Genomic DNA, 112,034 nt, shown 5'->3' with positions numbered 1-112,034 from the left:
ACGCGACCGAACCGTACGTCTTCGAGGTCCTGCTCGACGGAGTCCCGTACCGGCAGGCCGGGCGGCTGATGGCGGCGCTGGGGGTGCCGCACGGGGATGCCTTCGCCACCGAGCTGGACGACAGCACGGCCTCGCTCGCCCTGTCCCGGGCCGGGCAGCCGGCCGCGGCGGACGACGCCGCTCCGCTCACCGCCCGGGAGTGGGAGCAGCGCGTGGTCGACGGCCATCCCTACCACCCGAACTGCCGCTCCCGGCCCGGTTTCTCGGTGGCCGAGCAACTCGCGTACGCGCCGGAGCACCGGCCGGTGGTCGAGCTCGGGCTGGTCGCCGTACCGGCCGGGGAATGCCTGGTCACGGGCGCCTGGCCGGCCGGAATGCGGGACGGTGGGCGGCTGCTGCTGCCGGTGCACCCGTGGCAGGCCGAACACGTCCTGAAGCAGACGGGCCGGGGCGGCGGGGCACTGCGCCCCGGCTTCGCGGCGCATCCGCTGATGGCGTTGCGCACGCTCGCGCCCGTGGCGGGCGGTGCCCATGTGAAGACGGCGCTGAGCACCCGGCTGACCTCGTCCGTCCGGGACATCTCCGTCTACTCCGTCGAGACGGCGGCAGCGGTGTCCGCGTTCGCGCAGGCCGTGTCCGAGCGGCTCGACGGCCGGCTGCACGTCACCCGCACGCTGGGCGCCGCGACCGCGCACAGCCCGGATCTCACGGCGGTGCTGCGCGAGCCCCCCGAGGTGTACGCGGACGCCGCGGCGGGCGAGCGGGTCGTTCCGGTGGCGGCCCTGGGCCGGGCGCCGTTCGCACGCTCGGCGGCCTGGCGGGAAGCGTTCGCCCGGCTGGCGCTCTCGGTGTGCCTGGAGGTGCTGGACCTCGGGGTGGCCCTGGAGGCCCATGGCCAGAACCTCCTCGTCGTCCTGTCCCCGGAGGGGGAACCGTTGCGGCTGGTCTACCGCGATCTCGCCGACATCCGGATCAGCCCGGAGCGGCTCGCCCGGCACGGCCTGCCGGTACCGCCCCTGGCGGGCCGGCTGGTCACCGACGACGTGACGGCACTGCGGCGCAAACTGTTCGGTTCCCTGGTGACCGGGGCCCTGGGGGCCACGGCGGGTTCGGCGGCGGCCCTCGGCCAGGCGCTGGCACAGGCGGACGGCCTCCCGGCGACGGCCGACACCGAGGCGCTGCTGACCTCGCCGCTGCCGGCCAAGGCCCTGACGCTGATGCGGCTGAGCCCCGGGATCCCGGGAGACCAGTGGGCGGAACTGGACAATCCGCTGGCCGGGAGCGGGCGCCGGGGACGGGCGGGCTAGTGTCACAGGGCATGAAGGAGACCTCGGACCTCAGTTCCGTACGGGCGTCCTACGACGCCGTCGCCGTCGACTACGCCCGGCTCCTCGGCACGGAGCTGGACGGAAAGCCGCTGGACCGGGCCATGCTGGCCGCCTTCGCCGAGTGCGTGCGCGCCGACGGGGGCGGCGCGGCCCGCGCGGTCGCGGACCTGGGCTGTGGCCCGGGGCGCGTGACGGCCCATCTGGACGGGCTCGGCGTACGGACCTTCGGCGTCGACCTGTCCCCCGCGATGGTCGCGGTGGCCCGGCGCAGCTATCCGGGCCTGCGGTTCGAGGTGGGGTCGATGGCGGCGCTGGACATCGCCGACGGGGTGCTCGGCGGCGTCCTGGCCTGGTACTCCACGGTGCACACCCCGCCGGGGGAACTTCCCGCGCTGTTCACGGAGTTCGCCCGGGTGCTGGCGCCGGGCGGGCATCTGCTGATCGCGTTCAAGGCGGGCGACGAGAAGCTGCGGCTGGAGCACGCGTACGGCCACCCGGTCGGGCTGGACGTGTACCGGACCCCGCCGGAACTGATGGCCGATCTGCTCGGCGGAGCCGGCCTGGAGGAGGTCGCCCGCCTGATCCGGCAGCCCGCGGACCAGGAGAAGTCCCCCCAGGGCTTCGTCCTGGCCCGCAAGCGGGGCTGACGGCCGCGAGCCGCCGGACAGCGGCTCGCGGCCAGCGGCCAGCGGCCAGCGGCTAGCGGCTCCCTTCCAGCACCTCCAGCCGCTGCTGCGTCAGCCGCAGGAGTCTCGGTTCGAGGCTCGGCAGGGCGCTGAGCAGCCGGACGAGTTCGGGGCCGGAGTCGCGGGCCGCGGCCTGGTCCTTGAGCTGGGTCCAGCAGTAGAGGGCGCCCGCCGCGGCCGCGAGGACCTCGGGGGCGTCCGGCGGCTGGTGCTCCAGGCGGGTGCGCCCGGCGTTGATCCACAGCTGCGTCGCCGACCGGTAGTTCCCGGCCATCCGGGCGAGGTCGGCGCGGATCTCCGCCCAGTGGGTGGCCTCGGGCGAGGTGTACCCGTGGGTCTGGAGGACGTGCTGCTCCCAGGCCTGGGCGAGGGTGGCCGCCTCCTGGTGCCGGCCGCCGGAGGCGAGGGCGTGGATGTGCGGCCGCGGGTCCGCGACCGGGACCGGCTCCTGCTGTTCCTGCTGCTCCTGCTGTTCCTGCGGGGCGGGTGCGCTGAGTTCGCGGGTCGCCGGCAGGACGAGGGTGCCGGGCGGCAGGGCGGCGGCTCCCACGGCGAAGGCGTGCAGCTGGAGGTTGGTGGGCCGGGTGGGGCTGCGGCGCAGCTGGTCGATCCAGTGACGGGTGTACGAACTCACCCGGTCCGCCCCGCCGGCGAAGGCGGGCGGTACGACCACCCCGTACACCTCGGCGGAGGGTGGCGCGGCCAGCGTGCCGTACTCCTGCAGCACCGGCCAGGCCGCTTTGTCGGCGACGAGGTCGAGCACCACCGTGGTCGGCCCGCCGGGACGCGCCCCGAGCTCGGTCCCCAGCCAGTCCCACGGGAGCGCCGTGTAGCGGACGGTGGAGGCGGTGGTCCCGGCGAGTGCGAGGTGCAGGCGGTGCCCGCGGCGGTCGAGCGTGAGCCGGCCGGAGAGGTAGACGAGCAGCGGCCCGGGGGTCGCCGCGGCGGCGCGCAGCCGCATCAGCACGGTGTTGGGATCCCGGGCGCCGTCGAGGTACGTGGTGTCACTGGGGGCGTGGCTGTTCAGCAGCGCGGCCACGGGCAGTACCCCGAGCGCGGCCAGATTCGCGCTGGGCGCGACCTGAACGGCCCGCCGCCGCAGGGCGGCGTCGCCCGCTATCAGAAGAACATGCCCCCGCTGCTGCCTGCCGGCTCCGTCGATCTGCATGTCCAGACGGTACTCACCTCCCGCCCCGGTCGCAGCCACCGGATCGGAATCCGCGCCCCGGCCACGACGTTTGCGCTGCCCGGACCTGATGTGCGGGCAGCACGACTGTGCCGGCCCGGACCCGGTTCCGGCGCGTGCGGCGGCGCGAGGCGGCACGTGCGGCGGCGCGCGAGGCGGGGGTTCGCCCTGCGGGACCGGGGCGGGTCTGGGCCGTTCGGGGGGCAGCGGGGGCGCCGTGGGCCCGCCTTCGCCGTGATCGGGCCGGGCGATGGCAGGAAGGAGGGATGAGCCTCCACCGCCGCCGCCTGCTGGGCAGCGCCCCCGCGGCCGTCCTCGCCGCCTTCGGGGTGGCCGGGGCCCGCGGTCCCGACTGGGCGGCGCTCGCCCGCGGGATCGACGGGCGGGTGGTGCTGCCGGGCGACCGCGACTACCCCGAGGCCCGGCAGTCGTTCCAGCCCCGGTACGACGCGGTCGCGCCCGGCGCGGTGGCCTATCCCGCGCACGCCGCCGACGTGGCCGTCTGCCTGGACTTCGCCCGCCGCTCCGCGGTCCCGGTGGTCCCGCGCGCCGGGGGCCACAGCTACGCCGGCTGGTCCACCTGCGCCGGCGGGCTCGTCGTCGACGTCGGCGCGATGGCCGGGCTGGCCGTCGAGGGGAGCGGCGTGCGGATCGGTGCCGGGGCCCGGCTCGGCGACGTCAACCGGGCCCTCGCCGGGCGGGGCCTGGGCCTGCCGACCGGGCTGTGCCCCACCGTCGGGATCGCGGGGCTCACCCTGGGCGGCGGGCTGGGTCTGGCCTCGCGGGCGTACGGGACCACCTCCGACGCGCTCACCGGCGTCACCGTGGTCACCCCGGACGGGATCGTGCGCGAGGCCGACGCCACCCGGAACGCGGAGCTGTTCTGGGCCCTGCGCGGCGGCGGGGGCGGCAACTTCGGCGTGGTGACCGAGTTCCGCTTCCGCACCCACCCGGCCGGCGACTGCGCATACGCCGAACTCCACTGGGCCGAGGCCGACTCCGCGGCCCTGCTGCGCGGCTGGCAGCGCTGGCTGACGGCCCTGCCCGAACCGTTCTGGAGCCAGGTCGAGTTCCTCGTGGAAGCCGGTCCGGCGGCCGCCCCCGCCGTGCGCGTGCTGTGCCTCGACGGCCGCGCCGAGCTGGACCGACAGCTGACCCGGCTGTCCGATCTGGTCGGCAGACCGCTGCGGGACAGCTGGGTCGTCGTGCGCGGCCACGAGGAGACCCTGCGCGCCATGTCGGGCTGCGCGGAGCAGAGCGCCGCGCAGTGCCATCTGCCGGGGACCCTGCCCGGCCGGACCCCCGAGGGGCTGGTCGGCCGGGATTCGTACGGCGGGCGCTCGGACTTCTGGGGCGGCGCCGGGCTGCCGGACGCCGGCATCGCGGCCGTGCTGGCCGCGGTGCGGCGCTACGGGCGGAGCGTGCCGGGCGGCGGCCTCGGGGTGGTGCAGTTCTCCGGGGAGCTGGGCGGGGCCGTGAACCGGCCGGCGCCGTCCGACACGGCGTTCGTGCACCGCGACAGCGCGTTCCTCACCCAGTACCTGGCCTACTGGCCGGTGTCAGCGACGCCCGCGGAGGTGGCGCGGCACCAGGGCTGGCTCGACGGGCTGTGGCAGGACCTGCGCCCGTGGGCGAGCGGCCGCGCCTACCAGAACTACGTCGATCCGAAACTGCCCGCCTGGCGGGAGGCGTACTACGGGCCCAACCTCGCCCGCCTCGAAGCCGTCCGGAGCGCCTACGACCCGGAGCGGCTGTTCCGCTTCCCGCAGGCCGTCTAGTGCCGCGACCGGAGGGGTTCACCGCGTCACGGCGCCCGGCACGGCCCCCCGCCGCGTTGCCGGACCACGCGAGTGCGTCCGGTGCCAGCGGTGACCCTCCGCCCTGCGGTGCACCACACCGAACACCGCGACCCGGCTCACCCTTCCGGCCACAGCACCAGAGGAGCTCGACATGCGACGTACGTTGACCGTGGCGGCGGCGACGGCCGCCCTGCTGCTGCCCGCGGGGCCGCTGCCGGTGGCCGAGGCCGGCAGCGCCCAGCCACCGGCCGCCCGGTGGTCCGCGACGGGGTCCGCCGCGAGGTCCGCCAAGTCGCCCGCCACGTGGTCCGCCCGCGAGGCGGAGAACTTCTGGACGGCCGACCGGATGGCGTCCGCCGCCCCCATGACCCCGGCGTCCGCTCCGGCCACCGACCCCGGCACCGGGCAGGACTTCGACGGGATCCCGGTCGTCGGCCGGATGTTCGTGATGAAGGGCGGGGGCGCGTACTTCTGCACCGCGAGCGTGGTCGCCTCCCCCGGCCGCAACCTGGTGCTCAGCGCGGCGCACTGCCTGCTGGGCACCGACGCCCGCCAGGTGGCCTTCGTACCGCTGTACACGGCGGACAACCCTCAGCCGTACGGGATGTTCCCGGTGCTGCGCGCCGCCGACGGGCGGTCGAAGGTGTGGATCGACTCGCGGTACAAGACCCTGGGCGCCGACAAGGGGGCCACCCTCGACGTGGCGTTCGCGCAGGTCGGGCCGGACGCCGACGGGTTCCCGGTCGAGGACGTGGTGGGCGGGAACCGCCTGGTCACGGGCGCCGGTTACGAGCACGCGAAGGTGTCGCTGATCGGCCATCCGGCGTCGGCGGCGCGTCCGCGGCTGTGCGTGAACCGCACGACGAAGTTCACCAGCAAGGATCCGGGGATCCCGGGATCGTTCCTGCGGATCGACTGCACCGGGTACCCCGGCGGGACCAGCGGCGGCCCCTTCCTGAGGAACTACGACAAGGTGACCGAGACCGGGGAGGTGGTGGGCGTGATCGGCGGCTGGAAGACGGGCGGGGACACCGCCGACACCTCGTACAGCTCGTACTTCGGCGCGGACGTCAAGAAGTTGTACGAGCAGGCGGTTGCCGGGGCAAAGGCGGGGTGAGGACCCGCACCCACCGGGTGCGCCGCGGGTTACCCACCGTGCGCGGGGCCGCCGGCGGCCCCGCGCCGCCCAGCTGATCGGCGGGCGGGAGACCGAGCTGGCGGCGCAGGTCTGCGAGGGCAGCGTGCACCGGCGCCAGGATGACCTCCGCGCGCGGGTGGGCGTACGCCAGCGCGTGCGCGGTGGTCTCGATGGTCTCGGCGGCGTCCTCGGCGGCCGTGCGGCTCCACCCGCCGGGCCCGGCGGCGCTCCAGGGCGCGACGGCGTCGTAGAGGTGGCAGGCGGCATCGGCCACGGCGTCGGCCCGTTCACCGACACCCGGCGCCGCGATGGTCGGCAGCAGCTCCATGCCGGGTCAACGACCGAGACCGCTGCGGGGAACGACCACCGTGCCGTCGGTTCACCGGGCGAGGCTCATCCGAGGCGCCGGGCCACCGCCTGCGAGCCCGCGGCGGCCACGGCGGCGAGGGCCAGCCCCTGCACGGCGTCCCGCACCCCCACCGGCCGCAGCACGCCGGCGCGACGCAGCTGGCCGCGGGCCCAGAGGGTGAAGGGGACGACGAGGAGCGGTGAGGTGACCACGCCCGGGGTGTAACCGCGGGTGGCGGCCGCCTGCCCGAGGTGGACGAGGCCGTGCAGGCCGAAGCCGTTCAGGCTGGCCTGGTAGAAGGCGGACCGGCCGCCGGTGCGATGCCCGTCGGCGGCCGCCGCGGCCACGATGACGGCCATCACTCCGACGGCGCGGGCGAACTGCCGTCCGTCTGTGCTGCCCAGCAGGTCCCAGACGCGGTCGGGGACGCGGGGGTGGCGTTCGCGCAGTACGGGGACCCGGGTGCGGGCCCAGCGTCCCACGGTCGCCACCTCCTCCAGGTCGTGCAAGGCCCAGGCGGCCAGCAGCCCCCATCCGGTGGCGGCAACGGCGGCTTCGGTGGCGGCAGTTCGTATCGGTGTGCTCATGAGGCCACAGTCTGCAGCCAGACGGGGAGCAACAGCAGCGACACGACCGAACTCTTGATCACCAGGGAGGCGGACAGGTCCACGCCGACCTCGTAGCGCTGGGCGAAGACGAACAGGTTCTGCGGGGTGGGCATCGCGGCGATCAGGACGAGGTACGTCAGCCACTGCCCCCGTACGCCGAACAGCACCCCGCACACCACCCAGGCCAGCAGGGGGAAGGCCAGGCACTTGAAGGCGATGAGGGCCAGCTCCTCGCGGGAGGTGCCGCGGACGTCAAGCCCCGTACCGCCCAGGTGCAGGCCGAGGGCGAACAGGGCGATCGGCGAGGCGCTGTCGCCGACGAAGGCGGCCCCGTCCAGGACCACGTCCGGCAGGTGCACGGAGAGGAGGTTGAGCAGGATTCCGGCGTTGCAGGACAGCACCACGGGCGTGGCGAGCGAGGCGGCGACGGCCCGCGAGAGCCGCTGTCCGGGGCCTCCCGTGCCCGCTGCGGCACGGCCCAGTTCCATGATGGAGATGACGACGAGGGAGAGCACGCAGACCTGGAAGAGCAGGACGGGGAAGATCGGTGCGGCCGTGCCGAAGACGGTGATGAACACGGGGACGGCGAAATAGGCCGTGTTCACCTGCACCCCGGCCATCACGCGCAGCGCCACGTCGCGCGGCTCCCGAAGGCCGCGGGCGGCCGACGCGGAGGCGATGGCGAGCACCGCGAGGGCGGCGGCCGCGGCGTAGGCGCCGATCGCCCGCCAGTTGAAGAGTGCTCCGAGGTCGCTCTTGTAGATGTTGCCGAAGAGGTAGCAGGGGACGGCGAAGAGGAAGGCGTAGTCGGCGAACACCTTGGAGGCCTCGGCCGGGACGGTCTTGCGGCGGGCGAGCAGCACGCCGCCGCCGAAGGCCAGCAGTACCGGGACGAGTTTTTCGAGCGCTGCGGCCGTGCCCATGTGGACGTGATCCCCCTTGATCGACGGCGTGCAGCCTACTCCCGCCCGCTCCGGGGGCCTGCGGGCGCATAGGCTGGTCCGACCATGAGCAATCAGGACGAAGCCCGTGCCGGTACGCCGGCCGCCGCGCAGGGGCCGCGGGCGCCGGTGCGGTTCACGGCGGTGCTGCGCACTCCCGCCCGGACGGCGGAGCCGCTGTTCGCACAGGCGCCCAAGGCCTGGCAGCGGATGCTGCCCTACGTCGTCGTCGGCGTCTTCGTGGTGTCGCTGCTGCCGGCGACCATCGCCGTGCTGACCAACGACTACAAGGCCGGCGGCGGCTGGGCGGGCGCGCTGGGCGTGGCCCAGACCGTGCCGCTGCTGCTGGCGGTGACGCGGCCGGTGCCCGCCTGGGCCCTGGTCCTGGTCGCGGACACGGTCGGCGCGGTGGTGCTGGCCCACGCCGACGAGGTGGCCGGGCACGCCTGGCCGTGGACCCCGATGAGCATCGTCGGGTACCTGGTCCTGATGATCTGCCTGGGACTGCGCGCGTCCGTCCGGACCCTGGTCGGGGTGTGGCTGGTGACGGGCGCCGTCGGTGTGGTGCTGGGCTTCTACGAGCCCGACGGGGTGACCACCACGGCCGCGCTGCTCTTCGTACTGAGCGGCAGCTTCCTCGCCGTGACGGGGGCGCTGCGCCGGATCGGCGACGCGCAGGCGCGGGTCGCGGAGCAGGAGAGCGTCAACGAGGCCGAGCGGGCCCGGCGGACCCTGCTGGAGGAGCGGGCGCGGATCGCCCGGGAGTTGCACGACGTGGTCGCCCACCACATGTCGGTGATCACCGTGCAGGCCGATTCCGCGCCGTACCGACTGCCCGGCATGCCCGGGCCCGTACAGGAGGAGTTCACGGCGATCGCGGCCAGTGCGCGCGAGTCGCTGAGCGAGATGCGGCGGCTGCTGACGGTGCTGCGCGGCGACGGGACGAACGGCGAGGCCGGCGGCGCCGGCGAGCTGGCCCCACAGCCGGGCATCGGCCGGATCCAGCAGCTGGTGGAGGCGACCGTACGGGCCGGGCAGCCGGTGGAGTTGTCGCTCGCCGCCGGGGCGGAGCGGGCGGCGCCGCCGGCCGTGGACCTGTCGGCGTACCGGATCGTGCAGGAGGCGCTGGCCAACGTGGTGCGGCACGCGCCGGGCGCCGAGACCCGGGTGTCGGTGACGCACGACACCTCGGAGGTGCTCGTGCTGGTGGTCAACGGCCCGGCGGCGCGGGACGCCGCACGCGCCCTGGAGAGTTCGGGCACCGGGCACGGGCTGGTCGGCATGCAGGAGCGCGTACGGTTGACCGGCGGAACGCTGGACACCGGTCCGCTGCCCGACGGCGGCTTCCGGGTCGCGGCCCGCCTGCCCCTGAACGACGCCAGCGAGGAAGCCAGTTGACCATCCGTGTGATCATCGTCGACGACCAGGCCATGGTGCGCGCGGGGTTCGCCGCCCTGCTGTCGGCGCAGGCCGACATCGACGTGGTGGGCGAGGCCCCCGACGGGCGGCAGGGGGTGCAGGTCTCGCGCACCGTGCACCCCGACGTGGTGCTGATGGACGTGCGCATGCCGGAGATGGACGGCCTGGCTGCGGCCCGGGAACTGCTCAGCCCGCCGCCGGGGGTCGTCCACCGGCCGAAGGTGCTGATGCTGACCACCTTCGACATCGACGACTACGTGTACGAGGCGCTGCGGGCGGGCGCCTCCGGGTTCCTGCTGAAGGACGCGCCGCCCGCCGACCTGATCGCGGCGGTCCGGGTGGTCGCGTCGGGCGAGGCCCTGCTCGCGCCCTCGGTGACCCGGCGGCTGATCGCGGACTTCGTCCAGCAGCGGCCGGCCCCGCGCAAGGACCCGGCGCTGCGGCTGAACGGGCTGACCCCGCGGGAGACCGAGGTGCTGGAACTGATCGCGCGCGGCCTGTCGAACCAGGAGATCGCCGGCCACCTGGTGCTGGCGGAGCAGACGGTGAAGACGCACATCGGACGGGTGCTGGCCAAGCTGGACCTGCGCGACCGGGCCCAGGCGGTGATCTTCGCCTACGAGGCCGGCCTGGTCCGCCCCGGCGACGGCGTCTGACGCGCCGGCTCTCTCCACCCCGGACGCACCGGCTCTCCTCCACCCCCGGACGCGCCGGCTCTCCTCCACCACCCCCTACCGGGGTATGACATCCGACTTGGCTCCGCGGTCCGACGTCCGGTGCGGGACCTCCTTCCTACCTTCTCCCCCTGTCTGCGACGGGGTGGGGGTGGCACCCCCACCCCGTCCCGAGGAGAGGAGAAGGGGCATGCGCCGCTTCGGAAGGACCCTGGCCGCGGCCGCCCTGGCCCTGGCCGTGGTCGGGGGGACCGCGGGATGGGCTGTCGGCGACAGTGCTCAGGCGGTCACCGGGCCGCCGCCGGGCGCCGCCGCCTGGCGGGCCGACACCGCGGCCGGACGGCCGCTGCCCGACCCGGCCGGCACCCCGCCGCACGAGGTGGCCCGGTTCTTCGCCGGGCTGGACGACGCGGAGCGCCGGGAGCTCGTACGGCGCCATCCGCTGACGGTGGGCAACCTCGACGGCGCCCCCGTCACCCTCCGGTACGAGGCCAACCGGCTGGCCATCCTGGCGACCGGCGAGGCGCGCTACGCCTCGCTCGCCTCGCCGGGGCGCCGGATCCTCGCCTTCGATCCGCGCGGGCGGGGCCAGGTCGTCGAGGTGTTCGGGGATCTGGGGCGGGCCGCCCACGTATCGGTGGTCGTACCGGGTTCGGACAGCGACGCCACCACGTACGACGCGAAGCGCGCGCCGGCCACCGGCCCGGCCGGAATGGCCCGGTCGCTGCGCGCCGCGGCCGGCGAGGACACCGCGGTGATCGCTTGGACCGGCTACACCACCCCCGTCGGGGTCGGCCTGGACGCGGCCTCGGGGCGGCTCGCCGAGGCGGGCGCGGACCGGCTGGTCCGGTTCACGGAGGGACTCGACGCGGTCGGCGCACCCGACCCGGTGCTGTTCTGCCACAGCTACGGCTCGGTGGTCGGGGGCCTGGCGGCCCGGCGTACGGACGCGACCGACCTCGTCGTGTTCGGATCCCCCGGCATGCACGCCGACACCGTCGCCGGCCTGCACACCCGGGCCCGGGTCTGGGCTGCCCGGGGGCCCTCCGACTGGATCGCCGACGTGCCGAACGTGCGGCTCGCCGGGCTCGGCCACGGCGCCGATCCGGCCTCCCCCGCCTTCGGCGCCCGCGCGGTGCCCGCCGGTGACGTGCACGGCCACACCGGCTACCTCGTACCCGGCACCCGGTCCCTGGCGGCCTTCGCCGCGATCGCGAAGGGCGAGGTCCGATGCCTTCCCGTCCGATGAGTTCCCCGACCCTGCTCCGGCGGACGGCCGACCGGATCGAGCGGCAGACCCCCGCCCACCGCGACCGGGCCGTCGACGGGCTGCGCGCCCTGGCCCTGCTGGCCGTGCCCACCGGGCACTGGCTGCTCGGCGGGTTCACCCTCGACGCGGACGGCGGCCTGCACAACGCCAGCCCGCTGTCCGCGTTCGGCGCACTCGCCCCGGCGAGCTGGGTGCTCCAGATGCTCGGCGTCTTCTTCCTGGTCGGCGGGTACGCCTCCGTGCTCTCCTACCACCGCCGCACGGGCTCCGCCGGGACCTGGCTGACGGGCAGGGTCGCCCGGCTGGGGCGGCCGGTGCTCGGCGTCACGGCCGTGTGGGCGCTGGCCGCGCCGGTGCTGTACGCGGCGGGGGTGCCGGAGACCACGCTGCGGACGGGGGCCACGCTGGTGGTCCAACCGCTGTGGTTCGTCGGGGTGTACGTGGTGGTGACCGCCCTGACCCCGTACTGCGTGTGGGCGGCGCACCGCCTCGGCGGCTGGGCGGCTGCCCCGCTGCTCGCCTCGGTCGCGGTCGTGGACTTCCTGCGGTACGGGCCGTTCGCCGGCTCGGTGCCGTCCTGGCTGGCGGTGGTGAACATCCTGCCGGGCTGGCTGTTCGCGTACCAGCTGGGCGTGGACTGGGGCGAGCGGCGGATCGGGCGCCGCGGCGCCTGGCTGCTCCTGGTGGGCGGGACGGTGCTGTTCGCGGCGCTGCTGACGGTGTTCCACTACCCGGCGTCGATGGTGGGGGTGCCGGGCGAGGCGCGCACCAACTCGCACCCGCCGTCGCTGCTGGTGCTCGCCCTGGCCGCGGCGCAGTCGGGGGCGGCGATGCTGCTGCGCGACCGGCTGGCGAGGCTGCTGGCCCGCCCGGCGCTGTGGGCCCCGGTCGTCGTGATCAACCTGTGCGCGATGACGATCCTGTGCTGGCACCAGACGGCCATGCTGGCGGCGGCCGTGCCGGGTTCGTTCGCGGGCGCGCTGGCGGGTCTGACGACGGCGCCGGACAGCCCCGCCTGGATCGCGGCGCGGCTGGCGTGGATGCCGGTGTTCGCGGTGCTGCTGGTGGGCATCGCCCGGTACGCGCGCCGGTTCGAGGAGCCGTGGACCAGGGCGACGGCGGTCCGGCGCACCCTCGCGGGGGTGCTGGCGGCCGGGTTCGCCGTGTTCGCCCTGGGGCTGGCCTAGGCCCTGTCGTCGAACTGCCGTCTGCCCCGCGGGCGACGACGGGAGTTTGACGACAGGGCCTCGGTCACGTCTTGCGGATGGGGCCCTGGCAGCTGTGAGGGGGCGGGTGGGTCAGGCGATCGAGGCGGCGACGATGGCGGCCACCGCCAGGTTGCAGGAGGCCGTGACCCACACCGCCGGGTGCGGCTGGGGATCGACGACGATCGCGCCGAGCTTGCCGGGGGTCACCCAGTCCAGCACCAGGAAGGCCACGCCCATGAGGAGCAGGCCGAGCACGCCGAACGCGGCGGTGGACAGCAGCCCCTTGCCGAAGTCGTCGTACGTGGTCCAGATCGAGGTGAAGACGATCCCGCCGACGCCGAGGAGTGCGGAGCTCAGCATGACGGCCGCGTTCCGGTTGCGCTCCTCCCAGATCTGCTTGGGCAGCTTCCCTGGCGTCAGCACGTCCACCAGGACGATGCCGAGGATCAGCAGGACCAGGCCGAGGGCGCCGAAGGCGCTGGTGCGGCCAAGTCCGTTGACGATGTCGCTCATTGAGAAGCCGTTCTCCGCGGGGGTAGGAAGGACCTGCCGTACCTGACGCGCTCCTGCCGACAGGGTGGCCGAATCTATCGCACGGTCTCGCGGCAGACCATGGGGAGGTCAGGAAATGGTAAAGCTCAGAGCGGCCGAGGCCGGCGAGGCGGAGGCGCTCACCGCCCTCGTGCTCCGCTCCAAGGCGCACTGGGGGTACGACGAGCCCTTTCTGGCCTCCTGCGCGCCGGAACTGCGCATCCGGGCGGGGGAGGTGGCGGGCCGCCGGATCGCGGTGGCCGAAGACCCGTCCGGCGGCCGGGTGCTGGGGCTCGCCTCCCTGGAGGGCGCGCCCCCGGTGGCCCGGCTGGGACTGCTGTTCGTGGAGCCGGACGCCATCGGGCGAGGCGTGGGACGGCGGCTGTACCGTGACGCGCTGCGCCGGGCCGCCGAACTCGGTTTCCGCAGGCTGCTGATCGACTCCGACCCGCATGCGGCCGGGTTCTACCGGGCGATGGGCGCACGGCATGCGACGGCGGCGAACCGGCCCGGCGAAGGCGACGTACCCGCCGGGCTGGTGCGGTTCGAGGTCGCCCCCGCACCGCTCGCCGCCTGGGCGCGGGCCTGGACGGGCGGCGGACCGGCCGTGCACGTGGGCAACGTCGCCGAGTACAACTCCCAGTTCGCCGACGCCACCCTTGACCGTGAGCAGCGGGCCGCACACCACTACGCCTGCCTGGCCGCCTTCTACAGCCCGTGGCCGGGGGCGGTGGTGCTGCCCGCGGCGGTACCGCCGGGCTGGATCGAGCGGGTCGGCCGCCTGCTGGAGTGGGAGGGGGTGGAGGTGTACGACGGCCTGGCGGAGGGGGGCTGCGGGCCGGCTGCGGGTTCCGGACCGTCGGCGGGTGCCGGTCTGTCGGATGTCGTACGGGCCCGGCCGGCGCTGGCCGGGCGGCTGGGCGGGACCGGGCTGCCCCTCGTACCGTGGGGGCTGACGGCGGGCTTCGCGCGGCTGGCCGGCCGGCCGTGGCGGCCCCGCGAGCTGCGGTACGAGTCGAAGTCGGCGGCGCACGGCCTGTTCGGGCGGATCCTGGCGGCCGGCGGCCATCCCCGGATCCTGCTCCCCGGGCAGTGGCCGGCCCCCACCCGGCGGGCGGCTGCCAGGCTGCTGGCCGCCCGGGCCCGGGAGGGCGCGAGCACGGTGCTCAAGTCGGAGCACGGCGTCGGCGGTTCGGGCACGACCGTGGTGAGCGCCGAACGGGTCCGGGCCGCGGGCGGCGCCCGCGCGGTGCTGCGGGGTCTGCCGCGCGGGCCCCTGCTGGTGGAGGAGTACGTGGCCGGGCCGGCCGGTCCGCGGGAGCCGCGCGACCTGACGTACGACGGGTTCGTGGACGGCGCGGGCCTGGTGCACGAGGCGGGCGGCGCGGTGATGGACGTCGCGGGCGCCGGGTACCGCGGGGCGACGGTGGGCCCTGGGGTGGTGCCCGCGTGGGCGCAGGAACCGCTGCTCGCCTTCGGCGGGGCGGTGGGCCGGGAGCTGTCGGCCGCCGGCTACCGGGGCTGGTTCGACGTGGACTTCGTCGCCGACAGGGCGGGGCGGCTGGCGCCGACGGAGGCGAACCTGCGGCTCACCGGGCCGTCGATCGCCTTCATGGTGGCGGCCCGGCTCGACGAGCTGCGGGGCGCGGGGCACCTCGTACGGATCGCGGACCGGGTGGAACTGGGGGCGAGGCTGCCCGAGGCCGCGCTCGACGAGCTGTGCGAGGTCCTGGAGCGGGGCTGCGCGGAGCTCGGGGCGGTGTTCCTGCCCTCGATCCCGACGGGCGCCTTCGACCCGGCGCCCTGGCTGGGCGTGCTGGTGGCCGCGTACAGCAGGGAGGCGCTGGACGCGGCCGAGGCGCTGGTGCGGACGGAGGCGGTCGCCGTGGGGGCGGCGTTCGCCGGAGGTCAGGGGGCCCGGGAGCCGTCGCGGTCGTCGGCCTCTTCGAAGTCGAACGGCGAAGGCGGTTTCCGGGTGAGGTAGAAGGCGAGGACGACGGCCGCGAGCATGAGCGGGATGTTGAAGGCGTAGACGAGGGCGGCCTGGAGGGGCCAGTCGTGCTTGGCCGCGAGCCGGTAGAAGTTGTCCTGCGGCCACCAGGCGATCAGCAGGTAGACCACCGCCAGGTGCGCGGCCCTGGTGGAACGGGGGCTCTGGCCGGGGTCGCGGCGCAGCATCAGCGTGCGGCCGCCGAAGAGGAAGACCAGCCCGGCGGCGAACGAGGCCCCTTCGAACAGGTAGAGCACGAAGAAGAGGAACGCCCAGGGGTTGGGCACGCCGTTCAGGTCGGTCGATCCGGGCCACAGGATCTTCGAGAGGATGAAGAAGATCAGGCCGGTGCCGATCAGGAACGGAATGCCGCAGCCGACGAGCGGGAACGGCGTCGGGGTGCCGTTGCCCGTGGGGGTGTACTTTCCGGAGCCTCCCGCGCCGCCCCGGCCCGGCTTCCGCGCCGCCACCGGCCGGGGCAGGGCCTCCCGGTTCTCCTGGCCCCCGCGGTTGCGGGGCAGGGTGCGCAGCCGGACCACGACGTGCGGCAGCTGCGCCGCGGCCGCCTTCCCGGCGAGGTGTTCGCGCAGCTGCCCGGCGTCCGGCAGGTCGGCGGCCGGGGGCCAGGCCCGGGCTCCGGCGGGCGGTGCCACGTGGGCGGCCAGCCGGCGCGCGCCGCTCTCGTCCTCCGGGAGCTCGGCCACCAGCGCGGCGCCTATGTCCGGGTGGCTCCGGAGGACGGCTTCGAGCGCGTGCGGGTCCAACGCGCCGTCGGCCATGGCGATCCGGTCCCGTCTGCGGCCCCGGAACTCCAGCAGCCCGTCCGGGCGGAGCTCCGCGAGGTCGCCGGTGGGGATGGCGTCGCCGCCGTCGGGCGGGGTGAAGTGGAGCTGCCCGGTACGGGTGTCGGCGGCGCAGCCGGGGAAGGGGGCGCCGATCAGGCAGAGTTGCTCCGCATGGTCCAGCGGGCGCGGCAGCTGCGGGAGTTCGAACCAGGTGCCGGTGCCGGCCGCCTCGGTGAGCCCGTACACGTTGAGCAGCCGGGCTCCGGTGCGCAGGCCGGACTGCAAGGCCTCCTGCTCGTCGAGGAAGAGCCGGTCGCCGGTGACCGTGACCAGGCGCAGCCACCGCAGGGCCGGGTCGAGGTCGCGCCGGCCGCGCGCGCCGCCGCCCGGGGAGCCCGCGTCGGGCCCGGCGGCGGCCCCGGCGTCCCGGAGGAGCAGCCGGGTCGCACCCGCCGGGTCGGTGTGCACGACGGTGACCTGCTCGGTCTCGACAGCCCGGCGGATTGCCTCGGGCGTCCAGGGCGTGCGCTCGGGTACGACGAGGGCGCCGCCCGAGCACAGGGCCCTGGTCCAGCCGGCGGCGAAGGCGGTGAGGTCCGGGTTCTGGGTGATCAGGTGGCGGTCCTCGGGGGCCGGCCGGATGACCTTCGTCCAGGCCTCGTGGGCGGCGAGCAGCCGGGCGTGCCCGATGGGGACGGCGCGCGGAAGGGCCGCTCCGGTGAACAGGACGGCGGCCGTCGCACCGGGCTCCGGCCGCTCCGGTGCTTCGGTGGGCCGGGTGGATATCTCGGTCGCCTCCGCGCCGAGGCGGACCACCCGCCGCCCGCTGCCGTCGTCCAGCCGGGCGTGGTGGGCGGCGTGGGTGAGAAGGACGTACGGGTTGAGGGCGGCGAGCTGCCGCTGCCCGGTCAACGGGACCTCGACGTCGATGACGGCGTAGGTCCCGCCGGCCTTGAGGGCGGCCAGGAGGGCGACGACGATCTCGGTCCGGCGGCCGGTCCCGATCGCCACGACGGCGCCGGGCGGCAGTCCGCCGGCTATCAGGTGGTGCGCCAACTGGTTGGCGCGGAGGTCCAGTTGCGCGTACGTGAGGCTGTCGACGCCGGCGATGACGGCATAGCTTCCCGGGGTGTCCCGCGCCTGCTGCTCGAACAGGTGCAGGACGGTGTCGGCGGTCGTACGACCGGAGCGGTCGGGCCCCGGTCCCTGCGTCGATCCCTGCGTCGTTCCCTGGGTCATTCCCCGATGATGGCACCCGCCACCGACAGTGCGCAGGAGGCTGAACACCCCTCGTACGAGCGGCGGTTCGGTACCGGTCCGGTCGTTCCGTTGACCTCAAGCTTGGTTGAGGTCATAGCGTTCCCCGTATGGACATGGAAGTCACCGCCTGGACATCGCTGCACAGCGCGATGAACGCCCGGCACGACCGGCGCCCGCTCTCCCGGGCGAGCCTGCGCCGGGTCGCCGCATTCGCCCGCCCGCACCGCCGCGGGCTCACCCTCTTCCTGCTGCTCAGCATCGTGACCGCGCTGCTCGCGGTGGCCACCCCGGTCCTCGCCAGCCGGGTGGTGTCCGCCATCGTGGACGGCGGGGACAGCGGTACGGTCACCCGGCTCGCCCTGCTCATCGCTGTCATCGCGGTGGCGGAGGCGGGGCTCGGGCTGCTCACCCGGAAGCTGTCGGCCACGCTCGGGGAAGGGCTGATCCTGGACCTGCGGACGGCCGTCTTCGACCACGTGCAGCGGATGCCGGTGGCCTTCTTCACCCGGACCCGCACCGGCGCCCTCGTCAGCCGGCTCAACAACGACGTGCTCGGCGCCCAGCGGGCGTTCAGCAACACCCTGTCCGGGGTGGTCGCCAACACGGTCACGCTGCTGCTGACGCTGGCCGTGATGCTGGGGATCTCCTGGCAGATCACGCTGCTGGCCCTCGTCCTGCTGCCGGTGTTCGTGCTGCCGGCCCGCCGGATGGGCGCGCGGATGGCCGCCATGCAGCGGGAGGCGTCGGCGCTGAACGCGGCGATGGGCACACAGATGACGGAGCGTTTCTCCGCGCCCGGCGCCACCCTCGTCAAGCTGTTCGGGCGGCCCGCGGACGAATCCGCGGAGTTCGCCGCCCGGGCGGCGCGCGTCCGCGACATCGGGATCCGTACGGCGATGGCCCAGTCGGCGTTCATCACCGCGCTCACCCTGGTATCGGCCCTCGCGCTCGCCCTCGTCTACGGGCTCGGCGGGCACTACGCCCTGCGCGGGACCCTGGACGCCGGCGACGTCGTCGCCCTCGCCCTGCTGCTGACCCGGCTGTACGCCCCGCTGACGGCGCTCGCCGGCGCCCGCGTCGAGGTGATGAGCGCCCTGGTGAGCTTCGAGCGGGTCTTCGAGATCCTCGACCTGAAACCGCTGATCGCCGAGAAGCCGGACGCCGGACGGGTGCCGGACGGGCCGGTGGCCGTGGAGTTCGACCGGGTCTCCTTCGGCTACCCCTCCCCCGACAAGGTCTCGCTCGCCTCCCTGGAGGAGGTGGCGGTCCTCGACGCGCGGGGCGGTACGCAGGTGCTCCACGAGGTGTCCTTCCGCGCCGAACCCGGGCAGATGATCGCCCTCGTCGGCTCGTCCGGGGCCGGGAAGTCGACCATCGCCCAGCTGCTGCCCCGCCTGTACGACGCCGACGCGGGCGCCGTGCGCCTCGGCGGGGTCGACGTACGGGACCTCAGCGCCGACTCCATCCGCGAGACGCTCGGCATGGTCACCCAGGACGGGCACCTGTTCCACGAATCGGTCCGCTCCAACCTGCTGCTGGCCCGGCCGGAGGCGGGCGAGGAGGAGATCTGGGAGGCGCTGCGGCGCGCGCGGCTGGACGGACTGGTCGCCTCGCTGCCGGACGGACTGGACACGGTGGTCGGCGAACGCGGCTACCGCCTTTCGGGCGGCGAGCGGCAGCGGCTGACCATCGCACGGCTGCTGCTGGCCCGGCAGCGGGTGGTGATCCTGGACGAGGCGACGGCGCACCTGGACTCCACCTCGGAGGCGGCGGTGCAGGAGGCACTGGGCGAGGCCCTGGCCGGCCGGACCGCCGTGGTGATCGCGCACCGGCTGTCGACCGTACAGGCGGCCGACCTGATCCTCGTCGTCGAGGACGGCCGGATCGTGGAACGCGGGACGCACCCGGAGCTGCTGGCCGCGGGCGGGCGGTACGAGGAGCTGTACCGGACCCAGTTCGCCGCGGCGGACGCCGCTCCGGGCAGCGCGGTACCGGCTGCCGGAGCATGATGCCGGAAGGCCCCCGCGCCGCGCGGGGGCCTGCGCCGACCGTGGAGAGCGTGGAGCACTTGATGGACATCAAGCTGGAGCTGGTCGCCGTCCCCGTCACCGACGTCGACCGGGCCAAGGCCTTCTACGAGCGGATCGGCTTCCACGCCGATCACGACGTCACCGTGAGCGAGGACATCCGGTTCGTGCAGCTGACCCCGCCGGGGTCGGCCTGCTCGATCGCCCTGGGCAGGGGACTCACCCGGATGGCCCCGGGGTCGCTGGACAACATGCAGGTCGTCGTCACCGACATCGAGGAGGCATACGAGGACCTGCGCGGCCGGGGCATCGAGGTGACGGAGATCCAGGACATGCCGTGGGGCTCGTTCGTGTACTTCTCCGACCCCGACGGCAACGGCTGGGCCGTCCAGCAGACGACGCCGCGCACAACGGCCGCCGAGGACTGAGACCTGCGGACGGGGCGGTCCTCAGCAGGTCCTCAGCGGGTCCTCAGCGGCTCCCCGGCAGGTCCCCGGCAGGGACACTGGGGGGAACTGCACGTTCCTGAAGGGAAGTGACGCCGTGACCACTGTCGCACTGCTGGGCACCGGGATCATGGGGGCGGGGATGGCCCGGAACCTGCTGCGGGCCGGGCTCGGCCTGCGGGTGTGGAACCGGACCCGGGAGAAGGCCGAACCGCTGGCCGCGCAGGGCGCCGTCGTCGCGGACGGCCCGGCCGAGGCGGTGGCCGGCGCCGATGTGGTGCTGACGATGCTCACGGACGGCGAGGCCGTGGCGCAGGCGATGGCCGCCGCGGTGCCCGGGCTGCGCGCGGGCCAGGTGTGGGCGCAGATGAGCACGGTCGGCGTGGCCGCGCTGGAGGAGCTGGCCGGCTTCGCCCGGGAGCACGGGCTGGTGTTCGTGGACGCCCCGGTGCAGGGCACCCGGGGGCCCGCGGAGGCCGGGACGCTGGTGGTGCTCGCCTCCGGACCGGCGGATCCCCGGCTGGATCCGGTGTTCGCCGCGGTGGGCGGCAAGACCCTGCGGGCCGGGGAGGAGGCGGGGGCCGCCACCCGACTCAAGCTGGCCACGGTCGGGTACGCGATCACCTTGACCGCGGCGGTCGGCGAGGCCCTCGCGCTGGCGGAGGGCCTGGGGGTGGACCCGGAGCTGTTCGCGCAGGCCGTGACCGGCGGCCCGATGGACAACCCGTACCTCCAGGCGAAGATGAAGGCCGTCCTCGAACGGGACTTCGCACCCAGCTTCACGGTGCACGGCGCCGAGAAGGACACCGGCCTGATCGCGGAGGCGGCGGACCGGGCGGGCGTGGCAGTCGACCTGGCCCGGGCCACCCACGCCCGCCTCCACCGCGCCGCATCCCTCGGCCACGGCGCCGAGGACATGGCAGCCGCCTACTTCGCGGGCTTCGCGGACGCTGGCCAGGACCTCCCGATCAGGCGCTGAGGAGTGTCGTCAAAGTAGCGTCGGCCGCCCGAAGGGCGGGGTCGCCGGCCAGACGGGACTTTGACGACACGAACCTGGACGTCCGGGGGATGCGGCCGGGCCCTACGGACAGTGGGTCGAGGGGGCCAGGACGTCGAGTTCCTTGAGGGCGTCCAGTGCGATCCGGCGGGTGAGGGCCTCGGCCCGGGCCGCGTCGCCCTCCCGTACGGCCTCGGCGACCCGGACGTGCAGGGTGACGGCGGCCGGGTCGGGGTCGTGGAACATCACGGCGTGCTGCGTACGGCCCGTCAGGACCTCGGCGACGACATCGCCGAGCCGGGCGAACATCTCGTTGCCGGAGGCGCTGAGCACGATCCGGTGGAACGCGACGTCGTGCTCCAGGTATTCGCCGAGCCGGTGGCCGCGCGAGGTGCGGACCATGCCGAGGGCGGCCTCGGTGAGCGCGGCGCACTGCTCGGGGGTGGCCCGCGCGGCGGCGAGGCCGGCCGCGACCGGCTCGATCGCGGAGCGCAGCACGGTCAGGGAGCGCAGCTGGCGCGGCCGGTCGGTGCCGGCGAGGCGCCAGCGGATGACGCGCGGGTCGTAGACGTTCCACTCCTCGGCGGGGCGCACGGTGACGCCGACCCGCCGGCGGGACTCGACCAGCTGCATGGACTCCAGGACGCGGACGACCTCGCGCACCACGGTGCGCGAGGCCTCGAAGCGCTCGGCGATCTCGTCGGTCCGCAGGACGCTGCCCGGCGGGTGCTCGCCCGCGGTGATCGCCAGGCCGAGCGTGTCCAGCACGTGGGAGTGGAGGCCCTGGCCTTCAGTGGTCATGGCGTAAGCGTACGGTGACCCCCTGGCGCGGAAAAGATGTGATGTTTGGCGCCAGCATCTTGAATAAGTACTACTTAATCGGCTTGAGTGAGAGGGTGCACGAACGATGTCGGCGAGGACAGCGGGGTACGACGTGAGCGGCACCGGGCGCGTGCTGGTGGTGATGGGCGTGGCCGGCACGGGCAAGACGACCGTGGGCAGGATGCTCGCGGACGCGCTCGGCCTTCCCTACGTGGAGGGGGACGCCTTCCACCCTGCGGCCAACGTCGCCAAGATGTCCGCCGGCATCCCGCTGGACGACGCCGACCGCCGGCCCTGGCTGGACGCCCTCGACGCGTGGATCCGGGACCGGCCCGCGGGCCGGGGTGCGGTGCTGGCCTCGTCGGCGCTCAAGCGCGCCTACCGCGACCGGCTGCGCAGCGCAGCGCCCGACGCGGTGTTCGTGCACCTGACCGGCGAACGGGCGCTGATCGAGCGGCGGATGGCGGCCCGTACGGGCCATTTCATGCCGGCCGCCCTGCTGGATTCGCAGTTCGCCACGCTGGAGCCGCTCCAGCAGGACGAACTCGGCGTCGCCGTCGACGTGTCCGGATCACCCGAGGAGATCACCGAACGGGCCCTGGCCGCGCTGTCCGCGCTGCCGGGCGCCGGCCGGCCCGCCTCCGCCCCCCGACAAGAGTGAGGAACCCCCACCCGTGACAGGTCTCAGCGTCGAGATACTGGCCGCGGCCGCGCCCGCCCCGATCACGTCGGCCGGGGACACCCGGCTGGGCGTGGCCGTCCTCGCGGCCATCGCGGTCATCGTCCTGCTCATCACCCGCCTCAAGCTGCACGCCTTCCTGGCGCTGACGGTCGGCTCGCTCGCCCTCGGGGTGTTCGCGGGCGCCCCGTTGGGCAAGACCGTCGCCAGTTTCACCGCCGGGCTCGGCGCCACGGTCGCTGGGGTTGGCGTACTGATCGCCCTCGGCGCGATCCTCGGCAGGCTGCTCGCGGACTCGGGCGGCGCGGACGAGATCGTCGACACCATCCTCGCCCGGGCCAAGGGCCGGGCGATGCCCTGGGCCATGGTGCTGATCGCCTCGGTGATCGGACTACCGCTGTTCTTCGAGGTGGGCATCGTGCTGCTGATCCCGGTGGTGCTGATGGTGGCCAAGCGCGGCAACTACTCGCTGATGCGGATCGGTATCCCGGCACTGGCCGGGCTGTCCGTGATGCACGGCCTGATCCCGCCGCACCCCGGCCCGCTCGTCGCCATCGACGCGCTGCACGCGAACCTCGGCGTCACCCTCGCCCTCGGCGTGGTGGTCGCGATCCCGACGGTGATCGTCGCGGGGCCGCTCTTCTCCCGGTACGCGGCCCGCTGGGTGGACGTCCCGGCGCCCGAGCGCATGGTCCCGCAGCGGCCCTCGGCGGAGCTCGCGCACCGCCCCCGGTTCGGGGCGACGGTGTTCACGGTGCTGCTCCCCGTCGCGCTGATGCTGGTCAAGGCACTCGTCGACATCGTTGTCGACGACCCGGCCAGCGGCGTGCAGCGGGTCACGGACGTCGCCGGCTCCCCGCTGATCGCCCTGCTCACGGCGGTACTGGTAGGCATGTTCACCCTCGGCCGGGCGGCCGGGTTCACCAGGGAGCGGCTCTCCACGACCGTCGAGAAGTCGCTGGCCCCCATCGCCGGCATCCTGCTGATCGTGGGCGCCGGCGGCGGCTTCAAGCAGACCCTGATCGACGCAGGCGTCGGCGGGGCGATCCTGGACCTGTCGAAGCAGTGGTCGGTGCCCGCCCTGCTGCTGGCCTGGCTGATAGCGGTCGCCATCCGCCTGGCCACGGGCTCGGCGACGGTCGCCACGATCTCGGCGGCCGGATTGGCGGGTCCGCTCGCCGCCGGGATGTCGACCACGGAGACCGCCCTGCTGGTGCTGGCGATCGGGTCCGGCTCGCTGTTCTTCAGCCACGTCAACGACGCCGGGTTCTGGCTGGTCAAGGAGTACTTCGGGATGACCGTCGGACAGACGGTCAAGACCTGGTCGGTGATGGAGACCATCATCTCGGTGGCCGGCCTGGGCTGTGTCCTGCTGCTGTCACTCGTCCTCTAGCTGGGCGGCGGCCACGGCAAGACCGTTCGCGGCGGTGGCGCAGCGGTCGGCCAGGGCGGCGACCTCGGCGCGGAACGCGTCGGCCTGCGGGCCCCGCCAGTCCAGCGCCTCGGCCGCCGCGTGCAGCCGCTGCGCGTGGGCGTGCAGGGCGGCGGAGTGACCGCGCAGGCCGTCGGCCGGGTCCGGCGGGCCGTGCCGCAGCCGGGTGGCCGGGCTCACCGGCTGCGCCAGGGCTGGACGAGGAGGATGCCGCCGGTGCCGATGAGGCCGATCGTGTGGACGCAGCCCCTGTGCGGGGCGGCCGGGGCGGGGGCCCCGTCCCGGCCCGGAGCGCGCGCGCCGTCCCGGTCGCGGTCCGGACAGCGGTCCCGGTCGCGGTCGCGGTCGAAGAAGGCCCGGACGGCGGCGCCGAGTCCGAGCAGCGGCCGGGCGGGAACCGCCCGGCCGGTGGCCACCTGCCAGCCGGCGTGGTCGTTGAACGGGTTCGCGTCGGTCAGGGCGTGCCAGGCGATCAGGTCCGCGAACGACGGGGACAGCAGCGCGAACGCCCGCTCGGCGCCCCGGTCCCGCACCAGTCGGCGGAACACACGTACGGCCGCCGCCTGCCGGTCCTCGTCCACGGCCCGGAGGATCGCCGCGCAGTCGGGGTCGTCCAGCAGATCGGGGCGTTCGGCGCTCGCCACCCGGATCCGGGCCTTGAGGCCGCACACGGCGAGGCTGACCGCGAGGCTCTCCCGGCCGGTGAGGATCCCGGCGAACCAGCCGGCCCGCGCGACACCCCGGCCGCGCGGGGCCCAGCCCAGACCCGCCGGGTCGGTGAGGGTGCGCAGCAGGGTGCGCCAGCCGTGCCGGGAGCGGCCATGGCGGCGGCCCAGGACGGCGGCCGGCAGCCGGGCCCCGAGGGCCAGTTCGGAAGCGTGCCGGGCGGCCTCACCGACGGCGTCGGCGGCCTCGGCGAGCTCGCGGCACAGGGCATCGAGCAGTTCGCCGTCCGGGTCGGTGGGCGCGGAGGTCGCGGCGTCGGACATGGAATCCTCACGGGATGTCGGTGGGGACGGGTGACGTCAGCGGCGGTCGAGGGTGAGCCGGATGCCGCGCGGATCCAGTGCCGACGGCAGCGGTCCGGGCGGGTCGAGGACCGGGCGGGCGGCGGTGATGCGGCGGTGGCGCAGCACCTCGGCGCAGAGCGCGGTGGTGATCAGCAGGCCCAGCCGGTCGCCCGGGCAGCGGCTCCGGCCGTGGCCGAAGGGGGCCATCCGGATGTCCTCGTCCGCGCCGGGGGTCTTCCAGCGGCCCGGTACGAAGACGTGCGCGGCGGGCACGTGCTCCGGATCGCGCTGGTGGAAGTGGGCGGGCAGCAGGACGGTGGTGCCGGCCGGGTGGCGCACGCCCCGCCACTCGGTCTCGGTACGGGTGACGCGGATCAGGTCGGGCACCACCGGATACAGGCGCAGGGACTCCCGTACGCAGGCGCGCAGCCGGGCCAGTTCCCCCGGGGCGGCGGATCCCGCGGCCGCCTCGGCTGCGGCCTCGGCGGCCGCGGCGTCCTGTTCGGCGGGGTGGGCGGCGAGCAGGAGCAGGGTGCGCAGCAGGGTTGCCGGGATGCCGTCCATGGCCCGCAGCGCCTGGTCCTCGCCGACGATGTGGGCGGGCGCCGTCCAGCCGGGCAGGGTGTGCCCGTCGGCGGCTGCGGCCCGCTCCCTGCCGCGGCGGCGCAACCGGCGGAACAGGCCGGTGAATTGCTCCTCCGCCCGGGCGGGCGCGCCGTCGCCGAGCACGATCCGCCGGGCGGCGCGGGCCACGGCGTGCCGGGCGCGGGCCAGGTCGAGGATGGCGGCGCCGGTCAGGTGCCGGCCCTCCTCGGCGATGACGGCGCGGACCGCGCAGGAAGGCACTCCATCGGTGCCCGCGCCCGCGGCGGGAGCGGTGGCGGTGGCCGGTGTGAGGACCTCATGGGGGTCGCAGTCGTAGAACTGCCGGAGTTCCTGCCGGTCGAGCAGGACGAGTACGGGTCCGGACAGCCCGCGTACGAGGACGGGCGCCCCCTCGTCGCGGTCCCGCAGGGCACGCAGGGTGTCGGCGGAGAACGCCGGGCGGGCGCCTGCGGAGCCGCGGCCGCGGACGAAGAGCGGGAGGGCACGGCCGGCCGCGGACCGCACGGACCCGGCGCGCCCGGCCCGCGCCCGCTGCCCGCGCGAGACGGCCGACTGGGTCGTACTGGGACCGGTCATGTCGGCACCACCTCCCTGGGATCGGGCCGCCGGACCGCGGGCCCGGGCGACGGGGTCCTCCGGCGGGGCGGCCTCGTGGAGCGTGCGCATCCGTGTACCTCCGCGCGCTGCCGGAAACCAACGGTCGGTGACATCGAGCTCACCGTACGTCGGCCTCGCGGGGACCGCGCCCCGAGTGCGGCCCGGGTGGCCGGACGCGTCAGCGGGGAACCGGGGCGAAGACCGCCTCGCGGAAGGCCCGGCGCAGCGGGCCCGGGGGGCGGGTGGGCAGGAGCGCCGCCCATCGGTCGAGCCGCGGGCAGACCCAGACCGTCTGGGCCTCGCCGGACGACCAGGTGCCGTGCGGCCCCGGGTGCCAGAGCAGGCCGCGGGCGGGGGTCAGTTCGCCCGTGCGGATGCGCAGGGAGTCCGCGATCCAGGCGCGGGTGAGGGGGTGGTCCGCCGGGGAGAGGATGTGGCTCAGGAAGCGGGCGAGATCGGCGGTCGGCGCGTACAGGGTGCCGTCGGCGAAGCGGGTGCCGGTCATGCCGAGGGGGTGCCAGATGCGGGTGGCGGCGAGCTCGGCGAGGGGGCTGCCGGTGAGGTGCTCGGCAAGGCGGGTGAGCGCCGTGTGGGCCGCGGGGCCGGTGGAGTGGCTGAGCAGGTGGTGCGCGGTGGTGCCGGGCGGGCTGTCGGCGGCGGCCTCAGCTCCGTACGCCGCGAGCGGGGTGTGCAGCCGCAGCGCGTCTTCGGCGACGAGGCTCCCGATCACGGGCCACAGGGCGAGTACGGGAATCAGCGCGCCGACGTCGGGGTCCGGTCCGGCGGACGGGGACCCGCCGTGCAGCCCGTCCGGACCTCCGAGTGCCCACCCGGCTCCGGGATCCGCCTCCTGCACGGCCGCCCGCACCCGGTCGACCGCATCGACGCCGCCGCCGGGTCCGGGCGCGGCGGCCCCTGCGGACCCTTCGACGCCCTCGGGTGCGACGGGCGGAGGGCCCCCGGCGGTTGCTTCGGCCGGCTCGGGCGGTTCGGCCGGCCCGGGCGTGGTGGCCCGGGCGCTCTGGAGCGTCATGGTTCCTCACGCTAACCACCGCCGGGCCGGGCTCCCGGCGCGGCGCCCCGAGTCGGTGCGGATTCGGTCCGGGCCACCCGAATGCCGGTCGGCCCGTCGCCCGGAAAACCGCGTGCCGTCCACCGGGACGCCTGGCAGGGTCTCCGGGGTGAACCTGATCCTCCCGCCCCGCATCACCGACTCCGCCGCCCGGCTCCGGGACGCCGCCCGAGCGCGCGGGCTGGGCACCGTACAACTGGATTCCTTCTCCGTGCCCGGCGGGCTGCGCGCCGCGCACCTGCACGCCGGCCCGGGGTTCGCGGACGCCGTGGCGCCCCGGCTGGGGATCGGGCTGCTGGAGGCTCCGGCGGACTGGCTGGCGCGGCTGCCGCGGGAGTTCACCGGCCGGGAGGTGCGGCTGGTCCCGCTCCGCGAGGCCTACGGGCTGCGCCGGCCGGTCTTCGTGAAGTCGCCGAACGACAAGTCGATCCCGGCCCTCGTGTACGCGGACGGCTCCCGCCTCCCCGGCCCGGACGCGGTGGATCCCGGGACCGAGGTGCTGGTCAGCGATGTCACGCGGTTCACGGCCGAGTACCGGACGTACCTCCTCGACGGCGCCGTGCACACCGCGAGCCGGTACGCCGAGGACGGCCGCCTGAGCCTCGGTCCGGTGCCGCGCGAGGCGGTGGCCTTCGCCGAGCGGCTGCCGCTCGCCTCCCTCCCGTCCGCGATCGTCGTCGACGTCGGCGTGTCGGACGGCCGCTGGTCGGTGATCGAGGCCAACGCCGCGTGGGCCAGCGGCACGTACCTGTGCGATCCGCAGCGCGCCCTCGACGTCGTCCTGCGCGCCGCCGCGCCCCTGGGCTCGTTCGCGGAGCGCGACCGGGCGTTCCTGCGCTGAAGTCCGTCCGCCGGATCCGGCGGGGCCCGCAGGCGCGAGGGGCGGAGCGCCCTGCGGCGCTCCGCCCCCCCCTGCCCGCCGGTCCCCGTCAGCTCTTGTCGGGCCGGTCCGTCACCCGCAGGGAGTTCAGCAGCGGCTTGCCGTAGCCCCCGTGCGCGACCAAGCGGACGTTGAGCACTCCGTCCGTGACCGTGACCGTATACGTCCTGGTCAGGGCGGTGTACGTGCCCGCCTCCAACGCGATGTCCAGCGAGGGCAGCACCTGCGTGCCCTCGGCCATCACGTCGAAGACCCGCTTGTTCGGCTTCGTCGAGGACAGCTCCGCGAAGCCGAGCTCCACGGTGTACGTGCCGTTCGGGACGTTGTCGAAGCGGTACTCGTACATGCCCTCACGGGCGTTGCGGAACAGCTTCTGGTCGGCCGTACCGGCGATCGTGCGCCCGGTGGAGTGCGTCGAGGAGCTGCCCTGGTATCCGTACGAGCCGGCCGTGTACTTGCGGTCCGGGGACCAGCTGTCCCCGAGCGTGTCCGTGGCCGCGGAGTCGGAGCCCGCGTCCAGGGCGACCTGGTAGCGCGGGACCACGACCTTGACCGGGACGGTGAGGACCGGGCTGCGGCCGCTCACCGAGCTGATCCGCAGGTTCGCCGTGAGGACCGACCCGGCGGCCAGGCCCGTGGTGTCGACGGCCAGGCTCACGGTGGCCTTGCCCCCGATCACCAGGTTCCCGGAGTCGGGGGCGGCCGTCAGCCAGGCCGCGTCCTCGGCCACGGTGAACCGCGAGTCGAGGGTGCCCGTGTTGGTGAGTTCGAGGGTGCGGGTGCGCTTCTGGCCCGCCGGGAGGACGAGCTCCAGGGAGGGCTGGGACGCGGTGACCCGCGCCGTCAACAGGGACTGGCTGACGGTGGTGACGCCGCCCTGTTCCACGGTGAAGGCGTTGGTCACCCCCGTGTACCAGTCGGCCAGGATCGTGTAGGAGTTCCTGCCGGCACCCGCCTGCAGGAGGTAGCCGCCGTCCGCCGCGGTGGTGGCCGTGACGGCTTCGGCGCCGAAGCCGACGGTCACCGTGGCTCCCGCGACACCCTTGCCGTCGTTCGCGTCGAGGATCCGGCCCGTGACCACGCCGCTCTTGGTGGTCCTGAAGGCGATGGCCAGCCCGTCGGTGATGCCGGCCTGGTTGAAGGAGTACTTGAAGGCGTCGGTGCCCGTCGCGTTCTCCACGCCGACCGTGGCCGTGGAGCCGCCCTTGATGCCGGTGCCGCCCGTCCCCTTGTACGTGTAGACGACGGTGCCGTCCTCACTGATCGCCGCCGAGAAGGAGAACTTGTCACTCTGCGCCGACCAGTGCGCCACGTCGCGCCACTCGATGACGTACGTCCGGTGCGGGGCGGTGCCGGTGACGGCGGTGAAGACGCCCGAGCCGCTGCCGGCCGCGCCGACGACCAGGTCGTCCCAGAACGGGTACAGGGCCGCGTTGGGCGTGGCCGTGCTCGGCAGGTCCCCGTTGATGTCACCGGTGTTGTTCCCGCCGAAGCTGACCGTGCCGTTCGTCCCGATCCAGGCCTGGCCGTACGTCTTTCCGTACAGCGGCACCGGGAAGGGGAGGTCGACGCGCTCGGTGGTGTTGTCGCCGGTCAGCGCGAGCTGCCGGTCACCGGCCGCGTACGGGCGGCCGCCCGGGGTGGAGCAGGCGTAGCCGTAGGTGTCGGTGCGCTCGGGCAGCGTGAGCGCGACCGTCGTGTCGCCGGCGACGGTGGTCCGGGCGCTGCCGTCGGTGACGCAGCGGAAGGAGTGCGCGGCCCGCACCTCGTACGTGCCGTGCGGCAGGGTGACCTCGAAGCGGCCCTGCCCGTCGGCGGTCGCGGTCACGGGGGTGTCCGTGACGGTGACGGTGGCGCCCGCGGCGGGTCCGGCGGCGGAGGTGACGGTGCCGGTGAGTTTGGCGGAGGGGGCCTGGACGAGGGTGAAGTCGCCGGTGGCGGTGGCGTTCTCGGTCACCGTGGCGGTGGAGGTCTGCTGGTCGTAGCCGAACTTGGAGGCCGTCAGCGTGTAGTCGCCGACCGGCAGGGAGCGGAAGGTGTAGGTGCCGTCGGCCGCGGTGGTCGTCGTACGGCCGATGGGGCCGGCGGCGGTGACCTTGGCTCCCTCGACCGGCGCGCCGGCGGAGCGGACGGTGCCGGAGACGGCGCCGATGGCCCCGCGCGGGGCGCCCGAGACGGCGGCGAACGCGTCGAGCTTGCCCTCGCCGAACACGTTGTTGTCGGCGGCGTTGCCGCCGCACTGGCCGTTGTCGGTGTCCTGGGCGGTGCCGTTCAGCAGCTGCTCGGTCTGCGCGACGTCGCCTTCGAGGGCGGGGGCCGCGGACCAGAGCAGGGCCACGGTGGCGGCGGTGTGCGGTGAGGCCATGGAGGTGCCGGAGAAGGCCTCGTACGCGCCGCCGGGGACGGAGGAGCGCACGTTCACGCCGGGGGCCGCGATGTTCGGCTTGACGATGCCGCCGGGACCGGCGCCGCGCGAGGAGAACGACGCGATCGCGCCGTTGATGTCGAAGGCGCCGGAGCTGTAGGAGCTCGCGTAGTCGCCGGGCGAGCCGCTGGTGGCGCAGCCGGGGCCGGAGTTCCCGTTGGAGAAGGCGGGGAAGATGCCGGCGGCGCGCCAGGTGTCGACGATCTGCCGGTACCAGTCGTCGTGCGTCGCGCTGCCCCAGGAGTTGTTGACCACGTGCGGGGCGAGGTCGGGGCGCGGGTTGTGGCCGCCGAGGTCGGTGGGGGCGACGATCCACTGGCCGGCGGCGAGGAGGGAGGCCTCGGAGCAGGAGTTGCTCTCGCAGCCCTTGGCGGCGATCCACTTCGCGCCGGGGGCCACACCGATCTTGTTGGCGCCGCCGTCGTCGCCGACCATGGTGCCCATGGTGTGGGTGCCGTGGTCGTTGTTGTCGCAGGGGGCCGCGGTGGGGCAGACGCCGGCCGGATCGAACCAGTTGTAGTTGTGGTCGTAGGACCCGTCCGCGTTCTTGCCGCGGTACTGGCCGTTCACGGCCGGGTGCGTGTAGTCGACGCCGCTGTCGATGTTGGCGACGACGATGCCCTCGCCGCGCACGCCGAGCTGGTCCCAGACCTGCGGGGCCTTGATGCGGTCGACGTTCCACTCGACGGCGTCGGCGGCGGCCTTCTCCCGCCTGCCCTCGGCGGGCTTGGGGAGGGTGACCTTGTCGTCGGCGTCGATCCGGGCGACTTCGGGGCGCTGCGCGAGCGTACCGGCGAGTTTGCGGCTGCCGACGACGCGGACGGCGTTCACGATCCAGTACGAGGTGTACTCGGCCTCGGCGCCGTCCAGGGCCTTGATCACCTCGGCCTGGCTGCGCGCGGCGTGTTCCCGCTTGGTCCGAAGAACCGTTTCTGCTTTGGCCGTGCGGGTCTTCTCGCGACCCGCCGCCGTGAGGTCGGCTGCGCTGTCCAGGTAGACCCAGAAGACGGCCTTGGCGGAGTCGTCGAGCTGGGCACGGAGCTTTGGCTCGACCTTGCGCTCGGCCGCTCCGGGCGTGGGGCCGGGGTCCGGCGCCGCCGCGGCGACCCCTGCGCCGAGGGGCAGGAGCAGGGCTGCGGTGAGAGCGGCGAGCGCCGCGCGTAAGGATCGTCGCCTGTTGCATTGGGCCACGTGTGGTCCTCCTCGGACGCCGTGTGCAGGTTGTGCGGGAAGGGCGTGCGTGACGTGCGCGGTCATGGTGAAGGAGGGGTCATGCACATTACAAGAGGGCCTAATGCGCCGTATTCTGCCGCGCCCGGGTGGCCCTTACCGGCCCGGCGGGCCAGCCTGAAGGCATGACCGATCCGGCGCAGGGAACCACGGCGGGCGTTCCGGCCGGTCCCGGTGTCGCGCTCGCGTCCGCCCGGGGCCGGTGGATCGTGCTGGCCACCGTGCTCGGCTCGACGATGGCCATGCTCGACTCGACCGTCGTCAACGTCGCCCTGCCCTCCATCGGGGTGGACCTCGACGCCGACCTGGCCGTGCTCCAGTGGACGGTCAACGCCTACATGCTCACCCTGGCCGGACTGATCCTCGTCGGCGGCGCGCTCGGGGACCGCTTCGGGCGGCGCCGGATCTTCGTCCTCGGGGTGGTGTGGTTCGCGGGCGCCTCGCTGCTGTGCGGGATCGCACCGAACGCGGGAGTCCTGATCGCCGCGCGGGCCCTTCAGGGTGTCGGCGGCGCCCTGCTGACCCCCGGTTCGCTCGCGCTGATCCAGGGATCGATCGCCGCCGGGGACCGGGCCCGGGCCGTCGGGCTGTGGTCGGGGTTCGGCGGGGTGGGTGCGGCCGTGGGGCCGTTCCTCGGCGGCTGGCTGGTGGACGGGCCCGGCTGGCGCTGGGTGTTCCTGCTGAACGTGCCGGTGGCTGCCGTGTGCGCGCCCGTCGCCCTGCGGCACGTACCGGAATCGCGTGACCCGCAGGCGCACGGGCGGTTCGACGTGCTCGGTGCAGGCCTGGGGGCCGCCGCCCTCGCCCTGGTGACGTACGCGCTGATCGAGGCCCGGTCCGGGTCCGCACTGGTGATCGCGGCGGCGGTCGGGGGCGTGCTGCTGTCCGCCGCGTTCGTGTACGTGGAGCGGCACCGGGCCGATCCGATGATGCCGCCCGACATCTTCGCCTCCCGTCAGTTCACCGCCGTCAACCTGGTGACCCTGTTCGTGTACGCGGCCTTCAGCGGGTTCTTCTTCCTCGTCGTGCTCCAGCTCCAGGTGGTCTCCGGCTACTCGGCGATGGCCGCCGGCGCCGCCCTGCTGCCGACGACCGCGCTGATGCTGATGCTGTCGGCCCGGTCGGGGGCGCTCGGGGAGCGGATCGGGCCGCGGATCCCGCTCACCGTGGGGCCGCTGCTGTGCGCGGCCGGGATGCTGCTGATGTTGCGGGTGGGGCCGGACGCCTCGTACGTACGGGACGTGCTGCCGGCGCTGGTCGTGATGGGCATGGGCATGGTGGCCCTGGTGGCGCCGCTCACGGCGACCGTGCTGTCCTCGGTGGACCCCGGCCGGGCGGGCCTGGCCAGCGGCATCAACAACGCGGCCGCGCGGGCGGCCGGCCTGCTGGCGGTGGCGGCGCTGCCCCTGCTGGCCGGCATGGGGCCGGACGCCTACCGCTCGGCGTCCGAGTTCGACGCCGCCTTCGGGCGGGCCATGCTGTGGTGCACGGGGCTGTTGCTGGCGGGGGCCGCCGTGGCGTGGGCGACCGTACGCAAACCCGTGCCCGGCGCAGGATGCCACCCGCAGTGCCGCACGTACTGCGCGACGACCTCCCCGCCGCTCGAACCCGAGCGGACCGCGGAGCCGTGAGCACCGGGCCATGTGCTGGAACGCCACGGCCGATGTGACGGCCGGGGCGGTCGTCACCGCCGTCGGGATCCTGTGCGTGGCGCGCGTACGGCGGGCTCGCGACCTGCCCGTCGCCGCCCTGCCGTTGCTGCTGGGCGTCCACCAGCTGGTGGAGGCCGCCGTGTGGCGCGCGGGCGGCGGCTGCGGCCCGGCCACCACCGCATGGGTGGTGATCGCGCTGCCGGCGCTGCCGGTGTGGGTGCCGTCCGGAGTCCTGCTCGCGGCCGCCGCGGCGGACCGGCCCAGGCTGTGGGCACCGGCGGCCGTGGGCCTCGCCACCGCCGCGGTGCTCTCGTACTGCCTCGCGACGCGGCCGGCCGTCGCCGAGGTCAGGGGCCACACCCTGGGCTACGGCGTGAAGGTTCCGTGGACGCCGCTCGTCCTGGCGGGCTACCTCTTCGCCACCCTGGGCGCCCTCCTGCTGCCCGGCGACCGGCGGCTGCGCGTGCTCGGCGCGGTGCTCGGCGCCGGGGCATTGGCCTGCTCAGCGCTGTGGAGGCTGGAATTCGCCTCCACCTGGTGCGCCTTCGCGGCGGTCGCGTCCCTGCTGGTGCTGGGGTGGGTCCGGCGCCCGGGCCCCGCCGCCCCAGTGGCGTGACAGGCCGAAAGTTACCTAGACGTATGTAGTGACTTCCCATGCACCCGGCAGTAGAACTCGTTCCCATTCCGCCAGAGAGTGAGGAACGTCACATGAGTGACAACCCCCTGCACGGAAAAGGCTCCCAGGGAATTTCACGTCGTGGATTCATAGCGAGAACAAGTTCCATTCTCGGGGCTGCGGCCCTTGCCGGGCAGATCACCCCGGCCCACGCTGGGGCCGTGGCCTCCGCGGCGGCCGGCACCGGCCCCGTCGACAACGGCGCGCACGTGCCGGCGCTGGTGATCGGCACCGGCTACGGAGGGTCGGTGGCCGCCCTGCGGCTGGCCCAGGCCGGCGTCGACGTCCACATGATCGAGATGGGCATGGCCTGGGACACGCCGGGCTCCGACGGCAAGATCTTCTGCAATACGACCAGCCCCGACCAGCGCTCGTACTGGCTGCGCACCAAGACCAAGCAGCCCCTGAGCAACTTCCTCGGCTTCCCCATCGACAGGGACATCCCCCGCTACACCGGGATCCTCGACGCCGAGGAGATGGGCGGCATCATCGTCTACCAGGGCCGCGGCGTGGGCGGCGGTTCGCTGGTCAACGGCGGCATGGCGGTCACACCGAAGCGCTCCAACTTCGGCGCCGTCCTCCCGTCGGTGGACGCCGAGGAGATGTACGCCACTTACTACCCGCGGGCCAACGCCGGGCTCGGGGTCGGGCTGGTCGACCCGGCCTGGTTCGACACCGTCGACTGCTACCAGTTCGCCCGCGTCGGCCGCAAGCACGCCCAGCGCTCCGGCTTCCCCTTCGTCTTCGTCCCCGACGTGTACGACTGGGACTACATGAAGCAGGAGGTGGCCGGGACCGTCCCCAAGTCCGCGGTCGCCGGAGAGATCCTCTACGGCAACAACCACGGCAAGAAGTCGCTGCAGAAGACGTACCTCGCCCAGGCCGCGGCGACCGGCAGGGTCACCATCTCCCCGCTGCACAAGGTCACTTCGGTCTCCCCCGCGGCCGGCGGCGGCTACACCGTCGTCATCGACCAGATCAACACCACGGGCGACACGACCGCCACCAAGACCGTGACCGCCGACAAGGTGTTCTTCGCGGCCGGCAGCGTCGGCACCAGCAAGCTGCTCGTGAAGCTCAAGGCCACCGGGAAACTCCCCGCACTGAACGGCGAGATCGGCAAGGGCTGGGGCGACAACGGCAACGTCATGTGCGGCCGGGCCAACCATCTGTGGGACCCGACCGGCAAGGTCCAGGCGTCCATCCCCTGCGGCGGAATCGACAACTGGGACGCGGGCGGAGCCTTCGCCGAGGTGGCGCCGCTGCCCACCGGGATCGAGACGTACGCCTCCTTCTACCTGTCGATCACCAAGAACCCGAACCGCGCCGAGTTCACGTACAACGCGGCGTCGGGGGCGGTCGAGCTGAACTGGCGGACGGCGTGGAAGCAGCCGTCCATCGACATGGCCAAGAGCATCTTCGACAAGATCAACGCCAAGGAGGGGACGATCTACCGGACGGACCTGTTCGGCACGGACAAGATCTGGGGCGACCACCTCACCTACCACCCGCTGGGCGGCGCGGTCCTGAACAGGGCCACCGACAACTACGGCCGCCTGCACGGCTACACCGGCCTGTACGTGATCGACGGCGCGCTGATCCCCGGCAACACCAGCGTCAACCCGTTCGTCACCATCACCGCGCTCGCCGAGCGCAACATCGAGAAGATCATCGCCACGGACCTGTAGGCGATCCGTACGCACCCGGGGCCGTCGGACACACCGGCCGGCCCCGGACCCGTTGCCGCTCCCGGCCTGCTCAGTGGCCCGGCAGCACGCACACGCTGTCGAGGCCGAGCACGTGGTTGAGCCGGCCGAACGCCAGCCAGGACCCGATGCTCATCGTGAGCTCCACGATCTCCAGCTGGCTGTAGTGCGCGGCCATCCGCTCCCAGAACCCCTCGTCGAGGTTGTGGTGGTCGAGCGTGTAGCGCTCCGCGTACTCCGCGGCCAGCCGGGTCCGTTCGTCGAAGCGGTCCGTCGTGCGCCACTCGGTGACGGCGTCGGAGAACTCCTCCTCGACCTTCTCCCCGTCGCGCTCGGTCCGCCAGTCGAGGCAGAACACGCACCCGTTGATCTGCGCGACGCGCAGCCGGGCGGCCTCGAACTCGCGCAGCCCCAGGGTGGTGTGGGCGTACACCGACAGGGAGAAGTTCGCGGCGGCCATCCCGATCCCGGGGACCATGTCGCCCCACACGTACTCGATCGGGTGCTGGCCCTCGGGTATGTCGATCCTCATGACTTCTTCCTTCCGAGCTTGCCGGTGGCGGGACGCAGGGGGACGTCGAGGGCGTCGTAGAGGCCCGGCTCGGCCTCCACCAGCCAGTCGATGGCGCCGACCAGGCGCCCGACGGCGGTGGCGTTCCCGCCCGCCGAGCGGTTGTCGCCCTCGTCGGTGGCCTCGACCGTGACCTCGATGTGCGGGCGGCCCTCGATGATCACCCGGTGGGCGCCGTCGCCGCCGTCGGGGGGCGACGGCCAGTCGGGGGCGCAGGAGGCGTGGATGCGCGTGACGTGCTCGATGACGATGCGGGGTTCGCCCCCGACGATGCCCTGCACCTCGAAGCGGATGGCTCCCTGGGTGCCGGCCTCGAACTCGCCCATCGTGCGGGTCGTCACGGTGGTGTCGAGGGCGCGGCGGTCCACGCTCTCGCGGATCTCGTCGAGTTCGGCGCGCAGCGCCCGGGCCATCATGCGGATCTGCCCGCCCCACACCATGGTGGGCACGGAGGGCATCAGCATCATCGGTTCGTAGTCCATCGGCTGGCCCATGCCGACGAGGAAGCGGACGGAGTGGGGCTGGTCGTAGGTGGAGTAGTCGAATATCTCCTGGCAGCGGATGGCGTCGACGGTGGTGCCGAGTCCGCTGAGCAGCAGCGGGAGTACGTCGTTGCCCCAGCCGGGGTCGACGCCGGAGGCGAACAGCGAGCCGCCGCCCTCCGCGATGGCGGCCGCCACCGGATCGCGGAACTCGGGCGGGGCGCTGCGGTGGTCGTAGAGCGGGTAGAGGGCGGGGCTGACGACGACCGCGCCGGCCCGGATGGCCCGGGTTATGTCGGCGAGGGCGTCGTCGGGGCGGGTGTCGCCGGAGGCCGCGTAGACGACGGCCTGCGGCCCGGCGGCGAGGACCGCCTCGATGTCGTCGGTGGCCACGACTCCGGTGGTGTGGCCGAGTTCACCGAGCAGGCCCGCGTCGCGGCCTATCTTGTCGGGATGGTGGACGATGACGGCGGCCAGTTCCAGCGCCGGATGGGCCTCTACGGCACGGATGGCCAAACGGCCGACGTTGCCGGTGCCCCAGACAACCGTGGAAATCATGCGCGGAGGGTAGCGACAGCACCTGCACGTTTCCAGAGCCGCGGGACCGGCGTTCGTTACTGGTTCTGGCCGCCCAGGACGAACAGGAGGTAGACGAAGAAGGCGAAGAGGTGGCCGACGAACAAGTAGGCGATCAGCCGAATCATCAGGCCGCGCGGGAACTTGGACTGAAGCTTCATGGTGGGGCTCCTGGGCTAGGGGTGTGCGGGCGCGCCGGCGGCGCCGCCGCCGAGGCACAGTCCGGCGAGGCTGCTCTGCAGCAGGGTGTGGACGAACAGCAGGTCGGCTCCGCCGGTGGCGGCCGCGCCGATCCGGTGCGGGGTGAGCGAGTCGAAGTGCGCGCTGTCCCCGGGTTCCAGCAGGTACTCGGCCTCGGCCAGGTGCAGCCGCAGCCGGCCCTTGAGGACGTACAGCCATTCCTCACCGGGGTGGACGCGGACCAGCTCGCCCTGGCTCCGGCCGTGGGGCACGTGCACGCGCAGTGCCTGCATCCCGCGGCCGGAGCCCCCGGCCTGCCAGTACGTCCACCCGTCGGCCTCGCGGGCACCCGGACCGCCGGCCCGTACGATGGGATCGGCGACGGCAGGGGTCTCGCCGAGCAGTTCCGAGACCGTCGTACCGTAGGTGCGGGCGAGTCCGAGCAGCAGGGGCAGCGAGGGCTGGCGCCGCCCGGTCTCCAGCCGGGACAGGTGCGCGGGCGAGAGCCGGGCCCGCGCGGCGGCGGCCTCCAGGGTGAGCCCGGCGCGTCGCCGCAGCTCACGCAGCTGCGGAGCCACGGAGGGCAGCTCGGCGCCGGCGTCTGGGCCGAGCGCTTCGTCGGGGCCTTCGGGACCGGGGGCGGGACCGGATGTCATACCCCCGATTGAGCCAGAATCCTGCCTCCTTGGCAATTTCCCTTACCTCTGAGGCAAAAGACTCTCTGAGGCGGACTGTGCAGGTGCCGGCTCCGCCCCTAATCGGGCCGGTGGGCGGCGAGCACCGTCTCCACCGTGTCCGCCTGGTCCGCGTTCTTGTCCGGGCGGTACCGCAGGACGCGGGCGAAGCGCAGGGCGACTCCGGCCGGGTAGCGGGGGGAGCGCTGGAGGCCGTCGTACGCGATCTCCACGACCAGTTCGGGCCGTACCCGTACGGTGAACCCGTCGTCCTCCACCGCCAGCTCCCGCAGCCGTTCGCTCTGCCAGCGCAGCATTTCGTCGGTGAGCCCCTTGAAGGTCTTGCCGAGCATGGCGTACGAGCCGTCGGCGGCCCGCGCCCCCAGGTGCAGGTTGGACAGCAGTCCGGTGCGCCGGCCGTGGCCCCGTTCCACGGCGAGCACCACCAGGTCGAGGGTGTGCACCGGTTTCACCTTGAGCCAGTGTCTGCCGCGCCGCCCGGCCGCGTAGGTGGAGTCCAGGGATTTGACCATCACGCCCTCGTGGCCGCGGCGCAGGGTCTCGGCCAAGAACTCCTCGGCCGCGGCCGCCTGACCCGACGGGTCCTCGACGACGAGCCGGCGGACCCGGGACTCCTGCGGCACCAGGGCGGCGAGCGCCTCGTACCGCTCGCGCACCGGCAGGTCGAGGAGCACCTCGTCCCCCGCCGCCAGGACGTCGAAGAAGTACGGGACGACGGGCAGGGTCCTGCGGGCGGTCTCGACGTCGATCCGCGACCCGACCCGGCTCGCGACCTCCTGGAACGGCACCGGCCGGCCGTCCGGAGTCTGTCCGATCACCTCGCCGTCGAGGATGAACCGCTCCCCCGGCAGCGCCCGCACCCGCTGTGCCACCTCCGGCAGCCGGTCGGTGATCTCGTCCAGGGAGCGCGTGTACACCCGTACATCGTCCCCGTCGCGGTGCACCTGCACCCGGATCCCGTCGAGCTTCTCCTCCACGGCGCAGGGCCCGAGCGCGGCCAGGGCCTCGGCCACCGACTTCGCGGTGTTCGCCAGCATCGGCTGTACGGGCCGCCCGACGCGGAGGGTGACCTCGCGCAGGGCCGCTGCCCCGTCGGCCAGTACCGCAGCGGCCACCAGGGGCAGCGAGCCGGAGAGCATCGCGGCGCGGCGCAGCTCGGCGGCCGGCACCCCCGCGGCCGCGGCGACCCCCTCCAGGGCGATCGCGTCGAGGGCGCCCTGGCGGACCTCGCCGGAGAGCAGGCTGCGCAGGAACCGCTGCTCGGGCTCGGTGGCCGCGCCGAGGAGGGCGTCGAGGACGCGGCGCCGTTCGGCCTGCGAGCCCGGGCCCGCCACTGCGGCGAGTTCCGTCACGGCCGCGTCGACGGCGGTGACGGTCAGGGTGGGCTCGGCGGCGGCCTCGACGTCCCGGCCGAGCGCGCGCCAGCCGACGCCGGGCCGGCCCTGCGGGAGGCGTCCGGCGAGGTACGAGATGACCAGGCCGGCCTCCTCGGGCGGTGCGGCGGCGAACAGCTCCGCGAGCAGGGCGGTCTTCCGCGAGCGGGCGGCGGTCCCGGCGACCTCCCGGGACACGCGCGCGACGTCGGCGAGCAGCATGCCGTCATCCTCCCGCCACACGGCGCGGGGCGCAGGTCGGGCCCGCGTACCGCAGGTGCGGTATGCCGGGCCGACCGGCTACTCCTTGCGGAGGTGGGCGGCTCCGCCCGGAGGCGCTCAGGGCGCGGGCACCCGGCGTCTAGGGTTTCGGTATGAAGCTCCGACTGCCCAGGCCCCGGCTGCCCCGGCGGCGCCGCACCCGCCTGCTCGCGGGCGCCGCCGCGCTCGCCGTCGTCGCGGGGGCCGGGACGTGGACCGCCGCCGCGTCCGGCGCAGCCCCCGCCGTGCACCGGCTGGACCGTGTCGTGGAGATGCCCGGCGCCGGCATCGACACCTCCTACTTCACGGCCGGCGGCGCGGGGAGGCGGCCCGCCGTACTCCTCGGGCACGGTTTCGGCGGCAGCAAGGACGACGTCCGCGCCCAGGCCGAGCGGCTGGCCCGTGACGGGTACGCCGTCCTGACCTGGTCGGCGCGAGGCTTCGGGCGTTCGGGCGGGCAGATCGGGCTGAACGACCCCGAGTACGAGGTCAAGGACGTCTCGCGGCTCGTCGACTGGCTCGCGCGGCGGCCCGAGGTGCGGCTCGACAAGGACGGCGACCCGCGCGTCGGCGTCGCGGGCGCCTCGTACGGCGGGGCGGTCTCGCTGCTCGCCGCCGGGTACGACCCGCGGATCGACGCGATCGCCCCGCAGATCACGTACTGGAACCTCGCGGACTCGCTGTTCCCGCAGGGGGTGTTCAAGAAGCTGTGGGCGGGGCTGTTCTTCACCACCGGGTCGGCCGCAGGGATGCAGCCGGGGCTCGTCCCGGGCGCGGCGGCCGCTCCCGCCCCGGGTGCGTCCGGCCCCTCGGGTGCCGCCGGGGCCTGCGGGCGGTTCCAGCCGGAGCTGTGCGCCATGTACGAGCGGGTCGCGGTGGCCGGGAAGCCCGACGCCGAGGCCCGGGCCCTTCTGGAGCGGCGCAGTCCGTCGGCGGTCGGCGACCGGATCAAGGTGCCGACGCTCATCGTGCAGGGCCAGGACGACTCCCTGTTCCCGCTGGACCAGGCCGACGCCATGGCGAAGGCGATCGCGGCGAACGGCGCGCCCGTCTCCGTGGACTGGGCGGCCGGCGGGCACGACGGCGGCATGCCCGAGTCCGGCCGGGTCGAGGCCCGGGTGGCCTCCTGGTTCGACCGCTATCTCAAGGGCGACGAGGACGCCGGCACCGGACCCGCCTTCCGGGTCTCCCGCTCCGGCGGCATCGACTCCACCGACGGGGCGGTACGGCTGCGCGGCGCGAGCGGCGGCCACTACCCGGGCCTGGGCGCCGGCCCGCGGCAGTTCGCCCTGAGCGGCGGCGAGCAGGGCTTCGCCAATCCGGCCGGCGGCGCACCGCCCGCACTGTCCTCCCTGCCGGGGATCGGCGGGCAGCTCGCCGCCCTCGGGGCCGGGCTGTCGCTGGACTTCCCCGGGCAGAACGCCCGGTTCGAGTCGCAGCCGCTGGCCGAGGGCGTACGGATCACCGGGACGCCGACCGTCACCCTGAACGTGAGGTCGTCGGCCGAGGACGGTGCGGCCGTCCTGTTCGGCAAGCTGTACGACGTCGGGCCCGACGGCCGCCAGGCGGTGCTGCCGAGCCGGCTGGTCGCCCCGGTGCGAGTGGAGAACGCGCAGCAGGGGACGAGGGTGGAACTGCGGCTGCCCGCCGTCGACCACGCCGTGGAGGCGGGGCACCGGCTGCGGCTCGTCGTCGCCGCCACCGACCTCGGCTACGCGTCCCCGGCCGCGCCGGCCACGTACACGGTCGGGGTGCAGGGCGCCCTGACCGTTCCCGTGGCCGACGACGTGCGTACGGCTTCGGCGGGACTGCCCGCGTGGACCTGGGGACTGCCGCTGGGTGCGGCGCTGCTGGCCGCGGCGCTGCTGGGGATCCGGAGGACCGGCCGGGAGGGTGCGGGAGCGCGGTCCGCCGCACCGCGGCCCGACCCCGCGCTGGCCGGCGTACCACTGGAAATCACCGGCCTGACGAAGAGATATGCGAAGGCGCAGGACCGGTACGCGGTGCGGGACCTGTCGTTCCGGGTCGAGAAGGGGCAGGTCCTGGGCCTGCTCGGACCCAACGGCGCCGGCAAGACCACCACGCTGCGGATGCTGATGGGGCTGATCTCGCCGGACGCCGGGGAGATCCGCGTGTTCGGACACGCGGTCCGGGCCGGGGCGCCGGTGCTGTCGCGGGTCGGGGCGTTCGTCGAGGGGGCCGGCTTCCTGCCGCACCTGACGGGACGGGCGAACCTGGAGCTGTACTGGCAGGCCACCGGGCGTCCGGCCGAGGACGCGCACCTGGCGGAGGCGCTGGAGATCGCCGGGCTCGGCGACGCGCTGGAGCGCGCGGTGCGCACGTACTCGCAGGGCATGCGGCAGCGTCTCGCGATCGCCCAGGCCATGCTCGGGATGCCGGACCTGCTGATCCTCGACGAGCCGACGAACGGTCTGGACCCGCCGCAGATCCGGGAGATGCGCGATGTGATGATCCGCTACGCGGCCGGCGGGCGGACGGTCATCGTCTCCAGCCACCTGCTGTCGGAGGTCGAGCAGTCGTGCACCCACCTGGTGGTCATGGACCGCGGGCGGCTCGTGCAGGCGGGCGAGGTCGCGCAGATCACGGGCGGCGGGGACACGCTGCTGGTGACGCCGGCCGGCCCGGTGGACGAAGGGACCGTGGCGAAGGTGGCCGCGCTGGAGGGAGTGGGTTCCGTGGCGGTGGCCGACGACGGACTGCTGGTGCGGCTGGAGGGCGCGACGGCCGCCGGGCTGATCGCCGAACTGGTACGGCTGGAGGTGCCGGTGTCCGCAGTGGGGCCGCACCGCCGGCTGGAGGACGCGTTCCTCACCCTGATCGGAGGTGCGGCATGAGCGCCGTGACGGAGGTGGCCGCCGGCTACCGGGCGAGCCGTACGCTGCCGCTGCGCGTGGAGGCGCTGCGCCAGTGGCGCCGGCGGCGGACGCTGGTGATGGGCGGGGTGCTGGCCGCGCTCCCCTTCGTCATGATCATCGCGTTCGCGGTGGGCGGCGGGCAGGACGGCGGCCGGGGCGGGGCGAACGGCCGGGTCACGCTGATCGACACGGCGACGGCCTCGGGCGCGAACTTCGCGGCCACCTGCCTGTTCGTGTCGGCCGGCTTCCTGCTGGTGGTGCCGGTGGCGCTGTTCTGCGGGGACACCGTGGCCTCGGAGGCGAGCTGGTCCTCGTTGCGCTACCTGCTGGCCTCACCGGTGCCCCGGGCCCGGCTGCTGTGGAGCAAGCTGGTGGTGGCGCTGGCCTTCAGCCTGGCGGCGATGGTGCTGCTGCCGGTGGTGGCGCTGGCGGCGGGAACGGCCGCGTACGGCTGGGGTCCGCTGAAGCTGCCCACGGGCGGCTCGCTGGAGGCCGCGCAGAGCGTGCCGCGGCTGGCCCTGGTGGTGGCGTTCGTCTTCGTGTCGCAACTGGTCACGGCCGGGCTGGCGTTCTGGCTGTCGACGCGGACGGACGCGCCGCTGGGCGCGGTGGGCGGGGCCGTCGGCCTGACGATCGTCGGCAACGTGCTGGACGCGGTGACGGCGCTCGGGTCGTGGCGGGAGTTCCTGCCCGCGCACTGGCAGTTCGCCTGGGCCGACGCGTTGCAGCCGCAGCTGGAATGGGGCGGAATGATCAAGGGCGCGGCGGTGTCGGTGTCGTACGCGCTGGTGCTGTTCGCCCTCGCCTTCCGCGGGTTCTCCCGCAAGGACATCGTGTCCTGACCGCGCACGGGCCATCGTGGTCCTGACCGTGCACGGGCCATCGTGTCCTGACCGCGCACGGGCCACGGGCCCGCTGTGCGCCGTCCGAGGCAACGGGGTCAGCGCCCGTGTGCGCCTGCCGTCCGCGCTCCCGGGCACCCCGGACAATCGCGGTCGTCACGACGTACGGACGGACGCGACGCGCCCGCGCGGCGCCGAGGGGTACCCACGATGGACACAGCAGGACTTCCGGCTCGCCGAGCCGTGCTGGCCGGCGGCCTCGCAGCGGCCGCCGTCGCGCTCACGGGGTGCTCGTCCGCGCGCACCCCTAGGGCGACGACCGCGGCTCCGCCGCCCCGGCCGGCCACTCCCCGGGCCGCGTTCGCGCGCCTGATGGACGGCAACGAGCGCTGGGTGAGCGGGAACCTCGACCACCCCGACCGGGACCCCGAACGGCGCGAGCTGGTAGCCGAGGCGCAGGACCCGTTCGGGGTGGTCCTGTCGTGCATCGACTCCCGGGTGGCGCCCGAGCTGATCTTCGACACCGGGCTCGGGGACCTGTACGTCCTGCGCACGGGCGGGCAGGCGGTCGGCCCGGTGGTGACCGGCTCCGTCGAGTACGGGCCCATGACGGGAGGCACTCCGCTGATCGTCGTGCTGGGCCACCAGCGCTGCGGCGCGGTCGAGGCCGCGTACAAGTCGCTGAAGGCGGGCAAGCCGCTGCCCGGCAATCTGCAGGCGCTCGCCAAGGCCATGGTGCCGGCGTACGAGCTGACGGCGGGGAACCCCGGCGCCGACCCCGTCGACACCATGACCCACCACCAGATCAAGGTGACCGCGGACGGCCTGCGGGCCAACGACGACCTGGGCCCCCTCGTGAAGAAGGGGGCCCTGGGCGTCGTCGGCGCCTACTACTCGCTGGACACCGGCAAGGTGGAGGTCCTGACCGGCGCACCCGCCTGAGCGGGGCTCACTCCCCCACGACCGCGTCGATCTCCGCCAGCAGTTCGGGCTCCAGGGGGCGGTCGGCGACGGCCGCGTTGGCCCGTACCTGCTCGGCGGAGGTCGCACCGGCGATCACGGAGGAACAGCCGGGCTGGGCCGACAGCCAGCCGATGGCCAGTTCGAGGAGGCTGCGGCCGTACTTGTCGGCGACGGCGGCCAGCGCTTCGACGGTGTCGAGGCGCTCCTCGGTGACGTAGCCGCCGCGGTTCTCCAGCCGGGAGCCGGCCGGGACGGGGGCGCCCCGGCGGATCTTGCCGGTCAGCAGGCCGTTGGCGAGCGGGAAGTACGGGAGCACGCCGAGGCCGTAGTGCACGGCGGCCGGGACCAGTTCCCGCTCCGCGTCCCGCTGGAGCAGCGACCACTCGTTCTGTGCGGACACGAAGGGGACCGCTCCGGTTTCGCGCGCGACGTGCGCGGCTTCGGCCAGCTGCCAGCCGCTGAAGTTGGAGTGGCCGATGTAGCGGATCTTGCCCTCGTTGACGAGCTCGGTGAGCGCGGCCAGGGTCTCGGCGACAGGGGTCGCCGGGTCGGGGCTGTGCAGCTGGTAGAGGTCGATGTGGTCGGTGTCGAGGCGGCGCAGGGACTCCTCGACGGCCCGCCGGACGTAGGCGCGGCCGCCGCGGGAGCCGGCCGCGGGACCGTACTCCATGTCCATGCCCGCGTAGCCGAACTTGGTGGCGAGGACGACCTGGTCGCGGCGGCCCTTGAGGGCCTGCCCGAGGTGGCGCTCGGAGCCGCCGCGGCCGCCGTAGATGTCGGCGGTGTCGAGGAGGGTGATCCCCGCGTCCAGCGCGGCGTCGACGACGGCGCGGGTGCCGTGGGCGTCGAGTCGGCCGCCGAAGTTGTTGCAGCCGAGGCCGACGGCGGAAACCTGGAGCCCAGAACTGCCCAGCGGGATGTAGCGCATGCGTTTCGTTCCTCCGCAGTCGTCCGGCACGTGATCGACCAGGCGATCGACCGAGTGATCATTGTAGGAGGCCCGGTCCAGCCTGGGCCCGCCGCTGGTCGGCCGGGCCCCCTGCTTCTCGGCCCGGCCCGACTGCTTCTCGGCGGGGCCCGACTGCTTCCCGGCGGGCCCCCGGCCTCTCAGAGGATGCGTTGCGCCCCGGCTGCCGGTGCCGCCGCCGTCACGCGCGGCGCCGTGAACCCCGCCGCGTCGAAGGCCTTGGTGATCGCCGCGGTGACCGTGTCCTCGGCGTCCGTGTCGATCAGGGCCAGGGCCGAGCCGCCGAAGCCGCCCCCGGTCATCCGGGCCCCGTGGGCGCCCGCCGCGTTGGCGGTGGCGACCGCCAGGTCGAGCTCCGGGCAGGACACCTCGTAGTCGTCGCGCAGCGAGGCGTGGCCCTCGGTCAGCAGCGGGCCCGTCTCGCGCAGCCGTCCGGCACGCAGCAGCTCCTCCACCCGTACGACCCGTTCGTTCTCGGTGACGACGTGCCGGACCCGCCTGACCCGCACCGGGTCGTCCAGGCGGGCCAGGGCCCCGTCCAGCTCCGCGTACGGGAGGTCGCGCAGGGCGGTCAGCCCGAGCTCGGCGGCCGCGCCGTGGCAGGAGGCGAGTCGCTCGGCGTAGGCCCCGTCGGCCAGGTCGTGTTTGACGCGGGTGTCGACGACCAGGAGGCGCAGGCCCGCCGCCGCGCAGTCGAACGGGATGTGCCGCAGTTCGAGGGTGCGGGTGTCGAGGTGCAGGGCGTTGCCGTCGGTGGCGCAGGCCGAGGCCGTCTGGTCCATCACCCCGCACGGCACGCCGACGTACGCGTTCTCGGCGCGCCGGGCGAGCGCGGCCAGTTCGGGCCGGGTGAGCGCGATCCCGTACAGCTCGGTGAGCGCCAGGACGGTGGCCACCTCCAGGGCGGCGGAGGAGGACAGTCCGGCCCCGGTGGGCACGTCGGACCGCACGTGCAGATCGGCGCCCCCGACCGGAAGACCCGCCTCCAGCAGGGCCCACAGCACCCCGGCCGGATACGCGGCCCAGCCTGCGGCGCCTGCGGGCGGCCGCGCGGGGTCCAGGTCGGCGCTGTGGAGGGTGACCACGCCCGAGGGGACGTCGGCGGAGTGCAGCCGGACGATCCCGTCGGCGCGCCGGGCGGCGGCCACCTCCGTGCGCTGCGGCAGCGCGAAGGGCAGGGCGAAGCCGTCGTTGTAGTCGGTGTGTTCGCCGATCAGGTTGACCCGGCCCGGCGCCGCCCAGACTCCTTCGGGCGGGGACCCGTACAGCCGTCGGAACCCGTCGGCGGTCCGGCGTGCCGGCTCGCCGCCCTCCGTACGCGGTGTTTCGTCCACCGGCTCGGCGCCCGTCATCGGCTCGCCACTTCCCGCAGCCGCGCGGCCGCGTCCTCGGGCCGGACGTCGTTCATGTAGGCCTCCATCCCGGATTCGGTGCCCGCCAGGTACTTGAGCTTGTCAGCGGTGCGGCGCACCGTGAAGAGCTCCAGGTGGAGCGCGAAGTCGGCCCGGCCGTCCCCGGAGACCGGCGCCTGGTGCCAGGCCGAGATGTACGGGGTGGGCCCGGGCACCTCGAACAGCCGGTCGAAGCGCCGCAGCAGCTCCAGGTAGAGGCGGGGGAACTCGGCGCGAGTCGCGTCGTCCAGCGTGGTCAGGTCGGCGGTGCGGCGGTGCGGGTAGAGGTGGACCTCGTACGGCCAGCGCGCGGCGTAGGGGACGAAGGCGGTCCAGTGCTCGCCTTCGAGGACGACGCGGGTGCCCTCGGCCCGCTCGGCGGCGAGCACTTCGTCGAAGAGGTTGCCGCCGGTGCGGGCGCGGTGGGCGGCGACGGTGGCGAGCATGCGGGTGGTGCGCGGGGTGATGAAGGGGAAGGCGTAGATCTGACCGTGCGGGTGCGCGAGGGTCACGCCGATCTCGGCGCCCCTGTTCTCGAAGCAGTAGACCTGGCGGACTCCGGCCTGGGCGGAGAGCTCGGCGGTGCGGTCCGTCCACGCGGACAGGACGAGCGCGGCGCGTTCCTCGTCGAGTTCGGCGAAGGAGGTCCGGTGATCGGGGGTGAAGCAGATGACCTCGCAGCGGCCGGTGTCGCCGGCGAGGGAGGGGAACCGGTTCTCGAAGACGACCACGTCATAGTCGGGGGCCGGGATCTCGCTCGCCCGCTCCTCGGTGGAGGGGCACAGCGGGCAGGCGTCGGCGGGCGGATGGTAGGTGCGTCCCTGGCGGTGGGAGGCGATGACGACGGCGTCGCCGAGCAGCGGGTCGCGGCGCACCTCGGAGGAGGTGGCGGAGGTGTCGAGGGGGCGGGTGTCGGGGACGGCGCGGGCCGCGCCGTCGTCGGCGTCGTAGTACAGGATCTCGCGGCCGTCGGCCAGGCGGGTGCTCGTTCGCTTCACAGGAAGAGCTTCTCTCACGGGGAGGGGCGGCGGGGAGCGCGGGGGTTCACTGGAGGGTCACGACGGTCGGGCGGCCGAGGTCGGGGCGGTCGCGCAGCGGCAGGTCGGCGCCCGGGTGCTCCAGTTCGAGCAGGACGATCTCGTTCCGGCCGGTCCGCCACAGGGGCGCCGGGGCGTAGAGGGTGCGCTGCGGACCGCGCGGGGTGTCGTAGTGGCCGAGGAGGAAGCCGTTCAGCCAGCACAGACCGGTGCTCCAGCCGGAGACGTCGACGAACCCGTCGGCGGGGGCGCCCGGGAGGGCGTGGGTGAAGCGGTGGAAGACCGGACGGGCCGCGCCGGGAGCGTCGAGGGTGGGCGGGGTGGCCTGAGTGGGCGGAGCGTCCTGGGTAGGCGGGGCGGCCGGGGCGGCCGGGGCGGCCGGGATGTCGCAGGACCAGGCGAGGGCGGTCAGGTCGGTGAGCGGGAGCAGCCGGATCTCCCACTCGAACAGATGCTGGTGGCCGTGCCGTACGCCGCGCCAGATCCCCTTGCGGTCGTCGAGGAGCGGGCCGTAGTTGACCCGCCCCTGGGCCCGGACGAGGACGTCGAGCACGACACCGGCCTCACCGACGGCCAGGTCGGGCCCCTCGTCGGGCCGGTTGCGGTCGATGATGCCGAGGGGCTCGCCGTCGGCGAAGACGTACGCGCGGTCGCCGAGGCCGTCGATCCGGACGGGCATGGCGGGGCGGGGCCCGGTGACGGTGGTGCGGTAGTGGATCATGCCGTGGGCCTGGCCCAGCCTCTCCATGGACTCGGGCGCGGGACGCAGTACGGGCTCCCCGCCGAGCGGGCCCAGCTGGTCCAGGAGCGGGGCGGTGCCGGCGGGGACCGCGAGGGCCGGGGTGATGCGGGGCGGCGGCTGCGGCAGCGGCCCGTCGGGCAACTGCACGTACTTGCCGATGACTTCCCGGAACGCGTGGAACTTCGGGGTGAGCTCGCCGGCCTCGCCGATGGGGGCGTCGTAGTCGTAACTGGTGACGGTGGGCTCGTAGCCGGGGTCGCCGGGACGGGACCCGGTGTGGTTGGCGCCCGCCCAGAAGCCGAAGTTGGTGCCGCCGTGGGCCATGTAGAGGTTGACGGAGGCACCGGTGGCGAGGAGTTCGTCGAGGGAGGCGGCCGCGTCCTCGACGGCACGGACGTGGTGGTCCTCGCCCCAGTGGTCGAACCAGCCGATCCAGAACTCCATGGCGGCGAGCGGTCCGGTCCGCTGGTAGCGGCGCAGATGGGCCAGGCGTTCGGCGGGGCGGGCGCCGAAGGTGGCGGTGGCGAGCCGGCCGGGGAGCGTACCGCCCTGGAGCATGGCGTCCTCGGGCCCGTCGGCGGTGAACAGGAGGCAGTCCACCCCGCGTTCGACCAGGGCCCGTTCCACGTGGGCGCGGTAGCGGGTGTCGTCGCCGTACGAGCCGTACTCGTTCTCGATCTGCACGGCGACGACCGGTCCGCCGCGGCTCGCGAGCAGGGGCAGCAGTTCGGGGGCGACGAGGTCGAACCAGCCGTCCACCTCCGCCTCGAAGCGGGGGTCGGAGCAGCGCAGATGGAGACCGTCGACGGCGAGGAGCCGGGCGGGCAGGCCGCCGAAGTCCCATTCGGCGCAGATGTACGGGCCGGGGCGGACGATGGCGTCGAGCCCGAGGTCCTGCGCGGTGCGCAGGAAGCGGCCGAGGTCGCGACCGCCGGTGAAGTCGCCCTTCCCCGGGGCGGTCTCGTGGAAGTTCCAGGGGACGTACGTGTCGACCGTGTTGGCACCGAGGGCGCGCAGCCGCCGCAGCCGGTCCTCCCACAGGTCCGGATGGACCCGGAAGTAGTGCAGGGCCCCCGAGACGATGCGGTGGGGGCGCCCCGCGCGCCGGAATCCGTCCTGGTCGTACGTGAGCATGCGCTGACTCCCGAGAGAGGTCGAGATGCCGTGAGGTGCCGGACGCCACCGAATATATGACCGCCACGCTCTGTCCACGCCGTCGATGACCGGTTGTTCGGAAACGATCGAATCGATCACTTCGGTTCTCTACGATGGCGGAACGCCCTGGAGCGGACCGGGCGCGATCACGGATGACCACGGACCGCGGATTCCGTCGGGGGAGATCTTGAGACCACATGTGGACCGGCGTCAGGCGCAGGTGCTCGCACTCGTCCGGGCGCGGGGCAGTGTGCGCGTGGCGGACCTGGCGCAGGAGCTGGGTGTTTCGCCGGTCACCCTGCGCCGCGACATCGAGGCGATGGCGGCCCGGGGCGAGATCCACCGGATGCACGGGGTGATCAGCCGGGTGGAAACGGGCGGTACGGGCGGTACGTCGGGCGGCGCATCGGGCGGCACGTCGGACGTTGCGTCGGGCGGCGCGTCGGGCGGCGCGTCTCCTTCGATGGCCGTGGCGACGTCGGCGCGTTCGGGGGCCGGGGGCCGGGCGGCGGCCCCCTCGGATGCACCGGGCCTCGTGATCGGGATGGTGGTGCCGACCACTGAGTACTACTACGCGGACATCGTGCGCGGGGCCCGCGAGGTGGCCGAGGCGCGGGGCGCGCGGCTGACCGTGGGCCTGACCCGCTACCTGCCCGGTGAGGACCGGACACAGGCGGACCGGCTGCTGTCCACGGGGGCGGACGGGCTGCTGCTCACCCCGAACTGGGATGCCGGCTCCCCCGGCGCGGGCGAGGGGGCGTGGACCGCGGAGCTGCAGGTTCCGACGGTGCTGGTGGAGCGGTGGGCGCCGCCCGGGCATCCGGCGGCGGCGCTGGACCGGGTGGCCTCCGACCATGCGCACGGCGCGGCGACGGCGGTGCAGCACCTGGTGGAGCGGGGCCACCGGCGGATCGCGCTGGTCAGCCGGACGACGCCGACGACGGCGCGGCTGCGGGCCGGGTACGAGGCCGCGGTGGCCGCCCTCGGCCTGGAGCCGGCGCCGCCGTGGCCGCCCGCCGGGCCGGTTCCGCTCTCCGACGCGGACCTGTTCGCGCGGACGCTGGACTACCTGTGCGGGGCGGTGACGGCGGGTGGGGTGACCGCCGCCCTGATCCACAGCGACACCGACGCGATCATGCTGATCCCCCGGCTCCAGGCGTGCGGGGTACGGGTGCCGGAGGACCTCGCCGTGATCACGTACGACGACGAGGTGGCGGGACTGGCCGACGTACCGCTGTCGGCGGTGGCGCCGGCCAAGCGCGAGGTCGGGGCGCGGGCGGCGGGGCTGCTGCTCGACCGGCTGACGGCGGCGGGTGAGGGCCGGGAGGAGGGGTCGCGGCAGCATCTGGAACTGCTGCCCCGCCTGACGATCCGTTCATGACGAACGCCTCCAGCTCCCTGGACTGATTGTCTCGATCGAGTTGTGCGTTCGCTCTTGACGGTGTGCGCGTTCGCGCAAAGGATGGGCCGCGTTCTCCCGTCCGGCGCCGTTCGCAAGTCGTTCGCAGGAGTCACTCCATGTCGTGCAGCTTCCGTTCCTCCCGTGTGCCCCGCCCCGCCCCGATCGCCTCGGTCGCCTCCCTGGCCCTGTCCGCCACCGCGTGCGGCGCAGAGGCGGGGCCGGGGCGGCCGGGCGGGGCCGGGGCGGCCGGGCGGGGCCGGGGCGGCCGGGCGGGGCCGGGGCGGCCGGCGGCTCGCCGCAGCAGCCGGCGCGGGTGAACTGCGGCTGTTCACGCACGTGTCGTTCCCGTTGCCGTGGCCGGGGTTTGTGACCATCTTCCTGTTCACCTTCACGGCCGTCCGGGGCCTGTTCACGGGGAACCGCAGTGGCTACCGGCAGCCTGAGCCCTATCCCCTGGTGATCACCGGTTCACTCGTCGCCGTCATGCCGCTCGTGCTGGCCTTCCTCAGCCTCCAGCGGTTCTGGCGTTCGGGTCTCACCGCAGGAGCCGTCAAGTGACCCATCGTCTCCTCCCCCGGCGCCGCCCCGTCACCGTGCTCGCCATGAGTCCCGGCACGCGGGCCGCCGTCCTCAGCGGCCGGATGCTGCCCGAGCTCCTCCGGGTCGCCGATGTGGACCCCGACCTGCTGCTGACCGGCTTCCGCCATGACGAGCCCGACGAACCCGGGCTCCGGCCCCGTCTCGCGCAGGCGGAGGTGCTGTTCACCGGCTGGGGCTGCCCGCCCCTGGATGCCGAGGCGCTGGAGCGGATGCCGCGGCTGCGCGCCGTGGTACATGCCGCCGGGAGCGTCAAACACCACGTCACGGAGGCCTGCTGGGAGCGCGGGCTGCTGGTCTCCAGCGCCGCGGCCGCCAATGCGGTGCCGGTGGCCGAGTACACGCTCGCCGCGATCCTGTTCACCAACAAGCGCGTCCTGGAATCCGCGCACGCCTACCGGGCGGCGCGCGCGCCGATCGACCCGCTGCGCCGCTACCCGGCCGTCGGCAACTACCACCGCACCGTCGGCATCGTCGGCGCCTCGCTCATCGGCCGACGCGTCATGGAACTGCTGCGCCCCTTCGACCTGCGGGTACTGGTCCACGACCCGTACGCCGACCCGGGGGAGCTCGCCGCCCTGGGTGCCGAGGCCTGCGCGCTCGACGAACTGCTGCGCCGCAGCGACGTGGTGAGCCTGCACGCCCCCGCACTCCCGCAGACCCGTCATCTGCTGGACGCGGCCCGGCTGGCGCTGATGCCGGACGGTGCCACTCTGGTCAACACCGCGCGGGGCTCGCTCGTCGACACCGTGGCGCTGACCGAGGAGCTGGTGGCGGGGCGGCTGCACGCCGTGCTCGACCACACCGAGCCCGAGGTGCTGCCCGCCGGTTCGCCGCTGTACAACCTTCCGAACGTGCTGCTCACCCCGCACGTGGCCGGTTCGCTGGGCGGGGAGCTGGACCGACTGGCGGCGACGGCGGTCGAAGAGCTGGAGCGGTACGCCCTGGGGCTGGGTTTCCGCCATGGCGTCGACCGCGGCCGGCTTTCCTACTCGGCCTGAGCGGCCGGGGCCGCGACGGTCGCCGCCCCGGCCGCCAGGTGGGCCAGGTGGGCCAGGTGCTCCCGGCCCCGTGCGAGCTGCCCGGACAGTTCGGCGGCGCCGGGATACCAGCGCTTCTCGTACTCCCAGCACAGCCAGCCTTCGGGCGCTACGGCGGCCACGGCCTCGGCGAGCGGCAGCACGCCGGCGCCGAGCCCGAGCGGGGTCAGGTCCTGCGCGGAGGCGACGTCCTTCACCTGTACGTACCCCAGATGCCGGTGCAGCGCCCGCCGTGATTCGGCCGGGGACTCGCCGCCGAGCCAGGTGTGCAGTACGTCCCACAATGCGCCTGCGCTGCACTGCGCGACGCGGTCCAGCACCCGCCTGGCGGCGGATCCGGTCCGGTGCGAGTCGTGCGTCTCCAGCAGGACCCGCACTCCGTGCCGTTCGGCGAAGGGTGCCGCGGCGGCCAGTCTGCGTACGGCGTGGGCGTCGGCGACCGCCGGCGGCTGCCCGGCTCCGCCGGGGAACACCCGGACGTACGGGGCTTCGAGGTCGGCGGCGAGCCGGACCAGGGCGTGCAGGTCCGCGAGGACGGGTTCGTCCGCGCCGGGCGCTGCCACCCGGGCATAGCCCGCGACTCCGAGGACGGCGACCCCGGCGGCCTTGAGCGTGCGCAGGCCCGCCGCGCGGTCCGCAGGAGGAGTGCCGGGGTGGAGCGGTTCCTCGGGGTGGGCGCGCAGTTCGAGGCCGTCGTAGCCGTGGGCGGCGGCGAGGGCGGCGCTCCGGTGGAGCGGTGCCCCGGGCAGGCCGAGCGTGGAGAAGGCGTATCTCACGGACGGCTCCCCTCGGGCGGAGGAGGTGCGGTGGATCCGCGCACCATCAGCTCGGTGGGCAGGGTGGTGATCCCGCCCGGGGGCAGCGGCCTGCGGCCGGTGACCAGCTGGGCCGCGAGTATGCCGGCCTCGCGCAGTGGTACGCGGACGGTGGTGAGCGCGGGGGCGGTGTCCACGCAGAACGGCAGGTCGTCGAAGCCTGCGACCGAGACATCCCCGGGGATGCGCAGGCCGGCCTCGCGCAGGGCGGCGGCGACTCCGGTGGCGACGGTGTCGTTGGCCGCGGCGACGGCGGTGAAGGCCGCCCCGCGGCGCAGCAGTTCGCGGGTGGCGTCATAACCGGCGGAGCGCTCGAACCCGGCGTGGACGGTGAGCTGCTCGCAGGCTCCGGGCAGGGCGGGGTCGTGCCGGTGCAGGGCCTCGCGGTGTCCGGCGAGCCGCTCCCGGGTGGTGCTGAGACCCGGCGGGCCGGCGACGTAGGCGATGCGCCGGTGGCCGAGCGACAGCAGGTGCTCGGCGAGGCGGAAGGCGCCGCCGCGGTCATCGAAGGTGACGGTGGCGACGGGCAGTGCGGCGGGTACGGGCAGGGGTGGCCGTCCGCACAGCACGACGGGGGCTCCGGCAGCCGCCATCCGGGTGATGCGGGCGGTGAGCGCGGCGGTGTGACCTGGCTCCTCGACGGCGCCGCCGGTCAGGACCACCCCGCCCGCGCGCTGGCCCTCCAGCAGGGTGAGGTAAGCGAGTTCGGCGGCGGGCGCGCCTTCGGTGTTGCAGACGACGGCGAGGCGGCGGGCGTCGCCCTGGCCGGTCGGCGCGAGGGCGCTCTGCAGGGATCCGGCGAGGATGCCGAAGAAGCTGTCCGCGACGTCGTGGACGAGGACGCCGACCAGGTCGGAGGTGGCGGCCGCGAGGGCGCGGGCGGGGCCGTTGGCCACGTATCCGAGCTCTTCGACGGCCTGTTCCACGCGGGTCCGGGTGCCGCCGGCCACCGGGTATCCGCCGTTCAGTACGCGCGAGACCGTGGCGGGCGATACGCCCGCGTGCGCCGCGACCTCGGCGAGAGTCACCGCCATGCTGCACCCCTCCTGCGTTGTCCCGGCTCATCGTCTCATCCGGTGTGTGCCTCCCATTCTCCCCGGTTGAGAAAGCGCTTTCTATCACTCGAACGAGTGTTGCGCGGGCCAGCTTCCCGACCCTAGCCTGAAGAAAGTGAAAGCGCTTTCTGTCGACCCTCTCGCGCTTTCCATACCGAAGCACGCACGAACGGGCACCAAGGAGGGGACACCGTGGAGCGCAGGACGATCAAGATCGCGATGAACGGCGTGACCGGGCGGATGGGGTACCGCCAGCACCTGGTCCGCTCGCTGCTCGCCCTGCGCGAGCAGGGCGGGCTGGACCTGGGCGACGGCAGGGTGCTGTGGCCCGAGCCGGTGCTGGTCGGGCGGCGCGAGCCGGCCCTGCGCGCCATCGCCGAACAGCACGGCCTGGAGCACGTGAGCACGGACCTGTCGGCCGTGCTGGCCGACCCCGAGGTGGAGATCTACTTCGACGCCCAGGTCACCGGCGCACGGGAGGCGGCGGTCCGGCAGGCCGTGGCGGCGGGCAAGCACGTGTACTGCGAGAAGCCGACGGCCCTCACCTTCGCGTCCTCCCTGGAGCTGGCCCGCCTGGCCGCGGAGGCCGGGGTCAAGCACGGCGTGGTCCAGGACAAGCTGTTCCTTCCGGGCCTGCTGAAACTGAAACGGCTGATCGACGGCGGGTTCTTCGGCGAGGTCCTCTCCGTGCGCGGCGAGTTCGGGTACTGGGTGTTCGAGGGGGACTGGCAGCCGGCCCAGCGGCCGTCCTGGAACTACCGGGCGCAGGACGGCGGGGGCATCGTCGCCGACATGTTCCCGCACTGGGAGTACCTGCTGCACGGTCTCTTCGGCCGGGTGCGCACGGTGCAGGCCCTGGCCCGTACGCACATCGGCCGCCGCTGGGACGAGGAGGGCAAACCCTACGAGGCGACGGCGGACGATTCCGCGTACGGGGTCTTTGAACTGGAGGGCGGTGCCGTCGCGCAGATCAACTCCTCCTGGGCGGTGCGGGTCCACCGTGACGAGCTGGTGGAGTTCCAGGTGGACGGGACACAGGGGTCGGCGGTGGCCGGGCTGCGCGGCTGCCGGATCCAGCACCGCGGGGCGACGCCCATGGCGGTGTGGAACCCGGATCTGCCGCAGACCGAGGCCTTCCGCGCCCAGTGGCAGGAGGTTCCGGACAACGGTCCGTTCGAGAACGGGTTCAAGGCGCAGTGGGAGCTCTTCCTGCGCCATGTCGTGCTCGACGAGCCGTGGCAGTGGGACCTGCTGGCCGGGGCGCGCGGGGTGCAGCTCGCGGAGCTGGGGCTGCGCTCTTCCGCGGAGGGCCGGCGCATGCCGGTGCCGGCGGTGGTCCTGTGAGCATCCGACTCCCCGCGGCGGACGGCGGATTCCGCCTGCACCTGCCCTGTACCGATCCGCTCGCACCGCTGGTCCGCGCTCCGGCGCGCAGCCGCAGGCTCTTCGCTGCGGCACATGTGGTCGCAGACCCGCTCGCGGCCTCGGCCCAAGCCGGCCCGGCGGTGGACTGGGAGGCGACGCTGGCGTTCCGGCACCGGTTGTGGGCGCAGGGCCTCGGAGTCGCGGAGGCCATGGACACGGCTCAGCGCGGGATGGGGCTGGACTGGCCGGCCGCGGCGGAGCTGATCCGCCGGTCGGCCGCCGAGGCCCGGGCGGTGGGCGGCCGGATCGTGTGCGGCGCGGGCACCGAGCAGCTGGCCCCGGGCGTGGTGCACTCCACGGCCGCGATCACCGCCGCGTACGAGGAACAGCTCGCACACATCGAGGCGTGCGGGGCGGGAGCCGTGCTCATGGCCTCGCGCGCCCTGGCGGCCGCGGCCCGCGGCCCGGACGACTACCGGGAGGTCTGCGGAAGGCTGCTGCGGCAGAGCTCCCGACCCGTCGTACTGCACTGGCTGGGCCCGGTGTTCGACCCGGAGCTGGCGGGTTACTGGGGCCACCGCGACCTCGACGCGGCGACCGAGGTGTTCCTGAAGATCGTCGAGGACCACCCCGGGAAGGTGGACGGGATCAAGATCTCGCTGCTGGACGCGGAGCGGGAGCGGGACATCCGGCGCAGGCTCCCGCCGGGGGTGCGCTGTTACACGGGCGACGACCACCACTACCCGGAGCTGATCGCCGGGGAGGGGGACGCCGGGCCGGCGAGCGACGCGCTGCTGGGGATCTTCGACCCGATCGCCCCGCTGGCCGCGCGGGCGGCGCTCGCCCTCGACCGGGACGACCCCGCCGGTTTCCGTGAGCTGCTGGATCCGACGGTGGCGCTGTCCCGGCACCTGTTCGCCCCGCCGACCCGCTTCTACAAGACGGGGGTGGTGCTGCTGGCCTGGCTGGCGGGGTACCAGGAGCATTTCACGATGCTGGGCGGGCTTCAGTCGGCCCGGCCGCTGCCCCATCTGGCCACCGCCTACGAACAGGCCGACCGGCTCGGGCTGTTCCCCGATCCGGAGCTGGCCGAGGCGCGGATGCGGCAGCTGCTCGCCGTGTACGGGGTGGTGTCGTGAGCGGGGGTCCGGCTCCGGCCCGGTTCAGCCTCAACCACGAGACGGTCCGGCAGTGGTCGCTGCCCGAGCTGGTCGCCGGGTGTGCGGAGGCCGGGGTGGCTGCGGTCGGGCTCTGGCGGGATCCGGTGCGGGAGTTCGGGCTGCGCGAGACGGCGAAGCTGGTCGCCGGGGCCGGGCTGCGGGTCAGCTCGCTGTGCCGCGGCGGGTTCTTCACCGCAGCCGATCCGGTGGGACGTGCAGGGGCTCTCCAAGACAACCGCAGGGCCGTGGAGGAGGCTGCCGAGCTGGGTGCCGACGCGCTGGTCCTGGTCTCGGGGGGCCTGCCCGACGGCGACCGGGACCTGGTGGGGGCACGCCGGCGGATCGTCGACGTCCTGGCCGCTCTCGCCCCGTGGGCGGCCGCGCACGGCGTACGGCTGGGGATCGAGCCGCTCCATCCGATGTTCGCCTCGGACCGCTGTGTCGTCTCCACCCTCGGCCAAGCCCTGGACATCGCCGAGCGGTTCCCGGCGCAGCAGGTGGGGGTGGTGGCCGACGCCTACCACCTGTGGTGGGACGAGCGGCTGCCGGCCGACCTGCACCGCGCGGGGACCGGCGGGCGGATCGTGTCGGTGCAGCTGGCCGACTGGGTGACCCCGCTGCCCGCCGGTGTGCTGACGGGCCGGGGGCAGTTGGGAGACGGCTGCATCGATCTCCGGGCGTTCCGGGAGCTGGCCGACGCGGCCGGCTACCGGGGCCCGGTGGAGGTGGAGATCTTCCATCCGGGGCTGCGGGCTCGGGACGGTGCCGAGGTGCTGCGGGAGGTGATCGACCGCTACCGCGCACACGTGGCGTGAGGCGGTCCGAGCGGGGGAATCCGAGCAGGGCGATCCGGGTGGGGCACGTGACGGGCCGGCGGGGGCCGGTACGGGATCGGACAAGGAGCATGCGATGACGGACGTGTGGAGTCGGCGCGCCTTCCTCTCCGCCGCGGGCGGGGGTGCGCTCCTGAGGGGAGGGAGCGCCCCGACGGCGGTGGCCGCCCCGGCCGGGAAGGCCGACGACGCGTTGAGGGCGGTGTGGCGCGCTCTCCTGCTGGGCGGTGAGATCCCTGCCGCGCAGGAGCCGTTCCGGTCCAGACTGGCCGATCTCGGCGCCCTGGCCGGCGGATGGCGCTCCACCATGGCCCCGGCGCCCGGTTCGCTGTGGCCCGGCCTCGGGTACGCCGGCGACCCGGAGCTGATGATGCAGAGCTACCACCGGCTGCGGACGATGGCCGAGGCCTACGTCCGGCCGGGGACGGGAGTCACCGGGGACGGCGTGCTGCGGTCGGCGCTGCTGGGCGGGCTGGACCATCTGCACGCGGACGTCTACCACGCCGGCCGGGAGCGGTACGGCAACTGGTACTGCTGGCAGATCGGTGCGCCACAGGCCCTGCTGGACCTGTGCGTGCTGTTGTACGAGGAGGTGCCGGCCGCCGGGCTCGTCGATTTCTGCGCGGCCGTCGACCACTTCGTCCCGGACTCGGCGGTCGGCTCGTACACCGGGACCAGCACGGGGGCGAACCGGGTGGACCTGTGCCGGGTGCTGGCGCTGCGCGGGGTGGTCGGCGGGGACCCGGCGAAGCTCGCCCTGGCCCGGGACGCGCTCGCGCCGGTGTTCCCGTACGTCACCGCGGGCGACGGGCTCTACCGGGACGGGTCGTTCGTCCAGCACACCTGGGTGCCGTACACCGGGACGTACGGGGCGGTGCTGCTCGGCGGGCTGGGCATGCTGTTCGCCCTGCTGAAGGGCACTCCGTGGCAGGTCACGGACCCGGGGACGCAGATCGCCTTCGACGCGGTGGAACGGGCGTGGGCGCCGTTCCTGTTCAACGGGCTGGTCATGGACTGCGTGTCGGGGCGGGCGGTCAGCCGGGGTCTGATGATCGCCGACCCGCACCAGGTCCAGCAGGACGACCATGCCCGGGGACACGCGGTGCTCGCCTCGGTGCTGCTACTCGCGGAAGGCGCGGACACGGCCGAACGGGCCCGCTGGCGGGGGCTGGTGAAGGGCTGGATGGCCCGGGACCACTACAGCCGCCCCCTCGCGGACACGGCGCTCCCACTGGCCTCGCTCGCCCGGCTGGCGGCAGTGGAGTCCGACGCGTCGGTGACGGCACTGCCCGAACCGGTCGGTCACCGGCTGTTCCCGTCCATGGACCGGGCCACGCACCGGCGGCCCCGCTGGGCGGCCTCGCTGTCCATGGCATCGAAGCGCATCGCGCACTACGAGACGGGCAACGGGGAGAACCTGCGGGGCTGGCACACCGGGAGCGGGATGCTCTGCTGGTGGGGGGCCGACTACGGCAACGGCCAGTACTCGGACGCCTTCTGGCCGACGGTGGACCCGTACCGGCTGCCCGGGACCACCGTGTCGCGGAAGGTGCTCGCCGACGGGGCGGGTGGTGACTGGGGGGCGTCCCGGCCCGATACGGCCTGGGTGGGCGGTACCACGGACGGGGAGTTCGCCTCGCTGGGCCAGCACCTGCGGGGTCTGGGCAGCACGCTCACGGCGCGCAGGTCGTGGTTCTTCCTCGCCGACACCGTCGTCTGCCTGGGAGCGGGGATCCGCTGCTCGGACGGGACCCCGGTCGAGACGGTGATCGACAACCGCAACCTGGGCGCCACCGGCACCCATGCCCTGACCGTGGGCGGGGTGGTCCAGCCGGCCACGCCGGGCTGGTCGGCGGCCTTCCCCTCCCCCGGCTGGGCGCATCTGGCGGGCTTCGGCGGGTACGTGATGTCGGGTTCGGGCACGTTCAGAGCGCTGCGCGAGGCGCGCACCGGCCGGTGGAGCGAGGTCAACCGGGGCGGGTCCACGAAGCCGCTGACCCGGCGCTACCTCACCCTCTGGCACGACCACGGCACGGACCCGGCCGGCGCCGGATACGTCCACCAGCTGATGCCGGGGGCGACGCCGGCCCAGACCGCAGCCCGGGCCGCCGCCGCGGGGTGGCTCGCGGTCCTCGCCAACTCGGAGACAACCCAGGGCGTCTCGGTTCCCTCGCTCGGCTTCACCGGGGCCAACTTCTGGCAGGCCGGATCGGCCGGTCCGCTGGAGGCGACGGCACCGTGCTCGGTGACGGTCCGGGAGAGACCGGACGGGACGGCCACGGTCTGCGTCTCGGACCCGGCCCGCGAGGCGGCCTCGCTCACCGTGGTGTGGAACCGGCCCGTCACCGCCGTGCTGTCCCAGCCGCCGGACGTCGTCTCCGTGACCGCCGGCACGCGACTGCGTCTCTCGTTCGGCAGTCTCACCGCGGCGGAGGGGGCCGGCCGGCAGGTGGTGGTGCGGCTGGGGTGAGGCGGCGGCGTAGCCGTGGGGAGCGGGGCGGCCGGGCCGGTCGCGACGGGCGTCAAGCGTGACATAACGTGCCCTCCATGGATCAGGAGCACATAGCCGGGCCCGGGGACGGGGACGGCGCGGGCAGGCGTCGGTTCCTCGCGCTCGCGACGGGTGCCGCGGCCACCGCCGCCGGGCTCGGGGCCGTGGCGGGCTGCGGCAACGGCACGGCGGGCAACGGCGACCCCGGGGACGAGCGCAAGGGCAAGGGGCAGGCCGCCGAGGGCTCGGCAGGGAAGGGCGGACCGGCGGGGTTCGACGTCAGGGCCGAGAACGCCAGGCCCGGTAACGCCGACTGGCATGTGACGAAGGCCGGTCCGGCGCGGGCCGTCGAGGGCTTCGCCGACAAGGTCAGCGTCCTGCCCGGCGAGTCCTTCGGCCTGCACGTGTCCACCACCGCACCCCGGTTCACCGTCTCCGCGTACCGGATGGGCTGGTACGGCGGCGCGCGGGCCCGGCTGGTCTGGCGCTCGGAAGCGCTGCCCGGTGTGCGCCAGCCCGAGCACACGGTGGATTCCGCGACCCGGATGGTCCGCACCCGGTGGCCCCGTACCACCACGGTCGACACCAAGGACTGGCCGGAGGGCTGCTACCTGCTGCGGCTCGACGCACAGGGCGGCGAGGGCCAGCGCTTCGTCCCCGTCACGGTCCGGTCCGCGGCGGGCGCCGGCCGTACGGTCGTGGTGAACGCGGTGGCGACCTGGCAGGCGTACAACCGGTGGGGCGGCTACGGCAGCTACGACGGTCCCAGCGGCGGCTACGCCTCGCGCTCGCTGTCCGTCACCTTCGACCGGCCGTACGAGTACGACGACGGCGCGGGCCTGTTCCTGGTGTACGAGGCACCGCTGCTGGCCCTCGCCGAACGGCTCGGGATACCCCTGGCCTACGCGACGACCAGCGACGTGGCACGGGAGAAGCGGCTTCTGGAAGGGGCTGCGGCGGTCCTCTCGCTCGGCCACGACGAGTACTGGTCGCCCGAGCAGCGGGCCCACTTCACCGCTGCCCGGGACGCCGGCACCAACATCGCGGTCCTCGGCGCGAACTGCTGCTTCCGCCGGATCCGGCTGGAGCCCTCGGACCTCGGGCCGGACCGTACCGTGGTCTGTTACAAGTCCTCCTACGACCAGGACCCCGGCTTCAAGCGGGGCCATCCGGCCACCGTGGACTTCCGCTCGGCGCCCGGCGCCGACCCGGAGAGCTCGCTGCTCGGCGTGATCTACGACGGCTACCCGGTGGACGCCCCGTACGTCGTGACCAACCCGGGCCACTGGCTGTTCGAGGGGACCGGAGTGCGGGCGGGCGACCGGTTCGCGCATCTGGTGGGGGTGGAGTACGACAAGGTCAACACCGGGTTCCCGACACCCCGGCCGATCGAGATACTGGCCCACTCCCCGGTGGTGTGCGAGGGCCGGCCCAGCCACCAGGACACCGCGTACTACACGGTGCCGAGCGGCGCGGGCGTGTTCGCCACGGGGACCATGCGCTGGGTGGAGGCGCTGGACGCGACGGGCGACGGCCGCAGCGGGGCCAACCACGGCCTGGACGCGAGGGCGGGAGCCCTCACCACGAAGGTCACGGAGAACCTGCTCCGGGTGTTCGCGGCGGGCCCGGCGGGGCGCTCGCACCCCGCCCAGGACAACGTCAAGGCGGTGTACGGGGGTTCGTCCTGACCGGAATGCGGTGGACTGCGCCCCGAAGGGGTGTTTAGGATCGTGATCACGGCATCGCGTGTCGGTCACCGACCGGGTGAGGCATGGAGGTGCCGTGACGTGCCTTGCGGAGGCATTCACTCATGTCAGCGCAGCTGAACCACACGATCGTCCACTCCCGGAACAACCGGGAGGCCGCCCGGTTCCTGGCGGACGTCCTCGGCCTCGAGGTCGGGACCGAATGGGGCCCGTTCGTCCCCGTCGACACCGCCAACGGTGTCACGCTGGACTTCGCGACCGCCCCGGCCGACTCCATCACCCCCCAGCACTACGCGTTCCTCGTTTCCGAGGAGGAGTTCGACGCGGCGTTCGGGAGGATCCGGGCCGGCGGGGTCCCGTACTTCGCCGATCCGTACATGAAGCGGCCCGGCGAGATCAACCACAACGACGGCGGCCGCGGCGTCTACTTCCTGGACCCGTCGGGCCACGGGATGGAGATCATCACCCGCCCCTACGGCTACGAGGAACCCGCGGCCGGATAGCGGTTTCCCGCCCGGGTGGTCATGGACTCCGCGCCGGACGACACCACGGCGAACGCCGTCGGGCCCGCCCCCTCAACAGGGGGCGGGCCCGACGGCGTTCAGCGTGCTTTTTGCAGGGGCGGCAGGATTCGAACCTGCGGCATCTGGTTTTGGAGACCAGCGCTCTGACCAGCTGAGCTACACCCCTTCGGCGAGACCAACTCTGACACGAAGCCCCGCGGTGATCCAAATGGATTTGTGGGTCAACCGGGTGGAAGCCCGCCCCGGGCGTGTGCGCCGACGGTCCGGAGCCGGTCCACGGGGGAGACGTTTGCGCTGGTCAGTGCGGTGTCTGACGGAGTCGCGCCGTCGGATCCACTCCGGTCGACGTCCACTCGCCGCGACAGGAGGTACGGGGCGGTGGCGAGTTGACCGCCCCTGCGGTCCGACCACAAGGCGCTGGTGAGCTCCCCTGCCGGCCGGGGCGCACTCCGTGACGCGGTCCAGGAGCCGGCGGGCTTCGCGGCGACCGTGGCGGCGACGTCCCCGGATCGAGGCTTTCGCAGGTGGCGGACCCGGGGAGCGCGGAGGATCGTGGACCGGGGGAAGCGCGCCGGGAGGAGGTCCCGTCATGCGCCGGCCGCACCTGCCGCACCGGTCCCGTCCGTCGCACCGCCGGCCGGGGACACCGGCCGGAGTCGCGTCGGCCTTCCTGCTCGTCCCCGCCCTGCTGGGCGGGCTCGGCGGGCCGGACGGCTCCGGCGAGACGATCGCGCTCTCCGGCAACGAGCCCGGCCAGCACCTCGACGTCACCCTCGCCCGCGTCGTCGACCCTGCGGATCCCGGCCCCGCACCCGAACCCGCCGCCTTCACCTCCGGCCGCCTCGTCGCCGTACAGTTCCGGCTGGAGAACACCGGGACCGCCCCGTACCGGGACTCCCCCGCGAAGGCTTCGCACCTGCTGGACGCCGACGGTCGGCGGTTCTCCGGCTCCAACACCACGACCGGCGCCGGCCCCGTCTTCCCCGACACCGTCACCCTCGCCCCCGGCGGCTCGGCCCTCGGCTACGTCACGTTCCACCTGCCGAACGGCGCCGTCCTCGCCGCGGTCCAGTTCGCGCTCAACGCCGGCCTCGCCTACGACGTCGGGCACTGGAGCCTGCCGTAGGGCGCCCCACACGCCCCCTTGACCATCTTGGTCCAGACCAATAGTTTCGGCATGCACCGCGCACGCGTCCCCTGCACCGCTCCCGCCTCCCCGAAGGAAGCCCATGCGCCGCAGCATGCCCGGCAGGCTGGCCGTCGCCGCCTGTTCCCTCTCCCTGCTGACCGCCCTCGCCCCGGCCGCCGCCGCGCAGGCCGACGGCGGGCAGGCCGACGGCGGGCACAGCCGCCCCTACAAGCGCGTCGGGTACTTCACCCAATGGGGCGTCTACGGACGGGACTTCCAGGTCCAGGACCTGGAGGCGAACGGCAGTGCCGGGAAGCTCACCCACATCGACTACGCCTTCGGCAACATCAGCGCGGACGGCCGGTGCTTCACCGGCAACGTGCCGGGCGAGGCCGACGCCTGGGCCGACTACGTGCGCCCGCTCGACGCCGCGCACTCCGTCGACGGGGTCGCCGACAGCGCCGAGCAGCCGCTCGCCGGGAACTTCAACCAGCTGCGCGAGCTCAAGGCCAAGCACCCGAGCCTCAAGGTCCTTCTCTCCCTAGGCGGTTGGAGCTGGTCCACGCACCTCTCGGACGCCGCGCTCACCCCCGCCTCCCGCAAGGCTCTCGTCCAGTCCTGCATCGACCTCTACATCAAGGGCAACCTGCCGCAGGACGGCGCCCGCGGCGGCGCGGGCGCGGCCGCCGGCGTCTTCGACGGGATCGACCTCGACTGGGAGTGGCCCGGCTCGGCCGGTGACACGGACACCACGTACCGGCCCGAGGACAAGCGGAACTTCGCCGAACTGGTGAAGGAGTTCCGCACCCAGCTCGACGCGTACGCGCGCAGCCAGAGGCGGAAGGAGAAGTACGAGCTGACGGCGTTCGTCCCGGCCGCCCCCGCCAAGATTGATGCGGGCTTCGACGTCCCCCGCATCATGCGCGACCTCGACTTCGTGACCCTCCAGGGCTACGACTTCCACGTCTCCGGCGAGCCGGCCACCGCCCAGCAGTCCGCGCTGTACGCCCGTGGCGACTTCAGCGTGGACGGCACCGTGGAGGCCTGGCGCCGCCGCGGGGCGCCCGCACACAAGCTGGTCGTGGGAATACCGTTCTACGGGCAGGGCTGGACCGGCGTCAGCGGCGGCGGGGACGGCATGGGGCAGCCGGCGGCGGGACCGGCCCCGGCGACCTGGGCGGCCGGGTACGAGGACTACAAAGCGCTGAAGAGGCTCGCCGGTTCGGGTGCGTACCGGGTCTACCGCGACCGCCGGGGCGGCCACGCCTGGCTGTTCGACGGCAGCACCCTGTGGACGTACGACGACCCCCAGGTGCTGCGGACCAAGGCGCAGTACATCCGCGAGAACGGCCTGGGCGGCGCGATGTTCTGGTCGCTGGACGCGGACACCGACGACGGTGAGCTGATGACGGCCGTCGACCGGGGCCTGCACGGCCGCTGACCTCCGGCTGACAGGCCGCCGGCCTGCAGGAGACCGGCGCCGCCGGGCCGCGGGAATCGACCGGCCCGGCGGCGTCCCACCACGTGCGCTCCCTGGCGGCGGCCTGGGCTCGGCGGTCACCGGAGCCACCCCGGCCGTGGCCGCCGGCTCGCTCCCGGGGGCAGCCGGGGCCCGGGCCGGCCGTCCGCACGGTCGACGCGAATGGCCCGGGCCATCGCTGCACGTCTGCGCCGTCGCCTTCTCGGGGCGGGCCGGCACGACCTGCCGGAGCACGCCGGTCTCTTCGGCCTGGAGACCGCCGTCGCGGCGCGGCGCGGTGCGGCGCCGGCCCGCCGCCCCGGCCGCAGTGCCGGGTCCGCCGGGCCGAGTTCTCCCCCGACCGTCCCCTCGGCTTCGTCGCCGTCCACCACGCCACCCGGCTGGTGCTCGCCGCGGGCTGGGTCAACGGCCTTTCCCCTCCCCCGGCTCCCCGCGCCGCATCACGGCGATCACCTCCCGGCCGCGGGGCGGACCGCGGTCGCCGCGTGGACCGGCTCTGTCGGTGCCGTGTGGCACTCTGCACCACGTGAACGAGAACATGCACGGAGCTGCGCTGATCGACCGGGTGATCGACCGGGTCGGACAGCAGGGATGGCCCACCGCGGACGCGCCGGACCTGTGCGAGCCGGTGCCGCTCGCGCCGGAGGTGATCGACCGGCTGAGGCTGCCCGGCGGCAGGGCCCTGCCGCCGAGCCTGCGCCGATGGCTGGCCTACGACAGCTCCTGGCTCGCCGAGGTCGGCTGGTACGAGGACGCCCGGGAGCCCGTGTTCGGCGACCGGGGGCTGGGGGCGACGGCAGAGTGGATGTACGGCTGCGGCGGTGTCATGGCCGGCTCGTTCGCCGACTTCGAGAAGCTGCTCCCTGCGGTGTGCCTGCCGCTCGTCGGCGGCAGCGACTCGCGCCGCCTGCTCTACCTGGGCGAGCCGGACTCCACCGGTGAGTACCCGGTCCTGGTCACCGACATCGACGACCTGCCGTACGTCGCCGTGATGTACCCCGGCCTCGACGTCTACCTCGCCGACCTCGCCGAGGTCATCGACCTGGATCTCGACACGTACACCTCGCTCGCCGACCACCCCGAGTACGGCCCGAGGATGCGCGAGCACGCCGAGAACACCGGACTCGGCCCCGACGGGCTGGAGTTCCACGAACTCGACTGGCTCGACTAGGGACGACCGGCAACAGGTGTCGGCGAGGTGGCCCGGGTTACGGCCGCCCCACCACCCGGCGCCTCAAGTGATCCATCTGCGTTCGGTCTTAATCGAGTGCGAGAGTCCCGGTCCGGGTGGTACAAGGTCCGCGTGACTGATCATCTCCACTTCCCCACGCTGCTGCGGATGATTGACGAGCGTTCCGCCGCGTTCCGCGCCGCCGTCGCCGCGGCCCCCAGCCTCGACGCCGACGTCCCGTCCTGCCCGGGCTGGACGCTGTACGACCTGGCGAACCACCTCAGTGAGGGGGACCGCTTCTGGGCCTACATCGTGCTGAACACCGCGCCGGGCGACGAACGGCCGAGCAAGGACGGGCTGGCGGCGCCCCGGGAGCGCGAGAAGCTCATAACCTGGCTGGCCGACTCGACGGAGCAGCTGCTCACTGCTCTGCGCGAGGCCGGCCCGGACCGGGGCTGCTGGGCCTGGTGGGAGCCGCTGGCCTCGCCGCACACGGTGGCCGCCGTGGCCCGCCGCCGCGTCCCGGAATCGCTGATCCACACCTACGACGCCCAGCTGGCCTCCGGTACGCCGCGGGAGCTGCCGACGACCGAGGCGGTCGACGCCATCGAGGAGTTCCTCGCCACCGTCTGCACCTGCACGGTCCCGTGGCCGGGTGAACCCGCCACCATGGACTACCACGCCGCCGAGGCCGGCTCCTGGCGCCAGACGGTGGACGCCGCCGGTTCCCGCTTCACCCGCCTCACCGCGGCGGAGGCCGCCGAGAGCGAGCCCACCGCCGCCGTCTACGGCACGGCCAGCGAGATGGCCCTGCTCATGTACATGCGCATCCCGGCCGGCTCGCTGCGGATCGAGGGCGACGCCGACCTGCTCCAGCAGCTGCAGGACTGGGGCTGAGGCCGACCGGCAGATGGCTCACTTGAGGCATCGGGTGGTAGGGCGGCCGTCCCAGCGGTAGCGGCTCGTCGAGCATCGGATGAGCATCGGATGAGCATGCGGAGCCTGACGAGAGTGGCGGCGAGACAGAGGTTCCCTCGGGTTCGTGCCTGCCTTGCGTTCGGGCCCGCCTGAGCTGACCCACCCACCATGTGCCGGTCGGTCTGAAGGCGGTGCATCGCAGGGCGGTGGGGCGTCCGCATACGAAACGTATCCGGGCGTTTCCCACGACGCGGCGAGGTGCCGTGGCCGGCGTCGCGCGCCCGCCGGGGATGGCGGGACCGCCCTCAGCCACGCCCGCCGGTAGGCCCGCTCGCGCGGTGCGCGGCGGCCAGGGTGGCGGTCTCGGCGAAGCGGGGGACGTGGCCCGTGCCGCCGCGGCCGGATGTCGAGAGGGAGGCGGCGGCCATGCCGTAGGCGACGGCGTCGGCGAGGAGGTCCCCCAGGGCGAGGCGGGCGGTGGCGGTGCCCGTGAAGCAGTCCCCGGCGCCGGTCGCGTCCACCGGGTCGGGGTTGAGCGGTACGGGGTGGAAGCAGGCCCGGGTGCCGTCGTCGAGCAGGAGGTGGTCGGCGCCCGCGGTGACGACGACCGTACGGGCGCCCAGGGCGCGGTAGCGGGCGGCGGCCGTGCGCGGGTCGGCGGTGCCGGCCAGGGCCCGGGCGTCGGCCGGGCAGGAGGTCTTGAGCAGTCCGGTCAGCGGGGCGATCCGGGCCAGCAGCTCGCGGGCCTCGGCCCGACCGGTCAGGCGCGGGCGGAAGTTGGGGTCGTACGAGACGAGCCCGCCGGCGTCGTGCACCGTCTCGACGGCGGCCACCACCGCGTCGCGGCCGCTCGGGGACAGGGCCCCGGTGATCCCGCTGGTGATGAGGGCCCTCGTGCCGGTCAGCAGGCTCCGCCAGGACGCGATGTGCCGGGTGGACAGGGTGGAGCCGGCGCTGTGGGTGCGCCAGTAGACGAAGTCCCGGTCGCCCTCGGTGTCGGAGGCCAGCAGGTAGGCGCCGTTCGGGCGCGGGGCGCGGCGTACGTGGGACACGTCCACGCCGAGCGCGGCGGCGCGGTGCAGCAGCGGGACGCTGAGCTCGTCGTCGCCGACGACGGCGAGCAGGGCGGTCCGGGCTCCCGCGGCGGCCGCGGCGGCCGCGGCGTTGAGGGCGTCGCCGGAGTACGAGATGCGGGCCGGGGTGCCGTCGGCGGCTTCCCGCAGGGCGGTGTCGGCGTGGATCTCGACGAGGACCTCGCCGAGGACGAGTACGTCGTAGCCGGTCCGGGGTGCCACCGTCAACGGCGCCACCGTCAACGCCCCGAGGGGGAGCAGCCGGTGCAGCACGGCCGGGCCAGTGCGGCGAAGACGGCGGCCAGTTCGCCGGGGTCGTCGGGCAGTCCGCCGCCTATGCCGACGGCCGCGGCGCCGGCGGCGAGCCACTGCGGGATCTCGGCGGGCCGGATGCCCCCGGTCGGGATGAACAGCGCCCCGGGGAGGACCGCCTTGAGGGAGCGGATGAACTGCGGGCCGCCCACGTGGGCCGGGAAGACCTTGGCTGCGCCCGCGCGGGCGACGGCGGAGGCGATCTCGCCGGGGGTGAGGCCCCCCTCGACGAGGACGGCCCCGCGGCGCAGGGCGACGGCACGGGCTTCGGGGGCCGGGTAAGGGGAGATCAGGAAGGCCGCGCCGGCGTCGAGGGCCGTCTCGGCGTGGACGGCGGTGGTGACGGTGCCGACGCCGATCAGGGCGGGCCGCCCGTGCGCGTCGGCGAGCGGTGCGGTGCGGGCGACGGCTGCGGCCCAGCCGGGGATGGAGGTGGTCAGCTCGACGGTGCGGCAGCCGGCGGCCAGCAGGGCGGTGGTCCGGTGGACCGCTTCGTCGGCGTCGGCGTTGCGCAGGACCGGCAGCAGGCCCTGGGCGGTCATCGCGTCGTACGGATGGCAGGACAAGGGACCCCTCCATGCGCTCCTCACGGCAGTTGTTCCACGTAGTGGAACTCGGTACCGTGTAACGGAACTTACGCCGCAGACCTTACCCTGACCCGGCCCCGCCCGACCCCCTCCCGGCCCCTTCCTGTCTCATCCCCTCCCGCCCCGCCCCGCCCCGCCCCGCCCCGTCCCGCCCTGGAGAGCGCATGCCCGACCCCGAAGGCCCCTCCCCGGCGGACGCGGTCGACACCCGCGCCCGTACGGGCCGCACCTCGGCCGCCGGTACGGCGCTGGAGAAGTCGATGCGGATCCTGGAGGCCGTGGCCGCACCCGGCGGGCCGCACCGGCTCACCGATGTGGCGGCGGCCGCTGCGGTGCCGAAGTCGAGCACCTTCCGGATCCTCGCCTCGCTGATCGAGCAGGGCTTCGTCCGCCCGGAGAACGACGCCCGGTACGGGGTCGGCCCCCGCCTGCGCGGACTGTCCGCCATGGTCAGCGGAGGCGAGCCGCAGACCATCGGACGGATCCTCGGCGAGCTGCGCGAGGCCGTCGGCCAGACGGTCCACCTGGCCCTTCACAGCGGGGAGACGCTGACCTACATCCGGAAGCTGGAGAGCGACCAGCCCTTCCGGACGGCCTCCCGGGTCGGGATGCGGATGCCGCTGCACAGCACCGCGATCGGCAAGAGCATCCTGGCGCACCTGCCCGAGGCGGAGGTGCGGGCACTGATCGCGAGCGCCGGGCTGCCGGCCCGCACGCCGAACACGCTGACCCGCCCGGAGGCGCTGCTGGCGGAGCTGGAGAGGGTCCGGGCCCGGGGCTTCGCCGTGGACGACGAGGAGAACGAGCCGACGATCCGGTGCATCGGGGCCGCGGTCCTGGGCCCGGGGGGCCGCCCGGTCGGCGGGGTCAGCATCACCACGGTCGCCTTCTCCGCCGCTCCCGGCCGGGGGTACCCCCACGTCTCCCGCGAGGAGATCGAGGCGTATGCGCCGGCCCTGCGCGCGGCCACGGAGGCACTGGCTCCGCTCCTGTAGGCCGCCCCCGGGGGTCCCGCGTCAGGAGGTGGACGCGGGACCCTCAGCCGAAGCACCCCCGGCCGGCCCGGAGCTCAGCCGGCCACGTACCCGAGGCCCCGGCGCCGACAGCGTCCGGAGCGCGTCCGCGGGCCCGGAGAAAAATTTCTGAGGTTCTTCTTCCGGATAACCGTTATCGGGGCCGCGTTCGACGGTCTCCCAGGTATCGGGCATCATCGACCGCCGGTACGGACAGGGAACCTCACATGACTACACAGCACACCGCAGCGCTGGTGGCAGCGACCCGCGCGGGCGATCCCCGCGCGCAGGACGAGCTGGTCAGCACCTATCTGCCGCTCGTCTACAACATCGTCGGGCGCGCCCTGAACGGCTCCTGCGACGTTGACGACGTGGTGCAGGACACCATGCTGCGGGCGCTCGACGGCCTGGGCACCCTGCGGTCGGACGACAGTTTCCGGTCCTGGCTGGTGGCCATCGCCATGAACCGGGTGCGGGCGCACTGGCAGGCCCGGCACACCGCCCCCGGCGAGAGCGGCCTCGAAGCGGCCTGGGAGCTGGCCGACCCGGGCGCCGACTTCGTGGACCTGACGGTGCTGCGGCTCCAGCTCGAAGGCCAGCAGCGGGAGACGGCCCGCGCCACCCGCTGGCTGGACACCGACGACCGCGCCCTGCTGTCGCTGTGGTGGCTGGAGTGTGCCGGTGAGCTGACCCGCGCCGAGGTGGCCGCGGCCCTCGAACTCTCCCCGCAGCACACGGCGGTGCGCGTGCAGCGGATGAAGGCGCAGCTGGAGTCGGCCCGGGTGGTGGAGCGGGCGCTGGCCACGCAGCCCCCGTGCGAGGAGCTGCGGGCGGTGACGGCCGGCTGGGACGGGGCGCCGTCGACGCTGTGGCGCAAGCGAATAGCCCGGCATGCGCGGGAGTGCGTGCGGTGCGCGGGGCTGTGGGGCGGACTGCTCCCGGCGGAGGGGCTGCTGGCGGGCCTGGCCCTGGTACCGGTCGGGGCGGCCCTGCTGGCCGGCGTACGGTCGGCTGCGACGGGCGGTTTCGTCCCGGCGGGCGCCGCCTACGCACCGGCGGACGCGGCGTACGCCTCCGACGGCGCGGGCGCGGCCATGGGCACCGGCACCGGCACCGGCCCGGGGACGGGATTCGACGGCGCCGGCCTCTCCGACGGCGGGGACTTCTCCGATGCGGCGACGCAGCTCTCCCCCGCGGTCTCCGGCCAGGGCGGCATACCGGACGCAGCCCCGGGCGGCGGCCGCAGCGTCCTGCGCAAGCGCCGCCAGAGCCGCCGCCGCGCGGTCGGCGGCGCGGTGATCGCCGCGTGCGTCGCGGGCGGCGGGCTCGCGTACCTCGGCGGGCTCCCCGGCTCGGGCGACAAGGACACCGGCGCCGCGCCCGCCGCCCCGCTCTCCGCGCTGTCGGCGCCCGAGTCCGCCTCCGCCTCCGCCTCCCCTTCGGAAGCGGCCTCGCCCTCCGCATCGCCTTCCCCTTCGGTCTCCCCCTCGTCGAGCCCCTCCACGGCGAGCCCGACGCCGAGCCCCACGCCGACCAAGTCCAAGGCTCCGGCGCCGCGCCCGTCGGCCCCCGCGCCGGGGCCGGCCCCGGCGGGAGTCGCGGGCCAGGTCATCGCCCTGGTCAACTCCGAGCGCGCGAAGGCCGGCTGCGGCCCGCTGAAGGAGGACCCGCAGCTGCGGGCCGCCGCGCAGGGGCACTCCGACGACATGGCGGCCCGGGACTTCTTCTCGCACACCAACCCCGACGGCGCGGACCCGGGGAAGCGGACGACGGCCGCCGGGTACCGCTGGTCTACGTACGGGGAGAACATCGCCAGGGGCCAGCAGACCGCGGACTCGGTCATGGACTCCTGGATGAACAGCCCGGGCCACCGCGCGAACATCCTCAACTGCTCCTTCAAGGACATCGGCGTCGGCATCCACTCCGGCCCGGGCGGTCCGTGGTGGACGCAGAACTTCGGCGCCCGCATGTGACCGGATGCCCCCGGACCCGTCTGCCAGGTCGGCCACGTCGGCCCCACATGCTTCAAACCTCGTGCAGGATGGAGACTGGGGCCGAAGAGGCTGATCAGGGCGATGGACGGAGCGGGACACATGGCACGCCAGGAACTCCGCCCGCACCAGCGCGAGGCCGTCGACGCCGTGCTCCGGGCGCTCGAACTGCCCGCCGGCGGCCGGGTGCCCGGCGCCGGTCTGCGCACCCAGGTGATCATGGCCACCGGCTCCGGGAAGTCACTGGTCGCCGTGCGCTCGGCCGAGGAACTGCGGGCCGGGCGGGTGCTGGTCCTCGTACCGTCGCTGGACCTGCTCGTCCAGACGGCGGCGGCCTGGCGCCGGGGCGGGCGCACCGGGCGCGCCCTCGCCGTGTGCTCCCTGCGCGAAGCGGACGCGGGCATGCCGACCACCACCGATCCGGCCGAAGTGGCCCGCTGGGCGGGCCGTTCGGCGCACCGGCCGACCGACCGGGTGACCGACCGGGTGACCGACCGGGTGACGGTGTTCGCCACGTACGCCTCGCTGGGCCTGGGCACGATCGAGCAGGCCCACCGGTCCGGGCTGCCGGGCTGGGACCTGATCGTGGTCGACGAGGCGCACCGGACCTCCGGGCGGATCGGGAAGCCGTGGGCCGTGGTCCACGACAACACGCGCATCCCCTCGCTCCGGCGGCTGTACATGACCGCCACTCCCCGGGTCTGGCAGGACGGCACGCAGCCGGAGGGGAGCGAGGCGGGCGCAGGGGCCGAGGAGCCGGAGGAGTCCGGGGCGGGCCCCGGGCGGGGTGAGCTCGTCGCGTCCATGGAGGACGACCCCGACGGCCCGTTCGGCGCCCGCTGCCACACCCTGTCCCTCGCGGAGGCCATCGACCGCGGGATCTGCGCCCCCTACCGGGTGGTGTGCGTGGACGTCAGCGATCCGGGGTTCCAGGCGTCGGTGCTGCTGGGCGCCGACGCGCGTTCCGATGCCGTGCGCGGGGCCCGGCTGGCCGCCCTCCAGGCGGCCCTGGTGAAGGCCGCCTCCGACCAGGGCTTCCGGCGGACCCTCGTCTTCCACCACCTGACCCGGGAGGCGGAGGCGTTCGCGGCCGGGCTGCCGGCGGTGGCGCGGCGGCTGCGGGCCGCTGGGGACGCACCGGGGCCGGTGTATCCCCGCACCGTCTGGGCGGACTGGCTGTGCGGGCAGCACCCGGCGGCGCACCGGCGGCGGGTGCTGGCGGAGTTCGCGGCGGACCGGGCGGCCGGCAAAGCCTTCCTCGGCAGTGTCCGGGTGCTCGGCGAGGGGGTGGACACCAAAGAGTGCGACTCGGTGTTCTGGGCCGACGTACGGGGTTCCATGCCGGACCTCGTCCAGGCCGTCGGGCGGGCCCTGCGCATCCGTCCGGGCGAGGGCAAGGTCGCCTCGCTGGTGGTCCCCGTACTGCTGGGGCCGGGCGAGACGCCCGATTCGATGCTGACCTCGCGGTCGTACGGGGACCTGGCGCGGCTGCTGGAGGCCCTGCGGGCGCACGACACCCGGCTCGTCGAGGCGCTGGCCCAGCCGCAGGCACCGAGCCGGCAGCGGACGCAGTCCCCGGCCGAGGCCGTGGCCGGGGCCGGCATGCGGTCCGGGGCGCAGGCGCTGCTGAGCTTCTCCACCCCGCGTGATCCGGCGCTGCTGGCGGCGTTCATCCGGCTGCGCGTCCTGCATCCGGAGCGCGAGAACTGGCGGCGCGGGGTGGAGGCCGCCCGGATCTACGCGGCCCGGGCCGGGGACCTGCGGGTGCCGTTCGCGTTCCGGGTGCCGGCCGGACCGGGCGCCGTGCCGCCGGGGGCGCCGGGGGCGCCCACCGAGCTGGGGGCATCCCCCGGACCGGGGGCGTCCGCCGGGCTGGGGACATCCCTGCGGCCGGGGGCGTCCGTCGGACCGTGGGCGTCCGCCGCGCCGGGGGCGTCTCCCGAACCGTGGGCGTCCGTCGCGCGGGGGGCGTCCCCCGGTCCCGGCCCGGAGCCGAGGCCGTCCCTGCGCACCCCGCCGGCCGCCGCCGCGGGGGCCGCTGCGCCCCCGCCCGGAACACCGGCCCCGCCCGGTGCGCAGTCCCCGCCCGTCCCGGAACCGGCCCCCGTGGCCTGGCCGCCCGCGCTGGCCGGGTTCCCGCTGGGCCAGTGGATCGCGGACCTGCGGCGCACCCACCGGCGGGGCGCCCTCGGCCGGGACCGGGTCGCGCAGCTCGATGAACTCGGCATGGTCTGGAGCCACTTCGACGTGGCCTTCGAGGAGGGCCTCACCGCGGCCCGCGGCTGGGCGGCGGAACACGGCCACCTGCTGCCGCCGGTGGAGGCCACCTGGCGCGGCGCGCCGGTCGGGGTGTGGGTCAAGAACCAGCGGGCCGCAGCCCGCCGCAAGGGTCCCGGCGCACTGCCGGACGAGCGCCGGGAGGCCCTGGAGGCCATCGACGCGTCCTGGTGCCCGGCCTGGGAGATCTCCTGGCAGCGCGCCTTCCACCTGACCCGCGTCCACCTCGACGCGGGCGGCCGGCTGCCCCTCACCCCCGGCGAGGTCGTCGTCCAGGGCGAGGACCTCGGCCGATGGGTCCGCGGCCAGCGGCTGGCCTGGGAGCAACTGGCCTGGGCGCAGCGCTGGCTGCTGGAGCACACGCTGGGCGTGACCGCGGCGACCGGAGCGGAGCGTCCGGCGCCGCGGCGCTCCCAGGCCGAGAAGTGGGCGGACCACCTGGCGGCGGCCCGGCAGTTCCGCACCCGGGAGCACCATCTGCGGGTTCCCCGTGCCCATGTGGAGCGGGTCGGGGACCGGGAGGTGCGGCTGGGCGTGTGGATCGCCAATCAGCGCTCGCGGGCCTCGGCCCTCGCCCCGGACCGGGTCGCGGACCTCGACGCCCTCGGCATGCGCTGGTAGGCAGCCGACGGCGGCTCGTGCGGGTGCGCCGGGTGCGCGGAGCGGACACGGACACCTGGCCCAGGAGCTCGCCGCCCACCGTGGGGCGGATCCGGACCACGGCTGCCCCGGCCCCCGCGGTCGAGGGAGCGCGCTCCGCACAACGGGCCCCGGCGGCCGGCGCCCACTCCCACGGCGCGGCTCGCCTCGCTCCGGCGAGCACGCCCGCAGCCGACCGGCAGCCGGCTGCGAACCGGTCCGCGCCGCCCGGCGGCAAGCGGATCCGGACCGCGGCCGCCCGGCCCCGCGGTGGCCGAGGGAGCGCGGTCCGGACAACGGGCCCGGCGGTCGGCGCTCACCTCGATGGCACGGCTCGCCGCGCTCCGGCGAACGCGCCGCAGCCGGTCGGCAGCCGGCTGCGAACCGGCCTGCGCCGCCCGGCGGTCGGCGGATCCGGATCACAGCCGACCCGCCCACGGTGGCAGCACGCTCCGGACAACGGGCCCGGCAGCCGGCATCCACCCGATGGCACGGCTCGCCGCGCACCGGCAGGCACGCCGCAGCCGGTCGGCAGCCGGCTGCGAACCGGCCTGCGCCGCCCATCGGCGGGCGGATCCCGACCAAGGCCGACCCGCCCCGCGGTGGCCGAGGCAGCGCGCTCCGTAGGACGGGCCCCGGCGGTCGGCGCCACCCCCATGGCGTTCGGGGAGGGCACGGCCGCCGGCCCGGCCCCTGTCCGCCGACGGGCGGGTGCCGGACCGCGGCCGGGCCCGCCTCTGACGGGCCGGTGGGGCTCCGGCGTCGGTCGGGCGGGCCCGCGGTCGTCGTCAGTGGTGGAAGCCCGAGCGGGGTTCCACCGCCGGAGTCGGCGGGGGTGCGGCGGTGAGGTGGTCCACCGCGTGGCGCAGGTCGTCGACGAGCAGGGCGATCTGGTCGCGGGTCACCCCGTGCCGGATCAGCACGCGCTGGATGACGGTGTCGTCGCGGTCGGCCGGCAGCGGGTACGAGGGCACCTGCCAGCCGCGCATCCGCAGCCGGTCGGAGAGGTCGTACAGGCTGAAGACGGAGCCCTCCGGGTCGGTGAGCCGGTAGGAGACGGCGGGCAGGCCGCCGAGCCCGTCGTAGAGCAGGGTGAACGGGCCCATCGCGGAGATCTCCCCCGCCAGATACTGCGCCGTGGAGACGCAGGCCTCGTGGACGCGCCGGTAACCGGCGCGCCCGAGCCGCAGGAACAGGTAGTACTGGGCGATGACCTCGCCGCCGGGGCGGGAGAAGTTGAGGGCGAACGTCGGCATGTCGCCGCCGAGGTAGTCCACGTCGAAGACGAGCTCGCGGGGCAGCAGGTCGGCGGTGCGCCACACGATCCAGCCGACGCCGAGGGGCGCGAGCCCGTACTTGTGCCCGGAGGTGTTGACGGAGGCGACGCGCGGCAGCCGGAAGTCCCACACCACGTCGGGGTGGAGGAAGGGCGCGATGAAGCCGCCGCTGGCCCCGTCCACGTGGATCGGGATGTCCCAGCCGTGTTCGGCCTGGATCCGGTCGAGTTCGGCGGCGATCTCGGCTACCGGTTCGTAGTCGCAGGTGTAGGTGACGCCGAGGATGGCGACGACGCCGATGGTGTTCTCGTCGACGTACTGGGCGAGCTGATGGGGCCGCAGGCCGGTGGAGTCGGCCTCGACCGGGACCTGGCGCAGTTCGACGTCGAAGTAGCGGGCGAACTTCTCCCAGCAGACCTGGACCGGCCCGCACACCAGGTTGGGGCGGTCGACGGGCAGGCCCTGGGCCTGGCGGCGGGAGCGCCAGCGGAATTTGAGGGCGAGTCCGCCGAGCATGGCGGCCTCGCTGGATCCGGTGGTGGAACAGCCGGTGGCCGCGCCGCCGGGGGGCGCGTTCCACAGGTCGGCGAGGATGTTGACGCAGCGGGCCTCGATCTCGGCGGTCTGCGGGTACTCGTCCTTGTCGATCATGTTCTTGTCGAGGCACTGGTTCATCAGGCGGTGCACGCCGTCGTCGGACCAGGTGGTGCAGAAGGTGGCGAGGTTCTGGGCCGCGTTGCCGTCGAGGAGCAGTTCGTTGCTGAGCAGTTCGTAGACCACTTCAGTGGGCGAGTGGTCGTCGGGCATCCGGTACTTGGGCAGGACCTGGCCGCTCAGTGCGGACGTGAACACGTCCGAGTCGGCATCACCGGCGTTCACGTCTTTCGTCTCATGGAGAGCCATATCCGGACTATAGGTGACGGATCATTACCATCTCGGCTTTTGGGCCGTGCACACCGAGAGCTTCCGGCCGACTCCACGGTGTGACGCCCCCCATAGGAGCGGCGTGGCGCCGGACAACTTACTGTCGAGTAGACTTTTGCACGAAGATCTTCCCGTCCGGGCCGCTGGAGCCGGTTCGGACGAGAAGATCGACCAATTCGTTCTATGGGCAACTTATCCGCTGATGTCCGGATATCAGCCAACGGCCCGCGCCGGCCTGATACTTCTTCGGCCCATGAACAAGATCACCCGTCGGCAGGCCCTGGGCACCACGGCCGGCGCACTCACCGCCCTCGGCATCGCCGGCGCCACCGCGCACGCAGCCGCCACCGACTCCCGCGCCTCCCTACCCACCGGCGCGGTCGACGAGGTGTACCAGGGCCGCCGCATACAGATCACCCCGGCGGAGGCCGGGGGCGGTCATCATGGCGGCCACCACGGCGGCGGCCACGACGCCCTGCCGACGGTCCGGATAGACGGCCGTGAACTCCACGTCATGCGCAACGCCGACGGCACCTGGATCAGCGTGGTCAACCACTACGAGACCTTCGCCGATCCGGCCTCGCTCGCCCGCGCCGCCGTGCGCGAGCTCCAGGGAGCCGTCCTCGCCCCGTTCGCGCCCATGGGAGGCACGGCATGACCGTCCGCAAGAACCAGGCCGCGCTCACCGCCGAAGAGAAGCGCGCCTTCACGAACGCCCTGCTCGAACTGAAGCGCACGGGGGTCTACGACCGCTTCGTGACCACCCACAACGGGTTCATCATGAGCGACACAGACTCCGGTGACCGCGTCGGCCACCGCTCCCCGTCCTTCCTCCCCTGGCACCGCCGCTTCCTGCTGGAGTTCGAGGCCGAGCTGCAGAAAGTGGACGCGAAGGTCACGCTCCCGTACTGGGACTGGACCACGGACCGCACCGCCCGCGCCTCCCTGTGGGCCGCCGACTTCCTCGGCGGCACCGGCCGGGCCCGCGACGGGCAGGTCATGGACGGGCCGTTCGCGTACGCCACCGGGAAGTTCAACGTGAACATACGGGTGGACGGGCGCACGTACCTGCGCCGCGCGCTCGGCGCCGGGGTGGCCGAGCTGCCGACGAAGGCCGAGGTGGACGCCGTGCTCAACATGCCGGTGTACGACATGGCCCCGTGGAACAGCTCGTCGAACGGCTTCCGCAACCACCTGGAGGGCTGGCGCGGCGCCAACCTCCACAACCGGGTGCACGTCTGGGTCGGCGGCCAGATGGCCACCGGCGTCTCCCCCAACGACCCGGTGTTCTGGATGCACCACGCCTACGTCGACAAGCTGTGGGCCGAGTGGCAGGCCCGCAACCCGAAGTCGGCGTACCTGCCGGCCGCCGGCACCGCCAACGTCGTCGACCTGCACGACACCATGCGGCCGTGGAACGACGTGACCCCGGCCGACATGCTGGACCACCGCAAGTTCTACACCTTCGACACCGAGCCGGCGGCGGCCAGCCAGCGGTAGTGCAGTTCGGGGCGCCCGACCTGGCCGTAGCGGGGGGTGCGGTCCGCCCGCCCGGTGTCCACGAGGTGCTCCAGGTAGCGGCGGGCCGTGATCCGGGAGATCCCGGCCGCCTCGGCCGTCCCCGCTGCCGTCAGTCCCTCGGGCGCCGCCCTCAGCAGCGCGCCGACCCGCTCCAGGGTCGGCGCGCTCAGCCCCTTCGGGAGCTCGGCGGGGCCCGGTGCGCGCAGGGCGGCGAGCGCCCGGTCCACGTCGTCCTGGCCGGCCGCCTCCCCCGCCGTCGCGCGGAACTCGGCGTAGCGCAGCAGCCGTTCGCGCAGCGTCGGGAAGGCGAAGGGCTTCAGCACGTACTGGACCACGCCGAGCGAGACGCTCTCGCGGACCACGGCCAGGTCCCGTGCCGAAGTCACCACGATCACGTCCACGGGATGACCGGACGCCCGCAGCCGGCGTGCGAAGCGCAGCCCGTGGCCGTCGGGCAGGGTGAGGTCGAGCAGCAGCAGGTCGACCCGGGTCCGCTCCAGGCACCGGGTGGCCTCGGCGAGCGAGTGGACGGCGCCGACGGCGGTGAAGCCGGGCACCCTGCCGACGTACAGCGCGTGCGCGTCGGCGGCGACGGGGTCGTCCTCGACCACCAGCACCCGCACCTCGGGCACCTCGCGGGCCTCACGGGCCTCACGGGCGTCACTCATGGCGTCGGCTCCCTTCGCATGGGCAGTCGTACGGTGAACTCGGCCCCTCCGCCCGGCACTTCGGCGGCGACCGCGCTGCCTCCGTGCCGGTGGGCCACCTGCCGGACCAGGGCGAGGCCGAGGCCGCGCCCCTCTCCCTTGCCCGACCAGCCGCGCAGGAACACGTCCGCGGCGGCGCCCGTCGGCAGCCCGGGGCCGTTGTCGGTGACGCGCAGCAGCAGTCCGTCGCCCTCGGGCCGGACGGTGACGGCGATCCGGGCCCCCGGCACACCGGTGAGGGCGTCGACGGCGTTGTCGAGGAGGTTGCCGAGCACGGTGACGAGGTCGCGGGCCGGGAGGGTTCCGGTCCGGCCGTCCACGGCGCGGCTGTCGGGGGTGACGACCAGTTCGACGCCCCGCTCGTGCGCCTGGGCGGCCTTGCCCAGCAGGAGCGCCACCAGGACGGGTTCGCCGACGCCGGTGACCACCTCGTCGGTGAGGGCCTGGGCCAGCTCCAGTTCCGCGGTGGCGAACTCCACCGCCTCCTCGGCGCGGCCGAGTTCGATGAGGGAGACCACGGTGTGCAGCCGGTTGGCCGCCTCGTGGGCCTGGGAGCGCAGCGCCTCGGTGAATCCGCGCTCCTGGTCCAGTTCGCCGGTCAGCGACTGGAGTTCGGTGTGGTCGCGCAGGGTGACCACGGTGCCGCGGCGGCCGCCGCCCGCGACGGGCGAGCTGTTGAGGACCAGTACCCGGTCCGCGGTCAGGTGCACCTCGTCCACCCGCGGCCGGTCGGCGAGCAGGGCGCCGGTGATCGGCGCGGGCAGTCCGAGGTCGGCGGCCCCGGTTCCCCTGATGTCCCCGCGCAGGCCGAGCAGTTCGCGTCCGGCGTCGTTGATCAGTGTGATCCGTCGCTGGCCGTCGAGCATCAGCAGTCCCTCGCGGACGCCGTGCAGGGCCGCCTGGTGGTAGTCGTACATCCGGCTGAGCTCGCCCGCGTTCATCCCGTGCGTGTGCCGGCGCAGCCGGGCGTTGACGACGTACGTGCCGAGTCCGCCGAGCGCGAGCGCGCCGGCCGCGACCCAGACGAGGGCGGAGAGCTGCTCGGCGAGCCGGGCGCTGATCGCGCGGACGGTGATGCCGGCGCTGACCATGCCGGTCACGCGGCCGTCGTCGACGAGCGGGGTCACCACGCGGATGGAAGGCCCCAGGGTGCCGGTGTAGGTCTCGCTGAAGGTCTCGCCGCGCAGGGCGCGGGCGGTGTTCCCCATGAAGGGCTCGCCGATGCGGCGGGGGTCGGGGTGGGTCCAGCGCCGCCCGTCCGGAGCCATGATCGTCACGAAGTCCACCCCGGAGTCGACGCGGACCCGCTCGGCGTAGGGCTGGAGGGCCGCCGAGGGACTGCCCCCCTGCCCCGCCGCGCGGACGGCCTCGCGGACGGACGGGGAGTCGGCGACCGCGCGGGCCACCGCCCCCGCCTGGCGCCGGGCGGCCTCCTCGGCCTGCCCGCGGGCGGTGGCGTACGCGAAGACCGCGCAGCCGGCGACGACCACGGCGACCAGCAGCACCTGCATGGCGAAGAGCTGGCCGGCGAGGCTGCGCGGCGGACGAGGGAAACGGAACATGGCGTTCAGTGTGCACCTCGGCGTGAACTCAATGAACGCAACGGTGACCGGGGTCACAGGCTCGGGCGATGGTCCTCCCGGGACGTATTCAGCACCAGGAGGCGAGCCGTGGCCGGCAGACGCGACAAGACCCATTATCTCTACATCGCGGTGATCGCCGCGGTGCTCCTCGGCATCGCCGTCGGCTTCGCCGCGCCGGGCACGGCCGTGGAGCTGAAGCCGCTGGGCACCGGCTTCGTGAACCTCATCAAGATGATGATCTCGCCCGTGATCTTCTGCACCATCGTGCTGGGCATCGGGTCGGTGCGCAAGGCCGCCAAGGTCGGCGCCGTGGGCGGACTCGCCCTCGGCTACTTCATGATCATGTCCACGGTGGCGCTGGCCATCGGGCTCCTCGTGGGGAACCTGCTGGAGCCGGGCTCCGGGCTGCACCTGACCGAGGCCGTCAAGCACGCCGGAGAGGCACAGGCCAAGGCGGGCGCGGCGCAGAGCACTCCCGAGTTCCTGCTCGGGATCATCCCGACCACCCTGGTCTCGGCCTTCACCGGCGGCCAGGTGCTCCAGACGCTGCTCGTGGCCCTGCTGTGCGGGTTCGCGCTCCAGGCCATGGGTGCGGCGGGCGAGCCGCTGCTCCGGGGCATCGGCCACGTGCAGAAGCTGGTCTTCCGGGTGCTCGCGATGATCATGTGGGCCGCGCCGGTGGGCGCGTTCGGCGCGATCGCCGCGGTGGTCGGCGCAACCGGAATCGACGCGCTGAAGTCGCTCGCCGTCATCATGATCGGTTTCTACACGACCTGCCTGCTGTTCGTGTTCGTCGTGCTCGGCACCCTGCTGCGGCTGTGCACCGGGCTCAACGTGTTCTCACTGCTGCGCTACCTGGGCCGCGAGTTCCTGCTGATCCTCTCGACCTCCTCGTCGGAGTCGGCACTGCCGCGGCTGATCGCGAAGATGGAACACCTGGGCGTCTCCAAGCCCGTGGTCGGCATCACCGTGCCGACGGGCTATTCGTTCAACCTGGACGGAACCGCGATCTACCTGACGATGTCCTCGCTGTTCATCGCGGAGGCGACGGGCAAGCCGCTCGCCCTGGGCGAGCAGATCTCCCTGCTGCTGTTCATGATCGTGGCCTCGAAGGGCGCGGCCGGGGTGACCGGCGCGGGGCTCGCGACGCTGGCCGGGGGGCTCCAGTCACACCGGCCGGAACTCGTCGACGGCGTGGGGCTGATCGTGGGCATCGACCGCTTCATGAGCGAGGCCAGGGCACTGACCAACTTCGCGGGCAACGCGGTGGCAACCGTGCTCATCGGCACCTGGACCAAGGAGTTCGACCGCCGACGGGCCACCGAAGTCCTGGCCGGACGCCTGCAGTTCGACGAGACCACGCTGGTCGACGACGGCCACGGTACGGAGATCCCCGCCGTGCCCGCCCCCTCGCCGGTCCGCGCCGAGGACGGCGTACCCGCCTAAGCGGAACGCCCGTCACGGGCCGGCCGGGCAGGGCTCGCCCCCACGGTGCCCAGCCCGGTCGGCCCGCACTCCGCCCCCATGGTCGATTTTCGGCCATGGGGCTGTGAAGTGTCGTGCGGTAAAAGGTACTTCCGCACCCGGGCACGCTTCTGACATCTTGCGTCCACCACTCGTTTCGTACGGCCCGGTAGGTGCCACCAGCACCACCGGGCCGTCTTCGGAGGACGCATTGATACCCCACATATCCAGCCGACCTCGACGTACCCTCGTGCTGGCCGCCACGCTCGGCGCCGCACTCGCCTTCGGGGCCCCCGCCGCGCTCGCCGGCACCGCCCCGGTCTCGCCCTCCGGGCAGGCCGTCCCGTCCGCCCCCGCCAAGGCCAAGGCCGCGGCGCCGTCCTCCCAGAGTGCGACCTGGGTTGCCGGCACCCGCGCCTACCTGGTGATCACCGCCCCCGGTGACAGCTCGGCGGTGCGTTCCGCCATCGCCGCCAACGGCGGCACCGTCTTCTCGAACTTCGACGCCATCGGCGTGATCGTCGCCCACTCCTCGTCCGCCGGCTTCGCCGCGACGATGCGCGGGGTGAGCGGGGTCCAGCAGGTCGGGGCCACCCGCACCTCGGATGTTCCGGCCGACGCCTACAACCCGGCGCTGCCCGCCAACCCGGCGCAGTCGACGACCCCGGCCGGCGAGCCCGTCCGCGCCGACATGAGCCAGATCAAGGCGGACCAGGCCTGGGCCGTCACCACCGGCTCCGCCTCCGTCAAGGTCGGCATCCTCGACACCGGTGTCGACGACCAGCACCAGGACCTGGCGCCGAACTTCAACGCCGCCGACTCCGTCTCCTGTGCCTACGGCAAGCCCGACACCCGTGCGGGCGCCTGGCGGGACGTGGACACCCACGGCACCCATGTCGCGGGCACCATCGCGGCCGCCAAGAACGGCAAGGGCGTCGTCGGCGTGGCCCCGGGCGTGAAGATCTCCGCGGTCCGCGTCGCCGAGCCGGGCAACTCGTTCTTCTTCGCCGAGAACACCATCTGCGGGTTCGTGTGGGCCGGTGACCACGGCTTCAAGGTCACCAACAACAGCTACTACACCGACCCGTGGCAGTTCAACTGCCCGGACAACATCGACCAGGCCGCCATCATCGAGGGCGTCAAGCGCGCCCAGGAGTACGCCGAGGGCAAGGGCTCGCTGCAGGTCGCCGCGGCGGGCAACGAGAACTACGACCTCGCCCACAAGACGACCGACACCGCGAGCCCCAACGACTCGACGCCGGTCACCCGCACCATCACCAACGCCTGCCTCGACATCCCGACCGAGCTCCCGGGCGTGGTCACGGTCGCGGCGAACGGAACCGGCACCACCAAGGCCTCGTTCTCCAACTTCGGCTCGGGCGTCATCGACGTGGCGGCCCCCGGCCAGGACGTCTACTCCACGCTGCCGGGCGGCAAGTACGGCACCAAGAGCGGTACGTCGATGGCGACCCCGCACGTCGTGGGCGTCGCGGCGCTGCTCGCCAGCACCAACCCCGGCATCACCCCGGCGCAGCTGCGCGACAAGCTGGCCACCCAGGCGAACGACATCGCCTGCCCGTCGGACGGCCGCTGCACCGGCACCGCGGCCAACAACTCGTTCTTCGGCGAGGGCCAGGTCGACGCGCTGAAGGCGGTGGGCTCCACCCCGCCGCCCGGGAAGTACTTCGAGAACCTCAGCGACTTCGCGATCAACGACAACGCCACCGTGGAGAGCCCCATCACCGTCAGCGGGGTGACCGGCAACGCCCCGGCCACCCTCAAGGTGGGCGTGGACATCAAGCACACCTACATCGGTGACCTGAAGGTCGACCTGGTGGCCCCCGACGGCTCGGTCTACACCCTGAGCAACCGGGCCGGCGGCTCCACGGACAACATCATCCAGACCTTCACCGTCAACGCCTCCTCCGAGGTCGCCAACGGCGTCTGGAAGCTCCGCGTGAACGACAACGCCAGCGCGGACACCGGCAAGATCGACGCCTGGAACCTCACCTTCTGAGGCCGGGGGGGCCCCCGGGGGGGGCCCCCCCCCCCCCCCGGGGGCCCCCCCCGGGCGGGCCGCCCCGAGAGGGGCGGCCTACCTGGTCCGCAGCACGCAGTCCCCGCAGAGCCCACCGCCGGGCACCCGGTAGTAGAGGCAGCAGCTGCGGCGCACGAACGCCACCCCGAGGCCTTCTTCGTGGACGAAGGTGCCGCTGCCGCCGAGCGCCCCGCCCCCGGCCAGCAGCTCCGCCGCCAGGGACACCGCCGGGCCGCCCGGGACCCGGTCGATCAGCACGCGCAGCGCCCCGACCAGCCCCGACGCGGCGTTCCCGCGCAGCACCTTGGGGGACACGCCGTACCGGTCGCGCACCGCCCCGTCGAGCACCGCGAGGTGGCCGAGCACGTTCTCGCCGAGCGCCGCGGACGGCAGCTCCCCCCGGCCGGGATCGGGTAGCCACAGCTCCATGGACCCCGCAGCGGGCAACCGCCACCACACGCGGTCCGCCGCCAGGTCCGGGATCCGCCCGCCCAGCGCGGCGCAGCCCAGCCCGACCGACCACAGCCGGGAAGCGATCCCGAACTGCGCGGTCGAGGCGGCGACCCGGCCGGGCCCGCTGCCGATGCGCCGGCCCACCTCGGCGACGTACGGCTCCAGTCGGCGCCCGTACAGCTCGCTCAGCGGCCGGAAGCCGGGGCCGGGCGGCTCCGTCCCGAACGGCACGCCGAAGAACGGCCCGATGGCGGCCAGCCGGCCCAGCAGCTCCTGCATCTCCATGCGCGGATGATCTCAGGCGGCGGTGTTCTCACGGATCACGGCCAGGGTCCGGGCGACCGTCCGGGCCATGGACGTGCGCATCGCCACACACCTAGGACGCCTGTACGACGGCCCCCGCGGGCCCGGTTCCGCGGTGGACCGCCCCGGCCGCCCGGCGGACCGCGGGGCCCATCCCGTACGAGGCGGCCAGCAGCACCGCGCCGAGCAGCAGCCAGCCGGGGATCCCCCACAGCAGGAGCAGCGAGGTCAGGACCAGTGGCCCCAGGGTCCGCGCGATCGGCACCCCGGTCCCGAAAAAGCCCTGGTACTGCCCGATCCGCTCGGCCGGGGCCAGGCAGAAGCCGATCTGCCAGGACCCGGCGGACTGCCGCATCTCGGCGTCCGCCTGGAGCACCGCCCCGGCCACCAGCAGCGCCGCGGCCGCCCAGCCCGCCCCGGGCAGCGCCGACAGGGCGAACACGCCGCAGGAGGCGGCCATGACCAGTCCGGACACCCGGACCGCACGGCGGGCGCTGTCGAGGTCGGTCACCGGCCGCGCCGCCCGCACCTGGAACAGCATGACCGCCACGGTGTTGAGCACGAACAGCGCCGACACCAGCCAGCCCGGGGCGCTGGTGCGCTCCACGATCCACAGCGGGACGGCGAGGCTCAGCAGCGGCATCCGCAGCAGCAGGACCGCGTTCAGCAGGGTGACGAGCGCGTACGGGCGGTCGCGGAGGACCGCCAGCCGCGGCTCCCCGGCCGCCCGCTGCGGTACGGGTGCCACCGCGGGCAGCCGCAGCAGCACGGCGGCGCAGACCAGGAAGCTGACGGCGTCGAGGAGGAACACCGCAAGGTAGGCCCGTTCGGTGTCGGCGCTCAGGGCGAGCCCGCCGAGGGCCGCCCCCAGCGCCAGCCCGGCGTTCAGCACGGACTGGAGGTGGGCCAGTACGCCCGTGCGCTCCTGCGGGGTCACCAGCCCCGCGAGCAGCGCCTGCCGGGCGGCCGCCAGCCCGCACTGGGCGGTGGCGTAGACGGCGACGGTGAGGAGGAAGGCCCAGAAGGAGCGGATGAACAGGAACGAGGACACGGAGGCCGCGGTGGCCAGGGCCAGCAGGACCGACGTGCCGCGCGGACCGCGCCGGTCGGCGAGCGCCCCCAGCGGAACGCCCGCGACGGAGCCGATCGCCCACGCGATCGTCAGTCCGAGGCCGATCTGGGCGGGTGAGAGACCCACCACGCGGGTGAAGTAGAGGGCCGAACACACGTAGTAGGCGCCGTCTCCGACGGAGTTGCTCAGCTGGGCGGCCGCCAGGCGGCGCGGCGCCCCGGGAGGGGGCAGGATCCGTATCGTCACCGGTCCATTGGATCAGCCGGATGGCCCAACCGAACGGTCCAATCGGCGGCCCTTCCGCTGGGCCACTCGGGTCGGGCCGCCGGGCTCGCCCCCGCGGCACCGCGGCACCCGCTGTTGGACACATCACCGACGGCCGTCCGTTCGATCTCCGGGCGGCCCGGGAGGGTCCCGCGGCCGCCCGCCGGGCCGGCGGTCGGCAGGCGGCCGGACCGCGTCCGGACCCCCTTGCATCCGCGCAGGTCAGAGGGCGTTTGTAGGCCGATGGGAGGCCGTGTGGACCGCCGTCCGGGGGGCCTGGGCGGTGCGCGGGAACGGATGTCCGCGGATCAGGATTACGGGCGCTCCGGGCCGGGGATCGAAGTCCTCGAAAAACATGGCCGCGGCGTTGCCAATTTGGGGGTTCATGAGAGGAGATTTAGGGGCTACATTGAGCCACTCGCGTTCACCTGACAGCCCGTTGCCTTTCACCCGCGTTTTGCGCGGGGGGCGACGTCAGGAGCGCACACTGTGCAACCACCCCACCGCCCAGAAGGACCGAAGGCTCCGTGCCCGTACCCGTACTCCTCGCCGGCCGCACCGTGCGGCTCGAGCCCCTCGCCCCCCACCACACCGAGGCTTTGGCCGTGGCCGGGGCCGAGGATCGTACGACTTACGCCTTCACCCCCGTACCCCATGGGGTGCAGGCGTCCCACGAGTACATCGACCGCGCCCTCGCAGATCAGGCGGCGGGTCGATCGCTCCCCTTCGCGGTGGTCAGAGCCACCGACGGCCGGGTCGTCGGTTCGACCCGGTTCCTGGAACTCGACTACTGGCAGGGCCCGCTGGTGTGGCCCGCAGTGCCGGGCGTCCCGTTCGGTGATCCGGCGACGGCGATCCCCGATGCCGCCGAGATCGGCAATACCTGGCTGTCCCCGGGCGCCCAGGGGACGGGCATCAACACGGAGGCGAAGCTGCTCATGCTCCGCCACGCCTTCGAGACCTGGGGCGTGCGCCGCATCTCGCTGCGCGCCGACGCCCGCAACGGGCGCTCGCGGGCGGCGATGGAGCGGCTCGGGTTCACCTGCGAGGGGGTCCGCCGGGCCCACTCGCGGGGCCTCGACGGCGCCGTGCGCAGCACCGCCTTCTACTCGATCCTCGACGAGGAGTGGCCGACCGTACGGTCGATCATCGAGATGCGGCTGTCGGCCGGGGCCCAGCGCAAGCGGCGCCGCAAGACGCTGATCCCGGCCTAGCCCCGGCACGGCCCCGGGAGTCCTGCATCCGGGCCCGTGCGGCCCCGGTCGGCTCCGTCCGGCCGCGGGCCCGTTCCGGTCCCGTCCCGGTCCCTCCTCGCGGCGTCAGCCCAGGAAGGCCGGGGCGAGGGCCGAGGCCATCAGCGGGGCCGGAGCGCCGCTGCCGTCGGCCGGCACGGCGTACAGGTCGGCGCCGAAGTCACCGGGCAGGGAGTAGACGACGGTCTTGTCGTCCGTCCACACCACCTGGTCGTCGACGCTGCGCTGCTCCGCGAGCGGGGTCTCCTGCATCGTGGCGAGGTCCAGGGCGTACAGCCGCCACGGCGCGTCCGGGGAGAGGCCCGGCACCCTCTTCTTGAAGACCAGCCGGGTCCCGTCGGGCGACAGCGACGAGCATTCCAGGTTCTCGCGGAGGGTGGTCACGGTGCGCTCGACGAGGTCGCCGCGGACCAGGTGGGTCTGGCCGCCGGTGGCGAGCGTCGCGTAAAAGGTCCGCTCGTCCGCGGCGAAGGTCACGCCCCAGAAGTTGACGTCGGCGTTGCGGTACGTCTTGCCGTCCTTGCGGATCGTGAAGTCCTCCAGGGAGGCGTCGAACTTCCCGGTGCGCAGGTCGAGCAGCGACGTGCGGGTGGAGAAGTCCGTCCCGGCGTACGAGTCCCCGCCGACGAAGACCGTCCAGGCGACCAGGTGTCCCCCGGGGGAGACCCGGGCCCGGGTGGGGATGCCGGCCAGCGGGCGCGCCGAGACCTCCTTGAGGCCGGCGTCGAGGACGACGGCCCGGTAGCCGTCCTGTACCCCGCCCTTGTCGGCCTGGAGGCAGATCCCGGTGCCGGCCGCCGCGTGGAAGCGCAGGCAGCTCACCCCCGAGGCGGTGCGGGCTCCCCGGGGCGTGTCGGCGGGGACGGTGGCGAGCTCGTCGCGGTGCGGGCCCCACGCCATGTTCCGGAACACGATCCGCCGCCCGCCCGCGCCGGGCGTGAGGGAGACCTCGCCCCGGGTGATCGGGGGGCCGCCGGCCTGGGTCCGGTCCTTCTCGTCGGCCCGCGAGGAGGCCCGTACGACGGCCAGCACCCCCACGGCGGCGAGCAGCACGACGGCGGAGACGAGGATCAGGATCCGGCGTTGGAGGGTCATGGGGGCCTTTCGGGAATGTGGGGGACGGCAGGCGGAGCGGGCGGCTCAGTCGGCTCCCGCCCCGGCGGGCACGGTGTCCGCGGCGGTCGTGGTGTCCGCGGGGCGCAGCACCGCGCACGCTGCGGCCGCGACGGCCAGCAGGACGGCGGCGACCGCGAGCGCTGGGCGGGGGCCCCACACGGTCCAGGCGGCGCCGAAGCCGAGCGAGGCGGCGAAGCGGGCGAGGGCCTGGCCGGTCTGGACGAGGGCGAGGCCGCCGCCGCGGTGCTCCTCGGGCACGGCTCCGGCGGCCGCGGCCATCAGGACGCCGTCGGTGGCCGCGTAGAAGCCCCCGTGCAGCAGGAGCACGGCGTACGGCAGGACCGTGCTGTGGCCCGGCCCCGTCCCGCCCGCCAGCAGCAGCCCGTACGCGAGGAGCAGCGCGAGGTGGCCGCCGAGGAAGACGCGCCAGCGGCCGATCCGGTCGGCGAGCCGGCCCAGCGGCAGTGCGAGCAGGAAGAACGCGGCGGCGGTGCCCAGCGGCAGCAGCGCGAACCAGCGGTCGGCGATCCCGGTGGCGCGCTGGAGCAGCAGGAAGACGAAGGCGTCGCTGACGGTGCAGAGCCCGAGCAGCAGCGCGCACGCGCTGATCCGGCGCAGGTCCCGGCGGCCCAGCAAGCCGAGGGAGGCGCGCAGGGAGACGGGTTCCGCGCCGGGCGCCGGCTCGGTGCGGCGGCCGGGGACGAACAGGACGAGCACGAGCACGCCGAGGGCGGCGACGCAGGCGCTGACCGTGAAGACGGCGTCGTAGCCGTCGGCGGCGCCGCGCAGGATCAGGAACGCCAGGATCGGCCCGATCAGGGCGCCCGCGGTGTCCATCGCCCGGTGTACGCCGAAGGCCCGGCCGCGGTCCTCCGGGGCGGCGGCCAGGGAGATCAGCGCGTCGCGCGGGGCGGTGCGCAGGCCCTTGCCGGTGCGGTCGAGGGCGAGCACGGCGCCGATGGCGGGCAGGGTGTGGGCGAGCAGGAGCAGCGGCTTGCACAGGGCCGAGAGGCCGTAGCCGAGCCCGGCGAGGGTTTTGTGCCGGCCGAGGCGGTCGCCGAGGTGGCCTCCGGTGAGCCGGACCAGGGCGCTGATGCCGTTGTAGAGCCCGTCGAGCAGGCCGAAGCCGAGCGGGGAGAGGCCGAGGCCGACGACGAGGTAGAGCGGGAGCACGGCCGTGACCATCTCGGAGGAGACGTCGGTGATCAGGCTGACCGTGCCGAGGGCGAGCACCGTGGGGGCGAGCGCGGCGCGCCGCCCCGGGCTGGTGCCCGGGGCGACGGCCGGTGGCTCGGGGGTCACGGCGGGCGCGGGGGTTCCGCGACTGTCCGCAACGTACATGGTCAGGAAGCCCAGATCCCAGTGATGTCCTTGGCGGTGGCCGCGTTCCCGGCGTGGGTGGTCAGGCCGGCCAGGCCTTCCAGGGTGCGCAGCACGTCGTAGTGGTTGTACGTGGTGCCCGAGGTGCTGCCGGGGGTGACGGACTGGCCGTAGAGCACGGTCGGGATCTTGTTGCCGGAGAGCCGGTTGTCCTCGTCGAAGGTGACGACGAGGAGGCTGTTGTGGGTCTTGGCCCAGTCCGCGTAGGCCTTGAGGTTGTTCTTGAGCCAGGTGTCGCCGGTGCCGACGGAGCAGTCGTGCATGTCGCTGCACAGGTTCGGGACGACGAAGGACACCTTGGGGAGGGTGGTGTAGTCCGTCGGGAACTGGGTCATGGTCTTGGCGCTGGCGGTGGGCACGTTGGAGAACGCGAACCAGGGGTTGTGCTTGCGGGCGTACTTGCCGCTGCTGCAGGTGGTGGAGCCCTGGCTGGGGAGGGTCTCGTTGTAGCTGCCCCAGCTCTTGCCCGCGGCGATGAGCTCGGAGGCGAGGTTGGGTGCGGAGCTGAAGCCCGGCGAGTAGCAGCTGTCGTCGGTGACGCCCTGGTTCGAGCCCGAGAACAGCTGCAGGTAGTTCGGCTGGCTGGGGTGTGTGACGCCGTAGGACTGGGTGAGGTTGGCTCCGCCCGTCTTGAGGGAGTTGATGTACGGGGCGCTGGAGCTGCCGATCACCTGGCTGTAGGCGTGGTTCTCGAAGACCACGACGACGACGTGGTCGGGGACCGGCAGGCCGGCGGCGTGTGCGGGCTGGGCCGCTCCTACGCCGGCCCAGAGGGCGGCACCTGCGGCGGTGAGGCCGAAGGCGGTGGCGAGGGCGGTCTTGCGGCGGGACCGTGATGAGGTCATGCCAAACACGGAAAATACCTCCGGGCAGGGGGGTCTGGGGGCGGCGCGGACGCACCATACCCAGGGGCATGTGCATGGACCAGGGACAGTCGGCCAACAGATCGGGAACTCCGGTGAGCTTCCGGGTGTTCGGCAACGCCCAGCCCTACGTCATCCCAAGAGCTGGAAAAAAGGGGAACCGTGGATCACTTAGGCTCATCCTTCGAACAGACGAGACCACCCCCCGACGGGGCAGCACCAGCCGGAGAGCAACCGCACATGTCGTACGCACCCGACGGACAGCACCAGCCGTACCGGTCGGAAGGGCAGTACCAGCAGCAGCCCTACGGCACTTCGTACGCGCAGCCGTATGAACCGCAGTACCAGCCCGAGCCGCCGTACGGGCCGCCGCACCCGCCGTACGGCGAGCCCGACGAGCCCGAGTACGAGCAGCGGCGCCCGCGCCGGGGCAGGCGCTGGCTGATCGCGGGTGTCACCGTCCTCGCGCTCGCCGGCATAGCTGCGGGGGTGATGTACCACTTCGAGATACCGCCCTTCACCGACAAGGGCAAGGACGTCTCCTTCGGCCAGCCGGCCGGCGGCGGCAAGGCGGGCGGCACCGACGGCACCCCCAAGCAGGCGGCCAACGCCAAGGCCCTGATGCCCACGGGCCCGAAGGCCGAGTTCAAGAACTCGATGACGCTGGGCGACGGCACGCACGTGGCCGTCACCACCCTGGAGGGCCAGAAGTCGGGCTTCAAGGGCAAGGTGTGGGTCTGGGCGCCCAAGGAGTACAACGACCCCAAGTTCGCCAAGAGCGGCTTCCCGGTCATGATCGCCCTGCCGGGCGGCGCCGGGTACCCGAGCAACTACTGGATGGGCACCGACCTGGGGCTGCAGACCAGCATCAGCAAGTGGTACAGCGAGGGCAAGAGCAAGCCGTTCATCCTCGCCATGCCGGTCCTCAACCCGGGCCCGGACGACAAGGGCATCTACTGGGACGGATCCGACATTCCCGGCCAGCCCAAGATGGGCACCTGGCTGACCGAGGACGTCCCGGACCTGATGAAGGCGAACTTCCGCACGATCAAGTCCCGTGACGGCTGGGCCTACATGGGCTCCTCCACCGGTGGTTTCGCGAGCCTGAAGGCCGTGCTCCAGCACCCGGACAAGTTCAAGGCCGCGATCTGCTCCGGCCCGGACATCGTGCCCGACTCCTCCCTGTGGAAGGGCCACGACAAGGAGAAGGCCGAGAACAACCCGGAGCTGCTGGCGAAGGCCATGATCGACAAGAAGGGCGCTCCGGACGTCTACCTCGCCTTCCAGGTCGGCGACAACGAGAACAACAAGAAGACGTTGCCCGACGTGCAGAAGTTCGTCGCGACCTACACCAAGGGCCCGATCCACACCAGCCTGAGGGTGATCCCCGGCGGCCAGCACAACGCCAAGACCTACGTGCCGAACATGGGCGAGGGCCCGATCCAGTTCATCAGCAAGGTCATGGAAGGACCGGTGGAGTAGCGGGGCCCGTCCCCGCCGGTTCGACCGGCTCCACGCGCTGCGGCCCGCCGAACACCATCGGCGGGCCGTCGCCGTCCCAGGCCGCCCAGCCCGGGTTCCCGGTCACGGCGAAGCGCACCCAGGCCGCGTGCATCCGGTCGGCCAGTTCCTGCGGGGCGTCCGGGCCGGCCAGCCACGAGGACTCCGGCACGTGGAGCGCGTCGAACACGAAGCCCAGCTCCAGGGCGTGGCAGGCGCCGAGGCCCGGGACACCGGAGGGCCAGCCGAACTCGTACAGGAAACTCGGTGCGGGCCGCCGTGCCGCGGCGAGCCGGCGCAGCGGGTCGCGGAGCAGCCGGTCGGTGAGCAGCTGCCCCGCGAGCTCGGCCGGCCCCGCCCCGGGCAGTGCGGCCCGCAGCGCCCGCACGGCGGCCCGGTCCTTGCCGCTGCGGGCGCGGGCCAGGGCCACGGTGAGCGGACCGAGCCGGTCCATGAGCCGCATCGCGCCCGTGGGGGCGAGCCACAGCCGGTACTCCTCGCTGGTCCAGCCCAGCAGCAGCGGTACGTCCGTCGCCGTCGCGGCCTCCAGGGGGTCGCCGGGGAGCGTGTCCGGGTCGGCGACCAGGCCGAACGCCGGGCCCCCGACGAGCGGGCCGGAGCGGCGCATGACGGCGCCCTGTGCGGCGAGCAGGTCGCGCGGGGCGGTGGCGGCGAAGGCCTCGGCGGTCGCGGGCACCTTGAGCAGGGAGGCCATGCGCCGGACCATGGCGCGCACGCTGTCGCGCCGCAGCACCTCGGGGGCCCCGCTCTGCAGGACGGCCGCGGCGAAGAGCCCGGCGGCGCGCGGGGCGCCGAGGAGGGCCCCGACGCTGATGGCGCCGGCCGACTCACCGAAGACGGTGACGCGGCCGGGGTCCCCGCCGAAGGCCTCGATGTTCTCCCGTACCCAGGTCAGGGCGGCGATCTGGTCGAGCAGCCCGCGGTTGGCGGGGGCGTCGGGGAAGAGACCGTAGCCGAGGACGCCCAGGCGGTAGTTGACGGAGACCAGCACCACCCCGTCGCGGGCGAACGCGGAGCCGTCGTAGACGGGGACGGCCGAGGAGCCTCGGGTGAGCGCCCCGCCGTGCAGCCACACCATGACGGGCAGCCGGGCCCCGGGGGCCGGGTCCGGGGTCCACACGTTGAGGTTCAGGCAGTCGTCCCCCGGGATGTCCGGGTCGGGCAGCAGGGCGGCGAACTTCGGCGGGTAGGGCACCTTGGGCGCGGTGGGCCCGAAGCTGCCGGCGTCGCGTACGCCGTCCCAGGGGGTCGCGGGCCCGGGGGCTGCGAAGCGCAGGGCGCCGACGGGCGGGGCGGCGTACGGGACGCCCCGGAAGACGGAGACGCCGCCCGGGCCGGTCCTGCCCTCGACCACGCCGTACCCGGTCCTGACCCGGGGCCGGCCGCTGCCGCCCGTTGTGCTCATCGTTCCCGCTCCTCCGCCGGATCCGGTGCTCCGCGTCCCCGGCACGGTCGCACAGGCCAGCGACGGGTGACAAGGCGTGACCCGGTCCCGGGACCGCCGGGTTGGACCGGCATGCGATCCATGCGTATCCACCCCGGCGTCCGCGGCTTGGTCCGGGCCGGCTCGGTCCCCCTGCTCCTGCTCGTGGCCGCGGGGACGGCGCGGGCCGCGGGGCCCGAGTTCCAGTACGTCGGCCGGGACGACAAGGTCCACGGGCTGAGCGGCCCGACGGGCTGCGTCGAGGCGAAGGGCGGCGGCTTCAGGGCGGTCACCAACGCGACGGGCAGCCGGGCGACCCTGTACCGCGAGCCGGGCTGCAAGGGCGACGCCGTGGCGGTGCTGCCGCCGGGGGGCGGGGGCCAGATCCAGCCGTACTTCGCCTCCGTGCGGTTTTCCTTCATCACCAAGGCCCAGCAGCCGTGACCGCCGGGCTCCCGCTGCGTTGTATGCCATGTCAAATGCCGCAGACTCCTGCGGCACCCCCATCCCCAGAGGAGATCTTGATGTCGCGTATCGCGAAGGCAGTCGCCGTCACCGCTGTTGCCGGTAGCGCCCTGGCCGCCGGTGCCGGTCTGGCCGTCGCCGATGCCGGAGCGCACGGTGCGGCGGTCGGCTCCCCCGGTGTCCTGTCGGGCAACCTGGTCCAGGTCCCGGTTCACGTCCCGATCAACGTCTGCGGCAACACCGTGAACGTGATCGCTCTCCTGAACCCGGCGTTCGGCAACACCTGCATCAACGCCTCGGGCGGCGGCGAGCACCACACCGAGGGCTACGGCGGCTGACCGTCCGTGCCCGTCGGCCGGCTCGACCGGCCGGCCCGAGCACCGAGGGCCCCCGCCGCCGGCGGGGGCCCTTCCCGTGCCCTCGTACCCGGTGAAACCACGTCCCGTGCCCTGGCGATGCCCTGGAGCGGCGCATCCCGTGCCCGGGATCGCGGGCGCCGCGGATCGCGCCGGGGTCATTCGTAGCGGTAGAGGCCCCTGTGGCTGAGCATGTCCCGCGGGGTGACGTTCCACGGCGGCATCACCTCGTCGAGGGCGATCACCCGGCCGCGCTGGAGGTCCCCCAGTTCGAGCGGGGCCGCGGGCAGGTAGCCGGAGCCGGGGTGCTTCTGCTGCCAGCGGTCCCAGAGCAGGTCGACGAAGGCGTGGTGCAGCCAGAACGCCGGATCGTTCGGGGCGGTGCCGCCCGTCATGTGGCCGCCGATCCACTGGTGCACCTTGTTGTGGTTGCGCCAGCGCTCGCTCTTCGGCGCGGCCCAGCCCTCCAGCTTGTTGCGGAAGCCGCCGCCCTGCGCCGTCGAGTCCCAGGGCGAGGTGTCGTACGTCGGATCGTCCAGCGCCCACTGGAGTTCGGCCGCGGTGGGCAGGGCGATCGGGTTCTGCGGGCGGCCGAGGTTGCGGGTGAGGAAGCGGGCCTCCGTGATGCCCACCGTGATCTCCCAGTTGCCCTGCTCGTAGGCGAAGGGGCCCGTCGTCACGCGGCGGTCGCTCTCACGGCCGGTGCCGCCGAGGAAGTCCTCGGCCCAGAGGGAGGAGACCGGGCTGCTGTCCGCGGTCCAGTCCCAGTACGGCACCGAGACACCCGGGTCTACGGCCTGGAGCAGCCGCTCGAACTCGAGCAGGAAGCGGCGGTGCCAGGGGAAGAACGACGGGGACATGTGGCCGACGCGGAGTTTGCTGTCCCGGTCGGGCACGAAGTACTTGTCGTGGGTGCGCACCAGGTCGTCGTAGGCGCCGTTGCGCTTGAGCTCCAGCACGGCCGCCGTGAACCGCCTCTTCTGGGCGCTGGTCAGGTTCCTCTGGTTCTGCCGGGTGTACACGCGGGCTCCTCCCGTTCCGGTCCGGTGTGGCCGTCAGTCGTGGTGCGGGGCGGCCGACGCCAGTTGGGTGGTGCCGAGTTCGTCGACGGCGGCGCGGGCCAGCTCCAGCGGGGTCGCGAAGGACTCGAAGTGGTTGATCCCGCTCAGGTAGCTGCCGTCGGCACGGCGCATGACGTGCAGGGGACGGCCGTCGATGCGGACCCCGGCGAGGTCGACGGCGATGTGCCGGCCGCGGTACGTCTCCTCGGTGAGGGGCGCCGGGGTGACGGTCTGCCGGGGCCGGCGGGCGCGCAGTACGGGGGCCAGGGCCGCGGCGGTACCGGCGAGCACGGCCGCGGTGAAGGCCGTACGCAGGACGGCGCGGCGGGTGAGTGCTGCGGTGGCGGATGTGGCGTACATGCGGTCTCCCTCGCTCGGTGGTCCGCGCTACGGGGTCTAACGCCGCGCGGCGGGCGAGGTCACATCAGCGGCCGGAGCCGCTTGTAGAAGAGGGTGGTGGGGTGCAGGCGGCCCGCCGGATCGGTGGCGTAGTCGGGGATGGTGCCGGCCTCGGTCCAGCCCGCGCAACGGTAGACGTGCTCGGCGCCGCTGCCGGTCTCGGTGTCCAGGACCAGCAGCAGCACACCGGCCCGGGCGGCCGCCCGCTCGGCCTCGGTGAGGAGTGCGCGGGCGGCGCCGCGGCCGCGCGCCCGCGGGTGCACCATGAGCTTGCGCAGCTCCGCGCGGTGGCGCCCGTTGGGCTTGGACTCCCGGTACCAGCTGACGGTGCCGTCGAGACGGCCGTCACCGGCGCGGGAGGCCCACAGGGCGAGGGAGCCCTCCTCGACGGCGGGAGCGAGGGAATCCCACCAGGCGGCCGCCCGGGCGTGATCGAGGTCGGCGAGGAAGCCGAGGGAGGAGCCGCCGCGGACCACAGCGACCAGGAGATCGGCGAGTTCCTCGCGGTGGGCGGCCAGTCGGGGGGCGTCGAGGCGGGTGATGACGGGGATCATGCGGCGAGGATAGGCAGGGGCCGACGGCCCGGCGGACACCGCCTCCGGCGGCGGGCCGTCCGCCGGGCGGCGGGACAGCCCTCAGGGGGACGGGAGTTCCGCGAAGTCCGCGACCAGGGCTTCGTGGTGGCCCGGGGTGCCGAGGGCGAGGGCGTCGGCCTTGGCGCGCTTGAGGTACAGGTGCGCCGGGTGCTCCCAGGTTATGCCGATGCCGCCGTGCAGCTGCACGCACTCCTCCGCCGCGCGCACCGCGACCCCGGAGCAGTACGCCTGGGCGACGGCCACCGTCAGCGGGGCGTCGGGAGCCCCCGTGGCCAGGGCGTCCGCCGCGGCGCGGGCCGCCGCCCGGGCCGAGGCCACGTCCAGCCACAGCTGCGCCAGCCGGTGCTTGAGCGCCTGGAAGGAGCCTACGGGCCGGTTGAACTGGTGCCGGCCGCGTACGTGCCGCACCGTTTCCGTCAGGCACCATTCGGCGAGCCCGAGCTGTTCGGAGGCGAGCAGTCCGGCCCCGGAGAGCAGCGCTCCGGCGACCGCCGCGCGGGCCGTCGCCGGGTCCGCGAGCCGGGTTCCGGCGGCCGCGTCCAGCGTCACGGTGGCGAGCGGGCGGGTCAGGTCGAGCGGGACCAGCGGGGTCGGTGCGGCCTGCGCCGCGGGGACCGCGTACAGCCCCGTGTCCGCGAGGACCAGCAGCACGTCGGCGGCGACCGCGTCCGCGACCGAGGTGACCGTGCCCGTCAGGGCGCCGCCCCCGGTGTCACGCACCGCGGCCGGCAGCGGTGCGCCCGGGGCCTGCGTCAGCGGCAGCGCGGGTGCGCACACCTGCCGGCCGGAGGCCAGCTCCCTGAGCAGCGCGGTGGCTTCCGGCGTGTCGCAGCCCAGCAGGATCTCCGTGGCGAGCACCGCGCTCGTCAGGTACGGGACCGGCGCCACGGCCCGCCCCAGCTCCTCCAGGACCACGGCCGCCTCCCGGTGCCCCGCGCCCTGGCCGCCGAGCTTCTCCGGTACGAGCAGTCCCGCGGTGCCGATGTCGGCGGCGAGGGTGCGCCACAGTTCCGGGTCGTGCGGCCGGCCGGTCTCCGCCCGGGCGAGGACGGCGGCCGGTGCGCACCGGTCCGCGAGCAGCGCCCGTACGGCGGAGCGGAGTTCTTCCTCCGTGTCCGAGTACAGCAGGTCGAAGGCAGTGCTCATCGGGCCAGGTCCTTCCAGGCGAGGTCCTTGTCGTCGCGCGGCTCGCCGGGCAGGCCGAGGACGCGTTCGGCGACGATGTTCAGGAGGATTTCGCTGGTGCCGCCCTCGATGCTGTTGCCCTTGGCGCGCAGGTAGCGGTATCCGGCGTCGCGGCCGGTGAAGTCGACGAGCTCGGGCCGGCGCATCGTCCAGTCCTCGTAGAGCAACCCCTCCTCGCCGAGGAGTTCCACCTCCAGGCCGCTGATCTCCTGGTTGAGGCGGGCGAAGGTGAGCTTCATCCCGGATCCCTCGGGGCCGGGCTGCCCGGCGGCGAGCTGCTGGCGCAGCCGTTCGCCGGTGAGCCGGGCGACCTCGGCCTGGACCCACAGCCGCAGCAGCCGCTGGTGCAGTGCGTGGGTGCGCAGCCCGGGCCGCTCGCGCCAGGCGGCGGCGACGGGCGCGATCATGCCGCCCTCGCGCGGGATGCGCATGCCGCCGATGGAGACGCGTTCGTTCATGAGGGTGGTGCGGGCGACCTCCCAGCCCTGGCCGACGGCGCCGAGCCGGTGGCTGTCGGGGATGCGGACGCCGGTCAGGAAGACCTCGTTGAACTCGGCTTCGCCGGTGATCTGGCGCAGCGGCCGGACCTCGACGCCGGGGGCGTGCATGTCGCAGAGGAAGTAGGTGATGCCCTGGTGCTTGGGCAGCGCCGGGTCGGTGCGGGCGATCAGGATGGCCCAGCGGGCGGTGTGGGCGCTGGAGGTCCACACCTTCTGCCCGTCGACGATCCAGTCGCCGGTGCCGCTCTCGCGCACGGCGCGGGTGCCGAGTGCGGCGAGGTCGGAGCCGGCGCCGGGCTCGCTGAAGAGCTGGCACCAGACCTCGTCCCCGACCCACAGGGGGCGCAGGAAGCGCTGCTTCTGCTCGTCGGTGCCGTACGCGAGGATCGTGGGGGCGGCCATGCCGAGGCCGATGCCGATCCGGCGGGGGTCGTTGTCGGGGGCGCCGGCGGCTTCGAGTTCGGCGTCGACGACGGCCTGGAGGGTGCGGGGGGCGGCGAGTCCGCCGAGGCCCTCGGGGTAGTGGATCCAGGCGAGGCCGGCGTCGAAGCGGGCCCGCAGGAACGTGGCGCGGTCGGTGTCGGCGGGCGGGTGCGCTTGGAGCAGGTCCCGTACGCGCGCCACGAGTTCTTCGGGGGTGATCACCGCGAGCCGCCTCCGTTCAGGGCCGGTACGACGACCAGGCGGCCGGTGGTGGCCCCGTCGGCGACGCGCTGGACGGCGTCGGCGGCTCCGGCGAGCGGGACGCGTTCGCTGACCAGCGGCCTGATCGCGCCCTCGGCGGCGAGCCGGGTCAGCTCGGTGTGGCAGGCGGCGATGGAAGCGGGGTCCTTGGCGGCGTACAGGCCCCAGTGGAGGCCGAGGACGGCGTAGTTCTTCACGAGGGCGTGGTTGAGGGCGGGGGCGGGGATGGTGCCGCTGGCGAAGCCGACGACGACGATCCGGCCCTCGAAGGCCACGCACTTGGCGGAGGCGGTGTACGCCTCGCCGCCGACGGGGTCGTACACGACGTCGGCGCCGCGCCCGCCGGTGAACTCCTTGACGCGGGCGGCGATCCCGCCCGCGTCCTCGGTCGACCGGTCGATCACCAGGTCGCAGCCGAGCTCTTCCGCGGTGCGCACTTTGGCCTTGCCTGCGACGACCCCGATGACGGTGGCGCCGGCGGCCTTGCCGAGCTGGACGGCGGCGCTGCCGACCCCACCGGCGGCGGCGTGCACGAGCAGGGTCTCGCCGGCCTGGAGGCGGGCCCTGCGGTGCAGGCCGAACCAGCCGGTCTGGTAGCCGATGTGCAGGGCGGCGGCCTCGGCGTCGTCGAGGGTGGCGGGGGCCGGCAGCAGGGCGCGGGCGGGCGCGGTGACGTACTCGGCGAAACCGCCGTGCGGCAGGCTCGGGTTGGCGATGACGCGGCGGCCGTCCTCGGTCTCGCCGCAGATCTCGACGCCGGGGGTGAAGGGCAGCGGCGGACGGATCTGGTACTGGCCGCGGGCGAGCAGCGCGTCGGGGAAGTTGACGTTCGCCGCGAGCACCTTCAGCTTCACCTCGCCCTCGCCGGGCACCGGTTCGGGGACCTCTTCGAGGCGCATGACCTCGCGGGGTTCGCCTGGGGTGTGTACTCGCCATGCCTGCATCCGGGGCCTCCAGCCGCCGTCGAGGGACCACGCTCCGCGGAGCATACTAAGCAGTCGCTTGCCTCTCTGGGAACCGCTCGGCCGTACGGAGGGCGTCCGGACCGGATCAACACACGTCATTCCGGCCACTCCAACCCCACCCTCGGGCAACATGTGGTGTGCACGTGTCATGACTCAACGGGGAACAGCACCTGTCCAGGGGGGACCACCACATGAGAAGAAGCATGTCCACGGCCGGAGCCGCCGTCGTCCTGGCGGGCCTGATCACGGCCGCCGCACCGGCCGCGGCGGCCGGGCCGGCGTGCACGCCGGACATCCTGCGGCTGCCGGCCCTCGCCGAGGGCCCCTCACCGGCCTACGGGTCCGTACGCGCCTTCGGGTCCGGTGGCCTGGTGGCCGGCGAAAGCGTCGGACTGCCCGCATACTGGACGGCCGACCACGCGGTGCACGCCGTCCCGCTGCCCGAGGGCTTCGCATCGGGCGAGGTGCGCGCCGTGAACGCCAAGGGCCTGATGGTGGGCGTCCTCCGGCGCGCCGGTGCGCCCGACGCCCCTTACGGCTTCACGTACCAGAAGGGGGCGGCGGAAGTCCGGCTGATCGGCGGCGGAGCCACCGTGAGCGCGGTGACGGACGTCAACGACGCGGGCCGCTCCGTGGGCATGGAGGGCGGCGTCGCCAAGGAGTGGCTGAACGGCGCGGTGGTGCGCGAGCTTCCCGTGCCCGCGGACGCCCGCCCGGGCACCAGGATCGTCTCGGTGAGCGGGATCAACGCGCGCGGGGACGTCGTCGGCACGGCGCAGACGTCCTACGAGGAGGACGACCAGCTCAGGGGGAAGACCTTCCCGGTCGTCTGGCCCTCCGGGGGCGGGTACCCGCCGTACGGCCTGCGGGTGTGGACGGAGGACGACCCGACGGTCTGGACGACCGCCGCCGGCATCGACGACCGCGGCCGGGTCGTCGGCCACGAGGACCGCAGCTACCGCGACTGGCAGGAGCGCAGGCCGGCCGTCTGGAAGAAGCCGTACGACGCCCTGCCGGACGACCCCGGCCGGGTCGACGGCTACGACCACGTGACCTTCGACGGGCTGAGCCCGGCCACGAACGTGGCCGTCGGCTCGGCCGTCACCTTCGTCGAGGGATACCCCAACCACCTCCACGCGGCGTACTGGCCGGGCACGGGAGCCCCACTGGCCCTCCCCCACCCCGCCGGCACCGGACCGGACTCGCGCAGCTCGGCGTACGCGGCCTCGGACGACGACCGGGTGGGCGGCACGTTCTACGACTGGGAGACGCGCAGGGGCACCGCCGTGGTGTGGACCTGCGCGAGCAAGCAGGCGTACGCACCGCAGAAGTGACCCCGTCGCGGGCATGGTGATCTCGGCGCCCGCGCGCTATCGATGCCCCCATGACGCACGACATCCCGCCCGGCCTGCCGGGGCTGCCCGCGCCTCCCCCGCCCGGCGCCGCCGCCCTGCCCGCCGGTACGTACGCGGGGCAGGTGGTCCTGGTGACCGGTGGTGGCTCCGGGCTGGGCAAGGCGATCGCCGCCGAATTCGCGCGGCTCGGCGCGGACCTGGTGATCGCGGGCCGGCGCGCCGAGCGGCTGGAGGCGGCGCAGGAGGAGCTGGCGGCCGTCCCCGGCGCGGGCCGGGTGACGGCCGCCGTGTGCGACATCCGCGACCCGGAGCGGATAGCCGAGGTCTTCGACGCGGCGGAGGCGGCGCTCGGGCCGCCCGACGTCCTGGTCAACAACGCGGCCGCCAACTTCCCCTGCCCGGCGGAGGACCTGTCGCCCCACGCCTGGCGGGCGGTCGTCGACATCACCCTGACCGGCACCTGGTTCATGACCCGCGAGTTCGGCCGCCGCCACCTCGCCGCCTCGGCGCCGGGGTCCATCGTGAACATCGGCGCCTCGTACGCCTGGACCGGCGGGCCGGGCTTCGCCCACAGCGCCGCCGCCAAGGCCGGGGTGAAGAACCTGGTGGAGACCCTCGCCGTCGAGTGGGGCCCGTACGGCATCCAGATCAACGGGCTCGTCCCGGGGCTGTTCCCGCACGCCGACATGACCGAGGACATCCGCGCCGGGCTGGACCGCGCCGCGTCCGACGGCCCGGACGCCCACGCCACCCCGGACGCCCCGGTTGCCCGGGACGCCAAGGGCGCCCGCCAGCCCGCCCTGCGCGTCGGCGCCCCGCGCGAACTCGGCTGGGCGGCCACCTTCCTGGCGTCCCCCTACGCCCGGTTCATCACCGGCCACACCCTGGTCGTCGACGGGGCGAACTGGCAGCGCCGCTCGCTGGTCAACCCGGAGGTGGTGCCGGTCCGCGCCCAGCTGGGCCGCGGCCCGTTCAGCCCGTGAGCGGCCGGTTGTCAGTGGCCGGTGCGATGATCCCGTCATGTCCCTCGCCGATCTGACCCTCGACCACTGGCGCTCGCTCGACGCGGCGGCCGCCGCGCCCCTCGCCCACGAAGCCGCCGCGCAGGCGGACGGCCGGGTGGTGCTGCTCGACACCGTGGAGCACCTGGGCCGGCCCCTGCACCGCGTCCGCATCGAGCGCGAGGGGCGGGAGTTCGCCCTCATACCCGGCGGCCCGGTGCGGCTGGGGTTCGACCTGGACGCTTGGGAACCGACGCCCGCACAGTCCGCCGACTACGCCGCCAGCGTGGCCGAGGGGTACGGGTACGGACACGACACGCTGAAGGGCCATCTCGCCGAGATGCTCAGCCCGCTGCGCACCGCAACGCTCGCCGCGGTGCTCATGGCCGTGGAGGACGAACCGCTGACCGAGCCCCCGGCCGCCACCCCGGCCGTACTCGCCGCGCGCGGGCTGCGGATGCCGGACCCCGACGAATGGGAGCACGCCTGCGGGGCCGGGGCGGGCACCCTGTTCCGCTGGGGCGACGAGTGCCCCCTCGACGAGCCCTCGTACGGGGGCGGCCACGGCGTACGGCACCGACGGAACGCGTTCGGGCTGCACATCGCGTACGACAGCTACGGCACGGAGCTGAGCGCCGACCCGGCCGTGGTGCACGGCGGGGACGGCGGAGAGGCCGTCTGCGGCGGCTACGGCGACCTGCTCGCCTGGCTGCCGCTGGCCACCGCCCACCGCAACCCTTGGACGGCCGAGTTCGCGTACGGCCCGGACGGCGAAGGCATGTACGAGGAGTTCTCGACGCGGCCCGTGTTCAGCCTCCGCTGAAGTGCGGCGGTCGCCGGGCCGCCTTGGCGCCGTAGCCCTCCCGGCAGTCCTCCGAGGTCAGGGTGAGGGCCGCAGTCATCGCGACACGGTCCAGGGCCGGGGCGAGTGCGGCGTCGGCGTAGGCGTCGACAGCCCGTTTGATGCCCTGGACGGCGAGGGGCGCGTTCGCCGCGATCTCGGCCGCCAGCGCGCGGGCCGTGGTGTCCAGATCGGCGCGCGGCACGACCAGTTGGACCAGGTTCAGGCGGTGCGCCGTCGCGGCGTCGATGCGACGGCCGGTCAGCGCCAGGAACTTGGCCCAGCCCGCCCCCGCCTCACGGGCGATCCTGAGGTCGCCGCCCGCGTCCACCGCCACGCCCAGCTGCGCCTCCGGCAGGGCGAACACGGCGTCCTCGGCGGCGACGCGCAGGTCCGCCATCAGGGCCAGTTCGAAGCCGAAGCCCAGGCAGTGGCCCTGTACGGCGGCCACCACCGGCTGCGGGAGCCGGGAGAGCACGGCGAAGCGCTCGTGGACCCAGCGGATGCCCTCGTAGTAGTTGCGGGTCCGCTCGGCGGCCGTCGCGCCCGTAATCGCGCCGCCGGGGGCGGTCACGTCGATGCCCGCACAGAAGGCGCGGCCCTCCGCGCGCAGCAGGACCGCCCGCACCTGGGGGTCGAAGCGGATCCGGTCCGCGAGCAGTCCCAACTGGCGGGTGGACTCCCAGCTCCATCCGTTGAGCCGGGCGGGGCGGCAGAGGGTGAGGACCGCGATGCCGTCCGCGGTCTCCAGACGGATGCGCTCCTCCCCCTCCGGGACCTCGTTGCCGATGGTGTCGATCACCGATCCGTCCGCCCTCACGCCGACAGTTGATGGTCCGTCAGCTTAGGGGGCGGGGCTCAGCGCGGGAAGACCTCGAAGGTCACCGCAGGACGGCCGCCGAACCGTACGGAGGCCTGCTGGGCCATGCCGGTGAGGAAGTTGCGGCAGTACTCCTGCGGGTCCTGGTCCGTGAGCACCTCGATGTACGCCTTGTGCTCCATCAGTGATGCGATCGCACGCTCCATGCCCGGGCCGGCGTCCGCCGCGTGCGTCGGCGTCGAGGACCCCGCCACCGCGACCCAGCGCACCCCGCTCCACGGCTCCAGGCCCTGCTCGGAGATGAGCTCGGGGAAGATCCACCGGTTGCCGGCGTCCGCGGCCGCGTCGAGGACGGCCCGGCCGACGGCCTTGTGGTCGGGGGTGTTCCAGAAACCGCCGCCGCCCTGGCCGCCCCAGGTGTCACGGTGGTTGAGGGTGATGAGCAGTTCGGGGCGGTGCCGTCGGATGGCCGCGGCGATGTCCCGGCGCAGGTCCAGACCGTACTCGACGATCCCGTCACGGTGGTCGAGGAACTCCACGGTGGACACCCCCACGACGGCGGCGCTCGCCCGCTGCTCCGCCTCGCGCACCAGGGCGCACTCCTCGGGCGGGAGGGTGTCGATGCCGGCCTCGCCGCGCGTGGCCAGGAGGTAGACGACCTCTCGCCCGCCGTCCGTCCAGTCGGCGATCGCCGCGGCGCCGCCGTACTCCAGGTCGTCGGGGTGCGCGACCACGGCGAGGGCGCGCTGCCAGTCGGTGGGCATGGGCTCCAGGGGTGCGGGCTGATCATTTCGTTCGGTCATGCACCGCACGATAGCCGCGCTCCCGGATCCGGGGTGCCGATCCGCCGCACTGCGCCGGGCAGCGCAGGGCGATGCGGTCAGGCCTCGTCGCGGACCAGCGCCAGGAGGCGGTCCAGGACGCGGGGACCGCCTGCGCGGATGCCGTCGTGCTCGAACTCATCGGTCACCCAGGTGCGCAGGCCCCGGATCGACGCGGCGGTGTGCAGGGAGTGCGCGGTGTCCACGTACAGGTCGTCGTGGTAGACCGCCGCGGCCACCGGCACCTCGTTGGCGGCGAGCCGGGCCGGGTCGTACAGGGGTTCCCAGCCGGTACGGGCGGCCACGCGTTCGGCGGTCTCGCGCAGCGGGGCCAGCGCGGGGTCGGTGGTGAAGTGCCAGGGGTGGACGGTCTCGCCGGTGAACAGCAGGGGCTCATCGCCCGCGAGGGTCTTCTCGGCGTCGAAGCCGGGGTGGCCGGCGCGGACCCGTTCGGCGGCCCAAGCGGTGGGCGCGGCCGGGTCCTGTGCGTAGATCGGCTCGTGGAGCAGGGCGTACAGGGGGTGCGCGGCGAAGGAGAGCAGTCCTTGGACGGCCTCCAGGAAGGCGTCGGAGAGAGCCGGGCCCGAGGACGTCGGGACGAAGGCGTCCTCCAGCAGGTAGTGCAGCTGGTGGCTGCCGTCACCGGTGCCGAGCAGGATGCCGAGGGACTGGAACGCCTCGACGGTGAGGCGGTGGCCGCCCGGCAGTTCGGCCGGGCCCTGTGCCAGGTGGGCGGCGATGCGGCGGGCCCGCTCGACGTCCATCGGGTAGCGGGCGTAGTGGGCCAGGTTCTTGCGCTCCATGCGGGGGTACGCCGCCTCGTACACCTCGTCCGCGGTGGCCGTGAGGGACGGCAGGCCGCCGGTGATCAGGGCGGCGGTCAGACCCTCGGGGGCGGTGGAGAGGTAGCGGGTGGTGCAGAAGCCGCCGAAGCTCTGCCCCAGCACGGTCCAGGGCGCGCCGCCGGTCAGGGCGGGGCGGATCGTCTCGGCGTCGCGCACGATGGAGTCGGCGCGGAAGTGGGCGAGGTACGCGGCCTGCTGCCCGGGCGTGCCGCGCAGGGGCAGGGTCTGCCGGTTGAGCGGGGTGGAGCGGCCCGTGCCGCGCTGGTCGAGCAGGAGGACGCGGTACTCGCTCAGGGCCCGCTCCAGCCAGGCCTGCCGGCCGACGAAGCGGCGGGCACCGAAGCCGGGGCCGCCCTCCAGGTAGAGCAGCCAGGGCAGGGTCTCGGGGTCCTTGCCGGTGGCGACGGCCTCGCGGGCGTACAGCTCGATGTGCTCCCCGTCCGGGCGCGCGTGGTCGAGCGGGACGGTGAAGCGGTGGTCGGTGAGGACGACACCGGGCTGGCGGTAGCGGTGGTCGATGGTCACGAACGGCCCCTGGGTGTGCGGCGGCCCCGGCCGGAGGCCGACCGGGGCACTGGTATGGCGGCCCGGCCGAGTCTAGGGCCTGGCCGGTCGGGGGTACGGGGGCACCTCGGCCGGGCGCCGCGGGGCGCTGCCGGGCCGGTCCGCCCGAGGGGAACGGTGCCGGCCCCGGCGCGGGGCGCCGGGGCCGGGTCGGCCGGGTCGGGTCGGGTGCGGGGCAGTCTAGAACTCGACGACCGAGCGGAGGACCTCGCCGCGTTCCATCCGGGCGAAGGCCGCTTCCACGCCGTCCAGCGGGATGGTCTCGGACACGAACGCGTCGAGGTCGAGACGGCCCTGGAGGTAGAGGTCGATAAGGAGGGGGAAGTCCCGCTCGGGCAGGCAGTCCCCGTACCAGGAGGACTTGAGTGCGCCGCCGCGGCCGAAGACGTCGATGAGCGGGAGTTCGAGCTTCATCTCCGGCGTCGGCACGCCGACCAGCACGACGGTGCCGGCCAGATCGCGGGCGTAGAAGGCCTGCTGGTAGGTCTCCGGGCGGCCCACGGCGTCGATGACCACGTCCGCGCCGTTTCCGCCGGTGAGGCCCTGGATCGCCTTGACGACGTCCTCCGTGCGGCCGTTGACGGTGTGGGTGGCGCCCAGGCCGCGCGCCCACTCCAGCTTCCGGTCGTCGAGGTCGACGGCGATGATGCGGCCCGCGCCGGCGAGGCGGGCGCCGGCCACGGCCGCGTTGCCCACCCCTCCGCAGCCGATGACGGCGACGGAGTCGCCCCGGCCGACGCCGCCGGTGTTGAGCGCGGCGCCGAGGCCGGCCATGACCCCGCAGCCCAGGAGTCCGGCGGCGGCAGGGGCGGCCGCCGGGTCGACCTTGGTGCACTGGCCGGCCGCGACCAGGGTCTTCTCGGCGAAGGCGCCGATGCCGAGCGCCGGGGATAGCGGGGTGCCGTCCTCCAGGGTCATCTGCTGGGTGGCGTTGTGCGTGTTGAAGCAGTACCAGGGGCGGCCGCGCTTGCAGGCCCGGCAGGTACCGCACACCGCACGCCAGTTGAGGATGACGAAGTCACCGGGCGCGACGGAGGTGACGTCCGGGCCGACGGACTCCACGATGCCGGCTGCCTCGTGGCCGAGGAGGAAGGGGAACTCGTCGTTGATGCCGCCCTCGCGGTAGTGGAGGTCGGTGTGGCAGACCCCGCAGGCCTGCACCTTGACCAGGGCCTCGCCGGGTCCCGGGTCGGGCACGAGGATCGTCGTCGTCTCCACCGGTGCGCCCTTGCTCCGGGCGATGACCCCTCGTACGCGATGCGTCACGTCGTACCCCGCTCTGGTCGGATCTGTCTGGATCAACGAACGTACACGGGCGCGGCGGCGGAGGGGAGTTGTGTCACGCCGCGGAACCCGGAGTGGCGAGTTCCGGTGGTACGGCGGCGCGAAGTGCCGCTGCGAAGGCGGCGACGGCCGGGTGGGCGGCGGCCCCGCTGCGGAAGGCGACCTTGGTGCGGCGCTCCATGGGGAGCCGGGTGAGGGAGACGGCCGGGTCGGCGGGCCCCACGACCCCGAGCTGCGGGACGACCGCGACGCCCTGACCGGCCGCGACGAGGGCGAGCACGGTGGGGAACTCGTCGACCCGGTGACGGATCCGCGGGGTGAAACCGGCCGCCTGGCAGGCCCGCAACGCCATGGTGTGGCAGAGGGTGCCGGGCGTGGCGGTGATCCACGGGGCATCGGCGTGGGCCCGCAGAACGGCCCCCTGGTCCGGGCCGGGGACCACGGCCGGGGAAGCGGTTGGGGGCACCGGGGCCGCCAGGTACATCGCCTCCCGGTAGAGCGGCTGCGTGGCGAGCCCCGGTTCCGGCGGCGCGGGGACGAAGTCGTACTCGTGGACCAGGGCCACGTCCAGGTCCCCGGCGCGCAGCGCGTGCGCGACCGCCGCCGGGTCGGTGTCCGACACCATCGGCTCCAGCCCCGGGTGGCGCCGGGCCAGGGCGATCAGGGCGGCGGGGACGATGGCCCGGCCGGCGGTGGGGAAGGCCCCGATGCGCAGTGCGCCGGCCAGGCCGCTGCGCGCCTCGGCGAGATCGGCGTCGGCCTGTTCGAGCCGCTCCAGTACGGCCTCGGCGTGCCGGACCAGGTTCTGGCCGGCCGGGGTGAGCCGGACCCGGCGCCCGGTGCGTTCGAGCAGCGGCAGGCCCGCCTCGCGTTCGAGGACTCCGAGTTGCTGGGACACCGCCGAAGGGCTGAAGGCGAGGGCTTCGGCCACGGCGGCGATGGTTCCGCGGCGGGCGAGTTCGCGCAGCAGGCGCAGGCGTCGTACGTCGAGCATCGGCTCAGCTTACGGTTCGGGTAAGAAACGCGAACTGGATTCGGCGCTCGGGGCGGACGAAGCTCGGGGCATGGCACAGGACTTCTCCCTGCACGGGATTCACGTACCGCTCATCACGCCTTTCACGCGCGCCGGGGAGGTGGCCGTCGACGCCCTGGAGGCGCTCGCCCACCAGGTGCTCGACGAGGGCGCCACCGGGATCGTCGCCCTCGGCACCACCGGCGAGGCCGCCGCTCTCGACGCGGCGGAGAGCGACCTCGTCACGGACGTCTGCGCCCGGGTCTGCCGGGAGCGGGGCGCGGCGCTGACCGTGGGCGCCGGGGCGAGCGGCACCGGGGCGGCCGCGGCGGCGCTCGGGCGGCTGGCGAAGTGGCCCGAGGTGGGGGCGGCGCTGGTGAGCGTGCCGTCCTTCGTAAGGCCCGGGGCGGCGGGGGTGCTGGCGCACTTCGCACGGCTGGCGGAGCTGAGCCCCGTACCGCTGGTCGTCTACCACATCCCGTACCGGACCGGGCAGCAGCTGGACGCGGCCGCGTTGCGGGCGCTCGGCGAGCTGCCCGGGGTGGCCGGGATGAAGTACGCGGGCGGCGGGATCGGCGAGGAGGCGGTGGCGCTGCTCGGGGGGCTGCCGGAGGGGTTCGCGGTGCTGGCGGGCGACGACGTGTACCTGTCTCCGCTGCTGGCGATGGGAGCGGCGGGCGGGATCCTGGCCTCGGCGCATCTGGCGACGGCGCGGTTCGCGGAGCTGGCGGCGGCCTGGCGGGACGGGGACGTGCCGCGGGCGCGGACTCTGGGGCACGGCCTGGCCCGGCTCTCGGCGGCGCTGTTCGCCGAGCCCAGTCCGGTGGTGCTGAAGGGGGTGCTCCACGCCCAGGGCAGGATCCCGACGCCGGACGTACGGCTCCCCCTGCTGCCGGCACACGGTGCGACGGTGTCGGCGGCGCTGGACCGGCTGGCGAAGCTCCCGCCCGGGTGGCCGGCACCTTTCGGATCATGGCGGGCATGCCGGGAAGCGACCCCTGTGGGCGGTTCGCAAACAACGGGCGAGATGCCCGAATCAGGCATGCCTATGGGCGACTTGTCCGTTTCCCCGGAGGGCTTCGAAAGCCCGTGATGTGAGTCACTCGAATGGGGGCAACATCATTTATCCGGAACAAGCGATTCCCTTTTCCCGGAAAGGAATTTCGGCATTCCCGGAAGACGCCTCCAAGGTCGTTTCCGGCCCCGGCACAGAGAAGTCGATCACCGGGTGGAATTCCAGCCTTGTTCCGGCCCGGCGGGCTCGCTTACGGTCACGTCGTTCCCAGCGGGCAGCGACCCAAACCGGCCGCTGCCAGGGATCCCCCGCACCCCGCACGTGAGGAATTCCGCCATGCCCGGACCCGGTAAGCACCGTCGGCCCAAGCAGCGCCCCATCGCCCGCAAGCTGGCCTTCGCCGGCACCGGCGGCGCCGCCCTCGCCCTGCCGCTGATCAGCGCGACCACGGCCGGGGCGGCCGTCACGCAGCCGGCCGCGGCGCCCGCCGCGAAGACCGTCACGCTGCCCGCCGTGAAGCCGGCGGTGGAAAAGGCGGCGGTCCCGCTGACCTATTCCGTGACCGTCGGCGACACGCTTTCGAAGATCGCCGTGGAGCATGCGGTGAACGGCGGCTGGCAGGCCCTCTACGAAGCCAACCGGAGCGCCATCGGGGCCAACCCCTCGGTCATTCGCCCGGGACTGAAACTGAGCCTCGGCGCGGCGGCCAAGGCGGCCGCCGCGAAGGCGACCACGGCGGCCAAGCCGACGACTTCGTACGCGAACAACCTCGACGGCTGGATCCGGCAGTCCCTGGACATCATGGCCAAGCACGGAATCCCCGGGAGCTACAACGGAATTCTGCGCAACGTGATGCGGGAGTCCTCGGGCAACCCGCTGGCCATCAACAACTGGGACTCCAACGCGGCCGCCGGCATCCCCTCCAAGGGCCTGCTCCAGGTCATCGACCCGACCTTCCGGGCCTACCACGTACCCGGCACCGCCCTCGACTCGTACGACCCGGTCGCCAACATCACGGCCGCCTGCAACTACGCGGCGGCCCGCTACGGCTCGATCGACAACGTCAACGGCGCCTACTGACACACCTGGACCGCCCCACCCGGACCGCCGCTCCCCCCGGGCAGATGCCGGCGCGGAGCCGGCCGGGTGGGCGGGCGGCCTCCGCGGGGCCCTACAGCCAGCCCTGGCGGCGGGCCGCGCGGGCGGCCTCCGTGCGGTTGCGGGTGCCCGTCTTGCCGATGGCCGACGACAGGTAGTTGCGCACCGTCGACTCCGACAGGTGGACCCTGGCCGCGATGTCGGCCACGGTCGCCCCGTCGACGGCGGCGTTCAGCACGTCGGTCTCGCGCGCGGTCAGCGGGTTGGGGCCGGCGCTGAGGGCCGCGGCCGCGAGCGCGGGGTCGATCACGGTCTCCCCGGCGAGCACCCGGCGTACGGCTGCGGCCAGTTCCTCCACCGGCCCGTCCTTGACCAGGAACCCGGCGGCGCCCGCCTCCATCGCCCGGCGCAGGTAGCCGGGGCGGCCGAAGGTGGTGAGGATCAGCACGCGGCAGCCGGGGCAGCGCGTGCGCAGCTCGGCGGCCGCGTCGAGCCCGCTGCGGCCCGGGAGTTCGATGTCGAGCAGGGCCACGTCCGGCTGTGCCTCGATCGCGGCGGGCACGATCTCGTCCCCTGCGCCGACCTGCGCCACGACCTCGATGTCCTCCTCCAGCCCGAGCAGCAGGGCCAGCGCTCCGCGCATCATGCCCTGGTCCTCCGCCAGCAGGACCTTGATCATCGACGCTCCTCGTCCTCCGGCGCCGCCGGTGCGGCCCGGTCCTCCGGTTCGGCCGGCTCCACCGGGAGTTCGGCGGTGACCTGGAAGCCGCGGCCCGGGCCCGGGGCCGGGCCGCCGGCCAGGGTGCCGCCGGCTGCGGCGAGCCGTTCGGTCAGGCCGGTCAGTCCGCTGCCCGGCGGGACCGAGCCTACGCCGTGCCCGTTGTCGG

At 74.1% G+C, this 112,034-nt stretch carries 96 protein-coding genes, 1 tRNA gene and 1 pseudogene (2 of these 98 only partly in view); 50 read left to right on the top strand and 48 right to left on the bottom strand.

Annotated elements, in window-relative coordinates:
- Together ACIPK4_RS29050 and ACIPK4_RS29045 are read left to right on the top strand one after the other, a co-directional pair.
- Nucleotides 1-1,307 carry the 3' portion of an IucA/IucC family protein gene (locus ACIPK4_RS29050; protein ID WP_402317820.1) on the top strand. 244 nt of this gene lie to the left of the window's left edge, so only the last 1,307 of its 1,551 coding nucleotides appear in the window; its start codon lies off the left edge, out of view; it ends in the stop codon at nt 1,305-1,307.
- 11 nt (nt 1,308-1,318) lie between these two features.
- The gene (locus ACIPK4_RS29045; protein WP_402317818.1) at nt 1,319-1,975 is read left to right on the top strand and encodes a class I SAM-dependent DNA methyltransferase; all 657 of its coding nucleotides are present in this window, start codon (nt 1,319-1,321) and stop codon (nt 1,973-1,975) included.
- Nucleotides 1,976-2,027: 52 nt separating this feature from the next.
- On the opposite strand, the gene ACIPK4_RS29040 is transcribed toward ACIPK4_RS29045, so the two are convergent.
- Complete coding sequence (locus ACIPK4_RS29040; protein WP_402317815.1) at nt 2,028-3,182, bottom strand: hypothetical protein; 1,155 nt, start codon at nt 3,180-3,182, stop codon at nt 2,028-2,030.
- 284 nt (nt 3,183-3,466) lie between these two features.
- Here ACIPK4_RS29040 and ACIPK4_RS29035 point away from each other — a divergent pair, with 284 nt between their 5' ends.
- Nucleotides 3,467-4,978: an FAD-binding oxidoreductase gene (locus ACIPK4_RS29035; protein WP_402317813.1), complete on the top strand. Its 1,512-nt coding sequence runs from the start codon at nt 3,467-3,469 to the stop codon at nt 4,976-4,978.
- A gap of 172 nt (nt 4,979-5,150) precedes the next feature.
- Nucleotides 5,151-6,116, top strand: a complete 966-nt coding sequence (locus tag ACIPK4_RS29030) for a serine protease (protein WP_402317810.1) — start codon at nt 5,151-5,153, stop codon at nt 6,114-6,116.
- Here the strand turns inward: ACIPK4_RS29030 and ACIPK4_RS29025 are convergent.
- From ACIPK4_RS29025 to ACIPK4_RS29015, 3 genes are all read right to left on the bottom strand, one after another.
- Nucleotides 6,070-6,465, bottom strand: coding sequence for a hypothetical protein (locus tag ACIPK4_RS29025; RefSeq protein WP_402317807.1), 396 nt, complete (start codon nt 6,463-6,465; stop codon nt 6,070-6,072). The two genes, ACIPK4_RS29030 and ACIPK4_RS29025, sit on opposite strands and share 47 nt — an antisense overlap.
- A gap of 65 nt (nt 6,466-6,530) precedes the next feature.
- Nucleotides 6,531-7,073, bottom strand: coding sequence for an HXXEE domain-containing protein (locus ACIPK4_RS29020; protein WP_402317804.1), 543 nt, complete (start codon nt 7,071-7,073; stop codon nt 6,531-6,533).
- Nucleotides 7,070-8,017, bottom strand: coding sequence for an AEC family transporter (locus ACIPK4_RS29015; RefSeq protein WP_402317801.1), 948 nt, complete (start codon nt 8,015-8,017; stop codon nt 7,070-7,072). The genes ACIPK4_RS29020 and ACIPK4_RS29015 overlap by 4 nt, the downstream gene beginning before the upstream one ends.
- Before the next feature lie 84 nt (nt 8,018-8,101).
- Between ACIPK4_RS29015 and ACIPK4_RS29010 the strand changes: the two genes are divergently transcribed.
- From ACIPK4_RS29010 to ACIPK4_RS28995, 4 genes are all read left to right on the top strand, one after another.
- A complete protein-coding gene (locus ACIPK4_RS29010) occupies nt 8,102-9,433 on the top strand; it encodes a sensor histidine kinase (protein WP_402317800.1) in 1,332 nt (443 codons plus the stop codon).
- Complete coding sequence (locus tag ACIPK4_RS29005; protein WP_402317797.1) at nt 9,430-10,110, top strand: response regulator; 681 nt, start codon at nt 9,430-9,432, stop codon at nt 10,108-10,110. Before ACIPK4_RS29010 ends, ACIPK4_RS29005 begins: the two co-directional genes overlap by 4 nt.
- A gap of 208 nt (nt 10,111-10,318) precedes the next feature.
- The gene (locus ACIPK4_RS29000) at nt 10,319-11,377 is read left to right on the top strand and encodes an alpha/beta hydrolase (protein ID WP_402317794.1); all 1,059 of its coding nucleotides are present in this window, start codon (nt 10,319-10,321) and stop codon (nt 11,375-11,377) included.
- Nucleotides 11,374-12,585, top strand: a complete 1,212-nt coding sequence (locus tag ACIPK4_RS28995; RefSeq protein ID WP_402317791.1) for an acyltransferase — start codon at nt 11,374-11,376, stop codon at nt 12,583-12,585. The genes ACIPK4_RS29000 and ACIPK4_RS28995 overlap by 4 nt, the downstream gene beginning before the upstream one ends.
- A gap of 111 nt (nt 12,586-12,696) precedes the next feature.
- Here the strand turns inward: ACIPK4_RS28995 and ACIPK4_RS28990 are convergent, their stop codons facing one another.
- Nucleotides 12,697-13,119, bottom strand: coding sequence for a DUF350 domain-containing protein (locus ACIPK4_RS28990; RefSeq protein WP_376200585.1), 423 nt, complete (start codon nt 13,117-13,119; stop codon nt 12,697-12,699).
- 115 nt (nt 13,120-13,234) lie between these two features.
- Here ACIPK4_RS28990 and ACIPK4_RS28985 point away from each other — a divergent pair, with 115 nt between their 5' ends.
- Nucleotides 13,235-15,121: a GNAT family N-acetyltransferase gene (locus tag ACIPK4_RS28985; protein ID WP_402317789.1), complete on the top strand. Its 1,887-nt coding sequence runs from the start codon at nt 13,235-13,237 to the stop codon at nt 15,119-15,121.
- Here the strand turns inward: ACIPK4_RS28985 and ACIPK4_RS28980 are convergent.
- Nucleotides 15,046-17,151, bottom strand: a complete 2,106-nt coding sequence (locus ACIPK4_RS28980) for an AMP-binding protein (protein ID WP_402317786.1) — start codon at nt 17,149-17,151, stop codon at nt 15,046-15,048. The genes ACIPK4_RS28985 and ACIPK4_RS28980 overlap by 76 nt on opposite strands.
- Nucleotides 17,152-17,279: 128 nt before the next feature.
- Here ACIPK4_RS28980 and ACIPK4_RS28975 point away from each other — a divergent pair, with 128 nt between their 5' ends.
- The 3 genes from ACIPK4_RS28975 (at nt 17,280) to ACIPK4_RS28965 (ending at nt 20,624) form a co-directional block, all read left to right on the top strand.
- A complete protein-coding gene (locus tag ACIPK4_RS28975; RefSeq protein WP_402317783.1) occupies nt 17,280-19,181 on the top strand; it encodes an ABC transporter ATP-binding protein in 1,902 nt (633 codons plus the stop codon).
- Between the two features lie 62 nt (nt 19,182-19,243).
- Nucleotides 19,244-19,627 carry a VOC family protein gene (locus ACIPK4_RS28970; RefSeq protein WP_402318053.1) on the top strand — a complete coding sequence of 128 codons (384 nt, stop codon included), beginning with the start codon at nt 19,244-19,246 and terminating at the stop codon, nt 19,625-19,627.
- Between the two features lie 115 nt (nt 19,628-19,742).
- The gene (locus ACIPK4_RS28965) at nt 19,743-20,624 is read left to right on the top strand and encodes an NAD(P)-dependent oxidoreductase (RefSeq protein ID WP_402317781.1); all 882 of its coding nucleotides are present in this window, start codon (nt 19,743-19,745) and stop codon (nt 20,622-20,624) included.
- 102 nt (nt 20,625-20,726) lie between these two features.
- Here the strand turns inward: ACIPK4_RS28965 and ACIPK4_RS28960 are convergent, their stop codons facing one another.
- Nucleotides 20,727-21,443, bottom strand: coding sequence for a FadR/GntR family transcriptional regulator (locus ACIPK4_RS28960; protein ID WP_402317779.1), 717 nt, complete (start codon nt 21,441-21,443; stop codon nt 20,727-20,729).
- 106 nt (nt 21,444-21,549) lie between these two features.
- Between ACIPK4_RS28960 and ACIPK4_RS28955 the strand changes: the two genes are divergently transcribed.
- Together ACIPK4_RS28955 and ACIPK4_RS28950 are read left to right on the top strand one after the other, a co-directional pair.
- A complete protein-coding gene (locus ACIPK4_RS28955) occupies nt 21,550-22,125 on the top strand; it encodes a gluconokinase (protein ID WP_402317776.1) in 576 nt (191 codons plus the stop codon).
- A 13-nt stretch (nt 22,126-22,138) separates the two neighbouring features.
- Entirely contained in the window at nt 22,139-23,536 is a 1,398-nt protein-coding gene (locus ACIPK4_RS28950; RefSeq protein WP_402317773.1) for a gluconate:H+ symporter, read from the top strand.
- On the opposite strand, the gene ACIPK4_RS28945 is transcribed toward ACIPK4_RS28950, so the two are convergent.
- From ACIPK4_RS28945 to ACIPK4_RS28930, 4 genes are all read right to left on the bottom strand, one after another.
- On the bottom strand, nt 23,522-23,755 hold the full coding sequence (locus tag ACIPK4_RS28945) for a hypothetical protein (protein WP_402317770.1): 234 nt from the start codon (nt 23,753-23,755) through the stop codon (nt 23,522-23,524). The two genes, ACIPK4_RS28950 and ACIPK4_RS28945, sit on opposite strands and share 15 nt — an antisense overlap.
- Entirely contained in the window at nt 23,752-24,564 is an 813-nt protein-coding gene (locus ACIPK4_RS28940) for a hypothetical protein (protein WP_402317767.1), read from the bottom strand. Before ACIPK4_RS28940 ends, ACIPK4_RS28945 begins: the two co-directional genes overlap by 4 nt.
- Nucleotides 24,565-24,600: 36 nt before the next feature.
- Nucleotides 24,601-25,857, bottom strand: a complete 1,257-nt coding sequence (locus ACIPK4_RS28935; protein ID WP_402317764.1) for a cytochrome P450 — start codon at nt 25,855-25,857, stop codon at nt 24,601-24,603.
- Between the two features lie 109 nt (nt 25,858-25,966).
- Nucleotides 25,967-26,821 carry a hypothetical protein gene (locus ACIPK4_RS28930; protein ID WP_402317762.1) on the bottom strand — a complete coding sequence of 285 codons (855 nt, stop codon included), beginning with the start codon at nt 26,819-26,821 and terminating at the stop codon, nt 25,967-25,969.
- A 148-nt stretch (nt 26,822-26,969) separates the two neighbouring features.
- On the opposite strand from ACIPK4_RS28930, the gene ACIPK4_RS28925 reads away from it, so the two are divergent.
- Nucleotides 26,970-27,701 carry an ATP-grasp domain-containing protein gene (locus ACIPK4_RS28925; RefSeq protein ID WP_402317759.1) on the top strand — a complete coding sequence of 244 codons (732 nt, stop codon included), beginning with the start codon at nt 26,970-26,972 and terminating at the stop codon, nt 27,699-27,701.
- An 88-nt stretch (nt 27,702-27,789) separates the two neighbouring features.
- Here ACIPK4_RS28925 and ACIPK4_RS28920 read toward each other — a convergent pair whose 3' ends face one another.
- On the bottom strand, nt 27,790-31,422 hold the full coding sequence (locus ACIPK4_RS28920) for a S8 family serine peptidase (RefSeq protein ID WP_402318050.1): 3,633 nt from the start codon (nt 31,420-31,422) through the stop codon (nt 27,790-27,792).
- A 98-nt stretch (nt 31,423-31,520) separates the two neighbouring features.
- Between ACIPK4_RS28920 and ACIPK4_RS28915 the strand changes: the two genes are divergently transcribed.
- The 3 genes from ACIPK4_RS28915 to ACIPK4_RS28905 all read left to right on the top strand — a co-directional run bounded on the left by ACIPK4_RS28915 (nt 31,521) and on the right by ACIPK4_RS28905 (nt 35,411).
- Complete coding sequence (locus ACIPK4_RS28915; protein WP_402317756.1) at nt 31,521-33,026, top strand: MFS transporter; 1,506 nt, start codon at nt 31,521-31,523, stop codon at nt 33,024-33,026.
- A 10-nt stretch (nt 33,027-33,036) separates the two neighbouring features.
- Nucleotides 33,037-33,663 carry a DUF6629 family protein gene (locus ACIPK4_RS28910; protein ID WP_402317753.1) on the top strand — a complete coding sequence of 209 codons (627 nt, stop codon included), beginning with the start codon at nt 33,037-33,039 and terminating at the stop codon, nt 33,661-33,663.
- A gap of 92 nt (nt 33,664-33,755) precedes the next feature.
- Nucleotides 33,756-35,411 (top strand): GMC oxidoreductase, encoded by a 1,656-nt coding sequence (locus tag ACIPK4_RS28905; RefSeq protein ID WP_402317750.1) that lies wholly within the window; start codon nt 33,756-33,758, stop codon nt 35,409-35,411.
- 70 nt (nt 35,412-35,481) lie between these two features.
- On the opposite strand, the gene ACIPK4_RS28900 is transcribed toward ACIPK4_RS28905, so the two are convergent.
- The 5 genes from ACIPK4_RS28900 to ACIPK4_RS28880 all read right to left on the bottom strand — a co-directional run bounded on the left by ACIPK4_RS28900 (nt 35,482) and on the right by ACIPK4_RS28880 (nt 39,528).
- Nucleotides 35,482-35,961 (bottom strand): carboxymuconolactone decarboxylase family protein, encoded by a 480-nt coding sequence (locus ACIPK4_RS28900; RefSeq protein WP_402317748.1) that lies wholly within the window; start codon nt 35,959-35,961, stop codon nt 35,482-35,484.
- On the bottom strand, nt 35,958-37,040 hold the full coding sequence (locus tag ACIPK4_RS28895) for a dihydrodipicolinate reductase (protein WP_402317745.1): 1,083 nt from the start codon (nt 37,038-37,040) through the stop codon (nt 35,958-35,960). Before ACIPK4_RS28895 ends, ACIPK4_RS28900 begins: the two co-directional genes overlap by 4 nt.
- Nucleotides 37,041-37,096: 56 nt before the next feature.
- Nucleotides 37,097-37,219: a DUF6126 family protein gene (locus tag ACIPK4_RS28890; RefSeq protein ID WP_054221626.1), complete on the bottom strand. Its 123-nt coding sequence runs from the start codon at nt 37,217-37,219 to the stop codon at nt 37,097-37,099.
- Between the two features lie 15 nt (nt 37,220-37,234).
- Complete coding sequence (locus ACIPK4_RS28885; RefSeq protein WP_402317742.1) at nt 37,235-37,894, bottom strand: helix-turn-helix domain-containing protein; 660 nt, start codon at nt 37,892-37,894, stop codon at nt 37,235-37,237.
- Nucleotides 37,895-37,992: 98 nt separating this feature from the next.
- Nucleotides 37,993-39,528, bottom strand: coding sequence for an ATP-dependent DNA ligase (locus ACIPK4_RS28880; RefSeq protein WP_402317739.1), 1,536 nt, complete (start codon nt 39,526-39,528; stop codon nt 37,993-37,995).
- Between the two features lie 152 nt (nt 39,529-39,680).
- Here ACIPK4_RS28880 and ACIPK4_RS28875 point away from each other — a divergent pair, with 152 nt between their 5' ends.
- The 3 genes from ACIPK4_RS28875 (at nt 39,681) to ACIPK4_RS28865 (ending at nt 44,227) form a co-directional block, all read left to right on the top strand.
- Complete coding sequence (locus tag ACIPK4_RS28875; RefSeq protein ID WP_402317736.1) at nt 39,681-42,422, top strand: alpha/beta fold hydrolase; 2,742 nt, start codon at nt 39,681-39,683, stop codon at nt 42,420-42,422.
- A complete protein-coding gene (locus ACIPK4_RS28870) occupies nt 42,419-43,285 on the top strand; it encodes an ABC transporter permease (RefSeq protein WP_054221623.1) in 867 nt (288 codons plus the stop codon). The genes ACIPK4_RS28875 and ACIPK4_RS28870 overlap by 4 nt, the downstream gene beginning before the upstream one ends.
- 210 nt (nt 43,286-43,495) lie before the next feature.
- Nucleotides 43,496-44,227, top strand: coding sequence for a carbonic anhydrase (locus ACIPK4_RS28865; RefSeq protein WP_402317733.1), 732 nt, complete (start codon nt 43,496-43,498; stop codon nt 44,225-44,227).
- A gap of 7 nt (nt 44,228-44,234) precedes the next feature.
- Here the strand turns inward: ACIPK4_RS28865 and ACIPK4_RS28860 are convergent, their stop codons facing one another.
- The 4 genes from ACIPK4_RS28860 to ACIPK4_RS28845 all read right to left on the bottom strand — a co-directional run bounded on the left by ACIPK4_RS28860 (nt 44,235) and on the right by ACIPK4_RS28845 (nt 49,519).
- Entirely contained in the window at nt 44,235-45,176 is a 942-nt protein-coding gene (locus ACIPK4_RS28860; protein ID WP_402317731.1) for an aldo/keto reductase, read from the bottom strand.
- Between the two features lie 179 nt (nt 45,177-45,355).
- A complete protein-coding gene (galK, locus tag ACIPK4_RS28855; RefSeq protein ID WP_402317729.1) occupies nt 45,356-46,567 on the bottom strand; it encodes a galactokinase in 1,212 nt (403 codons plus the stop codon).
- A complete protein-coding gene (galT, locus tag ACIPK4_RS28850; RefSeq protein WP_402317726.1) occupies nt 46,564-47,604 on the bottom strand; it encodes a galactose-1-phosphate uridylyltransferase in 1,041 nt (346 codons plus the stop codon). Before galT ends, galK begins: the two co-directional genes overlap by 4 nt.
- Before the next feature lie 46 nt (nt 47,605-47,650).
- Nucleotides 47,651-49,519, bottom strand: a complete 1,869-nt coding sequence (locus ACIPK4_RS28845) for a beta-galactosidase family protein (RefSeq protein WP_402317725.1) — start codon at nt 49,517-49,519, stop codon at nt 47,651-47,653.
- Nucleotides 49,520-49,727: 208 nt separating this feature from the next.
- On the opposite strand from ACIPK4_RS28845, the gene ACIPK4_RS28840 reads away from it, so the two are divergent.
- The 3 genes and pseudogenes from ACIPK4_RS28840 (at nt 49,728) to ACIPK4_RS28830 (ending at nt 52,540) form a co-directional block, all read left to right on the top strand.
- The gene (locus ACIPK4_RS28840) at nt 49,728-50,921 is read left to right on the top strand and encodes a substrate-binding domain-containing protein (RefSeq protein ID WP_402317723.1); all 1,194 of its coding nucleotides are present in this window, start codon (nt 49,728-49,730) and stop codon (nt 50,919-50,921) included.
- Nucleotides 50,922-51,236: 315 nt separating this feature from the next.
- A pseudogene (locus ACIPK4_RS28835) lies at nt 51,237-51,500 on the top strand (carbohydrate ABC transporter permease); the annotation flags it as partial.
- Nucleotides 51,501-51,544: 44 nt separating this feature from the next.
- Nucleotides 51,545-52,540 (top strand): hydroxyacid dehydrogenase, encoded by a 996-nt coding sequence (locus ACIPK4_RS28830; RefSeq protein WP_402318048.1) that lies wholly within the window; start codon nt 51,545-51,547, stop codon nt 52,538-52,540.
- On the opposite strand, the gene ACIPK4_RS28825 is transcribed toward ACIPK4_RS28830, so the two are convergent.
- Together ACIPK4_RS28825 and ACIPK4_RS28820 are read right to left on the bottom strand one after the other, a co-directional pair.
- Entirely contained in the window at nt 52,528-53,355 is an 828-nt protein-coding gene (locus ACIPK4_RS28825) for a sugar phosphate isomerase/epimerase family protein (protein WP_402317720.1), read from the bottom strand. The two genes, ACIPK4_RS28830 and ACIPK4_RS28825, sit on opposite strands and share 13 nt — an antisense overlap.
- A complete protein-coding gene (locus tag ACIPK4_RS28820) occupies nt 53,352-54,428 on the bottom strand; it encodes a LacI family DNA-binding transcriptional regulator (protein WP_402317718.1) in 1,077 nt (358 codons plus the stop codon). Before ACIPK4_RS28820 ends, ACIPK4_RS28825 begins: the two co-directional genes overlap by 4 nt.
- 240 nt (nt 54,429-54,668) lie before the next feature.
- Between ACIPK4_RS28820 and ACIPK4_RS28815 the strand changes: the two genes are divergently transcribed.
- The 6 genes from ACIPK4_RS28815 (at nt 54,669) to ACIPK4_RS28790 (ending at nt 62,507) form a co-directional block, all read left to right on the top strand.
- A complete protein-coding gene (locus ACIPK4_RS28815; RefSeq protein ID WP_402318045.1) occupies nt 54,669-55,793 on the top strand; it encodes a Gfo/Idh/MocA family protein in 1,125 nt (374 codons plus the stop codon).
- On the top strand, nt 55,790-56,953 hold the full coding sequence (locus ACIPK4_RS28810) for a dihydrodipicolinate synthase family protein (protein WP_402317716.1): 1,164 nt from the start codon (nt 55,790-55,792) through the stop codon (nt 56,951-56,953). Before ACIPK4_RS28815 ends, ACIPK4_RS28810 begins: the two co-directional genes overlap by 4 nt.
- Nucleotides 56,950-57,789: a sugar phosphate isomerase/epimerase family protein gene (locus ACIPK4_RS28805; protein WP_402317713.1), complete on the top strand. Its 840-nt coding sequence runs from the start codon at nt 56,950-56,952 to the stop codon at nt 57,787-57,789. The genes ACIPK4_RS28810 and ACIPK4_RS28805 overlap by 4 nt, the downstream gene beginning before the upstream one ends.
- Nucleotides 57,790-57,883: 94 nt before the next feature.
- Nucleotides 57,884-60,277, top strand: coding sequence for a polysaccharide lyase 8 family protein (locus tag ACIPK4_RS28800; protein WP_402317711.1), 2,394 nt, complete (start codon nt 57,884-57,886; stop codon nt 60,275-60,277).
- Nucleotides 60,278-60,354: 77 nt separating this feature from the next.
- Nucleotides 60,355-61,986 (top strand): N,N-dimethylformamidase beta subunit family domain-containing protein, encoded by a 1,632-nt coding sequence (locus ACIPK4_RS28795; RefSeq protein ID WP_402317708.1) that lies wholly within the window; start codon nt 60,355-60,357, stop codon nt 61,984-61,986.
- Between the two features lie 122 nt (nt 61,987-62,108).
- On the top strand, nt 62,109-62,507 hold the full coding sequence (locus ACIPK4_RS28790) for a VOC family protein (protein WP_402317705.1): 399 nt from the start codon (nt 62,109-62,111) through the stop codon (nt 62,505-62,507).
- A 113-nt stretch (nt 62,508-62,620) separates the two neighbouring features.
- Here ACIPK4_RS28790 and ACIPK4_RS28785 read toward each other — a convergent pair.
- Nucleotides 62,621-62,694, bottom strand: a tRNA-Trp gene (locus ACIPK4_RS28785).
- A 423-nt stretch (nt 62,695-63,117) separates the two neighbouring features.
- Between ACIPK4_RS28785 and ACIPK4_RS28780 the strand changes: the two genes are divergently transcribed.
- The 4 genes from ACIPK4_RS28780 (at nt 63,118) to ACIPK4_RS28765 (ending at nt 67,205) form a co-directional block, all read left to right on the top strand.
- On the top strand, nt 63,118-63,654 hold the full coding sequence (locus tag ACIPK4_RS28780) for a hypothetical protein (RefSeq protein WP_402317702.1): 537 nt from the start codon (nt 63,118-63,120) through the stop codon (nt 63,652-63,654).
- Nucleotides 63,655-63,757: 103 nt separating this feature from the next.
- Entirely contained in the window at nt 63,758-65,098 is a 1,341-nt protein-coding gene (locus tag ACIPK4_RS28775; RefSeq protein WP_402317700.1) for a glycoside hydrolase family 18 protein, read from the top strand.
- A gap of 565 nt (nt 65,099-65,663) precedes the next feature.
- Nucleotides 65,664-66,308, top strand: coding sequence for a hypothetical protein (locus ACIPK4_RS28770; protein WP_402317697.1), 645 nt, complete (start codon nt 65,664-65,666; stop codon nt 66,306-66,308).
- Between the two features lie 132 nt (nt 66,309-66,440).
- Nucleotides 66,441-67,205 (top strand): maleylpyruvate isomerase family mycothiol-dependent enzyme, encoded by a 765-nt coding sequence (locus tag ACIPK4_RS28765; RefSeq protein ID WP_402317694.1) that lies wholly within the window; start codon nt 66,441-66,443, stop codon nt 67,203-67,205.
- Between the two features lie 326 nt (nt 67,206-67,531).
- Here ACIPK4_RS28765 and ACIPK4_RS28760 read toward each other — a convergent pair whose 3' ends face one another.
- Both ACIPK4_RS28760 and ACIPK4_RS28755 read right to left on the bottom strand, forming a co-directional pair.
- Nucleotides 67,532-68,521: a sugar kinase gene (locus ACIPK4_RS28760; RefSeq protein WP_402318042.1), complete on the bottom strand. Its 990-nt coding sequence runs from the start codon at nt 68,519-68,521 to the stop codon at nt 67,532-67,534.
- Nucleotides 68,522-68,538: 17 nt separating this feature from the next.
- Nucleotides 68,539-69,177, bottom strand: coding sequence for a bifunctional 4-hydroxy-2-oxoglutarate aldolase/2-dehydro-3-deoxy-phosphogluconate aldolase (locus ACIPK4_RS28755; RefSeq protein ID WP_402317692.1), 639 nt, complete (start codon nt 69,175-69,177; stop codon nt 68,539-68,541).
- Between the two features lie 185 nt (nt 69,178-69,362).
- Here ACIPK4_RS28755 and ACIPK4_RS28750 point away from each other — a divergent pair, with 185 nt between their 5' ends.
- The 3 genes from ACIPK4_RS28750 to ACIPK4_RS28740 all read left to right on the top strand — a co-directional run bounded on the left by ACIPK4_RS28750 (nt 69,363) and on the right by ACIPK4_RS28740 (nt 75,100).
- Entirely contained in the window at nt 69,363-70,193 is an 831-nt protein-coding gene (locus tag ACIPK4_RS28750) for an IclR family transcriptional regulator (protein WP_402317690.1), read from the top strand.
- Nucleotides 70,194-70,438: 245 nt separating this feature from the next.
- Nucleotides 70,439-72,184 carry a sigma-70 family RNA polymerase sigma factor gene (locus ACIPK4_RS28745; RefSeq protein WP_402317688.1) on the top strand — a complete coding sequence of 582 codons (1,746 nt, stop codon included), beginning with the start codon at nt 70,439-70,441 and terminating at the stop codon, nt 72,182-72,184.
- A 120-nt stretch (nt 72,185-72,304) separates the two neighbouring features.
- Nucleotides 72,305-75,100: a Helicase associated domain protein gene (locus ACIPK4_RS28740; RefSeq protein WP_402317685.1), complete on the top strand. Its 2,796-nt coding sequence runs from the start codon at nt 72,305-72,307 to the stop codon at nt 75,098-75,100.
- Nucleotides 75,101-75,906: 806 nt separating this feature from the next.
- On the opposite strand, the gene ACIPK4_RS28735 is transcribed toward ACIPK4_RS28740, so the two are convergent.
- Entirely contained in the window at nt 75,907-77,298 is a 1,392-nt protein-coding gene (locus ACIPK4_RS28735) for a glutamate decarboxylase (RefSeq protein ID WP_402317683.1), read from the bottom strand.
- Between the two features lie 274 nt (nt 77,299-77,572).
- Here ACIPK4_RS28735 and ACIPK4_RS28730 point away from each other — a divergent pair, with 274 nt between their 5' ends.
- Together ACIPK4_RS28730 and ACIPK4_RS28725 are read left to right on the top strand one after the other, a co-directional pair.
- Nucleotides 77,573-77,977, top strand: a complete 405-nt coding sequence (locus tag ACIPK4_RS28730; protein WP_054225854.1) for a tyrosinase family oxidase copper chaperone — start codon at nt 77,573-77,575, stop codon at nt 77,975-77,977.
- On the top strand, nt 77,974-78,819 hold the full coding sequence (locus tag ACIPK4_RS28725) for a tyrosinase family protein (protein WP_402317680.1): 846 nt from the start codon (nt 77,974-77,976) through the stop codon (nt 78,817-78,819). Before ACIPK4_RS28730 ends, ACIPK4_RS28725 begins: the two co-directional genes overlap by 4 nt.
- Here ACIPK4_RS28725 and ACIPK4_RS28720 read toward each other — a convergent pair.
- Together ACIPK4_RS28720 and ACIPK4_RS28715 are read right to left on the bottom strand one after the other, a co-directional pair.
- Nucleotides 78,777-79,508 carry a response regulator gene (locus ACIPK4_RS28720; protein ID WP_402317677.1) on the bottom strand — a complete coding sequence of 244 codons (732 nt, stop codon included), beginning with the start codon at nt 79,506-79,508 and terminating at the stop codon, nt 78,777-78,779. The genes ACIPK4_RS28725 and ACIPK4_RS28720 overlap by 43 nt on opposite strands.
- A complete protein-coding gene (locus ACIPK4_RS28715; RefSeq protein WP_402317675.1) occupies nt 79,505-81,109 on the bottom strand; it encodes an ATP-binding protein in 1,605 nt (534 codons plus the stop codon). The genes ACIPK4_RS28720 and ACIPK4_RS28715 overlap by 4 nt, the downstream gene beginning before the upstream one ends.
- A 108-nt stretch (nt 81,110-81,217) precedes the next feature.
- Between ACIPK4_RS28715 and ACIPK4_RS28710 the strand changes: the two genes are divergently transcribed.
- Nucleotides 81,218-82,576, top strand: a complete 1,359-nt coding sequence (locus ACIPK4_RS28710) for a cation:dicarboxylate symporter family transporter (RefSeq protein WP_402317672.1) — start codon at nt 81,218-81,220, stop codon at nt 82,574-82,576.
- Between the two features lie 268 nt (nt 82,577-82,844).
- A complete protein-coding gene (locus ACIPK4_RS28705; RefSeq protein ID WP_402317670.1) occupies nt 82,845-84,611 on the top strand; it encodes a S8 family peptidase in 1,767 nt (588 codons plus the stop codon).
- A 78-nt stretch (nt 84,612-84,689) separates the two neighbouring features.
- Here the strand turns inward: ACIPK4_RS28705 and ACIPK4_RS28700 are convergent, their stop codons facing one another.
- Both ACIPK4_RS28700 and ACIPK4_RS28695 read right to left on the bottom strand, forming a co-directional pair.
- Complete coding sequence (locus tag ACIPK4_RS28700; protein WP_402317667.1) at nt 84,690-85,370, bottom strand: (2Fe-2S)-binding protein; 681 nt, start codon at nt 85,368-85,370, stop codon at nt 84,690-84,692.
- A gap of 91 nt (nt 85,371-85,461) precedes the next feature.
- A complete protein-coding gene (locus ACIPK4_RS28695) occupies nt 85,462-86,706 on the bottom strand; it encodes an MFS transporter (protein ID WP_402317665.1) in 1,245 nt (414 codons plus the stop codon).
- A gap of 545 nt (nt 86,707-87,251) precedes the next feature.
- Here ACIPK4_RS28695 and ACIPK4_RS28690 point away from each other — a divergent pair.
- Nucleotides 87,252-87,938: a GNAT family N-acetyltransferase gene (locus tag ACIPK4_RS28690; RefSeq protein ID WP_402317662.1), complete on the top strand. Its 687-nt coding sequence runs from the start codon at nt 87,252-87,254 to the stop codon at nt 87,936-87,938.
- A gap of 105 nt (nt 87,939-88,043) precedes the next feature.
- Here the strand turns inward: ACIPK4_RS28690 and ACIPK4_RS28685 are convergent, their stop codons facing one another.
- The 3 genes from ACIPK4_RS28685 to ACIPK4_RS28675 are packed head-to-tail and all read right to left on the bottom strand — an operon-like array spanning nt 88,044 to nt 91,318.
- Nucleotides 88,044-89,072: a TolB family protein gene (locus ACIPK4_RS28685; RefSeq protein ID WP_402317660.1), complete on the bottom strand. Its 1,029-nt coding sequence runs from the start codon at nt 89,070-89,072 to the stop codon at nt 88,044-88,046.
- 45 nt (nt 89,073-89,117) lie between these two features.
- Nucleotides 89,118-90,434 (bottom strand): MFS transporter, encoded by a 1,317-nt coding sequence (locus ACIPK4_RS28680; protein ID WP_402317657.1) that lies wholly within the window; start codon nt 90,432-90,434, stop codon nt 89,118-89,120.
- 2 nt (nt 90,435-90,436) lie between these two features.
- Nucleotides 90,437-91,318 carry an alkaline phosphatase family protein gene (locus tag ACIPK4_RS28675; RefSeq protein WP_402317654.1) on the bottom strand — a complete coding sequence of 294 codons (882 nt, stop codon included), beginning with the start codon at nt 91,316-91,318 and terminating at the stop codon, nt 90,437-90,439.
- A 258-nt stretch (nt 91,319-91,576) separates the two neighbouring features.
- Here ACIPK4_RS28675 and ACIPK4_RS28670 point away from each other — a divergent pair, with 258 nt between their 5' ends.
- Nucleotides 91,577-92,818 carry an alpha/beta hydrolase gene (locus ACIPK4_RS28670; protein WP_402317651.1) on the top strand — a complete coding sequence of 414 codons (1,242 nt, stop codon included), beginning with the start codon at nt 91,577-91,579 and terminating at the stop codon, nt 92,816-92,818.
- On the opposite strand, the gene ACIPK4_RS28665 is transcribed toward ACIPK4_RS28670, so the two are convergent.
- Entirely contained in the window at nt 92,796-94,262 is a 1,467-nt protein-coding gene (locus ACIPK4_RS28665; RefSeq protein ID WP_402317649.1) for a carboxylesterase/lipase family protein, read from the bottom strand. The two genes, ACIPK4_RS28670 and ACIPK4_RS28665, sit on opposite strands and share 23 nt — an antisense overlap.
- A gap of 111 nt (nt 94,263-94,373) precedes the next feature.
- On the opposite strand from ACIPK4_RS28665, the gene ACIPK4_RS28660 reads away from it, so the two are divergent.
- On the top strand, nt 94,374-94,724 hold the full coding sequence (locus ACIPK4_RS28660) for a hypothetical protein (protein ID WP_402317647.1): 351 nt from the start codon (nt 94,374-94,376) through the stop codon (nt 94,722-94,724).
- An 80-nt stretch (nt 94,725-94,804) separates the two neighbouring features.
- A complete protein-coding gene (locus tag ACIPK4_RS28655) occupies nt 94,805-95,083 on the top strand; it encodes a chaplin (RefSeq protein ID WP_054225841.1) in 279 nt (92 codons plus the stop codon).
- A 176-nt stretch (nt 95,084-95,259) separates the two neighbouring features.
- Here ACIPK4_RS28655 and ACIPK4_RS28650 read toward each other — a convergent pair whose 3' ends face one another.
- From ACIPK4_RS28650 to ACIPK4_RS28625, 6 genes are all read right to left on the bottom strand, one after another.
- Nucleotides 95,260-96,123 carry a tyrosinase family protein gene (locus ACIPK4_RS28650; RefSeq protein ID WP_402317644.1) on the bottom strand — a complete coding sequence of 288 codons (864 nt, stop codon included), beginning with the start codon at nt 96,121-96,123 and terminating at the stop codon, nt 95,260-95,262.
- Between the two features lie 33 nt (nt 96,124-96,156).
- The gene (locus ACIPK4_RS28645; protein ID WP_402317641.1) at nt 96,157-96,522 is read right to left on the bottom strand and encodes a tyrosinase family oxidase copper chaperone; all 366 of its coding nucleotides are present in this window, start codon (nt 96,520-96,522) and stop codon (nt 96,157-96,159) included.
- A 59-nt stretch (nt 96,523-96,581) separates the two neighbouring features.
- Nucleotides 96,582-97,115: a GNAT family N-acetyltransferase gene (locus tag ACIPK4_RS28640; RefSeq protein ID WP_402317638.1), complete on the bottom strand. Its 534-nt coding sequence runs from the start codon at nt 97,113-97,115 to the stop codon at nt 96,582-96,584.
- 81 nt (nt 97,116-97,196) lie between these two features.
- Complete coding sequence (locus ACIPK4_RS28635; RefSeq protein ID WP_402317635.1) at nt 97,197-98,303, bottom strand: acyl-CoA dehydrogenase family protein; 1,107 nt, start codon at nt 98,301-98,303, stop codon at nt 97,197-97,199.
- Complete coding sequence (locus ACIPK4_RS28630; protein ID WP_402317633.1) at nt 98,300-99,487, bottom strand: acyl-CoA dehydrogenase family protein; 1,188 nt, start codon at nt 99,485-99,487, stop codon at nt 98,300-98,302. The genes ACIPK4_RS28635 and ACIPK4_RS28630 overlap by 4 nt, the downstream gene beginning before the upstream one ends.
- On the bottom strand, nt 99,484-100,470 hold the full coding sequence (locus ACIPK4_RS28625; protein WP_402317631.1) for an NADPH:quinone oxidoreductase family protein: 987 nt from the start codon (nt 100,468-100,470) through the stop codon (nt 99,484-99,486). The genes ACIPK4_RS28630 and ACIPK4_RS28625 overlap by 4 nt, the downstream gene beginning before the upstream one ends.
- A 224-nt stretch (nt 100,471-100,694) precedes the next feature.
- Here ACIPK4_RS28625 and ACIPK4_RS28620 point away from each other — a divergent pair, with 224 nt between their 5' ends.
- Genes ACIPK4_RS28620 through ACIPK4_RS28610 form a run of 3 tightly spaced genes read left to right on the top strand, consistent with a single transcriptional unit; the run spans nt 100,695 to nt 103,670 of the window.
- The gene (locus tag ACIPK4_RS28620) at nt 100,695-101,825 is read left to right on the top strand and encodes a hypothetical protein (protein WP_402317630.1); all 1,131 of its coding nucleotides are present in this window, start codon (nt 100,695-100,697) and stop codon (nt 101,823-101,825) included.
- Between the two features lie 50 nt (nt 101,826-101,875).
- Nucleotides 101,876-102,829: an SDR family oxidoreductase gene (locus ACIPK4_RS28615; protein WP_402317627.1), complete on the top strand. Its 954-nt coding sequence runs from the start codon at nt 101,876-101,878 to the stop codon at nt 102,827-102,829.
- 37 nt (nt 102,830-102,866) lie between these two features.
- On the top strand, nt 102,867-103,670 hold the full coding sequence (locus ACIPK4_RS28610) for a hypothetical protein (RefSeq protein WP_402317625.1): 804 nt from the start codon (nt 102,867-102,869) through the stop codon (nt 103,668-103,670).
- On the opposite strand, the gene ACIPK4_RS28605 is transcribed toward ACIPK4_RS28610, so the two are convergent.
- The 5 genes from ACIPK4_RS28605 to ACIPK4_RS28585 all read right to left on the bottom strand — a co-directional run bounded on the left by ACIPK4_RS28605 (nt 103,657) and on the right by ACIPK4_RS28585 (nt 109,016).
- Entirely contained in the window at nt 103,657-104,508 is an 852-nt protein-coding gene (locus tag ACIPK4_RS28605) for an enoyl-CoA hydratase/isomerase family protein (RefSeq protein ID WP_402317622.1), read from the bottom strand. The two genes, ACIPK4_RS28610 and ACIPK4_RS28605, sit on opposite strands and share 14 nt — an antisense overlap.
- Before the next feature lie 38 nt (nt 104,509-104,546).
- Nucleotides 104,547-105,311, bottom strand: coding sequence for a PIG-L deacetylase family protein (locus tag ACIPK4_RS28600; RefSeq protein ID WP_402317619.1), 765 nt, complete (start codon nt 105,309-105,311; stop codon nt 104,547-104,549).
- A 77-nt stretch (nt 105,312-105,388) separates the two neighbouring features.
- Nucleotides 105,389-106,693, bottom strand: a complete 1,305-nt coding sequence (locus tag ACIPK4_RS28595; RefSeq protein ID WP_402318039.1) for an alpha/beta fold hydrolase — start codon at nt 106,691-106,693, stop codon at nt 105,389-105,391.
- A gap of 225 nt (nt 106,694-106,918) precedes the next feature.
- Complete coding sequence (locus tag ACIPK4_RS28590) at nt 106,919-108,004, bottom strand: S-(hydroxymethyl)mycothiol dehydrogenase (protein WP_054225831.1); 1,086 nt, start codon at nt 108,002-108,004, stop codon at nt 106,919-106,921.
- A gap of 73 nt (nt 108,005-108,077) precedes the next feature.
- A complete protein-coding gene (locus tag ACIPK4_RS28585; RefSeq protein ID WP_402317615.1) occupies nt 108,078-109,016 on the bottom strand; it encodes a LysR substrate-binding domain-containing protein in 939 nt (312 codons plus the stop codon).
- A 70-nt stretch (nt 109,017-109,086) separates the two neighbouring features.
- Here ACIPK4_RS28585 and ACIPK4_RS28580 point away from each other — a divergent pair, with 70 nt between their 5' ends.
- The gene (locus ACIPK4_RS28580) at nt 109,087-110,127 is read left to right on the top strand and encodes a dihydrodipicolinate synthase family protein (protein ID WP_402317612.1); all 1,041 of its coding nucleotides are present in this window, start codon (nt 109,087-109,089) and stop codon (nt 110,125-110,127) included.
- A gap of 258 nt (nt 110,128-110,385) precedes the next feature.
- Nucleotides 110,386-111,129 carry a transglycosylase SLT domain-containing protein gene (locus tag ACIPK4_RS28575; RefSeq protein ID WP_402317610.1) on the top strand — a complete coding sequence of 248 codons (744 nt, stop codon included), beginning with the start codon at nt 110,386-110,388 and terminating at the stop codon, nt 111,127-111,129.
- A 91-nt stretch (nt 111,130-111,220) separates the two neighbouring features.
- Here the strand turns inward: ACIPK4_RS28575 and ACIPK4_RS28570 are convergent, their stop codons facing one another.
- Nucleotides 111,221-111,826 (bottom strand): DNA-binding response regulator, encoded by a 606-nt coding sequence (locus ACIPK4_RS28570; protein WP_402317607.1) that lies wholly within the window; start codon nt 111,824-111,826, stop codon nt 111,221-111,223.
- A protein-coding gene (locus ACIPK4_RS28565; RefSeq protein ID WP_402317604.1) for a sensor histidine kinase crosses the window boundary here: on the bottom strand, nt 111,823-112,034 show its 3' portion. It continues 1,072 nt past the right edge of the window; 212 of the gene's 1,284 nt are visible here — the last part of the coding sequence; its start codon lies off the right edge, out of view — the gene reads right to left on this strand; it ends in the stop codon at nt 111,823-111,825. The genes ACIPK4_RS28570 and ACIPK4_RS28565 overlap by 4 nt, the downstream gene beginning before the upstream one ends.

The organism is Streptomyces sp. NPDC086989 (assembly GCF_044745505.1).
GTDB lineage: Bacteria > Actinomycetota > Actinomycetes > Streptomycetales > Streptomycetaceae > Streptomyces.
This window is presented reverse-complemented; position numbering and strand designations above follow the sequence as displayed.

What these genes read in the sequence shown, in the direction of transcription:
- ACIPK4_RS29045 (WP_402317818.1), top strand. Translation starts at nt 1,319, where the DNA reads ATGAAGGAGACCTCGGACCTCAGTTCCGTACGGGCGTCCTACGACGCC.
- ACIPK4_RS29040 (WP_402317815.1), bottom strand. Translation starts at nt 3,182, where the DNA reads ATGCAGATCGACGGAGCCGGCAGGCAGCAGCGGGGGCATGTTCTTCTG.
- ACIPK4_RS29035 (WP_402317813.1), top strand. Translation starts at nt 3,467, where the DNA reads ATGAGCCTCCACCGCCGCCGCCTGCTGGGCAGCGCCCCCGCGGCCGTC.
- ACIPK4_RS29030 (WP_402317810.1), top strand. Translation starts at nt 5,151, where the DNA reads ATGCGACGTACGTTGACCGTGGCGGCGGCGACGGCCGCCCTGCTGCTG.
- ACIPK4_RS29025 (WP_402317807.1), bottom strand. Translation starts at nt 6,465, where the DNA reads ATGGAGCTGCTGCCGACCATCGCGGCGCCGGGTGTCGGTGAACGGGCC.
- ACIPK4_RS29020 (WP_402317804.1), bottom strand. Translation starts at nt 7,073, where the DNA reads ATGAGCACACCGATACGAACTGCCGCCACCGAAGCCGCCGTTGCCGCC.
- ACIPK4_RS29015 (WP_402317801.1), bottom strand. Translation starts at nt 8,017, where the DNA reads ATGGGCACGGCCGCAGCGCTCGAAAAACTCGTCCCGGTACTGCTGGCC.
- ACIPK4_RS29010 (WP_402317800.1), top strand. Translation starts at nt 8,102, where the DNA reads ATGAGCAATCAGGACGAAGCCCGTGCCGGTACGCCGGCCGCCGCGCAG.
- ACIPK4_RS29000 (WP_402317794.1), top strand. Translation starts at nt 10,319, where the DNA reads ATGCGCCGCTTCGGAAGGACCCTGGCCGCGGCCGCCCTGGCCCTGGCC.
- ACIPK4_RS28995 (WP_402317791.1), top strand. Translation starts at nt 11,374, where the DNA reads ATGAGTTCCCCGACCCTGCTCCGGCGGACGGCCGACCGGATCGAGCGG.
- ACIPK4_RS28990 (WP_376200585.1), bottom strand. Translation starts at nt 13,119, where the DNA reads ATGAGCGACATCGTCAACGGACTTGGCCGCACCAGCGCCTTCGGCGCC.
- ACIPK4_RS28985 (WP_402317789.1), top strand. Translation starts at nt 13,235, where the DNA reads ATGGTAAAGCTCAGAGCGGCCGAGGCCGGCGAGGCGGAGGCGCTCACC.
- ACIPK4_RS28980 (WP_402317786.1), bottom strand. Translation starts at nt 17,151, where the DNA reads ATGACCCAGGGAACGACGCAGGGATCGACGCAGGGACCGGGGCCCGAC.
- ACIPK4_RS28975 (WP_402317783.1), top strand. Translation starts at nt 17,280, where the DNA reads ATGGACATGGAAGTCACCGCCTGGACATCGCTGCACAGCGCGATGAAC.
- ACIPK4_RS28970 (WP_402318053.1), top strand. Translation starts at nt 19,244, where the DNA reads ATGGACATCAAGCTGGAGCTGGTCGCCGTCCCCGTCACCGACGTCGAC.
- ACIPK4_RS28960 (WP_402317779.1), bottom strand. Translation starts at nt 21,443, where the DNA reads ATGACCACTGAAGGCCAGGGCCTCCACTCCCACGTGCTGGACACGCTC.
- ACIPK4_RS28955 (WP_402317776.1), top strand. Translation starts at nt 21,550, where the DNA reads ATGTCGGCGAGGACAGCGGGGTACGACGTGAGCGGCACCGGGCGCGTG.
- ACIPK4_RS28940 (WP_402317767.1), bottom strand. Translation starts at nt 24,564, where the DNA reads ATGTCCGACGCCGCGACCTCCGCGCCCACCGACCCGGACGGCGAACTG.
- ACIPK4_RS28935 (WP_402317764.1), bottom strand. Translation starts at nt 25,857, where the DNA reads ATGCGCACGCTCCACGAGGCCGCCCCGCCGGAGGACCCCGTCGCCCGG.
- ACIPK4_RS28930 (WP_402317762.1), bottom strand. Translation starts at nt 26,821, where the DNA reads ATGACGCTCCAGAGCGCCCGGGCCACCACGCCCGGGCCGGCCGAACCG.
- ACIPK4_RS28920 (WP_402318050.1), bottom strand. Translation starts at nt 31,422, where the DNA reads ATGACCGCGCACGTCACGCACGCCCTTCCCGCACAACCTGCACACGGC.
- ACIPK4_RS28915 (WP_402317756.1), top strand. Translation starts at nt 31,521, where the DNA reads ATGACCGATCCGGCGCAGGGAACCACGGCGGGCGTTCCGGCCGGTCCC.
- ACIPK4_RS28910 (WP_402317753.1), top strand. Translation starts at nt 33,037, where the DNA reads ATGTGCTGGAACGCCACGGCCGATGTGACGGCCGGGGCGGTCGTCACC.
- ACIPK4_RS28905 (WP_402317750.1), top strand. Translation starts at nt 33,756, where the DNA reads ATGAGTGACAACCCCCTGCACGGAAAAGGCTCCCAGGGAATTTCACGT.
- ACIPK4_RS28900 (WP_402317748.1), bottom strand. Translation starts at nt 35,961, where the DNA reads ATGAGGATCGACATACCCGAGGGCCAGCACCCGATCGAGTACGTGTGG.
- ACIPK4_RS28895 (WP_402317745.1), bottom strand. Translation starts at nt 37,040, where the DNA reads ATGATTTCCACGGTTGTCTGGGGCACCGGCAACGTCGGCCGTTTGGCC.
- ACIPK4_RS28890 (WP_054221626.1), bottom strand. Translation starts at nt 37,219, where the DNA reads ATGAAGCTTCAGTCCAAGTTCCCGCGCGGCCTGATGATTCGGCTGATC.
- ACIPK4_RS28885 (WP_402317742.1), bottom strand. Translation starts at nt 37,894, where the DNA reads ATGACATCCGGTCCCGCCCCCGGTCCCGAAGGCCCCGACGAAGCGCTC.
- ACIPK4_RS28880 (WP_402317739.1), bottom strand. Translation starts at nt 39,528, where the DNA reads ATGCTGCTCGCCGACGTCGCGCGCGTGTCCCGGGAGGTCGCCGGGACC.
- ACIPK4_RS28875 (WP_402317736.1), top strand. Translation starts at nt 39,681, where the DNA reads ATGAAGCTCCGACTGCCCAGGCCCCGGCTGCCCCGGCGGCGCCGCACC.
- ACIPK4_RS28870 (WP_054221623.1), top strand. Translation starts at nt 42,419, where the DNA reads ATGAGCGCCGTGACGGAGGTGGCCGCCGGCTACCGGGCGAGCCGTACG.
- ACIPK4_RS28865 (WP_402317733.1), top strand. Translation starts at nt 43,496, where the DNA reads ATGGACACAGCAGGACTTCCGGCTCGCCGAGCCGTGCTGGCCGGCGGC.
- ACIPK4_RS28860 (WP_402317731.1), bottom strand. Translation starts at nt 45,176, where the DNA reads ATGCGCTACATCCCGCTGGGCAGTTCTGGGCTCCAGGTTTCCGCCGTC.
- galK (WP_402317729.1), bottom strand. Translation starts at nt 46,567, where the DNA reads ATGACGGGCGCCGAGCCGGTGGACGAAACACCGCGTACGGAGGGCGGC.
- ACIPK4_RS28845 (WP_402317725.1), bottom strand. Translation starts at nt 49,519, where the DNA reads ATGCTCACGTACGACCAGGACGGATTCCGGCGCGCGGGGCGCCCCCAC.
- ACIPK4_RS28830 (WP_402318048.1), top strand. Translation starts at nt 51,545, where the DNA reads ATGAGTCCCGGCACGCGGGCCGCCGTCCTCAGCGGCCGGATGCTGCCC.
- ACIPK4_RS28820 (WP_402317718.1), bottom strand. Translation starts at nt 54,428, where the DNA reads ATGGCGGTGACTCTCGCCGAGGTCGCGGCGCACGCGGGCGTATCGCCC.
- ACIPK4_RS28815 (WP_402318045.1), top strand. Translation starts at nt 54,669, where the DNA reads ATGAACGGCGTGACCGGGCGGATGGGGTACCGCCAGCACCTGGTCCGC.
- ACIPK4_RS28800 (WP_402317711.1), top strand. Translation starts at nt 57,884, where the DNA reads ATGACGGACGTGTGGAGTCGGCGCGCCTTCCTCTCCGCCGCGGGCGGG.
- ACIPK4_RS28795 (WP_402317708.1), top strand. Translation starts at nt 60,355, where the DNA reads ATGGATCAGGAGCACATAGCCGGGCCCGGGGACGGGGACGGCGCGGGC.
- ACIPK4_RS28790 (WP_402317705.1), top strand. Translation starts at nt 62,109, where the DNA reads ATGTCAGCGCAGCTGAACCACACGATCGTCCACTCCCGGAACAACCGG.
- ACIPK4_RS28780 (WP_402317702.1), top strand. Translation starts at nt 63,118, where the DNA reads ATGCGCCGGCCGCACCTGCCGCACCGGTCCCGTCCGTCGCACCGCCGG.
- ACIPK4_RS28775 (WP_402317700.1), top strand. Translation starts at nt 63,758, where the DNA reads ATGCGCCGCAGCATGCCCGGCAGGCTGGCCGTCGCCGCCTGTTCCCTC.
- ACIPK4_RS28750 (WP_402317690.1), top strand. Translation starts at nt 69,363, where the DNA reads ATGCCCGACCCCGAAGGCCCCTCCCCGGCGGACGCGGTCGACACCCGC.
- ACIPK4_RS28745 (WP_402317688.1), top strand. Translation starts at nt 70,439, where the DNA reads ATGACTACACAGCACACCGCAGCGCTGGTGGCAGCGACCCGCGCGGGC.
- ACIPK4_RS28740 (WP_402317685.1), top strand. Translation starts at nt 72,305, where the DNA reads ATGGCACGCCAGGAACTCCGCCCGCACCAGCGCGAGGCCGTCGACGCC.
- ACIPK4_RS28735 (WP_402317683.1), bottom strand. Translation starts at nt 77,298, where the DNA reads ATGGCTCTCCATGAGACGAAAGACGTGAACGCCGGTGATGCCGACTCG.
- ACIPK4_RS28730 (WP_054225854.1), top strand. Translation starts at nt 77,573, where the DNA reads ATGAACAAGATCACCCGTCGGCAGGCCCTGGGCACCACGGCCGGCGCA.
- ACIPK4_RS28725 (WP_402317680.1), top strand. Translation starts at nt 77,974, where the DNA reads ATGACCGTCCGCAAGAACCAGGCCGCGCTCACCGCCGAAGAGAAGCGC.
- ACIPK4_RS28720 (WP_402317677.1), bottom strand. Translation starts at nt 79,508, where the DNA reads ATGAGTGACGCCCGTGAGGCCCGTGAGGCCCGCGAGGTGCCCGAGGTG.
- ACIPK4_RS28715 (WP_402317675.1), bottom strand. Translation starts at nt 81,109, where the DNA reads ATGTTCCGTTTCCCTCGTCCGCCGCGCAGCCTCGCCGGCCAGCTCTTC.
- ACIPK4_RS28700 (WP_402317667.1), bottom strand. Translation starts at nt 85,370, where the DNA reads ATGGAGATGCAGGAGCTGCTGGGCCGGCTGGCCGCCATCGGGCCGTTC.
- ACIPK4_RS28685 (WP_402317660.1), bottom strand. Translation starts at nt 89,072, where the DNA reads ATGACCCTCCAACGCCGGATCCTGATCCTCGTCTCCGCCGTCGTGCTG.
- ACIPK4_RS28680 (WP_402317657.1), bottom strand. Translation starts at nt 90,434, where the DNA reads ATGTACGTTGCGGACAGTCGCGGAACCCCCGCGCCCGCCGTGACCCCC.
- ACIPK4_RS28675 (WP_402317654.1), bottom strand. Translation starts at nt 91,318, where the DNA reads ATGACCTCATCACGGTCCCGCCGCAAGACCGCCCTCGCCACCGCCTTC.
- ACIPK4_RS28670 (WP_402317651.1), top strand. Translation starts at nt 91,577, where the DNA reads ATGTCGTACGCACCCGACGGACAGCACCAGCCGTACCGGTCGGAAGGG.
- ACIPK4_RS28665 (WP_402317649.1), bottom strand. Translation starts at nt 94,262, where the DNA reads ATGAGCACAACGGGCGGCAGCGGCCGGCCCCGGGTCAGGACCGGGTAC.
- ACIPK4_RS28660 (WP_402317647.1), top strand. Translation starts at nt 94,374, where the DNA reads ATGCGATCCATGCGTATCCACCCCGGCGTCCGCGGCTTGGTCCGGGCC.
- ACIPK4_RS28655 (WP_054225841.1), top strand. Translation starts at nt 94,805, where the DNA reads ATGTCGCGTATCGCGAAGGCAGTCGCCGTCACCGCTGTTGCCGGTAGC.
- ACIPK4_RS28645 (WP_402317641.1), bottom strand. Translation starts at nt 96,522, where the DNA reads ATGTACGCCACATCCGCCACCGCAGCACTCACCCGCCGCGCCGTCCTG.
- ACIPK4_RS28640 (WP_402317638.1), bottom strand. Translation starts at nt 97,115, where the DNA reads ATGATCCCCGTCATCACCCGCCTCGACGCCCCCCGACTGGCCGCCCAC.
- ACIPK4_RS28635 (WP_402317635.1), bottom strand. Translation starts at nt 98,303, where the DNA reads ATGAGCACTGCCTTCGACCTGCTGTACTCGGACACGGAGGAAGAACTC.
- ACIPK4_RS28625 (WP_402317631.1), bottom strand. Translation starts at nt 100,470, where the DNA reads ATGCAGGCATGGCGAGTACACACCCCAGGCGAACCCCGCGAGGTCATG.
- ACIPK4_RS28620 (WP_402317630.1), top strand. Translation starts at nt 100,695, where the DNA reads ATGTCCACGGCCGGAGCCGCCGTCGTCCTGGCGGGCCTGATCACGGCC.
- ACIPK4_RS28615 (WP_402317627.1), top strand. Translation starts at nt 101,876, where the DNA reads ATGACGCACGACATCCCGCCCGGCCTGCCGGGGCTGCCCGCGCCTCCC.
- ACIPK4_RS28610 (WP_402317625.1), top strand. Translation starts at nt 102,867, where the DNA reads ATGTCCCTCGCCGATCTGACCCTCGACCACTGGCGCTCGCTCGACGCG.
- ACIPK4_RS28600 (WP_402317619.1), bottom strand. Translation starts at nt 105,311, where the DNA reads ATGACCGAACGAAATGATCAGCCCGCACCCCTGGAGCCCATGCCCACC.
- ACIPK4_RS28585 (WP_402317615.1), bottom strand. Translation starts at nt 109,016, where the DNA reads ATGCTCGACGTACGACGCCTGCGCCTGCTGCGCGAACTCGCCCGCCGC.
- ACIPK4_RS28580 (WP_402317612.1), top strand. Translation starts at nt 109,087, where the DNA reads ATGGCACAGGACTTCTCCCTGCACGGGATTCACGTACCGCTCATCACG.
- ACIPK4_RS28575 (WP_402317610.1), top strand. Translation starts at nt 110,386, where the DNA reads ATGCCCGGACCCGGTAAGCACCGTCGGCCCAAGCAGCGCCCCATCGCC.
- ACIPK4_RS28570 (WP_402317607.1), bottom strand. Translation starts at nt 111,826, where the DNA reads ATGATCAAGGTCCTGCTGGCGGAGGACCAGGGCATGATGCGCGGAGCG.